Genomic DNA, 115,343 nt, shown 5'->3' with positions numbered 1-115,343 from the left:
CCCTTCCGGGTGGGTAGCTACCATATGATACGCATCTGAACTGGCACCATATCCAATCACTTCGGCAAGAATATTCGCCCCTCTTGCCAGTGCATGAGATAGTGACTCAACGATCAGAATTCCGGCGCCCTCCGCCATGACAAAACCGTCTCTCCCCGCATCAAATGGACGGCTTGCTGTTTGGAACGCTTCATTTCGTGTAGACAACGCTGTCGCATTACCGAAGCTTGCCAGTGACACTTCGGTTACAGCCGCTTCTGTTCCGCCAGCAATAATGACATCGGCTCCGCCATGACGAATTAACCGGAAAGCCTCTCCAATGGCTGTATTTCCAATGGAACAAGCGGTTACTGGCGACAATGTCGGTCCCCAGCAACCAAACCTCATGCTGACCATAGCTGCCGCCATATTGGATATCATCATGGGTACCAGTGTTGGGCTGACTCGCGCAGGTCCCCGATCGGACAGGACCTTGCCTTGTTCCATCAATGTCTGGATGCCGCCTATGCCTGAACCAATATATACACCTACCCGTTCACGGTCGAGTTCGTCCATCACAAGGCCTGATTGTGATACAGCCTGATCCGCAGCAGCAACAGCAAATTGAACGAATCGATCCATGCGCCTTGCTTTCTTGCGTCCAAAACGCTCTTCACCATCAAAGTCACGGACCACACCAGCGATTTTCGTTTTGTACGAAGCTGTATCAAAATGTTCTATATGCGATATACCTGATCTACCCTCAATTAATCCATTCCAGAATGTATCTACATTATTTCCCAAAGGGGAGATAACTCCCATTCCCGTAATCACGACTCGTTCCATGTCCATCCTCCTTCAGCGCTGTTGTCTACCTTAATCTTACGCTCTGCCACTAATAGTGCACTTTTGAATATCCTATTACAAGTTGTCAATTATAATAGTATAATGACTACCATGATAACGAGGATTGAAGGTGATGGATTGAACTACGATGTCAGGTTACAGGCATTGTCCACTTTTCTGAAAACACAGCGTTCCAAAATTTCTCCCGAATCGGTCGGTTTACCCACTGGAAGTCGGAGAAGAACGCCTGGGCTGAGAAGAGAAGAGGTTTCCCAACTGGCAGGAGTGAGTACAACATGGTATACCTGGCTTGAGCAAGGTCGGGATATTCAGGTATCCCATTCCGTATTGGATAACATTGCTTCAGCACTAAGGCTTACTGCGGATGAACGAAAATATCTGTTTTCGCTCGCCATGGAGCATCATTCGGAGCTGCCTACGCCGGAGGAAGAACCTGTTCAACTTCACCCTTCCTTGCGGAAAATTTTGCAGGAACTTCAATATTGCCCTACGGTGATTTCGGATCGACGTTGTTACATCGTCGGCTGGAATGACGCAGCCCGCCATGTTTTTATGGACTTTGAACAGATTGCCCCCGAACAGCGGAATATGATCAGTCTGTTATTTGATCGAAAGGAATTTCGCAGGCTTGCGGTGAACTGGGAGGACTTTGTTAGCGGATTTCTGGCGATTTTCCGTGCCTATTATGGTCAGTATGTCGATGATGAGTGGTATAATTTATTTCTGGATGACATGATGAACAGACATCCTGATTTCCATACCCTTTGGAAACAAAGCAGCGTCAGCAGTGCTCCGGATGTCTTAATCGAATTCAGACATTCCAAAGCAGGCAAAATGTTGTTTGATCTGACTTCGTTGCAGGTTCAAGGCAGCTCCGATCTGCGTTGCAGTGTCTACACGCCGGCACCAGAGACCGCTACCGAGCGTAAACTGATGCGCCTGATCGAGCGTGAAGCAGATTCACATGTTGGCAAGCTTTGACTCAGAATCTCAGGTCTTGCCCAATCATGTTAGAATCCTGACATCCTTTTGTTGCATATTTTAATTATCAGGGTATACATGATCAAGTATATTAAGCTAACCCATGGATCCTAGACCTTCTACACGAAGTCGATTCAGAAAGGAATATCATGACCAAAGTGCTTATCATTGAGGACGATAACATGTTAGGAGATACATTATCCCTGTATTTGCAAGGTGAGGGGTATGATGTTATCCGTGTCGCTAACGCAAGAGATGGTCTTCTACAACTTCAAGCGCGGCCTGATATCCTGCTACTTGACCTGTTGCTCCCTGATTCGGAAGGCAAGAATCCCTGTTCTCTCATGCGTCAGCATACAGCAATTCCCATCATCGTCATCTCTTCGTTAACCGAAGTCTCGGAGCGAATTCGATCATTAATAGATGGAGCTGATGATTATGTATGCAAGCCTTTCAGCATGCAGGAAGTGAAAGCACGTATTGAGGCTGTATTACGTCGTTACTCCATATTGAACAGCTCCATTGTCACTGTACAGGATTGCGGAATTTCTCTCGATTTGGCTCGGCGAGCCGTCCTGTTGAATAACCAGCGAGTGGAGATGACATTCTCCGAATTTGAGATCATGAAGCTATTTGTCCTCAATCCCGGCAAAGTCTACAGTCGTTATGCCTTGATTGAAGCCATTCGTGGTATTGATGCTTATATTAATGATCGCACCATCGATGTACACATTACCAAGCTTCGTAAAAAAATTGAAGAAAACCCGAAAAACCCCCAATATATTCAAACCATCTGGGGGGTCGGATATAAGTTCACACCTTAACACATCAGCTTCATTCATGTCACCAAGGCAGAGACCCGGTAATGATATCAATCTCTTTTTGTACCTTCTCCAAAACCGAACTCAGTTCCTCTTCTTCGAATAACGAACGGGACAAAAGCGATTCCAGTTGAAGAATTAGACGTAACAGCTCCACTGCATGCAGATTGGCAGCCACGCCTCGGAGAGAATGAACGCTGCGGATCGCACCAGCAATCTGCTGCTGGCGAAGTTGAGTGGTCAGTTTGTTCTGAAACGAGTCATACTCCATCCTGAATTTCGTGAGCGCATATTGCAGAATATGTGGCTTGCCGTCCATCTGCCTGATCGCCTTATCTACATCAATTCCGCTAATCTTCCGCATACCTCTCAGATCAATCCATGTTGCCAATATGTCTGCCATCTGTTGTTCATGGATGGGTTTGGTCAGGATGGCATTCATCCCAGCCTCCATACATCTCTCATGATTTATTTGTAGAGCATTTGCTGTTATAGCGATTATGGGTGTACGATCATATTCCCTCATCTTGCGAATATGTCGCGTTGCTTCCACTCCATTCATGTCAGGCATGTACAGATCCATTAGAATCAATTCCCATACTTGTTCGTCTAACTTTCTCAGAACCTCTGTGCCACTGGCTGCCAGCGTCACTTGGAACCCCTTATGTTCCAGCATCGCCCGAATTGCCAGTTGATTGATCTCATGATCCTCAGCTATCAGGATATGTCCTTTCTGATCAAGCGAATAGGGATCGTCGCCTTCAGCCAACTGACTTTTGGCCAGCGGACCTTCACCCTGAAGTGCAAGAATGACTTCGAATAATCCCAGACGTGTAATCGGTTTGACCATCATGATATCAGGGTGCACGGATCTCTTCTCAATCCACAGCGCATTTTCGCTAAATGCCCGTGTGTACCCCAACACCTGAATTTTCGTTCGATCCAATCGCTTCATGAAGTTGTCCCATAACGAACCGTTGACTGTGTCTTCTATATCCATATCCAACATGATCAACATCGCTTCGGCTTCAGGAGTATACCCACCACTCTCCATCATATGGTTCAAGGAAGTATACAGCGTCGGATTCATCCCGAATGAATAGAGCAGCTGCTTCAGGTTTTCGCCCATCCGTTCATCATCTTCAATGATAACCACATCATTCGCACCATATAGGAGAGGGTGTGTATGCAGGGAGAAACTCTCTTCTTCTTCCGAATCTGCAAGTTCAAATATCAAGTCGAATGAAAATAGACTGTACTCTCCAAGCACGCTGTCCACCCGCAAGTCTCCTCCCAATGAGGTTACCAGCAGGTAACAGATGACCAGCCCAAGTCCAGAGCCACCATATGTTCGATAAGTGGAAGGCTCCGCTTGCGTAAACGGGACAAAAATATGCTCCAGTTGTTCAGGTGAAATTCCAATCCCCGTGTCTTCGATCTCAAAACGAACCTGAACTCGCTCAGCCTCCAATGAAATTACCGCTGCCTGCAAGATAACATATCCATGTTCTGTGAATTTAATCGCGTTACTGAGCAGATTTAATAACACCTGCTCAAGCCGAAAAGGATCACCAATTACCGTTAATGGCAGATCAGGGTCGGTCTTAAAGATGACTTCGATCTCCTTGTACCCGAGGGCCACACCGATCTGATCTGCCACACGCTTGAACACATCCTCTGGTGCAAAGGGTACTTTCTCCAAAATCAGTTTACCTGCCTCCATTTTCGAGAAATCAAGAATATCATTCACCAGAGTAAGCAGGGTTTGTGAAGACGCATTGATTTTACTCAAATAATCTAATTGTTGTGAGGTTAGGTCTGTCCGTTGCAGCAACAACGAAAAGCTGATGATTCCGCTCAGTGGGGTACGAATCTCATGACTCATGAATGCAAGAAACTCACTCTTTGCCTGACTGGCTTTGTCCGCCTTGACACGACGGTACTGATCCGAAATGTCATGAATAACTGCCTTGACTTTCTCGCACGAGTTAGGGGCCTTTACAGGGTAAAGGTGAACCCGAACATGCTGTTCTTTTCCTTTCCCAACAATGAGACTCAATTCCGTATCCTGAGGTACATTGTGGTGTAAAACTTTTTGAAAAGATAACACCCATTTCGCCGACTGCTCAATGAATATCAATTCTTCAAGCTCACGGCCCATGACTTCATGCCTGTCGAGATCAAGAACATCCAGAAATTTCTGATTAACTGACACCACACATCTGTTGCCATCCAAACCGATAAACCAGTCTGTCGACACTCGTTCAAGTGTACGGTAACGCTCCTCACTCTCTTGAATCCTTCGTTTAACTGCTCTGTGTTCTGTAATATCAAGTCCATACCCTATGACATACTTCACCATGCCTTCTTCTCGCAGCGGACGAAGCTTCACCAGTGAATAGTAACCTCCATGCTCAATCTCGTAAAAGAAAGACTCCCCTTTCCATGCCCGGTCGAACTGCTTCCGCAGAAATTCTACCTTTTCCTGAGGTAAAATATCCAATGTGCCCAGTTTGTAATCTTGCTTCAGACTACTCATATCCAAGCCCAGTCGGGAGAGCATCTCTCCCTCAAGCACAAGATACTCAAATTTTCCGTTCTGTTTTCGGATTTTAAAAGTAAAACCCGGCTGCATACGAAGCATCTCCAGCACTTCCTGATCCCTCTGAATGACCAATCTCCTATATCGATGATTTTGGTTCAGATAATACAGGAATAATATAACGGACAGCAGGCAGATACATTGAAAAAAGAGAATCTGCCCCATCATCAGCAGAGAAGGGGAATTTGTCTTTAGTACAGAAAACTCATACAAAGTAATCAGCAGCAACGCTCCGGACAACCACTTCTGCATAAATCCCCTGATATACTTAAAGATCAGACATATGGCTATAACAAATAACAACTCAGTCAACGCATACTGCCAGTTCTCCAACAAGGGATTACGCCCCATATTAATCCGAAACATCCACATGAATGCAAAAGTAACGAAAGCAGAGCCACTCCCACCAAAATAAGCAGCAAGCAGATACACAATGGCCCGGAAATTCAACAATGTACCATCTTCAAGCACAATAGAGAAATAATAGAGCGCCGTGCCCAACATGCTCAGCGTAACACCATTAATGATCCGAGTCGTGATGGATGTTGAACGGGTAGCATTTGTATGATTCAGATAGTGATGAATTAGGAAAACAAAGATCAAAATTAGCGTGAAATTTAATAAAAGATCGCGTAGCAAATGGTCACCGTCCACATTACGACTTCAGGATTTCATGCATTCAATGAATGTTGTCAGATTCATGGTCGCAGTTCCTCAGTACACAAATCATAGTATGCCGTGCTCCCTTATTCAATTGACGATATTGACCATTTTCTTGAAAATAATTACTACTTTCAGCTAACATCCCCTTATCACCAAACAACGTTTTTTTTCATGAAAATTCATCATTAAATATACTGATATAAAAGAGAGAGTCATCCAAATGTACCGATGTTATGGTGACCTGAGCTTCCCATACTTCCTGATCAACCTTCATTAGTTTGGCTACGCCGGACCAGGTCTGATTTCCTCTCCAGTGGGTATCCATTAGCAATCGAGCAGGCTTACCTATGGTGCTCTCCCGTGAGAATCCTGTTTTGGTTACATAAACGGAATTCACATCCAGAATCACACCTTCCTCATCTGTAATCATGACCGCATCCGTTAGCAGTAAGAAGGCTTTGAGTTCCAGTTGCATGGTTGTCCACTCCCTCTAGTGAAACATGATGTGATGCTGTCCCTGTGATACTCACTTCTACGATCCCGTTTAATACTTAAACTGTCTAATCAGGCGCTGCAGCTCTTCAGCCAGGGCAGACAAGCCCCGAGCCGAGGAAGAAATCTGCTCCATCGCTGCCAGTTGCTCCTCTGAGGAAGCGGCCACTTCTTCGGAGGCCGCGGCGTTACCTGAAGCAATACCTGCCAGTTCATTGGACACAGCAGATACTTCCTGTACACCTGCTGTGATCTCTTGCGACGTGGCAGCAATCTCTTCAATCTGAGGTGTCGTTTCCCGCATGCTATCCAGAATGCGTTCAAACTTCCGAATGGCCTCTGTTGAGATTTCCATACCCTCTCCAACCTCTGTGGTCACTTTCTCCATCATGCGAACGGAAGCAGCCATATCTTCCTGTACTGCTGTGGTTAGCACGGTAATTTCATTGACGGATTGCCCGGATTGCTCTGCCAACTTGCGTACCTCCGCTGCTACAACGGCGAATCCATTCCCATGCGTACCTGCACGAGCTGCTTCAATGGATGCATTCAGCGCGAGCAGATTGGTCTGCTTGGCTATATTTCCGATTAACTCCGTGATAGCTGAAATTTGGTGTGATCGTTCATATAACGCGTGAATCAATTGGTTTGTCTGTTCTACCGTTTCTTGAATCGATTGCATCTGACTCACCGTCTGCTTGACGGTGTTGCCGCCTTCTTCCGCTTGTACCGTTGTATGTTTCGCCAAATCAGCGACATGTATGGAACGTTCGGCGATTCGTGTTATCCCAATTGTTATTTCATTCATGGCCTGATGGTTGTGGTCAATACCTTCAGTCTGTTTCTCGGCACCACTCGCAATTTCCTGAATGGCTCGCGCGACCTGCTCACTGGCCGCACTGGTTGATTCCGCACTCTGAGTCATCTCATCCGATGAGACGACAACCTGGCTTGTACTGTTTTCCACATTTTCAATCAGCACACGCAGATTGTGCTGCATTTTGCCAAAGGCATCACTCAGTTCACCAATCTCATCATGGCTTGTGCTAGTAATCGTTTGGGTAAGATCCCCTTCACTCACCTGGATCGCCTGATCCTTCAACTGACGAATGGGTCTAATGATGGATCGCATCACAAGCCAGATAATCACAATACCAACAACGAGGCAGGAGACAATAACAATAATCATTCGTTTTAGAATTGGTGCTGCCGCATCGTCTACCTCAGAAGAGAACATGGTGCCAGCGACCTTCCATCCCGTGGATGCATTCGTGGCGTAATACATCACTTTATCCGTTTGATCAACGGTATAGTTGGAGTTGCCCGATTCATTCGCATATACCGGTTTCCAAAAATCCTCTGTTGCATCTGTTCCGGGTTCTACCGTGGGATGGTAGATATACTTTTCGCTGGCATCCAATAGGATCAGATATCCCTGTTCTCCCACGTTAATTCCACTCACCAAGGTACTTATATTCGACAGATTCAGATCCAGCTGAACTACACCAGATTGGTCATTCAATGCCTTGGCGATGGTGATGGTGATTTCGTTTGTCTCGGCAGAAATATAAGGGTCTGTAACAATGACCTGCTCTGGAGTACTCATCGCTTCTGTGTACCATGGTCTTGTTCGCGGATCGTAATCTTCAGGCATTTCCGCATCGGAGGACATCAGGTAGACACCGGCTTCTGTTCCCACTCCTATGGTGATGATGTCTTTGTTCTGTGCAGCGTACCCCTTCAATTCGTTCACAACTCGAACCTCTGCATCTTCTTGACGTAATTCCTCGGCGAGTGTATTCGCATAATATTCAATGTGGTCGCGCTTGGCATTAATCGAAAGATCGATGGTCGCACTGGCAAGGTTCACGTTTTCCATTGCACTATGTAGAATTTGCTTCTCAACTTCATTCTTCGCACTGTTATAAGACAAGACTCCAATACTGAACGATGGAATGGCCAAGAAAGCAACAAAGGACACCACCAGTTTCGTCTTAAAGTTATTAAGGATCTTGTTGAACCAATTCGATTTGCTATTTTTGGGGGACAAATTTCTCTACCTCTTCCAGATTAATTTAGTTTTACTTGGTCTAGCTCTCTTAGAGTACAGAGCCCTCCTTCCTCAAGATATTAAAAATTAGGTCCTGCCTCTCGCAAAAGACAATTTTCGCACTAGAAATATTACTTAAATCTCTTAATTTATAATCCTAAAGAACTACTTTCAAACAAATTATACGAAAAAACTATTAAATAAAGTAACCCAGCGATATGACCAAATTGTTAAATTTTTAAATACTTGTTACAGTAACCTGCCGAATTCCATAAAAAAAGATCCAAGCGTTATCACTCAGATCTAAAGGTTATTTACATTGGACCAACGTATTCTCTATTTAAATGCCGGGATCGCAATATCTGCATATTTCTCTTCGAAGAAGGCTTTGACCTCTGGACCCGCCATGCGTTTAGCCAGCTTCTGGATCGCTTCGGAGTCCTTATTATCCTCACGGGCAACCATGGTGATGGCAAAATGGGAATCATCCTTCTCGGTTAACAGCGCATCCTTCTTCGGTGTAAGACCGAGCGGACTCGCATATGCCGGTGTCATGGCTACCAGATCAGCATCATCCATCATACGAGCCAGCATCAACAAGTCCACTTCCTCAAACTTGAAGTTCTTTGTATTCTCGGTGATGTCTGCCTGTGTGGCGTTAAAACCTACGCCCTCTTTCAGCTTAATCAACCCGTTCTGCTCCAGCATCACAAGAGAGCGACCAATGTTGGAGGGATCGTTCGCAATTGCAATCGTTGCACCTTCTGGCAATTCCTCAATCGTTTTGTACTTTTTGGAGTAGCCGCCATAGATGGCATTATAGATAGGCTGTACCGCCACCAGATTGGCATTGTTCGCTTCATTATACTGGGTCATGTAAGGCACGTGTTGGAAGAAGTTTGCATCTACTTCCTTATTCGCGAGTGCCGTATTTGGTTGAACGTTATCTGACAACACAACAACTTCCAGATTGACGCCATCTTCCTTCAATAGCGGTTTAACAATATCCAGTACATCTGTCATCGGTGGAATCAACGTGGCTACTTTCAGCGTAACTTCTTGCGCAGCTTGTGTATCTTCTTTTGTTCCTTCAGCCGCAGGTGTTTCTTCTTTTTTGCCACAAGCAGCTACAACCAGCATTACTGCAAGCAACATAAGCATCATTTTTGCTTTCATTTCATGTCTTCCCCTCATCGTATAATCTGTATTGGTTATTCGTAATAATGCACGGTCCAACCGTTCAGGATCTGCGATCCAGCCAGTGGGACAGTCTGCTACCTGTGAATTGGATCATCTGTACCAGGATAATCATGATGATGATCGTAAATACCATAATTTCCGTTTCGAAGCGTTGATAACCGTAGCGAATGGCAAAATCACCAACCCCGCCGCCACCTACAATGCCCATCACCGTGGAGTAGGAGATGAAGCTAATCGTAGCTGTCGTGAGTCCCAGTACAAGACCAGATCGTGCCTCCACGTACAAGAATTTCACGACAAGTTGCATCGTCGATGCCCCCATGGAAGCAGCAGCTTCAACCACTCCCCTCGGTACATCCAGCAACGCTTGTTCCACCAGTCTGGCGTAGTAGGCAATCGCAATGACCGAGAGTGGCACGGTTGCCGCCAGCGTACCGATGGACGTTCCCACGACAATCCGTGTGAATGGAATCATGAATACAACGAGCAGTAAGAACGGAAACGAACGAACGATGTTGACGACACTACCGAGTACAAAGGACAGCGTTTGATTCTGATACCGTTGTCCTCTCCGGAATAAGTACAGCAGTGTACCCAAAGGTAACCCGATCAGAACAGCTGCCGCAATGGAGATGCCCACCATGACAAAAGTCTCTCCGATCGCCTGCCATATCTCATGCTGATATTTCAGCACAGACTCAGGTAACCTCATGACTTGTCCTCCTGTTCTGCCTGACGGAAGAAAGACGAACCTGTCATCCCGTATTCGTCACCCGCAAGCAAGGAGGTCAGCAGATCAGGCTGCGGAGCAGGGATACTGCTCACTTCCGCTTTAGACAACGTACGAACGAGTCGCCCATCCTTCATGACGGATATCCTGTGACATAGTCTGCGAGCCACTTCCATCTCATGCGTTACTACAACAATGGTCACGCCCAGCGTTTCATTGATATGTCGCAGCACATCCAGGATACCGTTCGTGGTCTGTGGATCAAGCGAAGAGGTCGGTTCATCACAGAGCAGCACATCCGGACGACTGGCCAGCGCTCGTGCAATCGCCACACGCTGCTTCTGTCCTCCGCTAAGCTGAGCAGGATATTGACCCCCCTTGTCTTCCAGTCCAACAAACCGCAGCACCTCAAGTCCACGTTCAACTCGCTGTGCACGGGGCATACCCGCAAGCTCCAATGGCATGCAGACATTGCCAGTCACCGTTCGGTTACTGACCAGATTGAAGTGTTGAAAGATCATGCCAATGGATCTTCGTGCCTGACGCAGACTCTGTTCATTCATCTGGGTCAGGTGCTGCCCATTCACAACAACCTCACCATCATCCGGCTTTTCCAATCCGTTGAGCATCCGCAGAAGCGTGGATTTGCCTGCACCACTCGATCCGATGATGCCATGTATTTCTCCTTGTCCCACTTCGAGGGACACCGAGCTTAATGCTTCGAATCCCTGATCTGTACGGGAACCGCGCTCGTTATAACGTTTGCTTACACCATATAATGAGATCATGGAGAGTCCTCCCGTGAATGATCATGCATGGTTCTTCAAGAACACATGAAGAAAGCCCGCACAGCCGATAACCGGAGCGCGAGCAAGCCTGTTCATTTATAATAAATCAACATCCCTTACGAGACAAGCTTTTAAGGTGAGATTGCCTCCTGAAGGCGGCTGGCTTCATATACACGAAAACGTCCGTTGGACGAACCCACATACACTTCATTACCGATCCGGTTGATCGTTCCATTCTTCGCATCCCGGTCCCGGTGCTCCGGGTTTCCTATCACAACGTCATGTACACGACCTAGCAGTGCTCCATTCTTTTTGTTCATTACGAGCAAATTCTCGTCCATGGGCAGCAGCAACTGATCATCAATGACCAGATAACTTCCCTGATTCGTCGGATGCCTTAATGTTGCAATCGTATCTTTGGTATCCCAGCGCGTCTCCCCCGTTTTATAATCCAAAGCCGCCGGGTAGCCGTTCTTAATCACATACAACTGATCCTCTTCCACCAGTCCTCGTTCAATCTTGCCCTTGAGCGTCCAGCGTGTTTTGCCTGTCTTGGCATCATACAGGGTAGTTGTAAAATCTTCATATTCGCCGTAATGATCGCCGTTTTTGTTCTCACGGATCAACAATATGCCATCATTCAGCTCCTCAAATCTCTGTCCTGCCCGAGCAGGAAATTGTGCAAGCTTCTTTCCTGTGTTCAGATCAAGGAGCAGCCACTGATTATCCAGTGATATCCATCTTTTAGCATTCATGGTTGCAAAGGGGTCACGACGTTCGATTCCATCAAAATATGGATCATTCCCAAGTTGTTCTATGGTGGTTCGTTTTCCCTTTAAGCTCCATACGGTCCGGCCTGATTGCGGATCGGCTGCAATCAGCTTATTCTTTTCCCAAAACAACACATAGGGGTCATCTGCACTCTTGTTCAATAATTCATAACCCGTAGCCAGTTTTCGCGTCCACAATGTTTTTCCGTTTGCACTGTTGAGAACCGTTAACCAACTGTTGCTTGAGCTCTCAACAACCGGGTTATCCACAACCACAACGTTCTTCGCAGCGGTGATGCCATTTAGTCTAAAATTTTGCTTAGGGGTGTACGTCCAGGTAACCTCTCCATTCTTCAAGTTCAGATGACGAATACGATCCACGTATTTTTTCTTGTCAGGGTCATAATCGGTGTAGATTGTAACGTATTGGCGTGCTGTATCCACCTCTGCCTGCTGTCTTCCAAAGCCTCCATTGATCCCCCATAATTTCTGACCCGAATGTCGGTCAAGAGCATATATGGAACCTTCGTAGTAATCCCCGCTAAATCCACCGTCATCCCCTTTCATCAGGAGTACATCATCCGTGGCTGCTTGTAAAAAAGTGTAGTTAATATCCCCCTGGTTGGTCCATACCGGTTTCCAGGGGATTGTTGTCGGCAGCGTTGTGCCATAGATTTTTGTTGTGAACCCATATTCATCCGCCCGACTGATGTTCCAATCAGAAACGGCAGCATTTCGATTATCCTGTGCTAAATTCCATCGTGTTCTGACCAGTCTGCCATTCTTGTTGAATGTGACCAAAAATTGCCCATCTGCCCGCTCATATCTCCAGGTCTGTCCAATACTCATTGAATAACCCGTGAAATTTAGATTGCTTGAACTCTCCTTCCAATCCGGCTCGCCTAACCACCCAGCCACTTGTTTGGAGGTGGTTGCCTTGTCCAGCTTAATATCTGTCAGATGGCGTATAACCGAAGTTGGCAGCGATGCATCCTGTTGGAACCAACCATCCGCCACATTCATCCGCTGTTCTATAGCCTGTGCCTTGATCCAGAGGAGTCCTGGCCGATACGTGAAGGATTCTTTATTCCAGACTCGTGGGGCAATGGAGACCCCATACCATCCTTTCCACTTTGCAACAATAACAGCCTTATCTGTTAGCGCTTTCTCAAAAGACCAGGTTGTAGAACTATCCGGAGCCAGATACAGCTTACTGCCTGATTGGAGCGTGAAGCTTTGGGGAGCTGTTTCCGTCATGCTTCTGCTCTCCTTCAGTGCATACCAACTTGGCAGCCAAAAGTTTCCATGATCGGTTGACTTAAGCTGCACCCACTCGCCTCGAACCGAGGCCAACGTATACTTTTCGTTTTTTGTTGTATAGTATTCAATCCCCATCTGGTCAGCAGCCACACTGCCATCCCTCCTGTTTTTGAACAGAGGAATGTCATTCATAAGTGTAACGGGTTCTCCTTGTTTGTAGGCCAACTGTGTTGATAAGACTTGAGAACTTGCACCCAAGGCTTGTGGCGTTGTAGCCAACGCTTGTCCTCCAAGCACGACCATTTTGGAATCCAGCAGCATCCATCCCGTCAACAGCACAGCTGATAATCCAGTCATGGTAATCCATTTGTACCCCGTTCTCTGCCAGTCAGGACCCCTCTTCACTCTCGTTCATCCCCATCCATTAGAAGTTATTTCCAATAGAGACGCAGCTATAAGGAAAAAGTTACCGTTTACCTCAATATATTTCTATCTATCTCCCAATATTACCTCACATCCACCATCGTAGCATGATAAGGAAAGGTGACCCCAATGTAATAAGCCGCTGTTAAGGTGAGCATATAATAAAATACAAACCACAGATCAGCTCGCGAATAGCCAATCTGAATGTAATACGTCCGGCTTGCGCCATCCGTGAATCCCTTCGCTTCCATCGCTACCGCCATTCGCTGTGCACGGCGAATACTCTGTGCCAGCAGCGGAATAGCGTAACGCTTAAGTGTACCATACACATTCCAGCGAGAGCCACGTTGCCGTGTTCCACGAATACGAATGGCGTAACGGAGCGTCTGGAATTCATCCAGCAAAATGGGGATCATGCGCATCGCGGCCAGAAAGCTATAGGCATATTTTGCAGGAAGCCGCCACTGCTGCATCAGTGAATAAAACAGCCTTACCGGCTTCGTTGTCAGTCCGAACAGCAAGCCAGCCGCTGCCATGCTCAACGAGCGAAAACCCAAGTGTAGACCGCGATAGAAACTCTCCTCGGTTATGTGAATCAATCCCCACTTATACCATGTGGTCTCTCCCTTACCAAACATCATCATACCTGTGGACGTGGAGATAAACACCAGAATGAATGGTGATGCGTACAGCATCAATCTATACCACGGATGACCTGTCCAGCACAGTAACAGCATCATCGCCAACGCAACGTTGGCCATTACATTCAGATTGTGAATGAGGATAACGATGACAAACATCATCGTCAGAATGATCATCTTTAATCCCGGGTTGACGTTATGAAGCCAGGTTTCACGGTGAGGAAACGACAGTTGCATCAGTTAACCTCCCCTCATCTACCGTCCAGATTCGGGTGCAATATCTTTTTACAATTTCACGATCATGGGTAACCATAACAATAGCTGTTCCTTCACGCCGCAATTGCTCCAGTTGTGTTAACATGGCAAACGTATTACGGGCATCCTGTCCAAAAGTAGGTTCATCCAACAGCAGTATTCGCTGCTCTCTCACCAGTGCAGAGGCAACGCTCAAGCGTCGTTTCTGCCCCATCGATAATTGGTAGGGATGACGCTCGGAGAGGTCGATTAGTCCAAATTGATTCAACATATGATCAGTCCTGGCAAGTCTTTCTTCCGTTGTAAGCCTGCCCCCCAGCAATGAGAATTCTACTTCTTCCGCGACGGTGTTGGTCACAAATTGAAACTCCGGGTTCTGAAATACAAACGCGATTCGATCTGCAAGCTGCTCCGTTTTGCCAGAAGGCTGACCGTCCACCTCATAATGACCTGTTGTTTTCAGGATATTCATCAGAGATAACAACAATGAACTCTTGCCAGCTCCATTAGCTCCGACAATACCAATCCAATCCCCATGCCATACTTTGGCCTGTTCTACCTGAATGAAGGGTCTTTTCCCACGCCATCCGGTGAACTGCTGCAAGTCCAGTGCAGGCTGATAGGCGGGTGATACAGGCGATAAGGATGAGACGTGAGATATGGGGGATATACCCGGTGTATCGGATAAGCCAGACGATTGCTGTGTTTCCACACTTGAGATGCCGTGATCCACACGCACTTGAAGCTCTCCAGAAGCACTTCCCTCTTCTTGCTTAGCTGCCTGCTCGTGCTCATCCCACACACCCGGATACCAGATTCCATAAGCCTTCAGCTTGCCCCGTTCATCCGTAAATACCTGCTGTGCTGGCCCATCCGCCACAATCTTTCCTTCAGGTGATAACACAATGATGCGGTCGACCATATCTACAATCTTGTTTATTTTGTGTTCAACGATGATGATCGTTTTGTCACTGGCGATCCTTCTGACGGTATCCCACACCTGGGAAGTCCCCTCATCATCCAGCAGTGCAGTGGGTTCATCCAAAAACAATACCTCCGGGTCCATGGCAAGCATTGAAGCAATCACAAGACGCTGCTTCATCCCCTGAGACATGGACTGGATCAATACACGATTCTGTTCAAAGGATAACCCCACTTGTTTCAGATAATTTTCAATCAGAGCAGGCATCTCTTCACGCGAAATATTTCGGTTTTCCAGAACAAATGCGATCTCTTCATCCGTAAAGGACATACAGAACTGGGTATCCGGATCTTGAAAGACCACTCCTGCTTTGGCGGGAACCTGAATATCATCACATTTCATCGGAATCTCAACCGAACGTGGTATCAGACCGCTCAAAATTTGCAATAACGTCGATTTACCGGAGCCACTCGGGCCAAGCAACAGCACTTTCTCCCCTTGACGAACAGAGAGAGACAAGCCTTGAAATACCAAGGCTTTCTCTCCCGGGAACTTGCATCTTAGATTTGTCACACTTACCGCTTGCGAATTCCCCTCTCCGCTCATCTAATCCAGCGCCTCATAATCTTGTTTGGATACCGGTCTGAGTGAACGCGTTACACCGGTTAGTTCCAATGCTTTGGCGAGATAATAAGCGAACACTCCTGCAATCAAGATGCTTCCGATGAAGCGGAATCCGATAAATAACGTGTAGTTCCAGGCCGAGAGTGAATCAATATACCCGTACTGATAATCCAGCAAAAGCGAAGCCGCTGCAGCTCCTATGGCTGCAAGACAGGTGACAAACAGATTGGTTTTGCGATACAAAAATGCGGCGAAGAATATCTCTGCTCCCAATCCTTGCAACAGACCGTATACAAGTGTGGACATGCCCCATTCACTACCCAGAAAAGCACTTACCGTTGATGCCGCAACTTCGGCAAGAATAGCCACGCCTGGTTTACGAATGATAACAAAAGCAAACGTGCCCGCCATAAACCACATGCCGTAGATCATCTGCTCCGCATGAACGCCAAATGGTTTCATCAAGTCATATGTAGGTCCCCATATCTTGTAAATCACCCCAAACACTACTGCGATCACGATGGTTACCAGAATATCCGTTAGTTTCAATCGCTTGTTGCCTGCTGTTGTTGCCATGTTCTCTACGTCCTTCCTTTGTTCCCTGTGGGGTTTATCATAATAAACGAAAAAGCCTCCCCGGTTCCGGGAAGGCCTTACGCACAGTGTACATTCCTCACAATGATGTATGGGATGGATGTCGAAAATACGGAATATCAACCAGCTCCTCTCCGCCCTGGCAGATACACCACCACAGTTCAAAGAGGTCTGTTGTTCATCCACGTTCATTCTCACAATTCACCCTTACATATCGCAAATCCATGTTCTCTACGCTGGCATTACCCAGATCAGATGTACGGTCAGCGGCACAAGGCCACTCTCTCAGCCCAACTTCATTGAGCTCCCGGTTCACTTATTTCATTGCTTCTAATGTACATCAGATGGGTATTTGTGGCAATGGTCTCTACAAAAATCAAAAGTTGGCATAGGAAAAGGCATCCCCCTGGATGCCTTTTGGACATACTTCACGATGTGAAATAGCTACCTTATCCGTAGACGCCTTCAATCCGTATTCCAAGGTATCCCTGTTCTTAATATTGCGTGTTACCGGACTGGCTCGTTTTCCCTGAAGCAAACCCCTTGAACAACGTTGGCACTTTGGAATAACGGGTATTCGTAATTTTTCCTTGTGATGTGCTGCTGTCTGTACGCAAAATCGAATCTTTTACATTGGAAATGTTGGAGTTATCCAGCGTCATGTTAACTGCAAAGGAAGTTCCACCATTTTGGCGAACCAGCTTGCCAATATCGTCTGCACGGAAATTTTTGATGTTAATTGTTCCAGCTGCATTCATCTGGAACACTTTATCATAAGCCTTATATGCTGCCCCACCGGTAATGTTAACCGTTCCGGCAGACTTCAATGTCAGTGCATCCTCGCCCACGTCCTGCCAGACCACATTCGATATATTACAGTTGCCATAACAGTGAACACCATCAGCAGCTGGTGATCCGATATTTACATTTTTGAGCGTAGCCCCTGCCTCCAGACGGAAGACTGGCTTCTGATTTTCTGCTTGAGATCCGTCGCCCAGTGTGGAAGGATTGGCTACAAATGTTTTACCTTGACCGTCATAGGTCGTACCCTTTGGAACAACAATGGTTGAATTTACAACCGTAGGCGCAGCCGCAGCCGGAACGGCACCAAATATAGAAGCAACCAAACCAGCGGACAGTAACAACGTCAACATTTTTTTCATAACTTTATTCCTCCCTTATTCTCTCGTTATTTGGTATTGTACAAGCCTGAGCTTGTACTGGAAGATCGTCAGAGGTGCACCTCTGTCCGACCCACAACCTAATCCTACCAAATAAGGAAGGTAACTAGAATAATCATTAGATCATGTTTGTATTTTCCAGCATAGAGCATGATGTTTCAACATGCTTAGCGGTATCGTATCTACTTGTTATGTACCGATATCAACTTCGAATATGCTCTATTTAAGCCACCAAAAGATTTAGACACGAAAAAAAGAAACCCTTAGTCTTTTTAAGACAGGGTTTCTACATGATACATTTAAAACTAATCTAAATCCTCTATTTATTCTAGAGGTTCCAATTCATCTTCGTTAATTTCATCCGATGGTTGAAGTAAAGTCAGTGGGTCAACATTGGTAAATTCATTTACTGTTTCATAAGTAACCACGCCATCTTCAGAAACGATCATTCTGAGAACGACCCAGTATATTTCATTACCACTGGCATCTGCTACAGTATACGTTGCACTTGGAGTAGCTACAGCACCATGGAAAACATCAATTTTTGCACCAGATTTCTTAATTGTGCTTGATCCAGAAAAATGATGAACATAGAATGTATACGTTCCAGGAAGTAAGTGACGAATGGTTGTCGTTTCAGGTCCATAAGAAGTTACATCATCCAAGTCCAAATCGACCATAAGTTCGCCATTATTATAATATTGTTTATCAGAGTAGAACGTATGGAACATTCCCTCATCACCTGCAGGTCCTACTAGGTGTGAATCCAGATCCACTGGGTCTTTACCCCAAGTTAGTACGAAGCGAGTTTCATCTTGTGTAGGTATTTCTATAGCAGTTTGATTCTCACGTTTATTTTCCACATTTACTGCTGAGACACCAATGAGATAAGTTGTAATATATTTTGTATCTCCACCTCCAAGTTCACCTGTGTAGATGCCTGGGGGAAGATTAATATAATAATCTCCATAAGTATCCGTTGTTACAGATCCAACGATTTCACCTGTTTTGTTATCCAAACCTTTTCTAAACGAAATACTTAAGCCTGCAACCGGTGCTCCAGCTACATCCTTGATGTGGCCACCGAATCCTGTAAGTTTGATTGCACCACTTTGGCTTCCTGCAAAATGTGTTTTATTAACATCTGACTCCACAGTGATGTACAGTGTAGCTCCATAGCTATCAATAGCATCAAAAGTAAATTCGCCATTGCGGTACTGCAAGTTATTCAATTGTTGTTCTGCCCCATCAAAATAGGCACGAACTATGAAATCATTTGCAGTCAGTTCAGAAACATCCAAACCCTCAGAAAAATTCAACTTTGCACTTCCATTTGTAACTTGAATCCCTTTGAGTGTCGGATAGACTGTTCCTTCGTTATAGACTGCAACGGTTACTGGAACATTGATTTCGAAGTTTCCGTATTTGGCTTTTACCACTGTCGTACCGTTGCTTTTAGCTTGAATCTTTCCTGAGTCAACAATGGCAATAGCGCTATTCTCAACATCCCATCTTGCAAAGGAAGTGATATCTTTCTTCGCTGGGGAAGCGATCCCCGTGAATACGATTTGACGGGTCGAATCAATTGCCGACAACTCTGTTACTTGAGGAGCGTAAACTACACTAGTAACTGTAGGATCTGCCTCAATAGTTGGGAGTTGACTAAGTTGACTGAAATCGATGCCTTCTGCATTGACCAGAGCCGAGGATAACGTTCCAGCTCCAGAAAATTGTACAATTGCATTTAATATAGCGCGATTCACTACAGCACCATGGTTAATTTTAAACACGGTGTTCAATGCATCTTGGAACACTTCGAGATTACCAATGGTGGAGTTACCTCCAAATTCCACTGAAACTTGCTCTGCATGAACCATTACAGAGTCGAAGCTTCCACTGAGCACTACCGAAGAATTATGGGGAATCGACTCTGCTATTTCAATCGGTCCAACATCACCCGTGGAGACATTCTGTACGATTGCACCAGATCTAATCTCAATCTGCTGAACATCACTTCCACCTTCCAGGACCAAACGAATACTGCCATCCGCTTTGTCAACAATCACTGTTGCAAGAACCGAGTCCACTGCATGAATACTATTTGGTCCTCCGCCTTGAATCTCAGTAGTTCCCGTGACACTAACATTATCAAGAGTCACGTCACCATTTCCTACGGACTCAAGTATCTTCAGCTTACCATTTACTTTGGTGTTTTTTAGAACGACACCTTGGGAACTAATAGTTACATTTCCAGTTACATTACCAAGAGTATATGTACCTGGAGCAGAGAGATTATTACTAGGGGCTTGTTCCCCGCCTCCACTATTTCCACCATTGTTACTTCCGTTCCCTTTATCTCCGGAGCTGCTACCGCTATTTCCCTTACTGTTACCTTCAGAAGGTTTTGCTGTTTCAGGTTTTGCTTCATTTGAATCTTCAGTATCAATCTCTGTCTTGGCAGGAGTCATGTAACTATCATATGTAGACTTATTTATCACAAACTCATATGCAAGTCTCGCTAGCGCCTGTCGATCTGCTATGCCCGATGGATTAAATTTTACTGTTCCATCTTTTTGAACTAAACCTTTGATAAAACCAGATTGATAGGCAAGTGACACAGAATCTTTCGCCCAGTTAGATACTTGATCCAAATCTGAGAGTTGAGGCTTGGATGTTTGACTCGTTACATTTTGATGATCCCAACCAAAGGCTCTAACAAAAAATACAGCCAACTCTTCTCTTGTCACATTTTTATTAGGTGAAAAACTATCTTTGGAGGTACCTTGAGCAATTCCAGATTTGACAAGTGCACCTACATATCCGGTATACCATTGATCTTCCTTTACATCTGTGAATTGACTTGCTCCCACATTATCCGGCTTTAAATTAAGCGCTCCGACCATAATTTTTGCTAATTGGGCTCGTGTTACCGAATCGGAAGGTTTAAATGTCCCATCAGTAAATCCTGTGAGTATTCCTTGTTCTACTAATTTGGTTATTTCCGTTTTGGCATACGAATTATCAATGTCAGTAAAAGAAGTTTTAGATGTAGCCACTTCTGCCGATACAGATAAATTGATAGATAACATAGAAACAATCAGCGACGTAGAAAGCATTAACGATAGTTTGTGATTAAACTTTTTCCATTTTGAATTCAAAACTAAAACACACTCCTCAGTTGGCTTCTGGTAGGTAAATCCACTAATATATGAATCTTTAGAACTAATACACCTCCTAATCAATAGGATAATAATACCATGCATATTCATAAAAACAAGATTAATAGACTATGATTTTACAAAAAAGTTGTTATCCTGAATTGATTTCAATTCTTATTATCTACATGATTTCGCAATAAAGACAAAATGAACCTACCGAAACAAATATTTTCGGTAGGTTCATTTTGAAGTAAATTTATATATTCTAGGCTCCGAATCTCTGACGATAACCGCACTTTCGACACAACTCTTCCACAGCTTCACGTTTGGAGAAGCCATATACCAGATTGTTCGCTCGCTCACCCTCAATAATCTCCGAGAATGACTTCTCGTGCACATTACCAAGGTTAATGACACCCTCACCATCAAGACAGCATGGAACCACCGTTCCATCGACAAGCACAGCTGCCTGACCACGTAATGCATGGCAGAAGCCTTTGCCGTCATCTTCAGGTGCATCCAGGCTTGGCCACTGGAACTCATGGTCTTGATTCAGGTATACATTTGGGGCAATTTTGACCCCGCTGCCTGGAACCACTTTCTCCTCAATGCGGAAGTCCAGATTGAACTCACGTTCCAGCACTTCAAGGGTCTCCCGATTTCGATTCATCTGAGCATTCGTGAAGTTATCCTGCGTCAGATTCCACAGCCGGAATGAGATGATGACATTGTGCTTCACCGCTTCGTGTACAAAAGACAGAATGTTGCTCAGGTATCCGTCACGGTCAGTTGAACCTTCATGCCCATCGAAGCTGTGCAGAGAGAAGTTCATCTGTCGCAGCGCCGGTTTGCCAAGCAATTTATGCTGAGTCTTGGGCAGCAGCGTACCATTCGTTGTAATGTTCACCTTGAGTCCCTTCTCATGTGCGGAATCAAGCAGCAGATCTATTTTGGGATGCAACAAGGGTTCGCCTTTGACATGTAGATAAATATGATTGGTGTGTGGTTTAACTTGTTCCAGTATATTGTTGAAGACTTCAGGGTCAATGAATCCTTTGGCACGTTGTGTCTGCGGACAGAAGCTGCATGCCAGATTGCAGATACTTGTGATCTCAATATATACTTTTTTGAACGTTTTCAACTCGGGTCCCCATTCTGCTTCGGAGGGAGCAATCCCACCTGCATTTGTGATCCGGCCAATATGCGCCATCCCTATTATATCGGGTTCATGAGCCAAGGTAAATTGTTCAGTTGTTCAGGTCTGACTCCAAATTCATCTCAAGAATTCCATCAAGCTGCCTCTTTACAGTTCATGTTCGAGTGATATATGCTGAACACATAACTGCATATCTTGAACTTTTGCACTAGGGGAGCCTTACGGCTGAGACGAATATGACTATTCGGACCCTTTGAACCTGATCTGGATCATACCAGCGGAGGGAAGTGGAGCGGCCTTTTAGTAAGCGGAATTTTATCATGTATATGTGAAGATAAACTGCGGATCTAACTTACAGACCCACTCATTTCTCCGGAAATGGGTGGGTCTTTTTTGTTTCTTTTGGCAGAGTGCAAGATGTGGTTGTTATTCCAGCAGTCTGACATCAAGGGGGTGAGGATCAGATGAATAACCATGTAACCATTCACAACATAAGCTTTGCTTTTCCCGAAAAAAAGGATTCCCCCGTGCTCTCCAATGTGTCGCTTCAGGTTCAACAAGGAGAATTTGTCTCGCTCATCGGCTCCAGCGGATCAGGTAAAAGCACGCTCTTCAAGCTACTCGCAGGCTTGCATGAGCCAACCGTTGGCACCATCGATATAGCTGATGTACCGCAAGGACAACGGCTCGGACGAGTCGCTTATATGCCGCAGAAAGATCTGCTGTTATCCTGGCGAACCGTCATGGAGAACTGCATGCTGCCTGCCGAGTTGGCACCAGGCCGACAGGACAAGGACAAGTTACGGGCCAACATTCTAGCTGGGTTGGCAAGGTTCGGCCTGTCGGGTTATGAACAGGCCTATCCAGATGAGTTATCCGGCGGCATGCGGCAGCGGGTGGCATTGCTTCGTACCTTGCTTACAGGCGGGCAGCTCATGTTGCTGGATGAACCCTTCGGTGCACTCGACGCCTTAACCAAACGAGAAATGCATCGCTGGTTGCTGGAGCTGTGGGAGGGCTTTGGCCAAACCGTACTGTTTATTACACATGACATTGAGGAAGCCCTGCTGTTAAGTGACCGTATCATTCTGTTAACTCCAGGAGGGCAAGGTCAGCAGTTGCGGGAGATGATGGTTCCTTTACCACGCCCAAGGCATTCGGACATGATCTACCAACCGGCTCTCGTGCAGATGAGACAACAACTGGAGGAACAATTACATGCAAAGCGATAGAGCTGAGGTTAGCGTCTGGACGTGGTGTTTTAAGTGGCTCTCGAGGTCGTTTTCCCAATATGGTTTGTTTATTGTTCTCATGTTCTTATTACTGGCGGTCTGGGAAGTGATTGTGCGTATGGGATGGGTGCCCTCTTTCATCATTCCTGCACCCACAGCCATCATAGGTTCACTGGTTGAGCATCGTCGTCTGCTGTTGACCATCCATCTGCCTGCTACCTTTATGGAGGTTGTTGTTGGTTTTGTCTTGTCCATAGTGACTGGAATTACGCTGGCAACAGGCATGCATATGAACCGGTCGATTGAAAAGGCCTTGTATCCCTTCATCGTGATCAGTCAGACCATTCCGCTGATTGCCTTGTCTCCCGTATTTATCTTGTGGTTTGGTTACACGTTGTGGAGCAAAGTCGCGGTGGTGTTCTTAATCGCATTCTTCCCCATTGTGGTCAGTACCTACGATGGACTCCGCCAAGGCGATCCGGAGCAGCGTGAACTGCTGCTCACCATGGGCGCCAGCAAGTGGGATATTTTCTGCAAACTCCAGGTTCCGCTGGCACTTCCCTCTTTTTTCTCGGGGCTAAAGATGTCTGTGGTGTACTGCGTGGTTGGTGCAACGATTGGGGAATGGCTTGGTGGCAGCAAAGGTCTCGGATACTTCAGCCGTCGTATGTCCAGCAACATGAACACGGATGCGATGTTTGCATCTATTGTGCTGTTATCCCTGCTGGGGATCGTTTTGTTTGTACTGATTGCCTGGCTAGAGAAACGGTTTAGCATACGGCGGCATGGACATGGAGGCAAAAGAAAAGTTGGATAATACTTAGACAGGAATTAGATGTAAATACAAATCAAAACGATGAATTGAGGAACTTCATTTATGAATAACAAAGGTATATACTCCCTGCTTCCCATCATGCTCATTAGCCTTTTGCTGTTTGTTAGCGGATGCAGCACCACAAATACCGGCAAAAACGCACCAACAACAGATTCTGCAACCCATGCACAACAAACAGACAAGTCTGCAACCGAACCAGCATCAGACGCCAAAGATAAACTGTCCATCATGCTCGACTGGTACCCGAATGCAGTACACTCCTTCATCTATGTGGCTCAGGAAAAAGGGTACTTCGCAGACCAGGGTCTGGATGTCGAAATTCAGATGCCTGCGGATACCAATGATTCACTCAAACTTGTTGCTGCCGGGAAAATTGATCTGGCTCTAAGCTACCAGCCCCAAATTTTGCTCGCGCGTGGCGAGAACATTCCTGTACGATCCATTGCTGCTGTTGTTCGGCATCCACTTGTACATCTGTTAACCGAAGCAAATGGCAACGTGAGCTCACCCAAAGATCTTGAAGGAAAAACTGTCGGTTATTCTTCGATTCCGCTGTATGAAGCGATGGTTCGTACGATGATCAGCCACGATGGTGGCAATCCCGACAACATGAATCTGGTTGACGTTGGGTTCGATCTGATTCCTTCGCTGGCTTCCGGACAGGCCGATGCAATTATGGGTGGTTTTATTAACCATGAACAATTGATTTTGGAGAAAGAAGGACATGCCATGAAATCGATTAACCCCGTCGATTATGGTGTGCCTGATTATTATGAATTGGTCCTGACTGCGAGTGAGGCTGGCATTGAAGCGAAAAAAGATCAGCTTACCCGGTTCGTCAAAGCGATCCAGGAAGGACAAAAATATGTAACGGAGCATCCAGAAGAAGCCTTGAATATTCTGCTCGCTCATGAGAATGAAACGTCTCCGCTTGACCCGGAGATCGAAACCAAAAGCCTGGCTATTTTAATGCCACTTATGAATGAGGAAGGTCAACCGTTTGGACGGCAGGAAACGGAGTCGTGGGAGAATGTACGTGCATGGCTCGTTGAAAAGGATTTGATTCCTGAATCGGTGAAAGCCGAGGATGCTTTTATTAATCTGCAAGGAGAGTAAATAAAGGAGTGCAAGGTGAATGAAGGAAAAGTGACTGAACGCAAAGGGGAAGAAAGCAAAGCTATATGCGCCTTAATATCTCTGGAATAGAGCATGGAGCGAGTCCTAACGAATCTGAGATACGCTATATCCGAATAAACAACCGTTTACAGCTTTTTGGTCAAAGGATTCAGGAAAGCATACAAAACAAGGAGGAAATTATATGTCTTATCTGGAACGTGTTCGTACGCAAAATCCGCTGGTACACAATATCACCAACCTTGTCGTGGCTCCCTTCACAGCCAATGGTCTGCTTGCACTCGGTGCGTCCCCTTTTATGGCCTATGCTCATGAAGAGGTCGCTGATGTCGCCAAGATGTCAGGTGCCGTGGTACTCAACATTGGTACTCTCGATGACAAAGTCGTTCAGGCGATCCGTCTTGCAGGCCAATCGGCTAATGCGCATGACGTGCCTGTGGTGCTTGATCCCGTCGGTGCAGGTGCAACCGCCTATCGTACAGAAACCGTGCAGATGCTCATTCGTGAACTTCGTCTCACGGTACTGCGCGGCAATGTGGCAGAGGTCGCCAATGTCATCGGTGAGAGTTGGAGTATTAAAGGTGTGGACGCAGGATCAGGTGAGGGCGACCGAATCGGCATTGCGGAGCGGGCAGCGCATAAACTTGGCTGTGTCGTGGTCATTACCGGAAAAGAAGATATCATTACTGATGGACAATCCATATTCCTCACGAGTAATGGTCATGCCCTGCTCACTCAGGTCACGGGTGCTGGCTGTCTGCTCAGTTCAGTGATTGGTGCTTTTACAGCCATAGCGGAATCAGGAGCCGATCTTCTAGGCAGTGTTGTTGAAGCGCTCGCGTTTTATGGTGTAGCAGCTGAACTGGCGGCAGAGCGGACAGCTCATCAGGGGCCGGGCAGCTTCCAGATTGAATTGTTGAATCAACTGGCACAAGTAACACCAGACCTCTTGGCAGAACGCGCACAGATCCGTCAGATCCGTGGAGGTGCAGTATGAGCATTGCTCAAGCGCTAACCATTGCAGGCTCTGATAACGGGGGCGGCGCAGGCATTCAGGCTGATTTGAAAACATTCCAGGAGCTTGGCGCATACGGCATGACCGTTATCACGGCTATTGCTGCCCAAAATACAACAGGTGTGCAGGGCGTTTTTCCCATCCCTTACGATGGTATTGCCCAGCAATTGGACTCGACCGGCGAAGACTTTCAACCAACCGCAACAAAGACCGGCATGTTATATAGTGCCGAGATTATTCGTCTAGTGGCTGAGAAATGGCAGCAATACCGTTGGTCGAATCTGGTCATCGACCCTGTGATGGTAGCCAAAGGTGGCGCCCCCCTTCTCCAGCAGGAAGCTGTACAGGCGTTGGTTACGGATCTGTTGCCCCATGCCCTGATCACAACACCTAATATACCGGAAGCGGAACTGCTTACCGGAATGTCTATCACGAATCTGAGTCAGCGAGAAGAAGCCGCAAGACAGATTGTACAGATGGGTTCAACGTATGCTTTGGTCAAAGGTGGTCATGATGAAGGAAGTGGCATGATCGTGGATGTGCTCTACGATGGGCAGTCTTTTCATTATCTGGAGAATGTTCGTGTGGTAACACGTCATACACACGGAACAGGATGCACATACTCTGCTGCGATCACCGCAGAGTTAGCCAAGGGTTCACCTGTTCTGGCTGCCGTTACGACCGCGCGAGCATTCATTCAGGTAGCCATCGAAGATGAGCTGGGGATTGGGGCCGGACATGGGCCGACGAATCATTTTGCGTATCAGCGCAGACAGCGGGGTGAGAAGTGATGCGCCCGTGGGATGCAGAAGCGGTGCGACGCGCGATGCAGGTGTATTTGGTGATGGGCAGCGTCAATACGACGCAAGACCCGGTGGAAGTGCTGCGCCAGGCCATTGCTGGCGGCATCACGCTATTCCAGTTCCGTGAAAAGGGAACTGGCGCCCTGGTTGGCGAAGCTCGCATCCCGCTTGCGATGCAGCTTCGCGAGGTGTGCAGCCAGCACGGGGTCCCGTTCATCGTGAACGATGATGTGGAGCTGGCTGTAGCGGTGGAGGCCGACGGCGTGCATGTCGGCCAAGAAGATGCGGACGCGGCGCTGGTACGCGCCCGCATTGGAGATGGGCGGATGCTTGGCGTATCCGCCCACTCCGTGGATGAGGCGCGCCGTGCGGTGCAGGCGGGCGCCGACTACCTTGGCGTCGGGCCCATGTACCCGACGCGCTCCAAAGCGGATGCCCACGCTGTGCTGGGCCCCGCAGGGGTGGCGGAACTGCGCGCCGCAGGCATCGCAGTTCCGATTGTGGGTATCGGCGGCATTACGCCCGATACCACGGCCGCCGTGATGGCGGCTGGAGCCGACGGCATAGCCGTCATCTCCGCCATCGCGGGCGCGGCCGATGTGCGCGCAGCGGCTGCGCAATTCGCTGCGGCAGTGCGCGGGATGCAGGCGTAGCCTTGCTCTCCCTGCACTGCCAGCCCCGTGGGCTGCACCGAATAAATGTTGCAGCCATAACCGCTCGCTCTCCTCTCCATAACAGAGGAGCCTCAAAACACCCCCGCGGCGCGGCAGCAACCCATGTCTTCGACATAGAAGCACAGCCGCTCCCCTACAGTGACTGAATGTTACAATAACCCAGTCACATCCAGTCATCAATCCATGATCAAGATGCAGCTTCCATGCTCGCATCTTGTTTTTCATTTTCAACGGTTGACTCTCACGTAACGTGACACTGTACAATCGGTGTTGTAAGGAGGTTTCACACATGGCCATGAAAGTAAAGGAAGTTGCCGAGCTTGCCTCGATCAGTGTGCGCACACTGCATCACTATGATGAGATCGGACTATTAACCCCGGACGAAGTGACTTCTGCCGGGTATCGATTATATTCAGATGCCAACCTGGAACGGTTGCAGCAGATATTGTTTTTCAAGGAACTCGACTTCTCTCTGAAGGAGATCAAAAACATTATTACCAACCCCTCCTTCAATCCGGTAGAAGCACTTAATATGCATCGACTTATACTGCTGGAGAAGCGCCAACGCTTGGACCAGATGATTGCTACCATTGATAGAACGGTTTTACACGTGAGAGGAGAAATTAAAATGACAGCCAAAGAACAATTCGAAGGATTTGATTTTAGCCAGAATCCGTATGAACAAGAAGCGCGGGAACGTTGGGGAGACCATGCCGTCGATCACGCAAATCAGAAGCTGCACAGTAAATCAACCACAGATCAGAAGGCTCTATCCGATCAAATGAACGAAATCTACAAACATCTGGCTGCACTTCGTCACACAGAACCAGCATCTGCGGAGGCACAGGCTGGCATCAAAGAGTGGTACACCTGCCTAAACCAGATGGGAAGCTACTCGCCTGAAGCCTTCAGAGGACTTGGTCAGATGTACGTGGAAGATGAACGCTTCACGCGTAATATTGATCAGTTTGGCGATGGTTTGGCAGTATTTATGAGAGATGCCATGGCTGTATTTGCTGACCAAAACAAATAATATAGCCCTGTCTTCAACCACATACAGTATTATTCAACTCTCATTGCCGTCCAGATGTGGACTGTAAACGATAGTCTGGAAGTTAACACCCTGTCCTGTAAAAGGTAAAAATATTCTCGTCATCAGCTTTATTCGCTTTAAATGACATGACCCTTCGGATATTTGAACCTAGCTCCTGGAGTGACCCTATCTTTCTTGTGATTAACCTTATGAACATGTTGGATATTATACTAGGGTTATGTGGTAAGTAATTTTAATCGATTCGTGTTGTTGCAAAAGTTATGAGCCGTATCCCACCTACTAGCTGGTAAATACACAAAAGGGACGTACACCCTCAGGCGTATCGTCCCTTTTATGTATGCAAGTAACTCAGCCGCAATGTGAACAAGCCTAACTGCTGCTCACTCTGAGTACTTTATAAATATCTTTTAGTGTAGATGCTTTACTACGTTTCTTCTGCTCCCAGTCCTTCGATATAACCGTTTCACCAGATGCTTAGGATGATGAGCATTAAGTTTCTTCCGTCAAACGTTCTTCATTTTGTTGCCAGCGTACACCGCTATCCGATTAAGCTCTTGGTGCGTGATCCGATGAAGATGCATCCGTAGCTAGACTGGTTCTCGCCATCCGGCCAGGAATCTGCCATGCAGACACAATCGCAAGCACGATGAATAATAAATCAATCGGTTGACTGAAATAGTCCTGGAAGGTTTCCACAAACGCACTGATCATCTCGCTATCAAACACGAGTTCCATCACGCTTACATCACCAAACAGTTCGGAAGTAAAATAAACCACCGTCAGGTATTTCCCCAGAAAAATGCCAACAAGCGCAAACAGTACGGCAATAATCTTATGTACTGTCGCAATTCGTTTATTGGAGAACAACACAACTGCGTAGCCCGTGAGCGCTCCAATCAAAATCGCAATTAATCCCACCTCATACTCTGTCATTGCAGCAATAGCTGCCCATACGATGCCTCCCAGAATGGCTACAATTAAGCCACCAATGATCGGCATACCGATTTTAACTCCTTGTTTCTCTTCCACGTTGTCTTTCCCTCCTGAGTCATGCATATGCTTCTTTTCCAGAATTCACCTTTCCTATGAAACCACAAAATATCCTATTATTCAACATTTTTCTACTTTTGGTGACCATGATTTATATAATAGAAAAGATATATTAAGCATCCATTTCCTTATTCACTCGAATATATCCTCTTAGTTTTGTCTACATTCATCTCATCATCATTCCCTTGGCACATAAAAAAAACATCCCTCCAACAGCATAATAGCCGTAGAAGGGATGTTATCCATATCTGTATCATAGATATAACCAATGTAACCCAGAAAAATACATTGTAAAACTCGCTCTATCTTACCTTTGCACTTCCTTGGAAGGCTGAATGACAGCTGCAATCTGTGCCAAAATGGCATCCACCGATACTGGATCATGCACATCATACTCATCAATGTTCAGACGCAACACAGGGCAAGCCGTAAACTGATCAATCCACACGGAATAGCGCTCGTGCATGTGCTCCCAATAAGAACGATCTGTCTGAATCTCCATCTCGCGTCCACGTTCCGTAATGCGGTTTAAAATCGAAGGCAGGCTGCCTTCCAGATAGATCAGCACGTCTGGATGTGGGAAATACGGTGTCATTACCATCGCTTCAAACAAACTGCTATATGTTTCGAAATCCGTAGCAGACATGGTTCCTTGATCCGCATGCATCTGTGCAAAAATGCCCGTATCTTCATAGATGGAACGATCCTGTACGAATCCTCCACCCAGTTCAAAAATCTTCTTCTGTTCCTTGAAGCGCTCTGCCAAGAAATAAATCTGCAGATGGAAGCTCCAACGCTCAAAGTCATGATAGAACTTCTCCAAATAAGGATTGTGATCAACTTGCTCCAGAGAGGTCTTGAAATTCAAACGCTGTGCAAGCGCAGCCGTTAACGTGGATTTACCCACCCCAACCGTACCTGCTACCGTAATTAATGCATTCGATGGAATGCCATAGTTATTCATATGATATACTCCTTTACCTGATTAACAATCTGCCTGAAGTGCTCAGGATGTTCTACAAAATCGAGTTGCTCCGCATTGACTTTAATGATTACTGGTGGATTTGAGCTATTCGCCAGATAATCCATGCCTGTTTTGTAATCAACAATGAGTTGTTCCATATATGCCGGGTCCATATCCTGCTCAAATGAGCGTCCACGCTTGTTAATGCGGTACATCAACGTATCGAGTTCAGCTTCAATATAGAGCACCAGATTGGGCTTTGGCAGATCATCTGTTAACAGATGATAGATTTGACGATATTTATCCCGTTTCGTTCCCTTTAAGGTACGATCGGCAAAAATCATATTTTTATAGATATGATAGTCTGAAATGACTGGGGTATTCTGCTCTACATAATGAGCGCCCGTGTCTTCCAGTTGTTTAAACCGATTACACAGAAAAAACATTTCCAATTGGAAACTCCACTCGTCGATATCCTGATAAAAGGAAGCCAGAAATGGATTCTCTTCTACGATTTCTTTAACTAACGGAAGATTCAATTCATGGGAAAGCATCGTTGCCAGCGTTGTTTTCCCCGCTCCGATCGGACCTTCCACGGCAATAAACGGGGCTGATTTCATCGTGTTCACTGTTCCTCCTCGTACTTATGCGTGTTTCCGTTTTCTATATAGACCTCACCTATTGTATCACAGCTTTAAGGATTGGAACGCCAGTATTTTATGTATATAACAAGTCTAATCGGAACTAAAAATTACATTCAAATAAAAAAGACACACTCGATATCATCAAGTGTGTCTTCCTATTGCTTGGCGGCGTCCTACTCTCCCGGGACCCTGCGGTCCAAGTACCATCGGCGCTAGAGGGCTTAACGGTCGTGTTCGGGATGGGTACGTGTGGAACCCCTCCGCCATCGCCACCAAACGCGTAGCTTACATTTCAGAGATCGTTCTCTGAAAACTAGATTCGAAACGAAACATGCGAATGACAACTTGCTATTGGATAAGCCCTCGACCGATTAGTACTGGTCAGCTCCATGCATTGCTGCACTTCCACCCCCAGCCTATCTACCTCGTCGTCTTCAAGGGGTCTTACATACTGGGAAATCTCATCTTGAGGGGGGCTTCACGCTTAGATGCTTTCAGCGTTTATCCCGTCCGTACATAGCTACCCAGCGGTGCTCCTGGCGGAACAACTGGTACACCAGCGGTACGTCCATCCCGGTCCTCTCGTACTAAGGACAGCTCCTCTCAAATTTCCTACGCCCACGACAGATAGGGACCGAACTGTCTCACGACGTTCTGAACCCAGCTCGCGTACCGCTTTAATGGGCGAACAGCCCAACCCTTGGGACCTACTTCAGCCCCAGGATGCGATGAGCCGACATCGAGGTGCCAAACCTCCCCGTCGATGTGGACTCTTGGGGGAGATAAGCCTGTTATCCCCAGGGTAGCTTTTATCCGTTGAGCGATGGCCCTTCCATGCGGTACCACCGGATCACTAAGCCCGACTTTCGTCCCTGCTCGACTTGTAGGTCTCGCAGTCAAGCTCCCTTATGCCTTTGCACTCTTCGAATGATTTCCAACCATTCTGAGGGAACCTTTGGGCGCCTCCGTTACTCTTTAGGAGGCGACCGCCCCAGTCAAACTGCCCACCTGACACTGTCCCCGCACCGGATTACGGTACCAGGTTAGAACCTAGATACGATCAGGGTGGTATCCCAACGTTGCCTCCATGCAAGCTGGCGCTCACACTTCAAAGGCTCCCACCTATCCTGTACAGATCGTACCCAAATTCAATATCAAGCTGCAGTAAAGCTCCATGGGGTCTTTCCGTCTTGTCGCGGGTAACCTGCATCTTCACAGGTATTAAAATTTCACCGGATCTCTCGTTGAGACAGCGCCCAAGTCGTTACGCCATTCGTGCGGGTCAGAATTTACCTGACAAGGAATTTCGCTACCTTAGGACCGTTATAGTTACGGCCGCCGTTTACTGGGGCTTCGGTTCACAGCTTCGGGATTACTCCCTAACCACTCCCCTTAACCTTCCAGCACCGGGCAGGCGTCAGCCCGTATACTTCGCCTTACGGCTTCGCACAGACCTGTGTTTTTGCTAAACAGTCGCTTGGGCCTTTTCACTGCGGCCCCCTCGTGCTATTCACACTACCGGGGCACCCCTTCTCCCGAAGTTACGGGGTCATTTTGCCGAGTTCCTTAACGAGAGTTCTTCCGCGCGCCTTAGAATACTCTTCTCGCCTACCTGTGTCGGTTTGCGGTACGGGCACCATCACCTGGCTAGAGGCTTTTCTTGGCAGTGTGAGATCATGACCTTCGCTACTATAATTTTCGCTCCCCATCACAGCTCAGCCTTACAATGTGCGGATTTGCCTACACATCAGCCTCACTGCTTAGACGGACATCCATCAGTCCGCGTCACTACCCTACTGCGTCCCCCCATTGCTCATAACGGCTTACGGTGGTACAGGAATTTCGACCTGTTGTCCTTCGACTACGCCTTTCGGCCTCGCCTTAGGTCCCGACTTACCCTGAGCGGACGAGCCTTCCTCAGGAACCCTTAGGCTTTCGGCGGATCAGATTCTCACTGATCTTTTCGTTACTCATACCGGCATTCTCACTTGTATAATGTCCAGCGCTCCTTACGGTACACCTTCAACCCTTATACAACGCTCCCCTACCCCTGATGCAAAGCATCAAGCCATAGCTTCGGTGGTGTGTTTAGCCCCGTTACATTTTCGGCGCAGAGTCACTCGACCAGTGAGCTATTACGCACTCTTTCAATGGTGGCTGCTTCTAAGCCAACATCCTGGTTGTCTGTGCAACTCCACATCCTTTCCCACTTAACACACACTTGGGGACCTTAGCTGATGGTCTGGGCTGTTTCCCTTTTGACAATGGATCTTAGCACTCACTGTCTGACTCCCGGAAGTAAGTCTATGGCATTCGGAGTTTGACTGAGCTTGGTAACCCTTGCGGGCCCCGCACCCAATCAGTGCTCTACCTCCACGACTCTGTTTTCCGAGGCTAGCCCTAAAGCTATTTCGGGGAGAACCAGCTATCTCCGAGTTCGATTGGAATTTCTCCGCTACCCCCACCTCATCCCCGCATTTTTCAACATGCGTGGGTTCGGGCCTCCAGTGCGTGTTACCGCACCTTCACCCTGGACAGGGGTAGATCACCCGGTTTCGGGTCTACGTCCACGTACTAAGTCGCCCTATTCAGACTCGCTTTCGCTGCGGCTCCGGCTCTTCACCTTAACCTTGCACGGGAACGTAACTCGCCGGTTCATTCTACAAAAGGCACGCCATCACCCCTAAAACGGGCTCTGACTTTTTGTAAGCACACGGTTTCAGGTTCTATTTCACTCCCCTTCCGGGGTGCTTTTCACCTTTCCCTCACGGTACTGCTTCACTATCGGTCGCTAGGAAGTATTTAGCCTTGGCAGATGGTCCTGCCGGATTCATACGGGGTTTCACGTGCCCCGCACTACTCGGGATCCGTCTCGGAGGGAACCAACTTTCAACTACAGGGCTTTTACCTTCTTTGGCGGGCCTTTCCAGACCTCTTCGCTTAACCGGTTCCTTTGTAACTCCATGTGAGACGTCCCACAACCCCAAAGAGCAAGCTCTCTGGTTTGGGCTTCTCCGCGTTCGCTCGCCGCTACTGACGGAATCACTATTGTTTTCTCTTCCTCAGGGTACTTAGATGTTTCAGTTCCCCTGGTATGCCTCTACATAACCTATGTATTCAGTTATGAGTAACTGGAAATTACCCCAGCTGGGTTTCCCCATTCGGACACCCCCGGATCAAAGCTTGCTTACAGCTCCCCGAGGCAGTTTCGTTGTTCGCCACGTCCTTCATCGGCTCCTAGCGCCTAGGCATCCTCCGTGTGCTCTTAGTAGCTTAACCTCGTGCTCCGGTTTCGACTGCTCGCTTCCCTTGTTTTGCTTGCGCAAAGCCAAAAGTCGCTCTCACCCGATACCATCGTACGTGCAATCTACCGTTTTTATTTAAACTTGTTTAACACAAGTTCAGCTAAAAAGGAATGTTCTAATTCGCGTTTGTTTCGTTTCGATATCTAGTTTTCAAAGAACAAGCTCCATGCAAAAGCAAGCTGTTTTGAGAGTTTGAGCTCTCAAAACTGAGCAACGAGTGAGTGTTTTGCAGCTAAGCTGCAGTTTTGAATGTTTCCACTCGGGAAACGATTCTCCATAGAAAGGAGGTGATCCAGCCGCACCTTCCGATACGGCTACCTTGTTACGACTTCACCCCAATCATCTATCCCACCTTCGGCGGCTGGCTCCTTGCGGTTACCCCACCGACTTCGGGTGTTATAAACTCTCGTGGTGTGACGGGCGGTGTGTACAAGACCCGGGAACGTATTCACCGCGGCATGCTGATCCGCGATTACTAGCAATTCCGACTTCATGCAGGCGAGTTGCAGCCTGCAATCCGAACTGAGACCGGCTTTGTTGGGATTGGCTCCATCTCGCGATTTCGCAGCCCGTTGTACCGGCCATTGTAGTACGTGTGTAGCCCAGGTCATAAGGGGCATGATGATTTGACGTCATCCCCACCTTCCTCCGGTTTGTCACCGGCAGTCTATCTAGAGTGCCCACCCGAAGTGCTGGCAACTAAATATAAGGGTTGCGCTCGTTGCGGGACTTAACCCAACATCTCACGACACGAGCTGACGACAACCATGCACCACCTGTCTCCTCTGTCCCGAAGGAAAGGTACATCTCTGTACCGGTCAGAGGGATGTCAAGACCTGGTAAGGTTCTTCGCGTTGCTTCGAATTAAACCACATACTCCACTGCTTGTGCGGGTCCCCGTCAATTCCTTTGAGTTTCAGTCTTGCGACCGTACTCCCCAGGCGGAGTGCTTAATGTGTTAACTTCGGCACCAAGGGTATCGAAACCCCTAACACCTAGCACTCATCGTTTACGGCGTGGACTACCAGGGTATCTAATCCTGTTTGCTCCCCACGCTTTCGCGCCTCAGCGTCAGTTACAGCCCAGAGAGTCGCCTTCGCCACTGGTGTTCCTCCACATATCTACGCATTTCACCGCTACACGTGGAATTCCACTCTCCTCTTCTGCACTCAAGTCACCCAGTTTCCAGTGCGATCCGGGGTTGAGCCCCGGGATTAAACACCAGACTTAAATGACCGCCTGCGCGCGCTTTACGCCCAATAATTCCGGACAACGCTTGCCCCCTACGTATTACCGCGGCTGCTGGCACGTAGTTAGCCGGGGCTTTCTTCTCAGGTACCGTCACCTTGAGAGCAGTTACTCTCCCAAGCGTTCTTCCCTGGCAACAGAGCTTTACGATCCGAAAACCTTCATCACTCACGCGGCATTGCTCCGTCAGGCTTTCGCCCATTGCGGAAGATTCCCTACTGCTGCCTCCCGTAGGAGTCTGGGCCGTGTCTCAGTCCCAGTGTGGCCGATCACCCTCTCAGGTCGGCTACGCATCGTCGCCTTGGTGAGCCGTTACCCCACCAACTAGCTAATGCGCCGCAGGCCCATCCCCAAGTGACAGATTGCTCCGTCTTTCCAGTTTCCTTCAGGCGAAGAAAACAACTATTCGGTATTAGCTACCGTTTCCGGTAGTTGTCCCAAACTTGAGGGCAGGTTGCCTACGTGTTACTCACCCGTCCGCCGCTAAGTATCAAGGAAGCAAGCTTCCTTGATACTCCGCTCGACTTGCATGTATTAGGCATGCCGCCAGCGTTCGTCCTGAGCCAGGATCAAACTCTCCAATAAAGTATTGAAAAGAGCGATAAGCTCATTTTGAATCTGACGAGATTAAAAATCTCATTTGTGCTCCAGTCGATCCAAGCCAAGGCTTGTCTCTAACTTTCGCGTTCATTCTGCAAGCAGAATGTTTACTCACTCGTTGTTCAGTTTTCAAAGATCAAACTTATTTTGTTACCGAGCGTTGTTCTCCTCAGCAACTTTTATATCTTATCACATCCGAACCAACTTTGCAAGCTCTTTTTTTAAGTTTCTTTCGAAGCTTATTTCATTCGCTTGCCGCACCGTGTAAACTGTGTTTTCTTGGCCGGACTAATAATATATCACGTATAGATATTAATTACAATACTTTATTTAATAAAATTTATTTTACTACAAATCAACTACCTCCACCGCGTTGCTCTCCTCTATCTCAGTGTAAAGTTTATTATAGTTTAAATGACATTCTTTCCATTCATAACATCACAATACATGTCTAATTGATTTTAAAATTATTAGCCTACATCTCCTCTGATATATTTTAGCTTCATTAATATGCTCAATTTACGTTCTCCTTTTCTCAAGGTCATGCAAGATTACTGGAGCACTGTAAGTTACCACGAGTATAAGTAGAAGTATTATAGAAGATAAACAAAAAAAGTGATGCACGCATATAACTATACGTGAACCACTTTCTTGTGTGTTATTAACATTATATATAGAAGGAAACTCTTAATGTTGTGCCTGTGCTGATGCTGGAGGCGTCATCGCCATTTGTCCATTACCTGCTTTTTGCATGCCAACTCTCAGCAACGTAATTCCCCACGTTATAATCGAGATCAACAGAAGATGAACCATGTATCCACCCACTGCTTCTCCACTATAGATCAAACGCATAAATCCCTGTACCCCATTGGAAGCGGGTAGAAAGTTTCCAATATAACGGTAGAATGGCGCCAGCATCTCGGCTGGAATGATATTTCCTGCTGTCATCAACTGGAGCGGAACCATTGCTACATTAAATAGAGGGCCTGCATTACCAAACAGGGCAAAACTCATTTGTGTAAAACAGATACAAGCCAGACTCACCAGCACATGATACAGATACAAAGCGCCGAAGGAGCTCGCAACATCCGTGAACTGAAGAGCTACTGTGTCCACAATCAGAGGAACGATCACTGCTATACATAATAACAACATTTGCCGTCCCCAGAAGATTTCCCATTTGGAATGGTTACGCTTCATGATATTCGATGTAATATTGAACTGAATATTCATGGTCATTGAAGCAATGTAGGTGATAAAACCCAGAATCATGGGCAGCATCGATGTTGCAAAATCACTTACGCTGTTCGTTTTATTAATTTCAGCCTTCACAGGCCCTTCATTCATCTTTGCCATCGCTTGTCCAATAGCTGCACTCAGTTCATCGCTGTTTATACTATCATTATTGAGTGTCACTTGAACCTTGGATTCCAGAATCCCTTGTCCCATTTGTGCAGTCATTCCAGTCGCCGCGTGTTCCACAATGGATTTGGCTACATCGGCATTTCCTTGATTAATATAGAAGGACAAACTCGCCTCTGTACCTCCTTCAATCTGGTCAGTGAATCCTTGCGGAATAACAATAACCATCGCATAGTTACCTGCATTCATCTGTTGCTCAGCTTCCTCGGCAGAACCCAGTACATTGACATGGAAAGGCGCGAGCGTTTCAATCTGCTTCTGCACCTCAGTTCCTTGTGTCCCATCTTCGTTCACCAGAGCAACTTGAAGTTGATCCACTCTCTCCGTGGCTTGATGATAACCCGTCATCCAGATCACAACAAATAACAGCGGAACAACCAATGCAAAAACCAACCCTATTTTTGTCTGTGGCACTTTAAGAAAATCTTTGAAGCTTTTCATTCGTTCACGACTCCCGTTAGTTAAAATTAAAATAATTGCACTACATATATATGCACATGCACATATTTGGCCAAAAAAATTTATTTCATTTTTTCATAGATGCGATTCATCACATTCATGAATACTTCGAGCTCTTCAGGGGAACATTCGGCGAGTGCCACTTGCTCTTGCTGTTTTGCCTTTGGTGTCAAAATGTTATTCATTTCCATTCCTTCCGCCGTCAAACAAAGCAAAACCGCTCTGCGGTCCTGTGGATCTTCTTCTCTTGTCACCAGACCTTTACGAATCAACTTGTCTATAATTTTGCCTACCGTTGTCTGGTCCCGCACTGTTAATTCGGCCAGTTTTTTCTGTGATATATGGCTTCCCGCCTTGCTCAATTCATTCAGAACTGCAAATTGTTCCGGAGTAATATCCTGTTCACTCAGATTTCTGGTTGTTGTTTTTTTATATGCCAGATACGTCCGTGAAAGAATCAGTCCAAGTGGATTTTCATCCATATTAACAGGCATGCTGATGCTCCTTTCTCTATATAGTAGCACTACCATCTAATTTGCGTAAGCTCTATATTATTACCATATTTACACTACTGTCAATTTAATTTTTTATCTTTTCAAGCAAAAAGAGACCCACCCGTTAGTCAGGCAGCTCTCTCCTCTGGCATCGTCAAGCCATACTTACTCGGGCTTGCCACTTGAAGTTTCGGTATCGTCCTTCTTCTTTGTACCTTTACTTTTATAAGGCTTCGGTGCACTTTTCGCCCGGTTAGCAGCGGCTTGCCAACGGTTCCAGCCTTTTTTACCTGTACCACGGCCGGTGCCGCCTTTTCCCTTTGCATTGCTCATGTTATCACTCCAATAATCCTGTATATGCTTAAAAATGACCGTCCTCGGTAACTTATTATGCAACCCAGCCCATCTAATTCACTTCCAGCATTTCTTATTATACCAAAAATCCACGTCTTTACGTCCATTTCCAGAAATCATTGTATTGTTATTCTGTTATGAAAGCGGTATAGTGGACATAATTGAAAGAGGAAGCTGCGTCTTCTTCGGGATTGTTACTGGTAAGCAGGCGATACCCAAACCAAGGCTGTCTATTAAGCCTTAGTTTGGGTTTTTTGTTATTATTACGACCAATTGAGGTGAAACACATATATGATCATCCGTCAGATTTTTAACAACAATGTCATCCGGGCTGAGAACCAGGTTGGTCACGAATTTGTTGTCATTGGCAACGGTCTTGGCTTCAAAAAGAAAAACGGACAGCCTGTGGATGAGGATAAAATCGAAAAAACCTTTGTGCTGAAATCGGATAAAATACCGCAAAAACTAATCGATCTGATTGGGGAAACATCGGTTGAATATTTGAAGTTAGCGGACGAAATTGTGGGCCATGCCAAACAGGAAATGGGCGATATTTTTAGTGATAATATCTATATATCATTGATCGATCATATTCAGTTTGCCATTACCCGGTACCGTAAATCCGTTGGGCTAAAGAATTCCCTTTTGTGGCAGATCAAGAAGTTTTACAAGAAGGAGTTTGGGATTGGCATGAACGCTGTGGAGCTGATCCAGGAACAATTCGGCATCCAAATGGATGAACATGAGGCCAGCTTTATTGCCATGCATTTTGTAAACGCTCGTCAAGATGCTCAAGGCATGAAACAAACCGTTGAAATTACGGAAGTTATTGATGATATCTTCAACATTGTGACCAACCATTACCACATCGCCCTAGATGAAAATTCATTTAATTATTCCCGGTTTATTACCCATCTTCAATATTTTGTGCAGCGAATGTTGAGTAATGAACAGGAGCAATTTGCTTCAGGAGATAACTTTCTGTATGAGCAAGTGAAGGACAAATATAGCACTGCTTTTGAGTGCACACAACGGATCAATCAGTACCTTGAAGGCAAGTTTGAAAGTGCGATGTCCATTGATGAAAAGGTGTATTTGACGATCCATATTCAACGGGTCACTTCCCGTAACGAGTTAGTGGACACAGAATAAATAAAGCTTGCAAACGATTTCGGCGTCATATATAGTAGGTCTCACAACTTAACGACAAGGATTGTTACTGCTCAAGCAGGCGATACCTAAATGATTGGCAACAGGTCATCTTTCCGATGATCATAGCCATTCGTTTAGGTATTTTTTTGTTTTCAGGCAATCTTAACAACAAAGGAGAATGAACATGGATCATAAAAAAATGGGGGATGACATCGTTCGTCTCGTCGGCGGAGAAGCCAATATCAATGGTCTTGTCCACTGTGCGACCCGGCTGAGATTCGACCTGAAAGATTCGAAAAAAGCCGAACGTGAAACGTTGGAAAAGCATGAGGGTATTATTACCGTTGTCGAAAGCGGCGGCCAGTTCCAAGTGGTCATCGGTAGTAACGTGGCTCATGTATATGCGGAGATTATGAAAAACCGGGATTTCGGAGGAGACTCCTCCTCAACGACTGAGTCCACAGGGGAAAAAACCTCGCTATTATCCAAAGTTTTTGAAATTATATCCGGAAGTTTCTCGCCGTTAATCCCGGCCATGGCAGGATCAGGTATGCTAAAAGCTTTGCTGACTGTCCTGACCATGCTTGGATGGATGTCTGATACAAGTGACACATACCTGATTTTATCCGCTGCCGGCAACGCTGTATTTTATTTTTTGCCCATCTTCCTTGGGATTACACTGGGTATGAAGCTGAAAGCAAATCCTTATGTAGCTGGCGTAATTGGTGCCGCTCTGATGGAACCGAGCTTCACCGGGCTGATGGATAAGGGCTCAGATGTATCGTTCCTGGGTATACCAGTCGTGATGATGAATTATTCAGCCAGCGTATTCCCAATCTTCATATCGATTAGTATCTACGCTGTTCTGGATAAGTTACTCAAGAAAATCATTTTGAAAGACCTGCAATTGTTCCTTGTACCAATGATTGCTTTGATGATTATGGTTCCTCTGTCCGCAATGGCCTTTGGACCATTTGGCACCACGGTAGGTGACTGGATCTCCTCCGGCGTAACTTGGCTCATTGGTGTCAGCGGTATATTATCAGGGGTTGTACTCGGTGGATTCATGACCTTCATGGTTGTCTTTGGACTCCACTGGGGCTTCACTCCAATCACGATACAGAATATCGGGGTTGGCGGCGATCCGATTGAAGCCATGGCTGCTGCAGCTGTATTTGCACAAATCGGTGTAGCTTTCGGTATTTTCCTGAAAGCCAAAAAGAACAAAACCCTGCGCACTCTTGCTGGTTCGACCAGCCTTACAGGTTTACTTGCAGGAGTAACTGAACCAATCGTATACGGTTTGATCCTGCGTTATAAACGTGTGATTCCTATCGTGGTTATCGCTGGTGCGATCGGCGGTGCCATTAATGGTCACTTTGGTGTTAAAATGACTGCTTATGTGTTCCACAATATATTTGCCATTCCTGTCTATACACCAACGGTTGTCTACGTGATTGCGATTGCCTGCTCCTTTGCGGTAGCAGCGGTATTAACCGTGATGTTTGGTTACGAAAGCAAAACCAAAGATACAGTTTCCGAGACAAACAAATCTGTCTCCAGCACATCGGCTGAAAGTACGCCGGTAGAGCTTCCTGTCGTACCTGAGACCAAAACAACGGAGATCAAGAAAGAACAAATTTATAGCCCACTTACAGGTAAAGCCGTAGCACTGAGTACCATTAACGACCCAGCCTTTTCAACTGGTGCTATGGGCAAAGGTTTGGCGATTGTTCCTGAGATTGGTGAAGTTGTCGCTCCGGTAGACGGTGTTGTCACCTCCCTCTTCCCGACTGGACATGCCATTGGATTAACAACCAACGCAGGAACGGAAATCCTGATTCATATCGGCATCAATACAGTAGCCCTAAAGGGAAAACACTTCTCTCCAGTTGTTCAGGAAGGTGATATCGTCAGACAGGGCGATCTGTTGATCCAGTTTGACATCGATAAGATCAAGGAAGCCGGATACGAAACCGTAACCCCTGTCATTGTGACCCTAACGCTGCAAGAAGTAGATGTGTTCGAAACAACTCAGGAACAGGTACAGAAAAATGATGTCCTGCTGACTCTCGTTGTCTGACCCAACTTATCTTATACGAATTCAACTTAGGAGGAACTAACTATGAAACATACTCAACTGAAACCATTTCCTAAAGATTTTTTCTGGGGAGGTTCAACCTCTGCCTATCAGATTGAGGGAGCCTGGAATGAAGATGGTAAAGGCCCTTCTGTCATCGACATGGGGAATCATGTGGAAGGCGTAACCGACTTCAAGGTAACCAGTGATCATTATCATATGTACAAAGAAGATGTGGCGTTGCTCGCCGAAATGGGCTTCAAAGCCTACCGTTTCTCCATCGCATGGACACGCATCTATCCGCAAGGAGCGGGTGAGGTGAATCCGAAGGGACTCGCCTTTTACGATTCTCTCATTAATGAGTTAATTAAATACGGTATTGAACCCATTGTGACGATGTATCACTTCGATCTTCCTTATGCGCTTGAAGAAAAAGGCGGCTGGTCCAACCGAGCAACGATTGATGCTTTTGAACAATATGCCAAGACCCTATATGAGAACTACGGAGATCGGGTTAAATATTGGCTGACCATCAACGAACAAAATATGCTAATCCTGCATCCTGGCTCTCTGGGTACACTGGATACAACACTTGTTGATCCGCAAAAAACACTGTATCAGCAAAATCACCACATGCTGGTTGCTCAAGCTAAAGCTATGGTACTGTGTCATGAAATGCTACCTGAAGCCAAGATTGGCCCAGCTCCCAATATCGGTGTAATTTACCCGGCGAGCTCCAAACCAGAAGACACACTCGCGGCTGATAACTATGCTGCCATTCGTAACTGGCTCTATCTCGATATGGCGGTATATGGACGTTATAATCATATTGCCTGGAGTTATCTCGAAGAGAAAGGATATACGCCCATCATTGAAGACGGAGATATGGACATCCTTGCTCAAGGAAACCCTGACTTTATTGCGTTTAATTACTACACTTCCCAGACGGTTGGTGAAAGTCTGAACGATGGTAATGACTTCTCCCATACAGGAGATCAGCACGAAATCGTAGGTGAACCTGGCGCATATAGAGGATCTGTGAATCCGAATCTGCAAAAAACGGAGTTTGGTTGGGAAATTGATCCGGTCGGCTTCCGCTCTACCCTTCGTCAGATCTACTCCCGTTATCATCTGCCATTGATTGTTACGGAAAACGGTCTGGGTGCCTTTGATAAACTGGAGGAAGGTGACGTGGTTAACGATCCGTATCGCATTGAATTCTTCAATAAACATATCGAACAGATTCAACTGGCGATTACGGACGGCGTGGATGTGTTTGGCTTCTGCCCTTGGTCTGCGATCGATCTGGTGAGTACACATCAAGGGTCAAGCAAACGTTATGGATTCATCTATGTGGATCGTGAGGAATTCGATATCAAGGAACTGAGACGTATCCGCAAACAGAGTTTCCACTGGTATCAAAAACTGATTGAAACGAATGGGCAAATCCGTTAATTCCATAATCCTTTAATATCATAATAAAAAACAGTCGACTACACGTTAGGTGTGATCGACTGTTTTTTTGTGTTAATGCACGTCTTTTCCAATTATAAAATTACATTTCAGCCTTCGGTTGCTTTACCGCTTTGGCCCCTCTGAGTACCCGTAGAGATAACAGGAAACAGATCGCCAGAACGGCTGCTGCCGAAACATAAGGATAGTTAATATTCACATCGAACAGTGCTCCAGCTACGATCGGACCTGCGATATTCCCCAAACTGGTATACGCCGAGTTCAGTCCGGCCACAAAGCCTTGTTGTTCTTGTGCCAGTTTGGACATCTGTGTACTGATCGCCGGACGTAAAATATCCATACCCAGAAAGACGATAAACGTTACGACGAGAATCATCCAGTACGTACTTACAAACAAGGTCAACAGTACAAATACGGCTACAAATAACAGACAGACTGAAATGACCATCTTTTCACCAAATCGATTGAGCAACCAACCGATCAGGGATACTTGCACAACCGCACCCGCGATGGAACCAAATGTAATGATAAATGCGATGTCTTTAGTCGTGAAGCCAAACTTGTGATCCACAAATAGTGAAAATACCGTCTCATAGTTCGCCAGACCAAATGCCATAACAAACACAATGATCAAGCTGAAAAAGTATGGCTCACGGTACGAATTCAACAATTGGGCTACCATACCCGGAGCTTTGACTTTCACTGCGCCAGCGACAGGTTTACTTTGCTCTCCTGTGCTTCGTGCCGATTCAGGCAAGATAATCATTGTAATGATCGCTGCCAATAAACCGGCAACCCCTGCGGCGTAGAACGGAATTCGAATGCCAAAGTCCGCAATGTATCCACCAATTCCCGGACCGATGATAAATCCAGTTGTAATGGCTGCATTAATCAAGCCCATACCTTTACCGCGTTCTTCCTCTGTTGTAATATCTGCGGTATAAGCCATAACCGCCGGGAAGATCATCGCCGCACCAATACCGCCTAACATGCGGGCTGCGAAGAGCAAGACTGGTGCATTGACCGCACCAAACATAAACTCCGATACAGCAAAGATCAGCATGCCGCCGACTATAATTTTCTTACGTCCCCATGTATCCGACCAACGACCCGCAAGCGGGGAGAACAGAAACTGGGTGAAGGAAAATGCCGCTACCAGCAATCCAACCGTGAATCCGGTGATATGCAGTAGATCCATATACGCAGGCATGATCGGTACAACCAGACCAATACCCGTAAAAACGAGAAAAATATTAAACATTAACAGCAGCAGTGCGCCCCTGTTCCGTGTTAATAATGCCATGATTCCATCCTCCGTAGTTGTCAAAATGTTGCTAAGTTTTATCTTTTGCAATCCCGTGCAAGAATACACTAGCGGCCTGGCGGTATAACGCAAGAGCCTGATCAGGCTCCATCCCCCGTGACATCTGACTAAGGCCAATAATGGTACTTTCCAATATGAGCGCGAGATTATCTACATTGTCTGCTTTGAACTCACCGCTCTCAATGCCTTGCTCTATCATTTGTTTATTAAATTGAATATGCCGCTCAAACATTAAGGAGATCCGCTCCTCAATATCATTTTCTTTCTTTTCCCCTGTGAAGAACTCATCAGCTGCCTTCGTCAGCGGGTGATTCATATCATCCATGACGAGTTGTTCCGCCAAACCATAAATTTTCTCCGTGGAGGTGCGATAGAGATGTTCTTTGGCCGCCCAGCTCTCTTCCCACTCCCGGTCCCACTCATCGATTAGATAAAGGAACAGACCTTCCTTACTTTTAAAATGGTAATATATATTGCCTTTGCTGCTGCCCGTCGCAGCTACAATATCCTCAATGGACGTTGCTTTATAACCTTTTTGTACAAAAAGGGCTTTGGAAGCATCCGCAAGTTTCTTCTTGGTCTGCTCAGTCTGTAGTTGTTTTTTATTCATATTCATTCCATTTCACTCCGTCCCATCCATACTGAACATTCGTTCTGTATTTTAACAGATGCACCCAATATAAGCAATGAAAAAGGAGAATTGGCACGCATGCCTACTCTCCCTCAACAATCATTTCACTTTTTTACCTTTACCATGCAATATTTTCAGTTGACCATTCTCATAACCCAACTGATACTCGACCCGATATTGCGATAGTATATATTCCCCATCTTTGCGTTCATTTGCTGTAATCATTGCCTTCACTTCCATCTCGTCATCGCCTTTATTAACTGAGGATACCTCACTGATGGTCACCTCACTTGTATTCAGATATCCTTCTCTGAACTTGGCATATGTTGTAGCACTCTGCCACTCGCTTCCGAGCAGTGCATAAGCGGTGACATAATCACTCAGATTAAGACTTGCATAAAAGTCCGTTACAATTCCTTCTGCTTGCAATGTCTTAGTGGCTGAACCCAAGTGAGTATCTCCAGCCGTCCGCACCGACGTTGTGCCAGAAGGATTTTTGGACCATGCCTGAACCTGCTTGAGCACACTAGTCATAGGAATACTGAATCCTATTCCCCCCTCCTGTTCCACGACCGCCGAATTAATGCCGATCACTTCACCAGTCTCCGCACTAATGAGTGGTCCACCACTGTTGCCATGGGTTATTGGTGCCGAGATCTGATAGAGGTTACTATAGATGTAAGGCGCTATTTCAAAGCTACGCCCCAACCCACTGATGATTCCGGTTGTTACGGTGTTCTCTAGCCCAAGTGGACTACCCAATGCCAGAATCTCGTCTCCGGTCTCAGCTTTGGATTTGGCGATGATTAACGGCTTAACTTTTTTCAAATCAGGAACCCTGACCACAGCTACGTCTGTTTCATCCCCAATACCAATAACCGTCCCCTTATATTCCTCATGGTTCAAGGTCCGAATAGTTACTTCATTCGCCCCCTCCACCACATGTGCATTGGTCACGACATCTCCCTGATCATTGTAGAGAAAACCGGAGCCCAGTCCGCTGTTACTCTCGATCGTTACGACTTTCTTCTGACTTTCTTCTATAATCTGTTTGCGTGTCTTCTTCACAGGTTGCTTGGAGGCTGTCGTCGCTACCGCATTTTCCGTTTCCTTCGCGGCAACAACTGCCAGTCTGGGCCCGTCCTGCAACTGATCTGCTGAATGCTGGTGTATCCAGAACACGCCTCCTGCTCCAGCACCAATGATAATAGCACTGGATATGATCATACTCCATGTTCGTTTGGTCATTCCAACCTGTCCTCCTATTCGAGATACCACGTTGCATTCACAACAGAGATTTCCGCTTCCTCGTACACACCATAATAATAGGTTTCAAAAAAACCTTCTTCCCCCACATCCAGCCAGCTTGGATACACATCTGCATAAGTTTGGCCCAGATATATACCGTCTATATTATAAATATCAATCAACACTGTAATGGAAGAGATCGGACGAGTTGCATTATTGATCAATGAACCGCTAATATAAAGATCCCCGTACATATCAAGCGTCGCATCAACGTTCACGACACTTACTGCCGCCGTTCGATTCATCAGATCTTCTTCTGCAGCCTGTTGCTCCGCCAGTTGAATCCGATCCGCTTCCGCTTTTTCAAATGCCTTTTTTTCACTGAGCACCCGTTCACGATACGAAGTCAGTTTTTCATTTTCCGGCGCATAGGACAATCCCTGGTCGACCGTTTGTAACGCAATTGTGAAATTCTTTTGCTTTACTTGCTGTTCCGCCTCTTTATAACTTATGCTTGCGAGCTTGTCGACAATTTGCTTCTTTACTGTCTCAGCTTCCTTGCCTTTCAAGTCTGATACGGTGTCCAACTTCTCGGCTAGTGCCTCAATTGTTGTCAAACTGTCGATTTCCTTTTTCACCTTCAATACGGCCAGTGTTACCTTTCTGTTGTTGAATGCGGCACGCACTTTGGCAAAAACAGGTTCTTCCCGCTCCATCAACGCTTTGGCTACAGCCTGAATGGTCTTGTCTCCTGCGGACAGCTTTCCTGTCTTCAGACTTGTGGACGCCTCATCCAACTGATTCATCAAGTTGAACGCCTTCACCGTAATTTGCCGATCCTGTATAAGTGCATCATAGTTCGGTCGTTTCGTTAGAGCGCTGTCCAGCAGTTGGAGAGCCTCTTTATATTTTCCCTCTAGTGCAGCCTGTTCAGCCTGTTGGTGCAGTGATTTTACCTCTGCATTTATACCTGTTTCCTGCTTGTAATAATACGTTAGCAAACCTCCTACAACTACTGCCAGAAGTATGGGAATAATCCAGCTAAATGCAAGGCCTTGACCCGTATTTCCCTGTTTGGAAGCTGGTTGCTGCTGACGGGACAACGAATCAATTGCTTTTTGCGTTCCTTTATCCAAGTCAATGGCTGTTTCTGCCCAGATCTGTTCCTCTGTAGAGCTTGTTTCTTTCAATTTGGTTCTACACTTTCTGCACGTGTTATCCGCCGGACTGTTTTTGGTCCCACATACATGACAATACACCCTGATCCCTCCACTTAAGAACATATGTATACTTCGCTTTCCCGGGGTTCGCCTATCGCATCAATTGCTAAAAAACACCAACATGAATCGATAATTATCATATAGCAAAAAGGAATATTACACCATATGTTCTGTAGATATCATGTTTAAACGAGTCATACTGGATGCAAAAAAACCTTCCTATTAATCTAGGAAGGCTCTAGTTATTTTCATTTTATTACTCCGAAGGAAAAGCGCTGAGATCCATATAGGAAACTTCCCACAGATGATCATCCAGATCCTGAAAACTCCATCCATACATGAATCCGTGATCTTGTGGTTCGTTGGATGGCTTCGCTCCTGCATCGAGGGCAGCTTGTACAATCGCATCCACCTGCTCACGGCTATCTACAGACAGGGCAACGATGACTTCGGTTGTATCGGCGGCATTGGAGATTTTTTTCGAAATGAAGGATTGGAAACGTTCCTCCACAAGAAGCATGGCATAAATATTATCCCCGATAATCATACAAGTAGCAGACTCGTCCGTAAAATTGGCGTCAAACTCAAATCCCACCTTGGTAAAAAACTCAACGGATTTCTTCAAATCTTGAACAGGTAAATTGACAAAAATCTGCTTAGCACGAATAGCCACCCTGGATCACCTCGAACTCATAGAATAGATTCCACCTCAAAATAACACCTCGCGTATACGCTGTCAATTGAATATAATTAATGATATTCCAACTTGTGAGGTGACATGGATGTTGCTCCGAATGGTTCGAAGTAATTAGTCGTCGGGCTGGGTCAAAACGCGTACCAGCTATCAAGGGATACGTCTGTCCAATTTGATCCTATTCGCCCATGCACCCATCATTCCTGATTTCGGAAAGGTAGACACTGACTTCGAGCGATTCCAGCAGTTGGTGAAAGAACATCACGACGAAAAGGGCATTCGTACCAACTCGGCACGCTATATGATTACTGCAAGGAAATAATGGCGAACCTTATCCTAAACCTATTGGAGGAAACACAATGTCAAATCAAGTTGAAATCTCTTATCGTTTCAATGCTCCACGTGAACTTGTGTTTAAGGCATTTACCGAATCAGAACATCTGCAGAACTGGTGGGGCCCAAAAGGTTGGACATTTACTGTTGCTAAATCAGATTTTCGTTCTGGCGGTGTCTTTCATTACAACCAGAAACCTGATGATGGCGACACCATGTGGGTTAAATTTGTGTACAGTGAGATTATTTCATCAGAGAAAATCGTGTACACCAGTTTCTTTTCTGATGAGAAAGGTGACACAGTCCGTGCGCCCTTTGACGAAAGCTGGCCTATGAAAACCCTGAATACTGTGCTGTTCAGCGAGTACGAAGGTGTAACAACCATTAAAATGATTGTTGCACCTGTATCTCCAACTGAGGAAGAAAATCAAACTTTTGAGGCTTCAAAAGAGATGGTACACACCGGATTTACTGGAACATTCCATCAATTAACCGAATACCTATCAAAGATATAAACCGTTTGATATAGCCTCAGACAAAAAAACACCGTCACCGGTGTTTTTTTGTTATTTACAACTTCACTTTGTTTCTTCGCACACTTTATTCGTCTGCAAAGTTTACTTTATCCGCAATCTCCAACTTTTCCAAAAAAGGCTTCAATTTATCCACGACATAGTGGCTTCCACCTCGGCCGTTCACCTCTTCAATTACAGCGGATAACAGGAAGGTCGGAGAGTCGGTATCAAACACTACGAAAAATCCATTTTCCTGCCCCTTCTCTCCCTTCTTTGCTTTCAGTTCCGCTGTTCCCGTCTTGCCCGCGAGTCCTCCAGGTATTGAATTCAAGGTATGGGCGGTGCCTCCCTGCCGGGAAACAACTTCTCCCAAAGCATCCTTAACCGTATTTGCGGCTTCCGGAGTAATGATTACCTCAGGGTCAGTGCTTTCTTTTCCCTCGATCAGAACAGGTTTCACTAGTTTCCCTTCATTAATAAAAGGTGTAAATGACGACGCCAGATGAATCGGGGACATCAACATCTCCCCTTGCCCGTAGGACGTATCAGCGAGTAACACCTCAGACGACAGATCCAGATGTGCTTCATTGGCATATTGGCTTGGCTTCAAATACAGTTCATCCAGTCCAAAGTTATCGCCAAAACCAAACTTCTGGATCCCATCAATAAACTTGGCGCTGCCCATCTCAATCGCTTCCATGGCAAAGTAAATATTGTCCGAGTATACTAGTGCATCGACCATATTAACTGGGGATAAACTCTTCACACGCTTGACATAATAACCGCCCCAGCTATCGTCTTTACGCCATTGCAAGCCAGAGATATCATGGGTTTTGTCCGCTGTGGTCACCTTCTCCATCAGTCCTGCTGCGGCTGTAATGGCTTTGAAGGTTGATCCTGGTGCGTATCGGGTAGTGACTCTGTTGATAAAAGGAAGCTTCTCATTCGCCGAATAAGCATCCCACTCTGCCTGAGTAAGTCCTGTAACCATCTTGTTTGGGTTATAGGAAGGCGCACTGACCAACGCTAACAGGTTGCCGTCCGTCGGATTCATCAGAACCATCGCACCGGCGTCTCCTCCGCTGGATAATGTCTGATACAATTTCTTTTGCTGCTTGGAGCTAATCGTCAGCTGAACATTCTGTCCATCTACAGCATCCTTGCGAATAAGCTCGGAGCGGGAGTTACCGGATTCATCCGTGATTTCAATCAGACCTCCACGCTCACCGCGCAGCTGCTTCTCCATGGACTGCTCCAAACCTGCTTTCCCGATCCAATCCTCGGCGCGATAATACCCTTCCGTATCCTTATCCAGATCTTCCTTGGTGGCTTTGCGCACGTAACCAATCAGGTGCGCAGCCGCCTCGCCGAGTGGATAATAGCGGATTTCCTTGCTTTGCATCGTAACCCCGCTTAAAGATTCTGGTACGTCAAACTCCTCCGTTGAACCAATCGGGACAAAATACTCCGGCTTCACCCATGTCTGCGCAAGCGCCTTATGAATGGCATCTTCCGAAACCTGATAATGGTTCGCAATTCGGGCAATCATCTGGTCCGGGTTATCACCAAGTTTCTCAGGTACAATTCCCCATTCATTCATCGTGCCCTTGGTAGCGAGCGGCAAACCATCACGATCCACAATGTCTCCACGATCCGGGAACAGTGTCCTCACTCGTACCTTACTGCCCTTAACCATGTCATTCAGGATCAGCGAAGGCTGCCAGTTAATTTGCCAGTTTTTCCCTCCGTCCTCAAGCTCTTGTCGGACCAGTTTCAATGTATGCGTCTCACTGACTTCACCCAAAAAAGTTGTCAGTTGCAGGTTGTAATCCACCTCATACGTATCCGGGTTTTGTTTCTCTGTATCGGTCTTACTGCCATCGGAAGCAGTTTCGGCAACATCCACAGGTTTAACCTCCGCCTTGACGGTGGATACTTCCATACCCGAATAGATCGCATTGTATTTCTCAACAAATTGTTCCTTGTTCATGCCCGACTCTTGCAGCGAAGCAGGTGTCATCAAGGTGTACAACTGGTCAAATTCTTTTTTTTGCAGATGCTCTATGTACTGATTCACGGTAGTCTGGGGTTTGGCCTCTGCTTCTTTGTTGTTCTGCATGTATAGATACATTCCGATTCCACCTGCAAACAAGATGGGCAGCAGTCCGTACATTAATTTACGTTTGGATTTCATGGTTACATCACCTCTAATATACACTATAGATTTCCAGAGCCATTTAAACAATGAAACAAATCTGACGAATTTATCATTAAAAATAGCCGAAAGCTCACATAATATGTTTAAATAAGGAGAGTGAGATTACATACTAAAGCTTTTTTGCTATGCAAAAGGCTGAAAAGGAGCCCGATGATGGAAATCAGCTATTTTTTACTCCCCAAAGCCGAAGTGGCCTATATCAAGTCTACCGCTTCCATGAAAGATGCTATTGAGCAATTGGAATCGCAACACTACACCGCCATTCCCGTGATTGACCAGGATGGAAAATATGTTGCTACCCTGTCCGAAGGCGATTTGTTATGGAAAATGCGAAATACACCCGGATTGACTTTTGATACGATGGATCAGGTTCAGGTCCATGAGATTAACAATCGGGTATATAATGAATGTGTATTCATTGAGGCTGAAATGGAGGATATGCTGACACTTGCAGCAGACCAAAATTTTGTGCCCGTGGTGGATGTCGATCGTGTCTTCCTCGGTATTATCCGTCGTAAGGATATTATTGAATACTATACGCGTAACATTTCGGATTAGATGAAGCCAAACATCCCGTAATAATCGAAAGGGTACTCCAGTGGTGATATTTTGGCCAAACCGGGGTACCCTTTTTGTACATGGTATGGTCGGAATCACTCTACTTGCGCTTAGCCCGCTCTTCAATGTAATAACTCAACACGTCCCTCGGGCTTCCCTGAAATGCACGCTCTCTGCCGAACTCATACGCCTGATGCAAATACGAATACGCCTCGTTATGCTGTTCAAGTCTCATGCAGATCATGCCGAGATCGATCAACGGACTCGTATTTCTATCCGAACTCCGCGTACTTAACGATATCTCAGCCCACGGCTTCGCCAGTTCATACTGCTTCAGATCGATATGTGCATTCGCATGGCAGGATGCGATCCAGCTTGCAATCTCCCATTCCATCTTCGGCTCGGGCAACATGTCCCATGCCTGATCATAATAGATAAGTGCTTGTTCATGCTGCTGCGTCTCATCCAGTACATTACCGGCTTCTACCGTTTCTACAATTTGTCGCTCCAGTTCGGCATGTTCCGGTGTTAGATCTTTCATTGCACCGTCTCCTCCTCCAGGACGAAATACCACTCCAGAAAAGCATTGAAATCAGCCCACTGCGGCTCACTCTCGCCATTAAGAAACCGTTCGATCGATTCGCCCAGTTCCACCAGCACCACTTCTCCAGTCTGACGGTTGTAGAAAAATCCACCCTCACCTTCAAAACTGTCCAGTGGAATATACGCCTCGGGAAGTCCCAGTGTAAGCTGTGCTACATTCATGTCTTCCATATATACGGTGTTCTCCATAAACCAGCAGATCTGATACAACTCCTGATGCCTGCTGTAAAAAGTCGGACCATCCTCTGCATGTAAATAAAATTGTGCGAACTCCGACTGAAAGTCGATCTCCAGCTTTTGCAATGCTTCTTCGTATGCTGCTGGAACATCTTCATGCCACCAGCCTTGCTCCTGGCAATGTTCAATCACTTTATTGGATAACATCGTAGGCCTCCTAATTCAATTTTGCTCATAATACATGTTCAAAAAGAGCGGTTTTCAGTACCAAGAAGATGGGATGACGGTAGAAATGGAGTAGCGGAGCGTAGGGAAACTACGTGAGCAACGGACAGTTCGGCTGAATGCCATATTCGATGCTGATGATGCCTCCAGGCATCCTTCGTAATCAAAAGCGGACTTTTTGAACAACTACAGGTATCCAGACTTGGGGAGGTGTGCCGTGACCTCTATACACTTCAAGTTCCGGAATCCCTGCATGCTTATATGTAGTGGAAGGAAACCACTCTGCCATAATATGGTGCCACAACCGTTGTATCGCCTCTGGCTTTAATTCATCCGCTTCAAATACAACCCAATGGGACGCGGGAAGTTCGATGGACACCAAACCTTCACAGATTCTCACCATCCACACAAGATAATGTTCGTTTGATTCCCACAAAGGTAAGGGACTGTTGTTCGATCACCTTATCATTCACATTCATTAGATGGACTCCTCTCCGAGAGCGAGATGGGGCACGGTTCTCCATGACCCATTCATGAAAGAATTGCTCCATACACGATATATACCTCCGAATGTCCTACAGATACTGTATCAAAAGAGTAAGTAGATTGGAAATAGTGCCAGTACTCCTGCAAATAAAAAAAGCCCGCAGTGATTGCGAACCTCATTTCCACAAAAAAAAGGAATTACTCATAGCTTCACTCAAGAAAACACTTCTCGGCCGTGGAATATACGATATGTGGCAAGTACAGTTGAAACCGTAATGAAAGCCATCACAACTATATATAAGGTTAAATAAGACATATTCAGTCCGAATAAGGAATAGTTTGTTGGTGTTTGATAAATCCCTGTTACCCGTATCATGGTACTTATCGAAAATTTTTCGACCCATTTTAATGACCCGGAATTCAAATTTAATACGTCAAAGCCAAGTATGGCAGACCTACTATCACAGTATTCGTAATTATAGCTATAAAGGATGTAGAACTGAGGACCGATACCAGTAAAACAATAGATGCAAAGACCAAGCTACCTGCTATATGAGTAAACAATTGAACTAAATAATATTGAAAAGCAGTAAAAGTATACGGTGAGAACTCATAATCAAAGCTGTAAACATACATGCCCACGCTCTGTATGGAAGTATCCGCCCCAGCCAGATTACCAAACCTTAACCAATATAAAACCAAGTTTACCCCAGTAAATAAAATGGCACACATTACAACGTACAATATGGAAGCAATGCATTTTGCTGATACAAGCTTGCTTTTGCCTCTTTTGCTGCTACGCAGTAATGATGCTGTACCTAGTACATATTCTTCGGTAAATACCGGAGCCAACCCTAGCAGAATCATAATCATCATAAAAACTACACCGAATTGATCAATGTATTCCAGTAGGTAACCCCAAGGTTTATTATAATAAATTTCGGATACATTCACTGTTCGCTCCATGATGTTGCCATGATCATCATATCGTGTACTGTTCTTAATCGTCTCTGGAGAAAAAAACACAATATCGTACAATGCACCATATTGGTATCTACCTTTGGTACTATCCCAAATGGAATCATATTGATTATGTGCGACTTTTACCTTCTCAGTTGTAATAGCACCTTCATAAGGTTTGTAAAAGGCGGAACCATCCATTATCCCAGGATGCCTCCAAAATGAGTATACGACTAGAAAAACAATTAAAATAGACAATGCTATGCCAATACTTTTACGCGTTAAAATTTTATAAAACTCGAATTGAGTTAAACGAATCAAGACTTCGTCTCCTCTCCAAAATAGTGCATATATACATCTTCAAGCCGAGGTGATTCTCGTACGGCTTGCGGGACAGGCTGTTCTTTGGCCAGTATTCTGGCTACGATTTCATCAGACTCATAAGACAAACCACTTACTTTGAAATGAGAGGTAAGATCAGCAAGTTGTTGCGGATTTAATTTCGCTTTCCATACGTTATTTTTCATCCGGTTCATAATCTCTTCCGGAGTATTATGGGCGATGAGTTGCCCTTCATTCAACAAAATCATCTCCTTACATGAAAACTCCAAATCAGAAATGATATGCGTAGATAACATTACAATACGATCTCTTCCCAGCTCGCCGATAATGTTACGAAATCGAATGCGCTCTTTGGGGTCCAATCCAGCTGTAGGTTCGTCAAGAATCAAAATTTGTGGATCATTCAACAAAGCTTGGGCAATTCCCAATCGCTGCTTCATTCCTTCGGAGAATGTGTGGATTTTATGTTGTGCTTGATTTTCAAGGCCCACCGTCACTAGCGTTTCCTGCACACGTGCTGAAGCTTGACTAATACCGATCCCTTTCAAAGAGCACATATACATGAGAAATTTATAAGCACTGAATCGGTTATAAAATCCAAATCGCTGGGGCATGTAGCCCAACAAACTTCGATAACGGTCTCCCATGTTTTGGATAGACTGCCCGTTCAACAAAATTTGTCCAGACGTGGGCTTGGAAATGTCTACAATCATGCGAAGCAATGTTGTCTTCCCTGCTCCATTCGGCCCAAGGAGACCGTAAACACCACCACTGGATAGTTCTAGTGAGACTTCTTTTACAGCCAACTTGTTCCTGTATTTCTTGGATACGTTATCCATGGTCAGTATCAAAGGAGTAACCTCTTTCTGTCTGTGATGTATATTTCCTTGCCATCTCATAGATCTGACTGATTAATAGTAAAACTCCGCATAGAGCCATCGCTATAAGTACTGTGGGCTGGATCGATTGAAGTAGAGTCTTCAATTCGGGATTACTTAGTACAAGCCAAACCAGCGCGAACCATACAATTAAAAAGATACTGACGGCTGTCCCACCTCTGACACGCATCGCAAGCCATAGACTTGTACCTGCTGCTATCATAAGCTGTGTATACGAGAGGCCGATAGCACTCCATGATATGGAAACATCTTTTTCGCTTGATATAAGTAAATTAAGCAAAACAACAAACGCCATATTCCCAATAAGTACTACGATTAGACGGGTAAGCATCAGTTGCTGTGCCGTAATTTTGCAGGTCAGTTCGATTTCCATTAACCCTTGATCTCGACCTTTAAAAACTTCTAGCAAACCAAGTACAAATGGAACAGGGACTATAAAGAGCACACTCATGTACGGGTCTGTCGTACTGTGGGTACCTAGCCAATAGCCGAACAACAAGAGCATTGAGCAGACTAACCAGTAAGATTTGTGGAAGACAGCAACCTCACCATAAACTAACTGGAACAATTCCTTAACTGAATTCCCAGATGATTTTTGTTTCAGATGAGCATTCATGTGATCTGGCATATATGTATCCAGTATTCTAATTGTCTTGTCAATCTCCATCTCGGATGGAAATTCGACCGGATACTCATCCAGATATGAAGCAATTTCGTTGTACTCTTCTATTTCCAACTCTGCTACAGGGTTCGATTCATCTCCGTTTCCTCTGCTTTTCATCACGTTCACCTCCCACAATAATCTCCTTTAATTTCGTTATCCCCAATCGAATGCGTGACTTTACGGTCGATTCGTTGGTTCCCGTAAGTTCAGCAACTTCCCTGATCTTCAATCCATTGTAATAGTTTAGAATGACGGCATCTCGCTGGTGATCAGGCAAACTTAATACAGCCCGCCTGACTTGCTCATTCTGAAATCGCTTATGAAAAATATTCCAAACATTCTGTTGTTCACTGGCAGGGAACGCATCCTCAGTTAATTCACTCTCTCTTTGTTGCTGCTTGAACTCCCGCCCACGATAATAATCTCTACAATGGTTCACTGCAATCTTCAGTAGCCAGTGACTGAATTGTCCTGTGTTCTGATACTTGTCCAAGGAATTCATCATTTTTACAAATACCTCTTGTGTTAGATCATAAGCAGTATGGTACTCTCCGGTTTTCCGGTAAACATAAGCAAATATCGACTTATAATGCCGTTTCACCAGTACTTCCATGGCAGCACGGCTACCTTCGCGAATCTCTTGAATAAGCTCTTCATCACTCAACGCTCCCTCACCCCCTCTACAAATAATTAACGAAATTTGGATAGTAAAAGATCAAAAGCATAGAAGTTTATTTTTCTGAATATAACAAAATCTCAAAAAATTAATACATTGACTCTGGTGCAACTTTATTCTTACTTGTTCGTCTAACTACTGACCAACAACTAAGGAGATGACTATGCGAATAACTTGCAGCCCTGGTTTCCCAGGAAGCATGATTGGATCGATTGATCTACAGCCATCGAAGTATTACAGCACACCATCCATGAACAGCAAGATCACAGATCATGTTGACCCCGAACTCATTACCATTCCCTATGTAGAAGATCCGGAATTCGGATCACACTTTGACAACATGAAGGTTATGAACGGAACTTATAAAGATGAAATGCATGTGAGCTATGATGTCGAATTTACGATTGATGTAGATAAAAAAGGTTATATTACGCAATTTGAGCATACGTTCCAGCTGGAACGTTATCTGGATCTGGTTCGCACAAAGTCCTATAAAGTGATCAAGACAAACTGGCGCGGACAAACATTTCACGTGATGACGTACAGTTACCTGGAGGAAGTCATTCATCCGAAAAATGTTCTTTTTAAATGTAACAATGCCGAGGATGTCTTCGTCGTGGCTGAACTTATGCCCCATCGTGTTGGTGGCATTGTGGTACAGCCCAATAATCTTTATCTGCATTTCCGTGCATTAATCTCGGCACGAGATGATCTGTACCCATTAGATTATATGTGTGAGCCTGATTTCGACCTGAGTCTCGACTAAAGAGTAGATACATATGTAGAAAGAGCATAAGCTGTCCCGTATCAGTGGGGCTCGCCTGTGCTCTTTTTTTTCCACAAATGAACCACCAGTTCTACTCATTCAGACACCCTCCTTCGCACGCTCGGCCTTATGCTCTCATGCCTGGCTCTAAGCAAAACCAGCTGTAATGTCGATGAATATACCATAATGCTGAACATGCATATGTTCTTCGTACGTTCAGATATGAGAGGGGTTGGAAACATGGTTTACCGGAAAAATAAAATGCTTTCACTGTTCACCCTGCCCTTGGCAGGGCTGCTGTTTCTGTTATGGGGTGCTCAAGCGGCACATGCGGAACAGGTCGAGAGTTTGTTACCTGAGCGAAGTCAGCAGGAGATTGTCCAAAAGTGGAATCAGTGGATGAATAGCAATGATACATCTCCCCTGTATACAAAGACACCTTCGACAAGTGCTCCCTACTCTGCTGGTGTGGTAAGTGACGCCTATCTGGAACAAGGGCTGAATGCAGCCAACTTTTATCGTTTTATCACGGGGCTACAGGGCGATCTTGTCCTTGATCCGGCATTGAATCGTCAAGCCCAGCATGGGGCTGTTGTGGTCTCCACGGGTGGATACCTGTCCCATTATCCAGAGCAGCCAGGAGATATGCCAAAGGATTTCTTTGACACCGGTTCAAAGTCTGCCAGCAGCTCCAATCTGTACGTTACCAGCAGTGCAAAGAATAACGTCCTGACAAAAAGCATTCAGGCCTATATGAATGATTCGGATGCCTCCAATATTGATCGATTGGGTCACAGGCGCTGGATTTTGAGTCCACAACTGCAACGAATCGGATTTGGACTCGCCACTCGTAGTGAAGCAAGCAAGACATATGATCAGTACTATAGTGCCATGCAGGTATTTGATAAAAGCAGAACTGGGGGAACTTCGTTCAACTACAGCCTGTTCCCGAATCAGGGAGCTTTTCCAATCGAAGCTTTTGGCAGTACACAGGCCTGGTCTGTTCAACTGAATACAGATGTATTTGCGAAACCATCACTATCTGAGGTACAGATCGAGATGACTCGGACTTCCGATCAACGTACATGGACCTTTAATGCAAAGAATCAGAACAGTGGCTTTCCAACCGGTTATTACAACGTGGACCCTGCGGATAAACAATGGTTTAATCAAGCCTATTTCAATGTAGAGACAGGTGGATATGGATATGGTTACGCCATCATATTCCGTCCCGACGATGTGCAATTGTTAAAGAACGGCGATACGTTCAACATTCGAATTACAGGTCTGCAAAAGAAAAACGGTACAGCAGCGGAAATCTCATACTCCACACGTTTCTTCCATGTGGACGGTGTTCAAGATACAACGCTTACCCGCATAACGCCAGGACAACCAAACCTGAAAGTCCGAGCAGGAGAACAGATTGATCTGCCTTCAATCACTGCCGTGAATGATAACGGAACATCCTATGTTCCACAGTCTAAAGTTTCCTTCACCACGACGTCAGATCGCATTGTCATCAAGGATGGAAAAATCATTGGACTTCAGGCTGGTAAAGCCGAAATTCGGATTCGTTTTGAAGGGAAAGAGGCGGTTGTCTCTGTTACGGTAACGGGAATTCCCCAATTAACTGATGTCCGTACACATTGGGCGAAAGATGCCATTCAATGGGCCGTTCAACAGGAGATGGTCAGTGGATACGAGGATGGAACGTTTAAACCCAACAATCAGGTGAGTGAAGCCGAATTCCTCTCTATGTTGTTCAAGCTGTATGCGAATTCCCATGTCATTCAGAGCATAGATGCTGCAGAGGGACAAGCTATTAAAGGAAACATCTGGAGTGATCGTTACTACACCTATGCTTCCGCGTTGAATCTGAAACTGGATGCCAGCAAACAGAATCCGAAGTTGCGCAATCATGCCTTGAACCGAACAGAAGTAGCCATAATCGTGGCGGGGCTTGGCGGTAAAAATTATACCCAGGATGACGATGCCATCCGGTATCTGCTGAACATGGGATACTCTTCAGGCAAAACCGCAGCTACGGTGCAAGGTTATGCGGGACAAGAATCCTTGACCCGGGCAGAGGCCGTTGTTTTTCTCCAGAACCTGAAGGAAAAAGGCTTCGAACTATGGAGCAGGCCGACGAATGCCACTGAAGCTACCGAGAATGAAAAGAACGGCGGACTACCGGATCAGACCATGAAAGCAGTATACTCCGCCGATCACACACTGATCCTTCAAGGTACGTTCCCGGCGTATGCCAACCAGACGATGCCGATCAAAATCCATGGTCCTTCGCCTGCTGTAGAGCACATCCAGACGCAACAGGTTACAACAGATGCCTATGGCAATTTCAAATTAACGGTAAGTAACCTTGATGCGAAGGAACTTAACCTCTATGTGGACGTGCGCGAAGATTATTCCTACTGGATCAGTGTAGAAGCGGGGCGTACTGCGATAAGTGATTATACCGAGTAACATGTAAAAAACCAGCTTAGGAATTCTACATTGAATTCCAAGCTGGTTTGTTTGTTATGAGGACTGATTCTGGTATGAGTCATGACATACGTTCAATATTAAGTGTTCAAAGTATTGGTGGATATAACTTTTTATGTGTAGACTTTAAATTGGATGATTGAATTGCTCTGCCTTTTCTGTCATCTTCCTCTCCAACCTCGCTCTTAGTCCGCTCATCCACTCTGGCTCATGTGACCACTGCTCTGCAACAGATCGAAGCATACGCACATAGCCGTACAAGTTGGCAAAACGGCGACAAGCGGGGAACATACTCTCCAGATCATAACGTTCTCCTGTCTTCGACCAATACCCGTTCAGGAACAATTGTTTCTTCACTTCCCATTGCTCAGGCTCGATTTCCTCACGTAAACTATCCAGACTCTGTTCCACGTCCATCGCGTACCAGTGATACATCGAGTCATCAAAATCAATGGCATAACAAGACTTGCTTCCTTCGTCATAGAAGACATTGTCCGGTTCAAAATCGTAGTGGATGAGTCCGAAATTTTGCTGGGTCATCGGTAAAATCGCAAAATATGTTCGGAGGAACTCCACCTCGTTCAGAGCAGCCCTTTCACCAGGAAAAACCTTCAGGATCTCCTGCATCCAATCCAAAACATCCGTATAGGTCCAGCGTTTCTCCTTTTGCTCAGGCATGAATGTACGTGATAAATGATGCAGCTCACCCAACGCCTGACCATAGCTGTACAGGATGGTGTCATTCAAATCAATACTTCCTAACTGCGATCCGGGTACTCGTTTGAATACGGAAGCATAGTACGTTCCCCATGGGGTGTGAGCCTCTACAAGTTCTGTCCCTGAATGAGAAGGTACAGCCTCCATGGCTCCATACTGATTCGTTCGAAGATAACGGAGGAACTCCAATTCCGCGCTAAGGTTGATTAGATTTTTCTCCTCTACCGGAGCAAATCGAAGTAATCTCACTTCCCCCTGATCTCTGAACGGATACACGGCATTGGAGGATATACGATAATACTGAAACATATCCAGCGACTCAGGATCATAGTTCCAATTCTTTAAAATCATCTCGGCAAGATCATTATTTTGAAATAAATATTTTAAATTTAACATGGGCATTTCTCCTTTTTGGTCGTTTCATGTGCATTGCTTGTAGGCAACGAATGCCTATTTTTGCGCGCAAAAAGCCGCAGGCTATGCCTGCGGCTTTTAAAAATTCTGAGTGTATGAGAAATTTGCACAAGCAAATAAACCTCGCATACGCCAGAAAAATTGAGCAGTTATATCCCTATATATCGGCAAATCTCAGATCGGACTGGGGAACTGGATGTGTCCCACACTGTATCTGAATGGTCTGCCGGAATTATTCAGTTCATGCTTACCTTCATTGTAGTAATAGAACATACCATCTTAGACCGTCGTTTCATGACGCTCACTCCCTTCAAAAAACCAGTTGTTACCATAATAGCCGATAAGCCAAATGTAAGCAATTACAAAATGACGATAATCCCATCATTTTTTACTGGACAACCCTCACCCGTTCCACCGTCTCGGTGTTGTCCTTATACCACACCATCACGATGTTTTCTTTTTGAAGATCAGACACTTGAATGGACGAATTCGCACGTGGGCTGGAATTGCCAGAACTCGGCGTTCCCATGCCTTCAGTGATAGTAACATCATCAGTTATATTCAATCTCATCTCCATTCCGGTATCCTTCCACTCCATGCTTGGAGATGAGGTATCCTGCACCTCAAGTAACGCCAGCGTAACTGTGTTTCCATTCACGGAGATGACTCTTCCATTAATGTCGGCATTCATCATCCCCTGCGTCATGCCCGGACTGCCTGTTCGATCATTCATGCCCGCGGTGCCTCTTCCACCTCTCGGTGTTCCACCATTCGGCATACCGCCACCGTTCATGCCTTGCACAGAACTGGTCTTAGTAATATTCTGGGCAGTTATCACATCACAGCCCGTAAGCATAACCGAACATCCCAGCAGTAGGAGTAGCGTAACCGATGTAAAATATTTATTTTTTCGCATATGATCACCTTTTTCTCAGGGAATATCTCTCCAAGGTACCTTTACGATGGAATATGAAGTCATACGTATCTTTGAAACCCATATAGGACAGCACAACCAACAACGGATATACAGGGTAGATGTATCTGGACTTAATCTCCCACAGAATATAAAATCCGATGAATCCGAGAATGACCAGGACTAAGGAGGCCTCATCATACCGTTTACGACGAATTCCACCGACCAACCGGATGAAAATAAAACAGTACATCAAGAAATTCATCACATATACAATCCAGAGCAAACCTGTCCGATAAACCGAATCCCCTTGCAACAGTTCTGTTATCGCATTGGTGTAACTGTAGGAGCCCGCGATTCCGCTTCCCCTTCCTCTTCCGGCACCCATGGAACTTTCATTGCCAATTCCGTATCGGTCCATCTGGTACGTCCCTTCGGTCCAGGTCCATACGATCTTTTTGTAATACATCTGCACCAAGTCACTTACACTTGCTTCGGACAGTTTATTGCCAATCTCTTGTTTGAATAATGTTGTGCTCTTAGCCTTACTGTAGTTGGCCTGTCTCTGATAGATCTGATAACTCTCCATATTGTCCCAGAAGCCAAAACGCTCCAGATTAATCCCCATATTCAGCCACATATAGATCGGTGCAGCATTCTCTCCGACAGGTTCGCTCACAGCACCGGAGGATTGAAGAACCGCATTCTGAGTCCAGGTTGGTACATTAAACAACATAGCTAGCACACCGATGGAAATGACAACTTTCTTCGCTCCAATACTCCGCATATTCAGCAGAATATATATGATGGCAGCGATTAGCACGATCAGGCCAATGCTTCGGAAGTAATTGCCCAACGCGAGAAAAACGGCGGCAATCACAATTGTTTTCCAAGACTTTTCACGTACAAAACGAATAACAAAGTATAAACAAGATGTCAGAAAAACTGTGGCAATCACATCGTTATAGATCAGGTTGTTCAGGAATAGGGACGGCAGGTACGTTGCTGCAAAGATCAACACACCGTAATCACGTTCCGTGGATCTGTCGTTCACTTGTTTGTAGATAAGATAAATCATGAACGTTGTTAACGTTGAAAACAAAATATTAAATAGTTTGATGACCAGATAGTTGTCTGGAAACAGGTACAGCAACGTCTTCAAGTACAAAACAATCGAGTAGTTAAACGGGAACATGTGCAGATAACCACCCGTTTCAAACGAAGAGTAGTCTTGGTCATACAGCATGTTCATAGCAAGTGAAAGAACGGTCTGTGAATCATCGGTGGGCACTCTCGGAAATACAAAAATGATGATGACCTGAATGACCAGAGAACATAACAGCACAATCGGAATGACAACCTTCGGGCTGTATTTGTTCAGTTTCAGACATAGAGCATATAACCCGACACCTGAACCAAGAAGCAAAAGAATGACCGGGAGAAAAATACTCCACTGCTGCATGCCCAAAATGGGATTGTCCCCATACAAGGCGTAATTGTACTGTGCCCGAACCAACAAGGACGAAGAAATAAACACCGCAACAAACACGAGCAAAATGAGATAAAACGACTTATGCAGCACCTTAGACATGCAAAAACTCCTTTTCGAATACAGGATTCCGTGAGTATTATAAAGGCTCTGGCTGAAAAATCGCTGAATTCGAACAAACAATTCAATTCATAAATCTAACGAATTATCCCTCTAATGTCGATAATATACATCGAATACATAATATTAATATTTTTAACTAAAAGGAGATCAGAAGATGGTTATTCAAAAAAGGTACATCCGCTCGTTACTCTCTCTTCCTCTGGCAGGCCTGTTATTCCTGCTGCTCGGAACCCAGCAGATCGCTGCGGCCCCTGTCGACAGTTTGCTGCCTGAGCGAAGTGAACAGGAAATCAGTCAGAAATGGACGCAATGGATGAGTAGTAAGGACCAGACAGCCACTTTCACACAGAACCCCTCGACCAAGGCACCTTACGTTGCTGGTGTAGTAAGTGATTCCTCATTGAAACAGGCTCTAGGTGCAGCGAACTTCTATCGTTATCTATCCGGGTTAGAGGGCGATCTTGTCCTGGACGCTGCACTCAATCGTCAAGCCCAACATGGAGCAGTTGTTGTTTCTACCGGAGAATTGACCCACTTCCCGGTTCGTCCGGCAGATATGCCGAAAGACTTCTTTGATCTGGGAGCCAAGTCGACTTCAAGCTCCAACCTGTACGCTTCCTATACTGCTGCCGGCAACCTTGCAGTCAAAAGCGTTGAAGCATATATGGATGATTCCGATGCCAGCAACATTGCAGCACTCGGCCATCGCCGCTGGATTTTGAGTCCGCAACTGAAGAAGGTTGGCTTCGGGATTGCATCCCGGGACAACAAAAACTATGCAAGCCATTTCAGTACCATGCAGGTTATGGATACAAGCCGTTCAGGAAAACTCAATTACAATTACAACTTGTATCCAAACAAAGGGGCATTCCCGATTGAGGCATTCCATGTGTCTCAAGCCTGGTCTGCACAGCTGAACCCGGACGTCTTCGCAAAGCCTTCCAATTCCGAGGTACAAGTGGAGATCGTCCGTTCATCAGATCAGAAAACTTGGGTATTGGGATCTAAAACCCCGGTTAGCAGTGATCCTGCAAAGGCCTTTTTCAATGTAAATACTGATGGTTATGGGTATAACTATGCTGTCATTTTCCGCCCGGATAATTTGAAATCCTTGAAGGCAGGCGACACATTCAACGTTCGTATTACAGGTTTGAAAAGGAAAGACGGGGCCAAAGCAGAAATTTCATACCAGACTCGTTTCTTCTCAGTTAGCAATCCTTCACAAGAGCCTGTGACTGATCCACAGAATCCTGGGACAGAACCACAAGACCCTGGAACAGAGCCACAAAAACCGGATACGGGGAACGAAGATTATCTCGATAATCATCTGATGCAGTTCGAATATACAGCGGCTCGTACGCTGAAAGTACGGGGAACACTCGCGGCTTATGCGAATAAAACGTTCTCTTTCCAAATCCACGGTCCTTCTCCAGAAGAAAAACATATTCGTACGGAAACGGTGAAGCTGGATGCTAACGGTCGATTCAGTCTGACGGTTCCTAATCTGGGCGTGTCTGATCTGACCATCTATTTGCAAGTGGACCCAAGTTTCATGTACTTCATTCCTACAGCAAGTAATTCAAACGTCACCTATTCCTTTGAATAGAAGTGAAGGAAGAGAATAGGAACAGAACGAAGTACAGTGTAGTAACGACCAAAGTAAAATCTAAAAACACAAACAGTCGAATGCGTAGGCATCCGACTGTTTTTTGGTTTATGATATGAGCTTTTGAGAGATTGAACTCAAGAATTAAGTATACTGTTCCTTGAATTCATTCATGTATAGAACCTCAATACAACCTGACCAATTCAGAATCGAACCGATAAAATCCTGTATGTCTAATCCCTTCATTTCATACGTTTCTGCTGTATTTACTGTACCCGCCGCATCTTCAATCAGGGTTACTTTAAACCCCTCATGTTCAGCATTAATCGCTGTAAACAGACAACAATACTCCATGTTGAATCCAACAATGAATACATGTTGAATCTGATGATCCAGCAGCCACTTTATCAGTTCCGTATTACTGAACGCACTCGGTTTACTTTTCTCAAGAATAGGATGTTCATTGGTATCAACTACAATCTCCAAATTGGCACTTTTCTCATAATATAGAGAGGATTCTTCATTGTCCTGGTCCAGATGTTTGGTAAACACAATAGGCCAGTTCATCTTTTCAAAAATGGTAATAACAGACTGAATCTTTGCAATTGTAACAGATACATCCCTCAGACTTGTAAGCCCATGCTGCACATCAAGTACAATTAACCCTTTATTCACCCGCTATCTCCTTCCATAGACAGGCCTTTCAGCCTCCAGCGCTACCTTTTTTGCGTTTTTTTTCTGACGCGATCTCCACATTTTCTTTCACCCGATACTCCACAATCCGGCGGATCAGATCCTCCGGCAATGGCTGGTCCAGCGGAAACTGGACAGATCCCTTAGCCCCTTTGTACTTGGAGAGTTCCTCCTTGAACGCCAGAATCCCCGTGGGAGCAGGGTAAAACCCAATATGATGCTGGTATGCGGCAAAATGAACCAGATTCCCATGCTGTGCATACGTGGGCATCTTGTAACTGATCTTCTCTTCGGCGTTCGGAGCCGCTTCACGAATAATCTGTCTTAACGCCTGTAATCTCACCTGTACATCAGGTGCAAACTCCGAGATATATTCATCTACCAGCACCGAATAATGGTTACTCTCAGCCATCTTGGACTCCTTCCACCACGGATACATCAATGGATTCGTGGTACGGGCATATTTGCTTATATTGTACTTCAAATGGACAAACGGAACAGCTATTTTCCTGCAACTTGGAATGTTAAATTTGATTTTTAAGTGAACTAAGCCTTATAATACGTTTAAACAATTAAACATTATAACGGAGTGAGCCATGAACGAATCGATGGGTAACCAAAAAGTTATTGATATTTTCGAGAATCTAAGTCCTTATCTTCAAGGTTTGGGAGACCCCGTTCGCCAGCGAATCATATCGCTGCTCATTGATCAAGAGAGCATGAACGTATCGCAGATTGCAGAGCATGTCCCCATGTCACGCCCTACGGTCTCTCATCATTTGAAAATATTGCGTCAATCCGGACTGTTATCGGTTCAGAAAAAAGGTACGGAGATGTATTACAAGCTGGAATTCAACGATGCGATCGAATTGCTCAAACAGCTCGTTCATCTCGTAGAAGTGGAATGTCAGAGCTAGCGCGTACCGCGCTGGTGAACCGCATTCCTTTTCTTCACTCTATTATGTTCAATAGTTTAAACATATAAGTACATAAACATATCAACGGAGGTTTATCGAATGAATAGAAAAAGAGTTCTTATCGCTGGAGGTTATGGTGCTGTAGGTGCACAGCTTGCCCGCATTTTGCATGACAGGCATCCTGATCTGGAATTGGTATTGGGAGGTCGTTCTGCGGGTAAAGCAGCACCTTTTCCATCCAATCGTGTCCAAACGGTTGTTGTTGATACCAATGCAGACGATCCACTGATTCACGCAGGAGAGAATATATCGTTAATCATTAATGCAGTGAACGATCTGGATGATCGGCTACTGGTATCGGCAGTGCGGAGGAGAATCCCACTCATCGATATAACACGCTGGACTGAGGTGTTCAATCAAGCGATCCGTACAATAGAGCAGGAAGAGCTTCATGCTCCGGTAGTGCTGTCCTCTGGATGGATGGCAGGAACGGCGTCACTCTTTGCCATGATACTTTCTAACTCTCTGCAACATGTCGAAGTAAACATTCATGCCCTATGGTCGCTGCGGGATAAGGCCGGCCCTGATTCGGCAGCCTTCATGGACCGGATGAGTATTCCTTTTCAGATAACCGAATCCAATACACATCGACTCGTCTATCCCATGACAGATCCGATCAAAGTTCATTTCCCGAACGGGTATACGACTCCATGTTACAGATTGGATACACCCGATCACGTCACATTACCTCATACCAGTCATATTGATTCATCCAGCTTCCGCATTGCATTCGATAGTAAAGTATCTACCTATGCACTCACGGGACTGGTTAAAACTGGAGTCTGGAAGATGATCAGCGGTGAACGTTTCAAGCCATTCCGGCGAAAGTTGCTCTATAATCCAGGAACTGGAAGTGCACATCATCTGGTCATTCAATTGAAAGGGCTGGATGCAAAAGGAAACGACGTTAAACGAACGATGACAGTCTCTGACCCACTCGGTCAGACCCACATGACTGCACTCGGCGCTGCGGTGCAAGCCGAGAAGATACTGATGATGCCAACGGACAAGCCTATGGCTCCAGGCATCTATTATCCTGAGCATCTATTCGATGATCGAATGGATATGGATGCGGTTACTCATTTTTTCAAACAATACGGCGTTCAAGTAACCCACTCCTGATCCAGACATAACCAAAAATCCGCGAAGCCGCTCACTGCAAACAGTGGGACCTTCGCGGATTTCACAAATTATAATGGAGGTATCTATCGTGTCCAAGTGAAAGCTTGGGTCTGGAATTACAACGTCATGGCTCGACCATTGCGCATCAGATAATCTTCTTTTGTTTTGTAATCCGGCATGATACTGCCAATACGCCGCCAGAAAGAGCGATCATGATTCATGTGGTGAATATGGCAAAGTTCATGAATGATGACATAATCGATCACTTCCAGTGGCGCCATCGCCAGGCGATAATTGAACGTAAGTTTTTTGTCCCAGCTGCAACTGCCCCACTTGGTGGGAGAATCTACGATCTCTACTGACTTCGGCTTCACCTTCAACTCCTGCTGATAACGTCCAATGCGCTCCCCAATCATGCGTTTACACTCGGCAAAATAAAACTTCTTCAGATTCGCTCGCAGCTCTTCTTCTGTCAGACCCTCTACAGGGATTAATTCATGCAGTGCATGCTCCTTGCCAAAAAGCAGAAACTTTCCCTTGCCCTCATCTTCGTATTCCTTGGCTTGAGGACCATCGAGCGCCCGCTGCATCAGAGCGGATTTCTTCAAAATCACATCCCCGTGCTGCTCTACAAGTTGCCGGATCATGTCTTCACTGGTACCATTGGGTGCTTTGATTGTTACCATATAAGGTAAGTCCATCGTGATTGAAACTTTCTTGCGTTTGCCGTATTGGATATGACAGTTAATACTGTGATTATTTAATTCTATAGTTAGCATAATGCGCTCCGCTTCTGAAGTTATTCTTTCAACCAAATCAAATTGTATACCATCTCCGGCTATAATGCATACTGTTCGACGATATATCTATCCTTATTGTATTTTTATACATTATTATGTATTATTATTTAATCATAAAATCGGAGGTTGGATATGACGCATACCATAGATTCAGAACACAAAACCATTGAAGAACTATCGCTTAACCACTGGCAACCCTTGTCCACCTTATTATATGACGGCTGGGTACTGCGTTTTGCCAAAGGATACACCAAACGTGCCAACTCCGTTCAACCGATCCACTACTCCACGCTAGATGTGCATGAAAAGATAGAGGAATGTGAGCGCATCTATGCTTCCAATCAGTTAAATACCATATTTAAAATCACGCCGTTTATTCAGCCGGATCATCTCGATCAACTTTTGCAAGACAAAGGGTATGCTGTAGTGGATCTCACCCACCTCCAGACTCGGAGTCTGGAACATATCAAAGAGCCTGAGCACCATGCTGTACAGATTGACGAGCAGTTGACCGCAACGTGGCTGGATCATTTTTGCAGGCTAAATCAGGTGAATGATCTGCAACGGGAAACGACCAAATTAATGTTGGACAATATCCGGACAAAGGTAGGTTTCATTTCGCTGTTGATCGACGGGCAAGTCGTCGCTTGTGGGTTCGGTGTAATTGAACGTGGCTACATTGGATTATATGACATCATTACAGACGCTAACTTCCGAAATCGTGGGCTTGCTGAACAGATGATCCTTCATCTCCTCCATTGGGCAAAAAGACAGGGCGCTACCTCCAGTTACCTGCAAGTGGTTGCGAATAATGCACCTGCCTTGAAGCTTTACGCCAAGCTGGGTTATTCCGAGATTTATAGCTATTGGTACCGAGTCAAAGAATCGAGCGAGTCCTGATCAAGCTGAAATTAAAAACTGCCCTCCTTCTATGAAGGAAAGGCAGTTTTTAATTTGCTTCGTGGTTGTTCAAAACTCTTCACATCGTTCAGCATTACTCCTTGCGCTTTTCTACAATGGCAGCTTCACCAGCACCTCATATTTCACGCCGGCTTGTATGTTCTTGATGATATCGCCTTCAATTCGTTGACCGTCAACATGCACTTCAATCGCTTGGACAGCTGCATCCTTCTTCATGTTCACGTTCAGCTCAGCCCCGCGGAACAACCGTGTAACCGACGCCTCGCTCCAATCCTCAGGCAGTTGTGGACGCACTTGAAGTCCTTGTGCATGACCTTGCAGTCCGAACAGGCCATCGATCAGGCAACGATACACCCAAGGCACCGTGCCGGTGTTGAACAGATGACTGGAACGCCCGGCTGTACGTGGGAATTGATGATAGGCTCCACGATAATAATTTGGGATAAATACAGGTAGCTGACCCCGTTGGAGAATATCCTCGGCATCGGGCCCCGGAATCATTTTACGCAGCAGACGATACGCCTTCTCCTTCTCGCCCACCAGGTACAACGCATAAATATAGAAAGCCGCCGCGTGATTGTACACTGCACCATTCTCTGCACTTCCGGGATGTTTCTGCGTAACACGTCCTACATCCTCCCGCATGGCTGTAAAGGACGGCGCAAGCTTTTCGACACCATATGGCGTCTCCAATTGTTCCTCTACGGCACGGATTAACTTCTCCTGTTTCTCCTGATCCGCAGCACCGCTCATAAGTGCCCAGCTCTGAGGATTGATATAGATGCGTCCTTCCACGTCTTTGCTTACACCAAACACGACGTTATCATCTGTAATTCCGCGGGCATACCAGTCTCCATCCCACAGATACTCATTGGCTACCGCATTGGTCTGATTGGCTTCCTGACGGAATTCCGCTGCAACCTCGGCATGCCCTGCCTGTTCACCAATATCTGCCCACACATTGAACGCATATGCCGTCGCAATGGTCAGCCAGCCGGATACGCCTTTGCCTTTGTATCCCACCATGTTCATCGGATCACACCAGTCACCCTGATTGATATAGTTCAACCCACGCGCATCACGCTCATGGATCAACCAGCGCATTGCAAGATTCATATGCTCCAGTACGGTAACCTTCTGTTCACTGTCTGTAAAAGCAACCTGTTCCTCCAAAATGCTATAGTCATTCGTTTCATCCAAATAGGTCTTCATACAGACCGGAAGCCAGATGCAGTGATCGGTATGAGGAACCTGGTTAATATATTTCAGTTCTGCGTCCGGGTGCAAAATAATGCCATCTGGCATGGCGCCGCTTATATGCTGCTGAGAGAGAGCGGTCAAGAACGCAGCCCGCGCAATCTGCGGCTGAATGTAACTCATGCCCATGTTGTCCTGCAAATAATTCCGCGTCTGCGGATCAGTTGTCAGACGATTCGTTTTGCCATGATAATACATCTGGCGAGGCAACCAGTGATTCACGACATTATCTAACCAGCTGTCCGGTGTCTCAATCTGGATGTTCCCTTGCCCTTCTGCAATATATTCAGCATATTCCTGCTCGGCTGCGGTGAAACCATCCTGTCCTGCCTCATTCTGCTTCACAAAATAATGCTGACGAATGCCCTCAATCTCTGTCTCATCATGAGCCGGGCCAAAAATAAATCGATATGCCTGCTCCGCTCCCGCTTCCAACTCTACTCTGTATTGCAATACGGCCACTGGTGTCTCATAACGTGCATCTCCACCAGCGAGTGTCTCCGACTGAAGGGCAGAAGGATTATGAAGTCCGCCTTCGCCTTCAAAGCTCTCATGATTCACTTCCCACGCGGTCGGCTGGTGATCTGCAAGCAGATAGGTTTTGTCGCTGTAGTTTTTGATTTTGCTATAATCCTGATATTTCTGATACGGCGTAACCGCCGAGCAGACAATGCCCTGCAAATCTTCCACATATGAACCGGACTGGTTCATCCATGACATATAGCCAACCGTATAATACGGGTAGATACTAAGCTTGCGTTTTCTCGAAGACAGATTGGTTACCTTCACACGCCACAGCTCCATGACCTCTTCCTTCGGCAGACGCAGGGACATCTCGATGCAAATGTCGTCTTGGACGACTTTCCAATGAATATCGTGTTTGCCTACGGCGAACGTATAGCTATCCGCTTGCTTGCGAACCGGTTCATACGGAGCGGAGAAGATTTCGCCACTTACTTCATCTTTAATGTAGACAAACCGTCCCGGATGGTGTGCATAATATGGCTGCTCCGGTTGCATAAACGTCTTCGCTTCCAGGTTGGGCGCATACGAGTATTTAGCAGGTTCGGGCTGCATGAATTGGGCCACCGCGTACCCCCGGCAATTCACATGAATCATCATCTTTTCATTCCAAAGGAATCCGGATGCCTTCGGTAAACTTGTAGGGCTTGTTAGTTCAACATATTGATTATCTTCCGTTGCTTTAATCATCACTGAACCTCACTTTCAGATAATAGTCAAAAGACAGAAAACGTTTTAGGTAACTTGTATACAACTTTGTCCATTATAACACGGGAACGCTTACAAAGAACTGAAAACTAAAAAAGAGCTGAGAAACTCAGCTCCGATTACGTTCCAATTGTCTCTCGATGCCCAACCTGTCGATCTGTATCCAATACTCTGCAATTCGTTCGTTTTCCACTCGATATACCGCACTGGCAATTTCAATCACCGGGAGGTTCGTTGGACTGTATCCGTCCACTTTGCCGATATGGGTTCCCGTTTGTCTCCAGCGCACATAGACTTTATCGCCTTGCGTCAGCAACTCCTGAATTTCGAGTGAAAACTCCCCGTAAGCTTCGATCATTTCTCGGACATGATCCGCATAATCGGAAGGGGTTCGGGTCACTGTGACCTCTTCTTCAGATATCACTTGATGGGCATTACCTGTTCCGCCATCACTTTGTTTGCATAATCAGGATTTCGGCCTGATCGGACCTCTTCAAAAAAGGTTCTGACAATCTTTTCTGCTGTCATACGCCACCCCAGCCTCCTCAGATTATTCTGTTATATATATAAATATGTAGTAACTCTTGTATTTTAACATGGTCCCCTCGCTACATAATTACAACTGTTCTATTGTTCTACAGGACTTAAAACCTACCATATCGCCTTGACAATGCGTCAATATGACCATAAACTAGCAAAGGATATTAGGAAATTAATAGGAGGTTTGTCCGTTAAGAGGTTCGAGTAAGGGTTTTAACCATATCTGATAATCTTTCGGTGTGTAGAAACGTAGCATTAGAACAACTCAGAAAAACAAGAAAGCGGTGTATCATGAAACGTCTATTTTTCATTATGTTTGCACTCACCCTGTTACTGGCTGGATGCCAGAGTACTGAACAGGAGAGTAGTCCGTCCGAAAATAACCCTACAGAAGTAGTAGAAGGTTCTACCATTTTAAGTTTGAAGCAGAAATACGGCTCTGAATCGGAACAAGCGATCATGCCGATGTACAATGTAGCTCAGGATGAAGAATTTACGTTCAATTTTAAAGCAGATTTAGGAAAATCTAATTGGTCCCTGAGAGATACCATATCCGTACATACCGATATTAAAGCACTCAAAGCAAGTGAAGTACCTTTATTATCAGATATTCATGACAATAGTATTTCTATTAGACCTCTTGGATGGGGCGTTTTAAGTTCAGATTCCATGATGAACAGGGGCCAAAGTTCTTGGGGTGGTGCCCCCATTTATTACATTCGTCTGAATTATGATCCTGACTCAGAGAACATGACGTTGCTCGATGAACCCATCATTATTCCGTTTACAGTGAAGTCAGAGTTACCTGTACCTAACCTAAGATACGAAATTGACAAAGATAGACGGTTCAAGTTGGTCTGGGACAAGGTTGAAGGTGCCACAGAATATAAAATTTATAAACGTTCTGACCTAACCAACTTCGATACAAATGTACCTCTAACTGGCGCAGAGGACGCGTTCAGTAATAGTCTGCCTTTAGATATTGCGGTAACGACAGAGACGTCTTTCAATGATTTTTTGAGAGACGGAAAAGGCGGGCTAGGCACTTATAATGAAATGATAACTACCACTCAGAACCATGGTATACGAGGAGAATATTACGTCACTGCAATCGGCGGAGGCAAAGAATCCAATTTTAGCAGAGGTGTCCCTACAGCTCCGCTTGCTTCCCAGTTGCCAACATCTCTGAAAGAACAATTGTATAGGGAGAAATTAAAGAATATAGATGTACTTCCTCAGAAAGCAACAGTTGAGTACAATGACGGCTCTCTAGCTCGTGAAACCATTGTCTATGATACCAAAAGCGTAGAAATTTCAGAGTTCAATGAAACGAATATTCCTTTTCATATTAAAGGAACAGCTCTGAAAAGTTACGTGCGTGTAGAAAATGTGACCCAAGCAGACCTGGACAGACTTGCTCAGCAAACCGTAGCCGATTCCAGCAACGGACTGGTGGAACCAAAGAATGACACACCTTACGTTCCTGCACCTGATGTGCCAACGATCATCAACAATCATGATGCACCTGAGTCTGCAACGGAAACAGAGGAAGCACCGGCTTCGGAAACTTCAACTCCAGAGTCTACAACCGATACTGGAACGTCAGAAGATGCAACTGATCCTCTATCTACTGAGGCTTCCGATGATACTTCTGATAATTCTTCAGATATGGCTTCTGAAGAAGCTTCCAATGAAGCACCTGCTCCAGCTCCCGAAGCTGAAGAAGACAACCTGGTAGATGAACAGAAATCCAATACACAGCAAAATGTAGAACAAGGTAATCAGGAAACCGTGCCTCAGCCTGCTACAGGTGATGCAATGATCAATGCAGATTCCGCATTGGAAGAAGTTTTAGCCAAAAATATGATTGCGGCACAAGATAAAATTTCGTTAAAAGCTTTTCCCGAAGCTCAAAATTTCTCGACACTCTCGGATGTTGTTCTGAAAGTGATGTACCAGAATCCATTGATTCTTGGTGTGGAAGGTTTCGAATACAACTATGGTACACTTACCCTTTCCATTTATTACAATGAATCGGCTAGTGGAATCCAGAAGAAGCAAGATGAGATTATTGCCAAAGCAAACGAAGTGGTGGCTTCCATTATCAAGAATGGTATGAACGAAGACGAGAAACGGAAAGCCATCTACGATTATCTGAACGATAACGCGAAGTATGATGATGCAGCGCTGGAAAATGCGGAGCAAAACAACTTCAAAAATGTCGATCCACAGTTTAATGACTCGTTTACCACATACGGTATTCTGGTCAAAGGAGTTGGGGTATGTGCCAGCTATGCTTCCGTTTACAAATTGCTCTCCGATCTCTCGGGATTGGAAAGCATCGTTGTAACGGGCGCTTCCAGCGGCGTTCCACATGCATGGAACAAGGTCAAAATCGGGAACGAATGGTTCCATGTCGATGCCACCAACAACCTGACGAACTCCGGCATCCCGTATTTCCTGTACAATGCCAATGATGAGACTGCTGCAAGTCAGAAAACGATAGCGGATCAAGATTATTGGCTTGATTCCGAGCTCACGATGTTTAATGGCGAGAGCGATGCCAATGATTATTATGTGCAGAATGATCTCGAAGTCGCGTCCATTAATGAGTACAAAACCAAGGCTGAGAGTGAACTCAAAAAAGGAGAGAACCGGGTCATTCTCCGTTTCGCCTCACCTGTTGACTCTGATGAGCTGATGACAGCTGCCGGTGAAGCCCTCGCTGCAGTGGATGAAGCGCTTCTGAATACAGCACAATTAGCCACGCTAGGCAGTTATGCCATTCTGGACCCGAAACCAGAGCAGAAGTAACTTAGTTACACAGGAATCCCCCTTGCTTTCTAACAAGCAAAGGGGATTTTTTGTCTATTATTAGATGACTTCAAGCCATTGATTTAACCTGTTGCAATCTGGTAATAAAAGAAGAAATAAATGCTTTTTCTTTCATGAGATTCTGTTGCAGCCTCTCACTTATTTTACTAAGTGTACTTGCATCACGCGTTATATTGTATTTCAGAACTATATTTCTCAATTTAAAGTAGTCCTGTTTCAGAATAGTGCTTAATTCCATGAAGGTTGCATCTCGTTCAATGATTGATTTCTCCATTAAGTAAGATAAACGTAACTCCATTAATAGCTTATGTTCATACAAGAGATGAAAGACTCGTGAATCCAACGCTTCTCCAACTAGGGCTGCCTGCTCAATGTCGGTAAAGATACGTTGAATGGCTTTCATTCCAAAATCGTATTTCTGATCTCTCACTAAGTCATATGTCTCGCTTGAATTAAGATAGTTTTCCATCGCCGTTATCATTTGCTCCACATGAATTGCATAATTGATATTCTGGATAGGCTTAAGAAATCTCACTTCTGTCCAAAAACTGTATTCGTTAGACATGGCCCAGTAGCCTTTCTCAAGTTCATCCAGACTGCATGCGGTTTGTATGAATTTACCATCATCTAGATTATCAGCAATGTATATCAAATTTTGATCCAGGTCATACCCGTACACCAACAATTCATGCATAAGATGTTCTTTCTGATAATAGTCTGTACACGCAATGTAGTATCTATCTGCATAAATATATAGATAATATCCCATATCTATCGCTTCTGTAATCACTTGCTTAAGTGATGTTCCCCATTTGCTAATCACAATTTCTTGTGGCAGGTTGTAAAAGGAAATTCCCGGACAGGTACTTAGCAGAAACTGATGAGAATCAAACGAAAAAATTCCCCATCCATGTGCATACCTGATTTGTATAAAGTTATTGAAAATCCATGGCCATAAATCTTCGTTCATAACGGATGTTAATGTCCCATACGATGTGTACGTGCTTATGACAGGGTCACCTAGTTTAAGTACATTCTTGGCCATTACAGAATTCCTCCTTCGATTCCTAGGCATAGTATATTGATCTGAACAGATTCATTGTATAAGCAACGCACTCTCAGAGCTGGGAGCGAAGAACATGTTCTTGAATATATTACCATGTACCTTTCCTATTTTATATAAGAACGCTTTCATATATAAAAATATTTTATTTCTCTCATCTTAATGACAAAAAAGAGGATACCGCCCCCCAATATGGAGACCGTATCCTCTTATACAATGATCGGATTACCTAAGATATTTAAGGACTAACCGTACCGCCATTTGCATTCAATGTCTCGCCACTCACATAGCTGGATTCCTGGCTTGCCAGGAACACAAATGCCGGAGCCATCTCGGCAGGTTGTCCTGCCCGACCTAGCGGTGTATTGGAGCCGAAATCAGCCAGCTTCTCGACTGGTTGTCCACCCACGACCTGGAGCGGTGTCCATACCGGTCCTGGTGCAACAACATTGACACGGATCCCTTTGCTACCCACCTGTTGTGCCAGCGCTTTGCTGAACGTGTTAATGGATGCCTTCGTTGTCGCATAATCCAGCAGGATTGGCGAAGGTTTGTACGCCTGAATCGATGATGTGTTGATAATGGAGCTGCCCGGCTTCATGTGTTTCACAGCTGCTTTGCAGAGCCAGAACATGGAATACACATTTGTTTTGAACGTTGCATCGAATTGCTCGGTAGTCAGATCCGCAATCTGCTCCACAAACTGCTGTTTACCTGCCACGTTAGCTAGGATATCAATCCCGCCAAGCTCTTTTACCGCAGACTCAATAAGTTCTTCACAGTATTTCTCATCCTTCAGGTCACCTGGCATCGTAATTGCTTTGCGACCGGCTTCCTCAATCAGCTTCACAACTTCCTGCGCATCCGCTTCCTCTTCCGGCAGATAAGCCAGAACAACATCTGCACCTTCACGGGCAAACGCAATTGCTGCCGCCCGACCAATTCCGCTGTCGGCTCCGGTCACAACTGCTTTGCGTCCCGTTAATCGTCCGCTGCCTTTATAACTTTTCTCACCCGCATCGGGAACAGGGGTCATCTCACGCTGGAGCCCCGGCTCATCCTGCTGCTGTTTCCACTCCGGTGTAGCCTTCGGATATTGGGTCGTTGGATCTTGCATGGTGTGCTGGTCTTGATTAGCCATGTTCAATTTCCTCCTTGGTTATTTACATTGATCACTACGATCACAGAATAACCTTCCGATCGCTGTTATCCCCAGATTTTTTTCTCTCCCTTATATAAGGTGAAAATCCGGTGATAGCGTATGCTTCCGATGTAGCTTTCTTTCAGAAAGCTTTTAGGCGAGCACTCCGTTTCTTCAGATTATTTCTGTGCTCTTCGTTATCATGTAAATATTAAATTTATTATCAGAAGTTGTTTGCGTAAAAGTTGCACTCTTTCCTTTGTAACCGAGATGGGTGGAATTTAAACTGGACCTGCTACATTTCCTTGGCAACTATTCCGGTATTGAATCTCCAGTGACTGGAGGTTGTATAATGAATCATGAGGTGATCTCGTTGAACTCAAATAAAGAACCCTATTCCATCGGTGAAGCAGCCAAACTGATCGGTTCCACGGTGAAAACGATCCGTTATTACGATGAGATTGAACTGTTACAGCCCTCCAGTCATACGGAAGGTGGGCATCGACTCTATACAACGCAAGACCTGTGGCAACTCGAACTCATTACAACACTACGTTATCTGAATTTCAGCATACCGGATATTCGAAAGCTCATGTCTGGTGAACTCGCGGTATCACAGGCATTGGATCTGCAGATTGAAGCCTTGGAAACCCAGATCGGCACGATGAATTCCATGCTCTCTGTTTTACACCAAGCGAGGCAGCATGAAGAAGAAACTTCACTGCGCTCGGAACAGTCTCTCACTTATATCTCCAGTCTGGTAGAATCTCTGACGGCGAATGCGAGTAAGCGAAAACAATTCGTTGCTGCCAAGGTGGATGAATCCCATCTGCTGGACAGCATTCCGCAGGATTGGAGAGTGTCGTTCCTGCACTTTTTCGACAAATACATGATGAAAGATACCAAACTGACGGCTCAGCAAACACTGGCCTGGAAGGAAATTCAGGAACTGATCAATGATCCGGCCTATTGGGCCGATCTGGCTCAGCTGGAGGTTCCATTCTTCATTATGGCGAATCAGCCACAAGTCGAAGCAGACGTCTGGGTGAAGAAAATGGAAGCAATTCGCATTCGCACTACCGAAGCGCTGGACAAACGTTGGGCCATCGATAGCCCTGCTGTGCAAAGCATGGTGTGGGACTTTGTGTTGATGTATGCCAGTGTCGAGCATGCCGAAACACCCGACGTATTTTTCAGCAAACAGGCCCGATATATGCTGGACTCTGTGACCGATCGCATTCTGCGTTTTAACAAGCTGTGCAAGGTGATGAATCCCGAATGGAGCCAGATTGTAGATGGCATTAACCTGTTGCAGGAGGGCATGCGGTTACGCTTAAAACAAATGGAAGAAGACTGAGCTTCAGTCTCCTTCCATTTTTACGTTTAGCCTTTTTTCAACGAATAGGATTCGTGCTCCCCCAATTCCTTGTCCATATGGAGCGCTTGCCCTTTCAAGTAGTGGTTGAAGAAATCAATCGTTGTATCGTTGACCAACTGTTGCGTCGCCCGCGCATCTACACCTTGCGTCCATTCGAGCAGTGGAGAGATCAGGTAGAGGTCGGAGAAACTCAGATGTTTGGTGTTGGTCAACTCCATCCAGTAGTTCCCTCCTACGGTTACCGGCTCATAGCGCTCGTACACTTCCTCGTAGTATTTCTCGGCTTCCGGACGGGTCGTGCCCATCGCAGCAATCTCTTCATCACTCATCACACTTGTACCTGCAACGGTTGAGTCTGCACTCATCATCAGGAACGGCTTGCCCACGCCTTCCGCAGGGATACGTTTCTCGCCAAACAATACACCATCCATATTCATGCCTGCTTTCACACGCGGATCATCCATTAACATCTGTACTGTCGTTGCTCCGCCAAATGAATGCCCAAACATGCCGATGTTGTCCAGATCCATATGTCCTGTAAAGCGTCCACTCGGGTCTCCCTCAGCCAACTTCTCCACCTCATCCAGTACAAACTGTGCATCCTTCACCCATGTCTCATTCAACTTGTCCATGTAACTGAACTGCAGCTGCTCAAAGCCTTCTTTCCCTTCGGATTCAAACTGCGCCACACGTCCATCCGGAAATACAGACACCAGACTGCTATACGTGTGATTGATGCCTACGACAATGTAACCTTGACTGACCAGCTGCTCGACCTGGAACGTATTCTGATTTTCATACCCATGCAGACCATGAGAGAAAAGAACAACAGGATACTTGGCTTCGGCATCAGACAACTGAGCTTCCTGTATCGCATGTGTTTTAACCTGACTCAGACTGGAAAATAAAAGCTTTGGCAGTTTCAGCACTTCATTGAAGGCTGTCCCGTAGATCTCCGGCTTATTAACATAAGGAACTGCTGCGACCTCTACATCTGGATTCGTTGGATACCAGATCTGTACCATCAGCTCCCGTTGATCACCAGCTGTTCTCGTCATAATTTCCTCCCGACTGCTGTCTGTCCAATCGTAGGATACCGTCCCGATTCCATAAGGACCTGCTGGCTTGGCAAACGAAAACACCGGGAACAGCAGTGGCAAGCCAATGCTCACAATAGCGTATACCAGCACCAGAAGAGACGTTGCAATGATTCGAACACGCCCGAATTTGCCCGCCACAGGTGATGTCGAAGCAGATGCCCCGGAACCTTTGCTGTTCAGCGAGGTTACACCTGACTGTTGCTGGCGTCTTGCCTTTGTAAATAACACAACCAGTGGAACCAACGTGAGCAGATACGCCGGAATCATCGGCCAACGAAGTCCTTCGACCACACCATGGATGATCAACAGCACACCCGATATGACGAATCCACCCCATACCATTTTCCGAAAATGTTGACTCTGTCTCCCAATCCCGATTAACCCCACGAACATAAGCAGGTTGAAAATAAGATAAATCCATTCTACTGTCCTCATAAGATGTATGCCCCCTTGTCTGCCTCCAATCTTAAAACCTCCAGTTACAGGAGATTCAAGTATGAATTTTGCGGATAAAAAAATGCACTCCTGAATGACACTGAATCACCCGCAGGTTCTCCATTGTATTCAAGGAATGCACGTATGAAATTACGATCTAAGTTGATTTTTGAATATTAGACTAGCGATCTTCGCCACCATCTCGTTGCCCCAACACTTTCTGAATCGGAACTGGCTGAATGCCAGCGCGAACCATGGAACCATACCCGGAAGAACACTTGCACTGTAGACCTCGTTCCAAGGGTACAGAGTTACGATAACAAATATGGCACCAACGTAGAAAATAAGAATACGCCACACGATATTTTTGATCGCTTTACGCAAGATGTATTTCGGATTCTCCGCTTCGCCTGCTGTAATACCAACCATCTCTACCCCTTGAAACGACAGCCCGATTGGCTGTCCTCCGTTCCCCCAACCGAAGAAGATCAGACCTGTTCCGATTTTACGATCATCGCCACAATAGCCGTCACTTTGATCATCGCAAACCAGAATTCAAATTCCCCATAGAACTTCACCGCCGCCAGATTTGCCGCCGCAATGATGAGCACCCCAGCAAGTGCAGGTAGCCACTGCGGAAATTTCCGGGAACCAATACCCCACATAGATGCCAATCGCCGTAACTTCCGCCATACCCACCGTAACCCACAGAAACTAGTAGCCCCAGGCTGTCAGGAATCCGGCAAGCGGACTAATATATTTGTGAGCAAATGTTGTAAACGAACCCGTGACCGGCTCCTGAATCAACATTTCCCCCATAATGCGCATGACAAAAAAGATAACGATACCCGCCAATAAATAAGCCAGCAGCACGGATGGACCTGCCCATTTGATCGTACTCGCCGATCCCATGAACAAACCAACGCCGATTGTACCTCCGAGTGCAATCAGCTCTACATGGCGGGGCTTTAGCCCTCTAGATAGTTGCTTTGACTCCAAACGATTTCCCCCATTTCACACTCACATTAACGCAATGCAGAATTACTTCACCAAGTTGTACGAGATGTGCCGCAGAAATACAACAAGGAATATGAGGAAACGCAAGCAAAACAGAATTTCCACATAATAAAGGAGGCCTCCTCCTCATGCCGTCACCTGACATGATTAGGATAACCCCCGATGATTTTTGCAATCAGATTAATCCTGATTTTTGGAGAAGTCGCTCAACAATTGTAGCCACCTCAGCCCTTGTAATATGTGCCTTGGGTGCGAGCTTACTATCACTTCTACCTGAGAAAATACCCGCTTGTATGCTTTCAGCTATACCCTTGTTTGCCCATACAGACGAGTCTGATATATCGATATACTTTTGAAGCTCGGTTGATCCGGATTGAACGGGAAGCTTTTCTTTTAGCCCTGTAATGTCCATGGCTCTTGCAATAATATTCATGGCCTGCTCTCGTGTGATTTTGTCGTCAGGACGGAACGTTCCATCTCTGAAGCCATCTAGTAATTGATATTCATAGGCCGTATTGATTGCGCGACTGTACCATGCATCGGCAGCTACGTCCGAGAATACGTTCTTGGATGAATCCAATTTCAATCCCAAGCCACGAACCAATACCACTGCAAATTCAGCCCGGGTAATATCTCGTTCTGGGGTGAACATACCTTCGCCTGTCCCTTTCATCACCATGCGAGAACCCATATCATTCACTTCGGCTTTAGCCCAGTGAGTTTGCATATCCTGGAATTCGATCGGATTCCATACAATGGAGTACGTACTGTTGGATAGACTGTTCACCTTGGCATAATAATTCGCATCATTAACAATGACTTGAGTCGGTACGTGACGAACTGATCCATCCGTGTCGATGACTATACCTGTCGTTATTCGGTTGGGATCTACTCCCTCAGGAATCGCAATCGTTCGTTCAACATACGCGTTGAAATTAGAGATGTTAATCGTCTGGTTACCGTAAATACCGCGCAATTCAAAATTATGCGATGGGGCAACCAGTGTAAACCTGTTTTTTTCTGCTGTATCTGCTACTACCCTCAGCATCTCTGATCCAGGAGCCGAAATCTCAATCTGAATCTGAATATCTTTGAGATTAATCGACTGCCCCAGTTGATTGGACAACGCTTGGATATTGATTTGTTGAGAAGGTAATGTGTAGGTCGCAGAAGGCGTTTGAATTTTCAGAGTTGCGTTTTTATCCTCCATGTTCTTGATCATCTGACCATTAAGTTCCCCAATGACAACATCAGATTGTGTATTTAGCAGAATGGTGACCGTAGCCCCATTTCCTTCTACGGAGAGCTTTTCATCCAGTTTCACGGAATCTACCGTTACTGTGGTTACACTTTGACTATTTCGCTCACTTGAAGTTGCTGATCCTATGTTTTCCACTTTCCCGTTGACCATTACATCCACACCTGAATTTCCTGGGTTCGGAACTTGAGTTCCTGATGTAGGTGGCTGACTCGGAGTCGTATTGCCTCCACTACCGCCAGTACTTCCTCCTCCGCCACCGGTATTGCCGCCATTACCTGTTGGTGCCAACGGGATGATCGTATTGGATAGTAACGAAGACTCACTACCTCCTGCTTGGTTCTTTGCTTTCACTGTAAACGTATAGCTCGTTCCGTTGGTTAATCCCGTGATGATTATTGGGCTACGTGTTCCAGTCACGACTCTATTATCTGGTAGAACATTCACCTCATATGCCGTTACGGCACTTCCTCCATTGTCTGCTGGAGGATTAAAGCTAAGGGTAGCCTGTCCGTTACCAGCGACTGCTATTACGGATGATGGTGCTTCTGGAACCGTTAATGGAGTTGCACTTGCCACATTAGACTCCGCACTCAAGCCACCCAATCCTCCTGCTTTCACCATAAAGAAATAAGTGGTTCCATTAATCAGATTTTCCACACGATAATTCCCATCCGTCACGGTGGTGATGGCGTTACTGCTAAATTGACCGGATACTGTTGATAAATAAACTTCGTAATATGTCGCTCCCGGCACGTTACTCCAAGTCAGCTGAGCCTGACGATCTCCAGGGGTTACTACCAAATCCTGAGGATTGGCCGGCGCATTTGGCAAGTTGATCGCTTGAACAACTTGGAATGTCTGGTCCAGCATATTGTCCGCAGATATAAGAACCGTCGCAGTATAAGTGCTTGCTGGCAAACCATCCTTAACCATTACCGTGAAGCTGGTTTCAGCCCCTGGGTTAAGGGTAGACACTGTAGGTTGTGTTACTTCAAAATCCGACCCGCTCGCCCCACCAGATGCTACCTCCAAGTTAGTCAATGTACCCGTACCGATATTTTTCACGGTAATGGTTAATGTTTCTTGACTACCCGAGGCATAGCCCTGAATCAATGCTGCTGGGGTTTGATCCGAAATATTCTCAATGATATACGTTAGTGCTGGTTGAATGGCAACTACAGCAACATTGCTCGTCGTCGTTGCGGTCTTCGTCCCATTTACACCATTGTTGGTGTTGGTCACGACCGCATAATAGTAGATCGTTCCCGCACTTGTGGTTGGCACTGCATATGTTGAGCCTGTTGCCGCATTGATTGGCGTGCCGCCTGTGGTGCTGTTAGTTTCGTTGCTATACCACTGGTAGCTTAACGTTCCTCCATCACTGACTGTAGCCCCTACGCTCAGCGTTGGACTACTCGCCCCCTCGTCAACTGTTGCACCGACTGGCTGTGTGTTAATCGTTGGCACTGTTGCATGAACCAGCGCTTTTACCGTTACTTGTGCCACATTGCTCGTAGCGGTTGCGGTCTTCGTTCCATTTACGCCATTGTTGGTGTTAGTCACGATCGCGTAATAGTAGGTCGTTCCTGCATTCGTAATTGGCGCATCATACGTTGGGCTTGTTGCCCCATTGATCAACATGCCACCCGTGGTGCTATTGGTAGCGTTGCTATACCACTGGTAGCTTAACGTTCCTCCATCACTGACTGTAGCCCCTACGCTCAGCGTTGGACTACTCGCCCCCTCGTCAACTGTCGCACCGACTGGCTGTGTGTTAATTGTTGGCGCTGAAGCAGAAACGATGGCATCATCAAGCACAATGTCATTAATACCATGCCAACTACCTTTATCAGTTGAATATAAAAGAATCATATCCACATTATCGAAGTCTTCATTTAATAAAACATGTTTAGAGTGATAATCTGCAATTACTTCGTCATTTTGAAATGAATGGGTAGCAACCAACGCGCCATCCCGATACCCTTCAACTTTAATATTTATTGGTCCTTCACCCCAGTTTGAATAGAAGAATCCGTTAATTTGAAACTCAGATGCATCACTCGTTCTAATCCCCATTCCTTTCCAACCATAATTAATGTCCGTTTCATAAGTAGTCAGAAAAGGAAACCAACCATCTACCTCTGTATTTGCATAGATGAGAGTTCCCGGCATCATTGTTCCACTAACATCACTAATATTGTAAAATTGAAAAACCTTTTCAGGGATATTTATTGAGCCACCATCGCCATCTTCAGCAATTCCATCAGCCCAGACACTACTATCAGTTGTAGAAAACGTTACTGTTGTTGGGGCCGCTGCTGATGCAGTTCCCAACCATTGACTCCCGATAAATCCATTGGCTACAACTAATGTAAGGCATAAAAGCATGAATGAAACTTTCTTGAACATGATCACTGAACTGTTAATGGTCATCAGTTCCTTCCTCATTGTGGAGTAGCTACTGTCTAAAGCAACGCTTATCTGATCAGCCTCCCATGATTCAAAATACCTATCAATTGACATTATTCGACACTTCACAGCAAAATCCTTTAGCACATTAAACAATGAAAATATTTATTTTTTTGAAACAGCCTCTAAAACTACGATCAAGCATTCATTAATTCTCTCCCGAAATTTTCTCTGACAATAGGTATGCCTGAAACCATCAAAGGGCTATTTCGTATTATTATCTTGATCATATTACATTGAAAAATGGGAGACTTTACATGCCTGACTTTTTACTGGTTTTATTTTTGTTTAACCTGTCTCTCTTTCTGCTTCACGAAATGGATGCCATCCGGCGGTCCGAGTGGAAATTGTTCATGGTGTTAAAAGATATGGAAGATGATAAGGCCTATAGGTATTTCACTTGGATTCACCTGCCAATGTATACCATCATTCTCTCTCTTCTTTTTAGCTCATATCAGACCATTACATTTTGGGTGCTGGATATTTTTTTCATCATACATACCGTATTACACTTCTTTTTCGAAAAACATCCTCGAAATGAATTTAAAAACGGGTTCTCCAGATCATTGATCTACCCTATGGGAATAATCGCTTTAATTCATTTGATATTCCTAATCATCTAATCTGTTTACACCGACGGAATGAAGGAAGCTGGAACGGTATTGTAGAATAACAGTGAATATGGAGGTGTGCCTATGCAGCAGCATCATGCAGAACGAGTTGAATTATTTGTTTCCAACACCCAGATCATCAAGAAATCGTTCAAATGGCAACATGCGATGATGCACCGTCTGGCTGCCCTGCTCTATGCAGCGGAGAATAAAACAGCGGATGGGGAAGCCATTCGTCAAAGCCATGAGTTGATTAAGCAAAACACAAAACTCTTCTCTGCTTTTAGAGGTAATTCGGCCGTTAGCATTGCTGCCATGCTCTCCCTTACAACGGATGAAGAGACGAGACTGGCAGACACCTTGCATGTCTATGACTTGATGAAAGAGATCAAATTCCGCAACTCTGATTATCTGGTTATTGCTGCCTATCAGATCGCTACTCAGACATCACCTGACCTGTTTCAACCTACGGTGGAGCGGGCCAAATTATTTTATGACGGCATGAAAGCAGAGCATCGTTTCCTCACTGGACAGGATGACTACATTTTCGCTGCCATGTTAGCCCTTTCCGATCTCGAAGTAGATACCGGTGTGGCACGCATGGAACAACTTTATGGCGAATTAAAACCGGAGTTCTCTTCCAGAAACAGTGTGCAGGCATTAACACAGGTCCTGGTTCTTGGAGAGGATATCCCGGATGCAGGTGCTCGTGTGATTGCCTTAAATGAAGCTTTTCGTAAAAGGGATCTTCGAATGGACAAAACGTATACGTTACCATCTCTCGGGATACTCTCCCTGTTGCCCTCGGACAGAGACTCTTTAGTGGATGAAGTCGCGGAAACAAATGACTGGTTACGGACTCAAAAAGGCTTCGGTGCCTGGTCAATCGACAAACAGGAGTTGCTCCTGTTCTCGTCTGCTCTGGTAGCCATTCAACATGTGGAGAATCTGCGCAACGGTGTGCTTACGACAGCAATTTCAACCAGTATCACAAACATTATTATTGCCCAGCAGGCCGCCATGGCCGCAGCTGCCACAGCATCGGCTGCTGCCGCTTCTTCAGCATCATCGAACTAATAAGTGACCCTGTTACCTTCAATATAAGATGAAAAAGACCCTCCCGAGTTCAAGTTGACTCGGAAGGGTCTTAAAACATTCAAACCTACACCTAAAATAATATTCATCATTTGCTAGGATATAATCCCCGTATCCCGGAACTCTTCCACGAAACTATCCAGCCAATCCGAACCATAGTCCAGCGCACCCATATCACTCTCAATAAAAGCAACATCTAATCCCATCACCCAGAATCGGCGAGCAACAATAAATAGATCAACCGCCTGCTCATCTTCGGCAGAGAAGCTTCTGACTGAACGATATCCTGCCATTAGCGCATCCCATAATACTGCTTTTCGCTCATCAGACTGCCTTTTTCGAACTTTCACTTGAGCTAAATCGTAAGCACGCCAGCCTTTGGCTGCCCACTCGAAGTCATAATGGATGAACTGATGTTCCTGTTGAAACACATTGTTATTCCCATGCATATCGCCATGGCACAGACCAAAGTCCAGGTCTTGTCTGGAAGTGGCAACGATGCGTTCTTTTAATGTTGTGGCAAACGTATGGAGAAATGCTGCTGCTTCATTGTTCTCACCGATAAAGTGAATAATTCGCTCAAGAGGTTCGTCAATAAGTAACTTCAGATCCAGCTCATATCGTGGCAGCTCCATGTTCACCTGATCCATAGCCTCATGCAATTCAGCGGCAGATTGGCCAAAGGCGTAACAAGACTCCTCATCCTCCAGGTTGTTCTCCGTACCTTCAATATACCGAAACATTACAGCAACCCGCTTGCCTTCCGCAGCCTCCAACACCGTATATCCCGTATGATCTTTCTTCTCGATGTATTCTCCAATGTCGGTATGTTCCGCAGAACCTAGAACGTTCTTCAATTGAGACAATAACGAAAGCTCATACTGAACATCTGCCTCCGTAATTTCAGTGCGGTAGATACGAAGAATGTACATGCCACTGGACGTGCGAACCCGGTAGGTATCATTCAATCCTCTGAGCCAAAACAAACATTCTTCCCATGTTCCAATGTCATAGTGATTCCTCAATGCAGATTCCAGGTACCTGGGGTTAAGCACTGAACGTAAAGCAGTCGGTTGAATAGACATATGGTTGCTCCTTCGGTTTAATATGATTATTTCTCATCTGATGGACGATGTAATCCTTCACCTATCAACCTATAACATAGTATATTTTTCGTTTATTTTCCAGAATATATATTTTAATGAGTAATACTTTTTGGACTCCTATAGTTCCATCTCTCATCAGCAGGTTAGATAGGGCTATTTACATTGACTCGCTTTCCAGGTTTCAACAGGCTATTACACGCTGGGTCGATGCCAGCGCTCGACAATGCAGCACATTCACGAAAGGCAAAATGTTTGCACCCCCTGCATTTCTGAACATCCAGATGTACTAATGCATAATTGATGGCTTCACCCGTGTGCTCAAACATATGATCCGAACCAATCCGTTCAATCAATCCTGTTCTCTTCAGCATCTCCAGAGGTTGCGCCTGAGTGCCTGAAAGTAAAACCCTGCCCCCGGATCTCTCTATATGTTTGACAACACGGGCCAGATTGGATTCACCTGTCGTATCCATAAAAGGCACCTTGCCCATGCGCAACAGCAGAGTACCTGGTCGACGATGAATCGAATCCATGACCGACTTCTCGAACATATCCGCTGCGCCGAAAAAAAGTGGCCCTTCAATTGTATAGAGGCTTATTTGCGGACAGTCATGTCCTTCCCGAACCATGTGGGCCATGACTTTCTCATGTTTATGATCGGGATCAGGCAGTACTTTGGTAACCTTCAACATCTCACTCATCCGTTTAACAAATAAAAGGACCGCCAGAATCAACCCCACCTCTACAGCCGTTGTTAAACTTGTAAATATGGTCAGCAAAAAGGTAATCAGCAGCACGAGTGAATCACTCGTTTGGGTTTTCATGACATGTATGAAGGATCTCCGTTCACTCATATTCCAGGCAACCAGCATGAGAACGGGAGCCATACTGGCAAGAGGAATGTGGGATGCATATGGCGCAAAGAGAACAAGTACCAGCAAAACCACCACACCGTGAATCACGCCAGACCATGGCGATACTGCGCCGGATTTGATATTTGTTGCTGTACGTGCAATCGCTCCTGTTGCAGGAATACCACCAAATAACGGCGTCACCATATTAGCAATCCCCTGCCCAATCAACTCTCGATTGCTGTTATGCCGACTTCCGGTCATGCCATCGGCAACAACTGCGGATAGCAGCGATTCAATTCCACCCAGCATGGCGATGACAAAAGCGGGTTGCAGCAAGTTCACGATACGCTCCCAAGTGATCTCAGGCACATGAAACTGAGGCAAGGTGTTAAGTATAGCGCCAAAGGACGAACCAATTGTAGCCACCTGCCCTTCAAAAAAGAACGCCGCGACTACCGTCGAAAGAACCAGCCCTACCAGTGATGCAGGCACCTTTGGTGCAAACCTGGGCACAAGCAGAAGAACAGCCAGACAGATTCCAGCTGTAAGCACACTGTATATATTAATCGTCGAGATATGCATCCCGATTTCTTTCATATTGGACCAGAAATCCTCGTGTTTCTCGATGCCTCGAAGTCCCAGAAAGTTCGTTATTTGTCCGCTAAAAATAATGACGGCAATCCCTGCCGTAAAACCGATAGTCACCGGCTTTGGAATAAACTTAATTAATGCCCCAAGCTTGAATACGCCCATAAGTACAAGCATCAAACCGGCCATCATTCCGGCGATCAGCAGATTCTCATATCCATACTGCATCACAATGGCAAAGAGGATCGGAATGAATGCCCCCGTTGGCCCGCCAATCTGGAACTTGGACCCACCCAGCAAGGAAATGAGAATCCCGGCGATTACTGTGGTATACAATCCATACTCCGGTTTGACCCCGGAAGCGATGGCAAACGCCATACCGAGTGGAATCGCAATGATACCCACAATCAGTCCTGATAACAGATCTTTGCGAAAAGCGGCAGCATTGTACCCTGCATATCTCCCCATCCATTTCATGCACAAAAACCTTCTTTTCTTCATATATTTGAATATTTGAATATATTTAAAAGATTACTCCCCTGCATACGTCCTGTCAATCGGATTACGCACAATCCCAGCAGGAACTTAACACAAAAAAACAAGAACCTCCGGTGATTACACCCAGTTGCTCTTGTTTATTGTGTCAGGACTCTTTACGAATATCTTCCAGCATGGAAATGGCATCAACCAGATGATTGTCAAAAATCTGTTTGGTGACTGCCAACAGGTCCTTAATCAGCGGATCACGCAGCGAATAGGTGACGGTTGTCCCTTCTTTGATTCCGTGGACAACGTTTTTGCTGCGCAATACAGCCAGTTGCTGTGAAACGGCAGAGCCTTCCGATCCCAGAATGCTTTGCAGTTCATTCACGTTTTTGGCTCCTTCACTCAGCAGCTCCAGAATCTGAATTCGCATCGGGTGTGCCAACGCTTTGAAAAAATCCGCTTTAAACTGTTGTATGCTCTGATTCATACGCTATGCCCCTTCAATCGAACTTTTGAAGATGCAAATATCATAACATAGAACGGGTACCATGCTTTACTCTAACCGTAAACGGTTTTTTAATATAAAAGTTAAGATTGACCTTGAAGTACACTTCAACCTTTATACTTTACTTATAGTCTCCACAGATCGTATATCTGAACTCCATCAGGAAGGGTGATTCCTTAATGAACATGTATATCCATAATCACAAACGCTCGTTAACGAGCTTTCTATTCGAGAAATATATCGGAACGTTAGATACCAAGAAAACTTTTTCAACACGCGAGCTTACCCGCAAACACCTGGATCATATGGGCTTGGAAAACATTAAACCTTATACCTTGGGTAAAACAAAACTGTCATCTTCCATTAAAGATCGCTCCCATGAAGACATGCAGGTGTTTACCTTAAACGATCAGCATTCCCGTGAACAGAAGGTCATTCTCTACATTCATGGCGGGGCGCATACACACCAGCCGCTGTCTTTACATTGGAAATTCATGGACCATATGGCTCAGGCCCTGAATGCCAAAGTTGTTGCTCCCATCTATCCAAAGGTTCCGCATTTTAACTATCAGCACACATATCCGAAACTGCTTAATCTATACCGGGATCTGCTTGCCTCCGTGGACGACCCGGCACAACTCACCATTATGGGGGATTCCGCAGGCGGGAACATATCCCTGGCCTTGGCCCATTATCTGAAGATGCATGATCTCCCGCAGCCCAAAGATATCATCTTGTTATCACCTTGTGTGGATATGGTGCTGGACAATCCGGTCATATTCGATTACGAGACCCGCGACACTATGCTCGCTGTGGAAGGGTATGATGTCATCCGGCGGATCTGGGCAGCTGACAAACCGTTGAACGATCCGTTAATCAGTCCAATCTACGGAGATTTCGCCGGTCTGGGCAAAATTAGCATCTTTATCGGAACCCACGAGGGTTTGTTTCCTGATAATATGAAGCTCGACAGACTTCTGACGGATCAAAGAATCGATCATCAAACGTACGTTTACCCCAAAATGAACCATGTCTTTGTCCTCTATCCGATTCCGGAAGCCAGGGATGCGCAGCGTAAAATAGTTAACATCATAAAAAGCTCAGCACATGAAGCTGAACAATAGACTGTAATGCCTCCCCATAGCCCTTTCGCAAAAAGAACGAAAAAAAGCTCAATCCCTGGACTACCGCCACCGGATTGAGCTTTCTTGCTGTTATTCTGTCATCTAAATATTATTTATATGAACCATATTCAAACCAGTCAAAGTCTGCTACCTGATCGGAAGAAGTACCGTTGCTGCTGCTGAACATTCCGATACAACAGCCAACAAAGCCACCGGCTACTTCGGTGCTCAGGCTGCTTGTATCCACCTGTTCCGCCACCAGATGATACCGACTTCCATCCGTGCTGTAATAGAAGTTGAGTTGCTGACCTGTCGCAGCCAGTTTGATATACACTCGCGATACTTCATCATCCAGCGCGATTTGCGCAATGTGGCTATCCTGACCATCTATAACGGTCACCACACGCAGCACCTGCTGATTCTCGACCAGAGCACGCTCAATCCGTACGTGATACTGATCGTTCTGAATGACGACAAGACCAGCCGTTTCGTTTGCATTTCCGGGCACAAATTCCATCGCTGTAGCTGCGACATAATCCATATGCCTTTGACGCAGACAAACAAAGCTGGAATTTTCTTTTTCCTTCAATGTTTGCGGTTTCAGCTTCAGTCGCAAGTATCCTTTTCGTTCGGTTAATGAATAGAGATCCTCCTGAGGATTGCGCAGGAACATCCATTGTAAACCCAGACGATCGCTGTCAAAATGGTCAAAACGCAGTTGTGGCTCCACCGGAACAGGCTTCAAATCCAACGTGCCCTGCTCCTCCAGGATGCCGCGGCCCTCATTGACAACAGGCCATCCGTCCTCCCAAACAACAGAAGCAAGGAACGTCTCCCGCCCCAGGTTGCTATAGCTCCCTCCATATGGACGCGAAGCAAGCATGACCATGAACCATTGACCGTTCGCAGCCTGCACCAAGTCGGCATGTCCTACATTAACAACAGGGTAACGCTTACCCAAATGGCGATGTGTAATGATTGGATTATTCGGATTCCCGACGTATCCTTCGGTCAAACTTTTGCTACGAGCAATGGTCACCGCATGGTTTGGCCCTGTGCCTCCCTCTGCAATCAATAAATAGTAATATTCATCGATCTTATACAGATGCGGACCTTCCGGCCAGATAACATCCACCATCGCCCCGCGCCACAGAACGTAACTGTCTCCCACCAGCTTCATACTGCCCAGATCAAGCTCTCTCAGCCAAACTTCCCAATTGCCATTATAACGAACTCCCTCAGAGCAAGGACGTGTACCTAGGTAATACGCTTTGCCGTCATCGAAAAAAATCGTAGGATCTATGCCTTCTGCGCCTTCAATAAAATAAGGATCAGACCATGGCCCAGCCGGGTCGGTAGCGGTTACAATAAAATTGCCGCCATGTGATACATTGGTTGTAATCATATAGAAGGTGCCTTCATGATACCGAAGCGTTGGAGCGAATATCCCTTGTGAATGGCCTGCTCCCTGAAGATTTAATTGCGAAGGGCGGTCCAGCACATTGCCAATCTGTTTCCAATTCACTAGATCACGGCTCTGAAAGATCGGAACGCCAGGAAAATAGGCAAATGTGGATGTCACCAGATAAAAATCTTCACCCACCCGGCAGACGGATGGATCTGGATAAAACCCGGGCATAATCGGATTATCAAACGTGCATTGTTCGACTTGATTTGCATTTTTCATTCTTTTACCCCTCCAATGGTTAGTCCAGTCACAAAGTATTTTTGCAAGAACGGATACAGTAAAACGATCGGCATTGCCGTCACAACCGTGATGGCTGCCCGAATGGACACAGGCGTCACCATGTTGGTTACATTTTTGAATGAATCCACGTTGACGGTTCCCCCCTGTGAGGTCGCAGAGGATAACAATTTCATCAGCTCATACTGCAAGGTGGTCAAATTCCGATTTCCCGCCGTGTACAACATGGAGTCAAACCAGGAGTTCCACTGACCTACAGCAATAAACAGTGCAACCGTAGCCAGAACCGGCTTGGATAGCGGAAGCACGATACGCATGAAAATCCTAAAATCTCCGGCTCCATCCATCTTCGCGGATTCAATTAATCCCTCCGACAGTCCCTGAATGTAGGTACGAATGACGATCATGTTGAACACCCCGATCAAGCCGGGAATAATGTATACCCAGAAGCTGTTCAGCAGCCCCACTTGTTTGATCAGCATGTATCCCGGAATTAAGCCCCCGCTGAAATACATCGTCATGACAAACAGCGTCGTGACCAATTTGTTAAACATGTACTCTTTGCGGCTCAGTACATAGGCCAGCATGGCTGTACAGAACAGCTGTACAACCGTTCCCACCACGGTTCTGGCAACCGAAACAAATGCGGCTTGCGTCAGATTCGGATTCTGGAATACGGAGACGTAATTTTGCAGCGTCCATTCCCTCGGCCAGAGATAGATCCCCCCGCGAATCGTATCCAGCCCGTTATTGAAAGATACGGCAATGGTGTTTAAAAAAGGATATAACGTAACAACCATGACAAGCAACATAAATATGCCATTGGTGATGGAAAAAATAGAGTCTCCCAAGCTTCGTTTTCTACTAAATCTCTTCACAGCTCTGCCCCCTTATCATATCAATCGCTCTTCACCAAGAGACTTGGCAATCCCGTTGGCGATAAATATGAGCACCAGACTGACCACACTTTTGAAAATGCCTGCTGCGGTGGCAAGTGAGTAGTTGCCGAGATTAATCCCGTATTTCAAAACAAAAATGTCGATCGTCTCGGATACATCCTGCACAAGTCCGTTCCCCAACAAGTATTGAATCTCAAAACCTGCGTTCAGTACGTTACCAACGTTGATGATGAGCAGGATAATAATCGTTGGTTTGATGCTTGGAAGCGTGACATTGAACATTTTACGAAACCGTCCGGCTCCGTCGATGGAAGCTGCCTCGTACAGGCTCGGATTAATCGACGCCATGGCCGCCAGATAAATAATCGTGCCCCAGCCAATTTCCTTCCACATGCTGGACAGACCTACAATCCCCCAGAAGTATTTGGGTTCGGCAAAAAAATTGATCGGTGCATCAATCAGGCCCAATTTCGTCAACAGCACATTCACTATTCCTGTTTCGGTTGACAATACATTCGCAACGATACCTGTTACGATGATCCACGACAGGAAATGTGGCAGATAGGAAACCGTCTGTACCACGCGTTTGAACAATACCATTCGCAGTTCATTCAATAAGAGCGCCAGACCAATTGAGCCGACAAATCCCAGAAACAGACTGATCAGGCTCATCGCCAGCGTATTGCGAATAACACGTAAAAAGGTAGGGTCCGTGAATAACGTTCGGAAATGTTCCACTCCCACCCAATCCTGCTCCATAAAACCAATGCCCGGTCTATAATTCTGAAACGCCATCAACCAGCCCCATAATGGTCCATACGCAAAAATAGCGATAAACGCAATAAACGGAAATGACATCCACATTAATTGTCGCTGACTTTTCATTCTGGAAAGGTTATACCCGATCCAGCTTGTTCCCGCTGGGATATGGCTGGTTTTTAACGAAGGCTGCAACTCCTTTTTGGCCATGTTTTTTCTCTCCTTGCTTACGAGTTTATCTATATCACCCAGTCTGGGTGAATCGATTCCATTCCTATCCAATCTCCCAATCTAGCGTGTAAGAAAGGCTACGGGGTTCCCCATAGCCTTTCTGTGTGACAGGCCTTTATCCCCACAGTTCCATGCGTCTGCGGACTTCTTCCGTCAGCGCATCTTCATACGCTTTAATATCTGCACTTTCCTTAAGCGTGGCTTGATATTCTTCCCAAGCCTTATCAAATTCGGATGGTGAAGTCATAATCACTTTTGGCAACCATTTGCGTTTTACATCGTCCATTTTCTGTCTGGCGATGGTCTCCGGTTTATTTGGTTCAAAATTATAGGTATAGATTGGGAACCACGGTTCATTTTCCTCCGCAGGCTCAAGGAAGTCGGTAAATTTCGTGAATCCGTAGGCCTTCAACACTTTTTTGTCGATGTCATTCAATGTGGCAAGGTACTCCTCCGGCTGCTCCTTAGGGTCAAGGGCATTCTTCCCGTCAGCGGTCATGCCCTCATGATGCGGGAAATAGACCAATGGGCTTCCCGTGTTCGCCAGTACCCAGTCCGGATCTTTGGAATTCGCACGTTGCTCCTCATTTCTGGAGAACACGCCTTTGTCATCGACTTGATAATCCACGCCTTCCTGTCCCCAGGTTCTCAATACTTCCATCTCAGGGTCCAACAGATCATTAATATATTGAAGTGCTCCCTCGATATCCTCGCAGCTCTTTGTAATAGCCAAGCCACCATTCACATTAAGGATTGGATTGTTCTGATAGCGCCCTTTAACATCCTCGGAGAGTGTAATGGACAACGGTACATAGGTTTTGTCATACAATTTTTGCTTCACGAGTGATGCCTCGGCGTCAAGGAACTGCCATCCTTGATCCACCATGCCCAGCACACGTCCGGTTGAAATTTTGGAGATATATTGATCATAGTTTGCTGTGAAGGTTTCGTTATCGACCAGGCCTTGATGATATACCTCATTAATTTTCTTGAAATATGCCTTTGCTTCCGGAATGGTATTATAGTTTTTGGCCGTCAGCGTTTCTTTATCAACGATGGCTGCGCCTTCGTTCGGATAACCAGCCATGAAGAGCGGAGGGTTCTCCAGTGCGAAATAACGCCAGTCATAGGAGATAATTTCAAATCCAATTGTTGGCTGACCATCAACGGTCGGGTGAGCTGCTTTATACCGTTCAATCAAGTCGAAGTATTGGTCAAGCGTTTTAATTGTCGGATAATTATCCCACTCCAGTACGGCCTTCTGAATCCAGAATGCTTCTCCGTCATGGGATACTTTCATCGACTTTTCTTGTATATTTCCGAATTGAGGAATGAAGTAGATATGTCCATCCGTCGTATTTTTCATCTTCTTCCAGTCTTCGCCCAGGTAATTTTTGATGTTTGGATATTTATCGATGTAATCCTCAAGTGGTACTAACGCCCCTGCTGCTACCAGTTGCTGAGTACCATCACTCCCATCGATAAAATCGGGATATTCGCCGCCTGCAATGAGTACGCCAATCCGCTCTTTGGCTGTTTGGCCCGTAAGCCAGTCCATCGTGACTCTGACGCCTGTTTTCTCCTCAATGGCCTTTAACACCCGATTATCGTCAGGCGCAATTTTTCCCGGTACGGCAAAAAATGCGGAAAATTGTTTCAATTCCCTTCCATCTGCTGTCTTTTCCCCTTTCGAGGATGATCCCGTTGTACATCCAGTGAGTGCGATGACCAGTATTAAAGCTAACAGAGCACTATACTTGATTCTTTTTCTAACATCCTTTTTCATCATGACCCCTCCATCGATTATATTGACAGAAGCTTTTTGGAAAGCGCTTTCCAAAGGCTGACTTAAAATTATCATGCTTCCATGCCCCTCTCAACGGGATAAACTATAGATGGAATCCCACTAATTCCAGCATCTGCGAAAAAAAATATCCCGCCGCTCCGTCAAGGAGTGCAGGATGTTAATCAAGAGAGTACGCAGCATGGGCACTTTTACGATATTGTGCAGGAGTCTCCCCCATGAGTTTCTCGAACCGGCTAATAAAGTAATCGGAATCCCGATATCCCACCATTGTTGCGATTTCGTATACTCTTTGATCTGTTCTGCGCAACAGCCGGGCGGCTTCCTCAATACGCAATTGATTCAAATAATCACTGAAGCTGATCGAGAAATGCTTTTTGAAAATCTGACCCAGATACGCACTATTCATGTAAAACTGCTCCCCGAGCAATTTCAGACTGATATTTTCTCTGTAATGCTCGTGAATGAAGGCCTCAATTTTGGCTAATACGCCCATCGCATTCGACTTTTGCTGCTCCTTCAGTTTCTCTGCGCACATGAGCGAGAATTCGCATAAATGTTCAATGTTTTCCTCCATCGATAACATCGCGTAGTTCACCTTCAGAAAAGTCGATTCCATCAACCCGGAATCTGGAGTAACCGTATCGTTGTTCACGAGATCCAGCAAAGTGTATGCCAGATAATGCAAGTGGATGCGGACAATACCAGGCTCGATTCGCTCATCCAGAAAAAATTGAAAAATCGCCTTTGCATGACTGTATAACTCATCCGTCTGCTGTTCCTCAATAGACTTGACTAGCCCATCAAACAATTGTTTTTCGAACTGTCCCGGCCGATTAACAAATAAGGTCGTATCCATAAGTTCGAAGTAATAAATGGGCCTGCAAGTGGTGAAGAAACGTAAGCTTTTCATTATGCCGCAAGATTGATAAGACTCGTGCAGCGCCTCCAACTCATGTACTTCCTTCCCGACATAACAAGCAATAGCCGCCTCTTGACCATGGATCAGATCGGCATGTAATCGGGTCAAATATTGCTCCAAGGTCACTGCCTCACGGTTCACCATCAGGTCCGTAACCATGAGCAGAACCGCATTTTTATCACCTGTGAAGGGCTTCAAAATTTGTCCCGGCAAGGGCTTGCCCACCCACGCCTCAACCCGAGCGCACCAATCCGTTCCCTGTTCTGGACCGGCTTCCGCCTCAATCAGGATGCAACGCAGTATGCCGGCATCTTGATAGTGGGACTGCAGACTCGTAACAGCATCCTCCTCAGCCACCCCAAGCAAGATTGACTGCATATGCTGAGCCATAATAATCCGATCTTTTTTTTGCTGATATCGCTTCTCTTCCGTCCGCGCATTAAATGCGCTCCTGAACTCCTCAAGCACCTGAACCAGTTCGGTCTTCACAATAGGCTTGAGAATGTAGTCATCCACCTGGTATTTAATCGCCTGCTTGGCATATCCGAACTCATAGAATCCACTTAGAAGAATCAGCTTGATGTCACCGTTATATTGCTCGTACAAAGTTTTGGCAAGCTGCATTCCGTCCATTTCCGGCATCTTAATGTCGGAAATCACCAGATCGGGCTGCATAGCGCGTATACACTCCAATGCCTGCATGCCATTGGAAGCCTGACCGCAAATCTGAAATCCGTAAGACTCCCAATCAATTAACAATAGAAGTCCTTGGCGAATAAATGGCTCATCGTCCACAATCAGCACGTTGATCATATCCTCGCTCCTTATTCTTGAGATGCCTGCATAAGAGGAATTCGAATGCCAATCGTTGTTCCCTTCCCCTTTTCACTGAATATGTGCACCTGAACGAAATCATCAAAATACATCCGCAGCCGAATATATGCATTCATCATACCAATGCTGCTAAGCTCGCTCATCCGATCCATACTCGGGTCTTGCATCATTTTGCGGAGCGAGGCCAGCTTGTCCTGATCCATACCGACTCCGGTATCTCGAATGGAAATGTACAGTTCATCACTTCGAATCTCGAATAATACCTCCACGACCCCATCATTCGACGTCCCCTCAATGCCATGGATACAAGCATTCTCCACAAAGGTGAGAACGGTTAGCTTGGGTATCATCATGGCAGCAATGGATTCGTCTGTGATCCGGATTGCAAATTGCAACTTTTCACCAAAGCGATACTGCTGGATACTCAGATAACTCTCCACAAAATTGATTTCCTCTGCAATTGTAATCAGATCATCGCCCCAATTGATCGTCTGACGTAACAGCAGTGCCAGTTTATGAATGACATCGGAGGTTTCAAGCTCGTCCTTAATCAAACTCCGCATACGGATCGTTTCAAGCGTGTTGAACATGAAATGGGGATTCACCTGACTCTGAAGGGCTTTCAGCTCCGCCTGTTTCTTGGATAGCTCAAGGGCTTGCCGCTCCACCTGGCCCTTAAACACAATCTCAATCAGGTTCTTGATCTTGATGACCATCATGTTATAACTATGGGTCAGGCTGCCGATCTCGTCCTTGCCCACAGGTCCCGATATCACCTCAAATTTCTCATGCTTCACTTGATCCAGGTGCTTCGCTATCCGATCAACTCTGATGACCAATGATCTGGATATCAACCAGATTAGCAGTGTCGGCACCAACAGATTAAGAATGATTAGTAAAGTCAAATTAAGCTTGGAATTAACAATCTCCGACAGAACGTCCAATTTCTCCGTGCTGACGACAATCTGCCAATCCTCGGATACGACGGGGATCGATTGCATCGATTGAACAGGGTCAATTGGACTGTTTGCAATCAGATTAAACGGCTTGCGCGTCTGATTCATTTTTGAATCGTTCGAGAAAATGACCCTGCCATCCGAAACGACATACACCTTCCCATTGGCTCCCTCATTTTTAAGCGATTTGTTGATGAAAGCGTAGTCCAGATCAACCTTTAACACCTTTTCAACCTGCTGCTCCCCAAAGTAATCCAGCTTACGAATAATGCTTACTTTGCGTCCTCCCTGACTTTGCGACATCTCCGCCTGTTGTTTGTCAAAATACGAATAGATCATGATATGGTCGCTCGTTTTCATCAGCGCTTGATACCAATCACTTTTCTTCACCTCTTCATCCAGCTTAATAAAGTTTCCTCCATTGACGAAGGTATCATTGCCAACATAAAACGTGATTTGATTCACCTGCTGGTAGCTGTAATAGTACCTGACCAGATTGTTGTTGCTAAGCATATCATAGTAGGCAGAGTAATAGTCTTCCTGATCGCGATACTTGAACTCCATGAACCGGTTCAGCGTTCCATCGGTATAGAGAAAATTGGACACATACAAGCTATTGTCTATACTGTTCCGCAGGTTGAACTTGATCCTTTGCTGCATTTCATTGAATCGGCTATGCTCCTTCTCTTCAATGTTACCTTTGATGCTTTGGTAAAACACGGTATTTGTGACCAGGACCGGGACCAGCACACAAAAAATGAACAATATGTACAACTTGGTTTTGAGACTCCAATCATCCAGAAACTGAATACGCTTACAGTATGTCTTTCGGCTCATGTTATGTCTTTGTCTCCTCTAACCATGTCATATATCAACATTATTATAACGAGTACAGGATGGGTTGGATACTGCAATCCAGGATTTCCGGGAAGCCTTTAATCAACCTCCCGTTCAACTGGCCCAACAAGACAGACGCTAACATATCACATATTTTCGTTTGAACCCGATCTGACCTTACGCCGAAACAGCGATCACGTTATAATTTCAAGAGCATTTCGTACTGGCCCACATGATATGCAAAACCTGATTTGACCAGGAGGAAATCTTGCATCGGTTTCAGATGAGACTCCACATTGAGGACACTGATTCTAGAAGCTTCTGTGCGTTGGACCATCTCTGTCAGGATGCTGCTTGCAATACCTTTGCCCCGGTAATTTTGGTTCACTGCAAGCTGGGGAATATCACCTGTTTTTTGATCTATAATGCCATAACCAACAATGCTGTGATCCTGACGTGCTACCACATAGATAAAAGCCTCCGGTAAAGCGTAGATGGAATCTATTGAATTTTGCCAGGAGGGCTCCATATCCCAAAATTCCTTGAACTGCTCCAAATTGATTCTCTCCACACATTCCACCGTGCAGGTCGTTTGCGGTATGAATTGATCTTTTTGCAACTGGAAACATGAAAATTCCCTTTGAATTTTGAAGTTTTGTTTACTGTACAGCTGAACTGCAGATTCGTTGGATTGGATGACTTCCAGCAAATATTGCTCTACATTTTTTTCTTTTAACAGCTTTTGAATATTCAAGAGCAGATCGCTTGTAATGCCTTGCCGCCTGCAATCTTTTACAACGCCTGTACCAAGGTCATATGCAGTTGTCTTTCCATTCCAGCTTCGAAGTCCATTGATAACAAATCCGACCATTCTCTCATCCTTAAAGGCTCCCATAGATAATTCGGGGTGATACCCCCTTCGTTGAAGCATCTGTTGAAACTTCCAAAAAGGCAAATCCATTTTAACCTGGTAGTCGGAGAACGCATCCACAAACGCCTCGTGAAGTGTTGCCATGCTTATTTTGTCCAACATTTTATAACTGTACATTAGGGCACTCTCTCCTTTAAAAAGTTGAAAACAATAATATATTAGGGCTCATGATCCCTATCCTTATTTAAATATTCTACTAAATAGTGTTAACACTATACAGTAAGTTTCTTTTAAACTAATAACTAAAATAGACCGCTTCCTGGTTAAGGAATACGGTCTATTGAATCATTATTCTATGGGGATACCGATTTTGTTAAACCAATTTTGGTGATCACCGTATCATACGGGTCCAATTCCACGGTCTGTTTTCCATGCTCTGTATTGATCGTTGTGGACTGAACCTGATCGCTATTATTGATCACAACCAATATGTTGCTCTCAGGATAGTAAGCGCACTCGGTATACAAGTTATCCGTGATGTACTTTGTTTCATGGAATTCATTGCCCGCAAATCGAATCAAATTCAGAAGTAGTCTTGTATTTTCCCAGCTGAATTCGAAGGAAGGCAGATAGATCCCTTTTCCTTTTCCAAAAGCATGTGTGGACAGTGAGATCTGACCATCCGTTTCACTCACAACAGCTGCTGATCCATCAGTCAGATAAATGTTATTTTTCGGAAGTATGCTGGCCCCCTCAGGCAACAACCCATGCTCATCGTGAGTATCGTACGACCATTTTCCATGAACAACTCTGGCGCCTGTATCCTCATCCACCCCAAGCACATGAGCCATTCTGAAAAAGCTGTCGTACCCGTCCATTGCCGAAGGCTGGTTAATGCCAATAAAGGTACCACCCTCATGCACCCACTGGGTCAGAATGTCTACACATTGGTGGTCTTTCCAGTGCACTCCACCACTCCAGGCAGAACCAGCGGAACCGGCATTAATGACAACATCTACATCCTTCAATGCGCCCTGACGAATATCATCAAAATCAATAAACTGCACGTCAACAGGCACCCCGGCTAATGCCTCATTCACATGAATCAGATCATGCATATGCGTTTCATGAAAATGTCCGGACAAGGTCCACGATCTTAACTTGCCCCAGCTATGCAGAACGGCTACCTTTGTTTTGATCTGATATGGTTTTCCCTCTTGATGCAGCTCTTTCATTTCCCTGAATTCATGGGCGATCTTCTCGATATAATCCACAAAGTCCGGGTAAGGCTCCACCAGATGCAAATATCCACCTAGTCCAATCCGGTCGATCGACTCCCGCAGCAGTGCACGCCGGATATTAATCCAATATTTCTTCGCATCCAGGGTAGGGTCTCCGCCCTCCTTGAAGGTAGGAAGCCCACCTAAGCCGACTGGGAACAAGTAGGGATGCAAGCGAATCTCATGGGTATTAGCCTTAACGCCTGAGCACATTCTTGCCTCGTAACCGGAGAACACACATTTGATCATGCCGTCGAATCCAAACTCCTCAAAGCGATCATTGTACGGCTCCATGCCTACCCAGCTGTCATCATAGAAGACATACGCCAGCTTGTCATGCTTGTGGACAATATCAATCAACTTTTTACCGAATTCAATGACAAAATCATTGATAAATGCCATCCAATCCAGCTTTCGCTGATCCGCAGGCATGTGAGTGACCTGATATTTACCGCCATTTACAAAGTCCTCGGCGGAGAGTGAGTACCCATATTTTTGAGCAAACAGATCCAGCGCTCTCGAACTTACGGTAAAATCGTATGAACCCCAATCCGAGAACAGATGGCGATTCCGCTCATCACTGCCCCAGATCCAGGCGAAGTTATAAAATAGGGACGTAAAACGTACAACGGTTGTTTCCGGGTGGTTTTGGCACCACTTTTCCATCCAATCCTGCAGATAGGTTTGGGTGTCCGTATAGATCGGGTCAATCTGCATCAGATGCTCTTTGTCCCAATTATTCGTTGTATGATTGTACATGGAAATCTCTTCCCAGATCCGGTAAACCATGAAACTCACCGTGTATTTATGCCAAGGAGAAACGCCGGTAATGACAACATTGCCAGATTCCCTTTCATAATTCCACTGTCCTCTAGGTACCTGTTCCCCAGTCGTTCGGTCGTACACCTGCCAATATTTAAACGCTTCTTTGGAATCATTCACCCTGAATTGTTCAGCGAAGAAATCCTCCATCAGATAGATGGATACATAATCTTGTACAGCGACTTTCGGATTGGTAATGAGAAAACATTGCTGCAGCTTATCCAGATTACGGGATGCCCACTCATTATGATCCCGAATAATGCAAATGGTTGAATAGATGCCATATCCGGCATTAATAATCTCATCAGACAATTTCGTACCGTCACTGTCACGGATCACATCGGCACCCCAGCGATCAGCAAGTTCCAGCGTCAGTGCCTCATAACCGGATTCTCCCGGCAATGTAAAAGAGCCTTTGGTTGGTTTGGACAATTGGGTTCCCTCCCTATCTCAACATATCGGACAGAAAAGCGAGTGCCAGGCCCTGACCCCAGCCCTGAATCCAGTCTTTTGGAATATTGCGATAGCCATCCCGATCCTTCATCACCGCCGTACCGCCAGATACACCAAGCACGCGTCCATCTTCGCTAATGTTGTTCAGGATGCCCTCCAGTGCCTTTTGCACGTACTTGGTATGCAGTGGATTGCCGTTATTGATCATGGCTGCTGCAATACCAGCGGAGGCTGACACCTCTTCATACGATTCTTCGTCATCCAAAACGGTACGCCACAAGCCATTCTCGGTCTGCACCAGCTTGAGAGCTGCCAATTGATCGCGAAGGGCACATTCTACATCCATACACTGCGGATACAAGTACCAGTCGTTCAGTTGCGGTTTCACTTGAGACATTGTATAGGCTCCCCAAGCATTCGCTCTGCCCCAGTAAAATCCGGACATGTGGTCCTTGTTGATATTGTTATAGCCGTGATACCACAGACTGCTGCTCGGATCTTGCAGGTATTTGATATGCCAGTAATACTGATTCAGCGCATCCTGAATCATGGCTTCATCTTTTAATTTGCTACCTACGCGAAGCAGGAAAAATGCCGCCATAAACAAGGTGTCCGCCCAAGCCTGTTCCGGAAAATCATTGGAAACGGATACCGTATGCTGAAGCACATTGTCTCCAAAGCGAAGTGCATGATTCTGGAGATAATCAACCTTGCTGAGGACAATATCCCAATATTTCTGATCTCCGGTTTCTTCATATAAAGTGATGAGCACATGGCCCATGGCACATGTATTTACCGTCCAACTTGGCAGCCCCAGCTCGATATATTCGTCTGCCCATTTCACCAGCCTGTCCAGAATCTCTTGGTTGCCTGTCGTTTGATAGGCCCTGGATACACCATAATAAGCCACTCCACCGGGCCAATCCCATGTCAGATCCATATCCAGTGTTTTCTTGGTAACGTTCTCGATTACATGTAGAATCTGTTCCCTGTCATATTTCACTTGAAGCATTGTTATTCCCCTCTCCCTGCGCACACGCCCCCAAGTGCGCCCTGAGAGGTGTCCGTCCATTTTTGTAAACGCTTTACTTATTCCATTGTACGCAGTAAAATAGTCTCATTCTAAGCATATTCATAACAAAACTGCGCAATTTCAATCATTTATACATAGGAGTCCTCGAAAATGCCCAAACCGAAGAAACCGGTCATTGAATATCGTCACTACAGCCTGCCCATTGATTTCCCTGTCCTGTTACTCAGTGGAGACCGCTGGAGAATATCCGATATCAAAAGTGAGCATCTTCATTTCCATAACCACATGGAGATTGGCATCTGTTATTCAGATGGAGGCATCATGGAGATTAAGGGAGAATCTGTGCCTTTTCGGGCAGGCGACATCACGTTCATTCCCCGCTATCTTCCGCATACCACATACAGTTCACCTAATAACGCCAGCCTGTGGGCTTATATCTTTTTTTCACCGGAAGAACTCTTCCGTCATTCGCTCAAAACAGCACAAACTCACATTGAACCGAATCTATGGGCGATTCAGGGAACCAATTGTATTCTGAATAAGGAACAGCATCCCAAAATTCATATGCTCGCAACTTCAATCGTTGAAGAAATGAAGCAGCAGTCCCCCTACTATCGGGAGAGCGCGTACGGCTTGTTGATGTCTCTATATATCGAACTGCTTCGAATTCATGCGAACAGCGAGCGCTTGTCATCTCAGGATCAGGAACGGGAACGTGACCTCCAAGGGGACTTGGTCATCTCACCGGTACTGGAGTTTATCACCAAAAACTATATGATGCCTGTGACCATCGATTACCTCGCTGATCTGTGTCATCTGAGTACAACGCATTTTCGCCGCAAGTTCCATGAAATTATGGGAACCACACCGCTCGATTTTCTGAACAGTACCCGGATTGAAGAGGCATGCAAGCGATTGAAAAGCACGGAGGCCTCCATTCTGTCCATCTCCGAGCAGGTCGGCTTCCGATCCATCTCCAGCTTTAACCGCTGCTTCGCCAAACTGATGGGAGAATCACCCAAAGCCTGGCGCAAAGGGGCTCATACAGAAGCACAGTCTGCAAAAGCGTCGATATTGGAATTTACAGGGTGGGTATGAAGGAATTTGTCGAAATGTGATTGCGCCCCCCAGAGATATTCGCTACAATGCCGATAGAATACAAGAGATTTTGTCCGAAGCTACCAAAGGATTGAACAATCTCTAAAGGAGCAGCATTTCGTGTTATTAAAAATTTCAGGCGTTGTCCTGACTGTTGTACTTGCCATTACCGTACTGCTGCTGTCAACGATCAGAGAACCACAATCTGCTGCGCTTCATGCCCGTCAAGGTGTTCTGGATCTCTCGGCCTGGAACCCTGAACAAGACGAGCGGATCAAGCTGGACGGGGAGTGGGAATTTTACTGGGAGCAATTGCTTCCTGACGAATCTGCAACATCGCATCAGGCTGGTCCAACGAAAGCACCCGACACTTATGCAACCGTTCCCGGCTCCTGGAATCGACTTAAAGTGGATGGTGAACGGCTGCCTACCCACGGATTCGCCACGTATCGACTAGTGCTGCGTAATGCACCTGTTGAAGGAACGCTGGCGATCAAAAAAATGAACATTCGTTTTGCCAGTGAAATCTACATCAATGGCAACAAGCTGCTGGAAGACGGGCATGCCGTGGCAAAATCCGCAGGTTACCGACCAGGCAACTCCCCCCAGATTGGCTTTTTCCCCTATCATGGCGGTGACATTGAGATTTTGATCCGGGTGGCTAATTATGATTACACGGACTCTGGCATTCCAGGTCCACTCTTTTTCGGCGAACAAGCAGCCATGCTGAAAAAACATCAATTCAACACAGCTATCGAATTCGGCACGCTTGCTGTACTGGGTACCATTTCGATCATATTCCTCATCAGTTACCTGGGGTCTGCACTCTACCGAAACAGGGACGATTCCCTGCTGCTGATTGGTCTAATCTGTCTGCTGTATGCACTCTATAACGGCATGATCAGCGAACGTGTGTTATCCATGGCGGGCACGGAAATTTCCTTTAGCACACTCTATAAATTAAAAGATTTCTGCTCTGTGGCATGTCTGGGTCTGTTAACCTTTTACTTCTACCGATTCAAAACAGGCATCCTGTCCGGTATGCTCACGGCGGTGATCCTGATCATCTTCGGAGCATACTTATGCATGGTCGCGTTCCTGCCTATTTCCATCTATGGGCTGGCTGCACCTTACGTCGTCGTTATGTACACGTTGATGCTGCTCTGGTTGCTGTATCAATGTGCAAAACAGTTCCTAACCAGTGAGAAGGGCGAACGGCTGTCTACTTTTCTGTGGTACGCAGCCCTCTTAAGCATCATGCTGTACTGTCTGGACATTAATCTCTTCTCGATCTCGCTCAAGGAAAACATGAATATCGGGCAGGCTTCCATTGTCCTGTTCAGCATCCTGATGCTGTTTCTGGCGGTGCTTCGGTTCTTTGAGGCCTATCGTACGGTCCGCACGCTCAAAGATCAGCTGCTCTTACTCGACAAAGTGAAGGATGACTTCCTGTCCAATACTTCGCATGAGCTCAAAACACCGCTGAACGCGATTGTTAACATCAGTGAAAGCCTACTTAAAGGCGCAGAAGGTCCCCTTACCGATGAGCAAGCGCACAATCTGGCGATCGTGACGGGAAGTGGCAGACGATTAACCTATCTGGTCGATGAATTGCTGGATTATTCGAAAATGAAACATGGCGACATCCCGCTCCACCGGTCTTCGACCGACCTGTACTCGTTTGTCGAATCGGTCATGCGTATGCACTCCTTCCTGCTTGGCGCGAAAAAGGTGGAGCTTATCAACCGCATCCCGGTGCATTTCCCGCCGATCCATGCAGACGGCAATCGACTGATTCAGATTTTGCATAATCTGATCGGCAATGCAGTTAAGTTCACGGAACGTGGCACGGTAAGTATCAAAGCTGCGATTGTGCAAGGCAAAGCGGAAATACGCATTGTGGATACCGGACGTGGTATCGGTACGGACAAGCTGGAGCATATCTTCCTGCCGTTCGAGCAGGAAGCAGACACGGGGCCAGTCGTTGCTGGAGGCACCGGTCTAGGACTGAGCATTACGCGCAAGCTGGTCGAGTTACATGGGGGAAGCATTCATGCGGAATCAGCACCCGGCATGGGTGCCACGTTCATCCTGACGTTCCCGCTGGCAGAGAAAAAAGGAGAGAAACGTTCCAACGTCATGCCGCTTACCATCGCTCCTACAGGTCCTGGTCATCGGCTACTCCGGTTCGAAGAACCAACGATTGTACAAGGGAATAAAGATGAATGGATCATCGTTGTGGATGACGACTCAGCTAATTTGCAGACGATTGTTAATCTCTTGAAGCTGGAAGGATACAGTTATGCGGTCACTTCAAGCTCCCCTTCCGTACTGGAGCTGCTGGACAAGCTACCTACTGTGCATCTCGTCATTGCTGATATCATGATGCCCGACATGTCAGGTTACGAATTGCTGGAACGGATCAGGGAGCGCTTCTCCCCTTCCGAGTTGCCTGTACTCATGCTGACGGCGAGCAATAAAGCTAATCAATTGAAGCTGGCCTTGGAGAAAGGCGCCAATGATTTTGTATCCAAGCCGTTCGAATCGGAGGAACTGCTGGCACGGATCGGCGGTTTGACTCGGATGAAAACATCCGTCCAAGCTGCGCGAGATGCGGAAATATCCTTTTTGCGGTCACAGATGAACCCACACTTTCTGTATAACGCCCTGAATGCCATTGCCGAATTGTGCGTGGATGCGCCGAATCGGGCAGAACAATTGATTTTGCAATTATCGAGTTACTTAAGACGCAGTGTGCACTTTAAACATCTGGACTCAAAAACCAGCTTGATGAACGAACTGGAGATGATCGAGGCATACGTAGCGATTGAGCAAGCCCGCTTTGGCTCAAGGTTGGAGGTCATTATCGACGTGGATGCGGACGTGAACCGGAACATGGACATTCCACCGCTCACGTTACAGCCCCTGATCGAAAATGCGATTCGGCATGGGCTGATGTCCAGCATTCGCGGTGGCCGGGTCATGTTATCTATCCGCAATCTGAATGATACGGAAACACGTTTCACCATCGAGGACAACGGAATCGGCATAACCAAGCAACGGATGGACGAAATTCGGCAATCCACAGACGGCAGTAAAGGTGTTGGCCTATGGAATATTTCCAGCCGGTTGAACCTGCTGTATGGCAGACACCTTCAGATGGAAAGTCTGGACGGCGAGGGAACGCGGATTACATTTGATCTTCCAAATCAACGTCTAAGCACAGATGGGAATGGGGGTTATGAATCATGATGAAAGTCATCATCGTGGATGATGAGGATTTGTCGCTGAAGCGACTGAATCGTATTTTGACAGAAAGCGGAGAAGTTGAGGTATCTCGTGCATTTCATGACCCGGAGGAAGCCTGTGAATATGCGGCAGAGAATAGCATCGATGCGGCATTTCTGGACATTACGATGCCTCGCATCTCGGGTATGCAACTCATTGGTGAATTGCGTAAACATCACCCTTCGCTTCCCATTGTGCTAGTGACCGGTTATGAGGAATATGCAGTGCAGGCTTTCGACAAAGAAGTGATCGATTACGTCATCAAGCCGGTCACGGCTGAGCGACTGAACCGCAGCATCAAGCGATTGCAGGAAAAGCTTCACAAGTCCGTGACAACACCTGAATTAGCGGTACCTGTACCCAAACTGAACGTTCGTCTGTTCGGTGAATTCACTGTGTTTGGCGGTGCCGGATCAGACAGTCCCATCAAGCTTAGAACGCCCAAGACGGAAGAGTTACTTGCATTCTTGCTGTATACCAAATCGACTACCCGCGATGCCTTGGCCGATACGTTGTGGAAGGACCTCAGTCCGCAGAAAGCCTGGACCAACATCAATTCCACACTGTACTATGTGCGACGTGCCATCGGTGATAACAGTGACGTGCCGATCATTCTCAAGGACAGAAACGGTATCCGTATCGACCGGGAAGCGATTAACTGTGATCTGTACGAGTTCGAGGCTTTGTTCCGGCAGATGCGTCAGGCATCGGCACATCGCCCCGAGCTCTTCGAGCGGATGGACACGTTGTATACGGGTGAACTTCTGAAAGGAAGGCATTATGAGTGGGCTTTCGCGTGGTCCAGACAGCTGGAACTGGATTTCATCATGACGATGGAAACTGCTGCCCACTATCATGCGAAGGCAGGCGAGCCGTTACGGGCGCTGTATTATTTTGAACGTATTCTCCAGATTGATTCGATTCGGGAAGATATTCATCGTGAGATCATCCTGTTGTATCTGTCGCTTGGACGAAGAACCGAAGCGCAGCGCCAGTATCTGGTACTGGAGGAATTGCTCCAAGAGGAGCTTGGCTCCAGTCCGGCAGCGGATATCAAACAACTGTTGCGACAATCATGAAACAGCAAAAAAGCCCATGCCTTGGCATACTGAACTGCTCCTATGGTAGTCTTTTAAGGTCTACTATGACAGGAAACAGTTCAGTGTTGCTTTAGGCTTGGGCTTTTTGCAATAGATGGACGTTCATTCGTCCTTGCAGGATGATTTTACATCACCATTGTCTAGAATCAATTACTCATTTATAAGTTTTTCTGTATTAAGGGTAAAGCCTTCAATCACGACATCTTCGTCCACTTCAATCATAATGCAACGTCTGCCCTGATAATTCACCTGCTTCACATATCTCAGGTCTTGCGGGCTAACCGAAATCGTAGCAACCTTGGTCTCAATCTTAATAGACTTGGACGTAAACTTCGGCATAACACTGGTTGCCTTCATCTCATAGTTCTTGTTATCAACGATGGTTTCGAAGGCACGTTCTACTTTCTCCGTTGTCAGATCCTCTATACCGCTTGCGGTCAGTACACGTTCCAGATCTTTATAATCCAGCTTCGGAGGTTCTTCCTCATGGGACTCTTCGTTAATCTCGATGACTCGGTTGATCTCCTCGTATACATGTGCAATGGTGGCTGAATCGAGCTGTTCACCGGCCACTTCCTTGACGATATCTTCGAAGATCGCCCGTTCTTCCAGTGCGGTAACGGATCTTTCTCCATTCAATACATTTTCAACAAAATGCGGATCCGGGAAATTAGATTTCCCTGTACAATACAGTACACGATTCACATCGGAGTAGTTGTCCGTCACGCTAGGGTACAAGAATCCTTGCTCTGGCGTGCTTAATTTGATAATCGGATCGACAATAATGTTGTATTTGAATTCTCTCTCCACATAATCAAACAAGAGTGTCTTCCGCTGTTTCTCCGTGGAATTCACACTGCACAGAATAAACGGATGGGCGAACACCTCATTCTTCTCGCTCTCTTCCGTAGCTTCGTTTCTAGCCTTGGTCGGCAAGTAATACTGTCCACGCACGAACGTAGCTACCATGTCCCGCTCAAACTTCGTATCCACCAACATTCGATCCACGAGCAGCAACATCAGATCCTGCCATTCATCCGGATCACCTGTTACCAGAGCCTGGTGAAGCAGTACCTGAGCCGGGTCCTCCGCGGCTTCCTGGAACTTCAACTCAAACAACTTCTGATCCAAATCACCTGTCAGCAATTTTTTGAAATTGCCCATGTACAGTTCCTGCTTCTCTCTGTCCACCAGTTCGAACGGGTGACGCTCCCAGTGATAGACCTCATTGGTTTCCTTCGTAATATACACGTTGAGAATATCGTAAATATTCAGTAGATCGTGATCGAGTTTAAACTGCTTGCGTATATGCGCGACTTCTTTTTTATTCATATTGGATTCGGCAACTCCTTAGATATGTTTCTGGCTTTATTAGTATAAAGGATCGACAGAAAATTTGTTGACTAAGTTGTAGCTTGACGGTTACTAGATTTCAGTTACCCAAGTACGTGATATTCACAACAACACAAAAAGGGAGACACTCTCTACATTCATACGAGCACCTCCTGTATGTGTTACATCTCCTGATGTTCTAGTCTATTTTACAGCGATTCCCATTAACATCTTACATATTTACGCTTGAAGCCCGTCCGCCCTTTTTCCACTGCCTTTTGGATGTTCTCAGAGGCATTCAGCAGCTTGCTCTTGGGCATGTTCTTGTTCACTTCGACAGGGCCAACGGCATTGGCAGTCTCTACCGCCTGATCGTGCAACGGTTGATAGGATGTTGCAACGGTATACAGGAAGTTGTTCATCGAATATTTGGTTCGTTCCGGAGATTCGTGAATCGTCTTTTTCACCTGTTCCAGCATCTCCATCAGTTTATTCTCCGAAAACTCAGCATCCTTTCGACTGCCGAGCAACCAACAGTAACAGCTCCATCCTGCTGACATTTTCAGCTCATCTCCGCTCGCGATCCACTTATCCGAAACTTCTTGAGCAATATCCGTCTCTGCCAACGTGACGGCAACGATGAAGTCAGAGATCATGTAAAAATAAGCAGCGTCAATCCAACGGTCAAAATCCGCTTCCGTCATCGCTTGAGGATCGGCAATCACACCCGCAAAGTACATCGCATCATAATTCCCCGTCGCGTATAGTTGCTCTGCCAAAGGTTGATCCTTTTTGATCCGCTTCGCCATTGGTTTCATCGCCCCGGTTGCCACGCCAAATAGCGGTTCATGCGCACCATTGGAGATATAGATTTTTTTCGTTCGTTCTTTGCCCAGCGCTTCAAGCTCCTGCATTACTTCATCTAGATTCATTTCACAACACTCCCAATCCTATAAATTATATATCTAATCAAATCAAACAGACACTTATGTTTAACGAATAAGCGATGGAAAATCGCACATTATCCAATTCGAACCATTCAGCCATATGCATAATCATTCCGGCGAGATTATTACCTTTCTTATGAGGGATTCCCCACTGGGGTATTTTTCCTAAAAAAACTGAATACTATTCAAATTCCCTGTTGCTCTGACAACCTGTTCGAGCATTATTACCGATCATAACATCTATATCCTTGTTTCGCACAGATCCCTGAAAAGGTAGATATAACTTCTTTGCAGACAGACATTTTTCCTTTCTTATACTTCTACCGGCAATTTCTGAATACCTGCCGAGAGCCTGATTGGAAGAGCTAATTCCCACAGCACAAGCGGAGCAACATACGTCCATGTTCAAGCAACGTTAAGCTATGGCAGGAAACGTCGCTCATCGTTTATGTTCAGTTTAGTGTTGTTAACAAAACCGAGATGAGGAAGGATGCGAGAGCATGAGCAACAATCAAGTGTTAGGCTTTGCCCCTGCCCTGGGCTGGAATTCGTGGAATACCTTTACGTGGGATATTAACGAACAATTAATTCGGGATGTCGCTGATGTGTTTGTATCGGAAGGTTATCTGGCTGCTGGCTACGAGTACATTGTCATTGATGATTGCTGGAGCCTGAAGGAACGTGATGCGAGTGGCAATCTGGTGGCTGACCCGGAGAAATTCCCGAGTGGAATGAGAGCGCTTTCTGATTATATCCATAGCAAAGGACTAAAGTTCGGCATGTATTCATGCGTGGGTACACATACATGTGCCGGGTATCCAGGCAGCTTCGAGCATGAATTCCAGGATGCTGCCCTTTTTGCCGAATGGGGTGTTGATTATTTGAAGTATGATTACTGCTTCAAGCCGCGCCATATCTCAGGAGAGCTGCTGTACAAACGGATGAGCCTTGCGCTCAAAAACTGCGGACGCGATATCCTGTTCTCCGCCTGCAACTGGGGAGCCGACGATGTATACGATTGGATTCGGGAATCGGGCGCTCATATGTACCGCTCCACCGGCGATATCCGCGACAATTGGGATTCAGTGAAGGAACTTGCCCTGTCCCAATTGGGA

The 115,343-nt window shown here is 45.8% G+C and carries 86 protein-coding genes, 3 rRNA genes, 3 pseudogenes and 1 riboswitch (2 of these 93 only partly in view); of the genes and pseudogenes, 29 read left to right on the top strand and 63 right to left on the bottom strand.

All coding sequences use genetic code 11. The features are described 5' to 3' along the window. Positions 1-825, bottom strand: partial view of a beta-ketoacyl-ACP synthase II gene (gene fabF / locus AC4E8D_RS04700; RefSeq protein WP_339306917.1) — the 5' portion only. The gene continues 414 nt to the left of window position 1, outside the view; 825 of the gene's 1,239 nt are visible here — the first part of the coding sequence; it begins with the start codon at positions 823-825; its stop codon lies beyond the left edge, outside the window. Positions 826-963: 138 nt separating this feature from the next. On the opposite strand from fabF, the gene AC4E8D_RS04695 reads away from it, so the two are divergent. After that, complete coding sequence (locus tag AC4E8D_RS04695) at positions 964-1,827, top strand: helix-turn-helix transcriptional regulator (RefSeq protein WP_221819288.1); 864 nt, start codon at positions 964-966, stop codon at positions 1,825-1,827. A 149-nt stretch (positions 1,828-1,976) separates the two neighbouring features. Beyond that, the gene (locus tag AC4E8D_RS04690; RefSeq protein ID WP_221818820.1) at positions 1,977-2,651 is read left to right on the top strand and encodes a response regulator transcription factor; all 675 of its coding nucleotides are present in this window, start codon (positions 1,977-1,979) and stop codon (positions 2,649-2,651) included. 19 nt (positions 2,652-2,670) lie between these two features. On the opposite strand, the gene AC4E8D_RS04685 is transcribed toward AC4E8D_RS04690, so the two are convergent. The 13 genes from AC4E8D_RS04685 to AC4E8D_RS04625 form a co-directional block, all read right to left on the bottom strand. Next, positions 2,671-5,853: a response regulator gene (locus tag AC4E8D_RS04685; RefSeq protein ID WP_339306915.1), complete on the bottom strand. Its 3,183-nt coding sequence runs from the start codon at positions 5,851-5,853 to the stop codon at positions 2,671-2,673. Between the two features lie 229 nt (positions 5,854-6,082). Beyond that, on the bottom strand, positions 6,083-6,388 hold the full coding sequence (locus AC4E8D_RS04680) for a PAS domain-containing protein (RefSeq protein ID WP_221818818.1): 306 nt from the start codon (positions 6,386-6,388) through the stop codon (positions 6,083-6,085). A gap of 69 nt (positions 6,389-6,457) precedes the next feature. Continuing rightward, complete coding sequence (locus AC4E8D_RS04675) at positions 6,458-8,455, bottom strand: methyl-accepting chemotaxis protein (RefSeq protein ID WP_339306912.1); 1,998 nt, start codon at positions 8,453-8,455, stop codon at positions 6,458-6,460. 336 nt (positions 8,456-8,791) lie between these two features. Further along, complete coding sequence (locus tag AC4E8D_RS04670) at positions 8,792-9,631, bottom strand: MetQ/NlpA family ABC transporter substrate-binding protein (RefSeq protein WP_490205899.1); 840 nt, start codon at positions 9,629-9,631, stop codon at positions 8,792-8,794. A 64-nt stretch (positions 9,632-9,695) separates the two neighbouring features. After that, positions 9,696-10,367 (bottom strand): methionine ABC transporter permease, encoded by a 672-nt coding sequence (locus tag AC4E8D_RS04665; protein WP_047841707.1) that lies wholly within the window; start codon positions 10,365-10,367, stop codon positions 9,696-9,698. After that, complete coding sequence (locus AC4E8D_RS04660; protein ID WP_221818816.1) at positions 10,364-11,173, bottom strand: methionine ABC transporter ATP-binding protein; 810 nt, start codon at positions 11,171-11,173, stop codon at positions 10,364-10,366. The genes AC4E8D_RS04665 and AC4E8D_RS04660 overlap by 4 nt, the downstream gene beginning before the upstream one ends. A 131-nt stretch (positions 11,174-11,304) precedes the next feature. Further along, a complete protein-coding gene (locus tag AC4E8D_RS04655; protein ID WP_490205898.1) occupies positions 11,305-13,560 on the bottom strand; it encodes an outer membrane protein assembly factor BamB family protein in 2,256 nt (751 codons plus the stop codon). 149 nt (positions 13,561-13,709) lie between these two features. Then, a complete protein-coding gene (locus tag AC4E8D_RS04650; protein WP_221818814.1) occupies positions 13,710-14,504 on the bottom strand; it encodes an energy-coupling factor transporter transmembrane component T family protein in 795 nt (264 codons plus the stop codon). Beyond that, complete coding sequence (locus AC4E8D_RS04645; protein WP_221818813.1) at positions 14,479-16,050, bottom strand: ABC transporter ATP-binding protein; 1,572 nt, start codon at positions 16,048-16,050, stop codon at positions 14,479-14,481. The genes AC4E8D_RS04650 and AC4E8D_RS04645 overlap by 26 nt, the downstream gene beginning before the upstream one ends. After that, positions 16,051-16,644 carry an ECF transporter S component gene (locus AC4E8D_RS04640; RefSeq protein ID WP_036672660.1) on the bottom strand — a complete coding sequence of 198 codons (594 nt, stop codon included), beginning with the start codon at positions 16,642-16,644 and terminating at the stop codon, positions 16,051-16,053. It abuts the gene before it with no gap. A gap of 512 nt (positions 16,645-17,156) precedes the next feature. Then, positions 17,157-17,825, bottom strand: coding sequence for a pectate lyase (locus tag AC4E8D_RS04635; RefSeq protein ID WP_339182096.1), 669 nt, complete (start codon positions 17,823-17,825; stop codon positions 17,157-17,159). Between the two features lie 341 nt (positions 17,826-18,166). Next, on the bottom strand, positions 18,167-21,001 hold the full coding sequence (locus AC4E8D_RS04630) for an S-layer homology domain-containing protein (RefSeq protein ID WP_339306907.1): 2,835 nt from the start codon (positions 20,999-21,001) through the stop codon (positions 18,167-18,169). Between the two features lie 265 nt (positions 21,002-21,266). Then, complete coding sequence (locus tag AC4E8D_RS04625; protein WP_091016096.1) at positions 21,267-22,142, bottom strand: radical SAM/SPASM domain-containing protein; 876 nt, start codon at positions 22,140-22,142, stop codon at positions 21,267-21,269. Positions 22,143-22,357: 215 nt separating this feature from the next. Then, positions 22,358-22,460: riboswitch (TPP riboswitch) on the top strand. Between the two features lie 161 nt (positions 22,461-22,621). On the opposite strand from AC4E8D_RS04625, the gene AC4E8D_RS04620 reads away from it, so the two are divergent. The 7 genes and pseudogenes from AC4E8D_RS04620 (at position 22,622) to AC4E8D_RS04590 (ending at position 28,883) form a co-directional block, all read left to right on the top strand. Beyond that, a complete protein-coding gene (locus tag AC4E8D_RS04620; protein WP_221818810.1) occupies positions 22,622-23,389 on the top strand; it encodes an ABC transporter ATP-binding protein in 768 nt (255 codons plus the stop codon). After that, positions 23,376-24,206: an ABC transporter permease gene (locus AC4E8D_RS04615; RefSeq protein WP_490205897.1), complete on the top strand. Its 831-nt coding sequence runs from the start codon at positions 23,376-23,378 to the stop codon at positions 24,204-24,206. Before AC4E8D_RS04620 ends, AC4E8D_RS04615 begins: the two co-directional genes overlap by 14 nt. A gap of 60 nt (positions 24,207-24,266) precedes the next feature. Then, positions 24,267-25,340 carry an ABC transporter substrate-binding protein gene (locus tag AC4E8D_RS04610; RefSeq protein WP_490205896.1) on the top strand — a complete coding sequence of 358 codons (1,074 nt, stop codon included), beginning with the start codon at positions 24,267-24,269 and terminating at the stop codon, positions 25,338-25,340. 193 nt (positions 25,341-25,533) lie between these two features. Continuing rightward, positions 25,534-26,355, top strand: a pseudogene (thiM, locus tag AC4E8D_RS04605) (hydroxyethylthiazole kinase); the annotation flags it as partial. Further along, positions 26,352-27,164, top strand: a complete 813-nt coding sequence (gene thiD / locus AC4E8D_RS04600) for a bifunctional hydroxymethylpyrimidine kinase/phosphomethylpyrimidine kinase (RefSeq protein WP_490205895.1) — start codon at positions 26,352-26,354, stop codon at positions 27,162-27,164. The pseudogene thiM and the gene thiD, both read left to right, overlap by 4 nt. Further along, entirely contained in the window at positions 27,164-27,829 is a 666-nt protein-coding gene (gene thiE, locus AC4E8D_RS04595) for a thiamine phosphate synthase (protein ID WP_490205894.1), read from the top strand. Before thiD ends, thiE begins: the two co-directional genes overlap by 1 nt. A gap of 310 nt (positions 27,830-28,139) precedes the next feature. Continuing rightward, on the top strand, positions 28,140-28,883 hold the full coding sequence (locus AC4E8D_RS04590; protein ID WP_490205893.1) for a MerR family transcriptional regulator: 744 nt from the start codon (positions 28,140-28,142) through the stop codon (positions 28,881-28,883). Between the two features lie 567 nt (positions 28,884-29,450). Here the strand turns inward: AC4E8D_RS04590 and AC4E8D_RS04585 are convergent. From AC4E8D_RS04585 to AC4E8D_RS04545, 9 genes are all read right to left on the bottom strand, one after another. Beyond that, the gene (locus AC4E8D_RS04585; protein WP_490205892.1) at positions 29,451-29,933 is read right to left on the bottom strand and encodes a hypothetical protein; all 483 of its coding nucleotides are present in this window, start codon (positions 29,931-29,933) and stop codon (positions 29,451-29,453) included. Between the two features lie 328 nt (positions 29,934-30,261). Continuing rightward, entirely contained in the window at positions 30,262-30,918 is a 657-nt protein-coding gene (locus AC4E8D_RS04580) for a deoxynucleoside kinase (protein WP_490205891.1), read from the bottom strand. Beyond that, a complete protein-coding gene (locus AC4E8D_RS04575) occupies positions 30,915-31,538 on the bottom strand; it encodes a deoxynucleoside kinase (RefSeq protein ID WP_062837552.1) in 624 nt (207 codons plus the stop codon). The genes AC4E8D_RS04580 and AC4E8D_RS04575 overlap by 4 nt, the downstream gene beginning before the upstream one ends. A 184-nt stretch (positions 31,539-31,722) precedes the next feature. Then, positions 31,723-31,839 (bottom strand): 5S ribosomal RNA (gene rrf / locus AC4E8D_RS04570). Positions 31,840-31,913: 74 nt separating this feature from the next. After that, positions 31,914-34,841 (bottom strand): 23S ribosomal RNA (locus AC4E8D_RS04565). 306 nt (positions 34,842-35,147) lie between these two features. After that, positions 35,148-36,700: ribosomal RNA gene (locus AC4E8D_RS04560) — 16S ribosomal RNA — on the bottom strand. The 16S, 23S and 5S rRNA genes sit together here, the layout of an rRNA operon. A gap of 702 nt (positions 36,701-37,402) precedes the next feature. Further along, the gene (locus AC4E8D_RS04555; RefSeq protein ID WP_490205890.1) at positions 37,403-38,578 is read right to left on the bottom strand and encodes a YhgE/Pip domain-containing protein; all 1,176 of its coding nucleotides are present in this window, start codon (positions 38,576-38,578) and stop codon (positions 37,403-37,405) included. Positions 38,579-38,658: 80 nt separating this feature from the next. Further along, a complete protein-coding gene (locus AC4E8D_RS04550; RefSeq protein ID WP_221818795.1) occupies positions 38,659-39,090 on the bottom strand; it encodes a MarR family winged helix-turn-helix transcriptional regulator in 432 nt (143 codons plus the stop codon). Positions 39,091-39,255: 165 nt separating this feature from the next. Then, a complete protein-coding gene (locus AC4E8D_RS04545) occupies positions 39,256-39,423 on the bottom strand; it encodes a DUF3934 family protein (RefSeq protein WP_074093608.1) in 168 nt (55 codons plus the stop codon). A gap of 312 nt (positions 39,424-39,735) precedes the next feature. Here AC4E8D_RS04545 and licT point away from each other — a divergent pair, with 312 nt between their 5' ends. The 3 genes from licT to AC4E8D_RS04530 all read left to right on the top strand — a co-directional run bounded on the left by licT (position 39,736) and on the right by AC4E8D_RS04530 (position 44,131). Continuing rightward, positions 39,736-40,596: a BglG family transcription antiterminator LicT gene (licT, locus tag AC4E8D_RS04540; protein ID WP_490205889.1), complete on the top strand. Its 861-nt coding sequence runs from the start codon at positions 39,736-39,738 to the stop codon at positions 40,594-40,596. 184 nt (positions 40,597-40,780) lie between these two features. Continuing rightward, a complete protein-coding gene (locus tag AC4E8D_RS04535) occupies positions 40,781-42,679 on the top strand; it encodes a beta-glucoside-specific PTS transporter subunit IIABC (RefSeq protein WP_490205888.1) in 1,899 nt (632 codons plus the stop codon). A gap of 42 nt (positions 42,680-42,721) precedes the next feature. Next, complete coding sequence (locus AC4E8D_RS04530) at positions 42,722-44,131, top strand: glycoside hydrolase family 1 protein (RefSeq protein WP_490205887.1); 1,410 nt, start codon at positions 42,722-42,724, stop codon at positions 44,129-44,131. A 100-nt stretch (positions 44,132-44,231) separates the two neighbouring features. Here the strand turns inward: AC4E8D_RS04530 and AC4E8D_RS04525 are convergent, their stop codons facing one another. The 5 genes from AC4E8D_RS04525 to AC4E8D_RS04505 form a co-directional block, all read right to left on the bottom strand. Then, on the bottom strand, positions 44,232-45,452 hold the full coding sequence (locus AC4E8D_RS04525) for an MFS transporter (RefSeq protein ID WP_490205886.1): 1,221 nt from the start codon (positions 45,450-45,452) through the stop codon (positions 44,232-44,234). A 31-nt stretch (positions 45,453-45,483) separates the two neighbouring features. Further along, positions 45,484-46,083, bottom strand: a complete 600-nt coding sequence (locus AC4E8D_RS04520) for a TetR/AcrR family transcriptional regulator (RefSeq protein ID WP_490206465.1) — start codon at positions 46,081-46,083, stop codon at positions 45,484-45,486. Between the two features lie 120 nt (positions 46,084-46,203). Further along, positions 46,204-47,352 (bottom strand): S1C family serine protease, encoded by a 1,149-nt coding sequence (locus AC4E8D_RS04515; RefSeq protein ID WP_221818789.1) that lies wholly within the window; start codon positions 47,350-47,352, stop codon positions 46,204-46,206. A gap of 14 nt (positions 47,353-47,366) precedes the next feature. Beyond that, entirely contained in the window at positions 47,367-48,542 is a 1,176-nt protein-coding gene (locus tag AC4E8D_RS04510; RefSeq protein ID WP_221818788.1) for an FxLYD domain-containing protein, read from the bottom strand. Between the two features lie 286 nt (positions 48,543-48,828). Then, positions 48,829-49,245: a VOC family protein gene (locus AC4E8D_RS04505; protein ID WP_221818787.1), complete on the bottom strand. Its 417-nt coding sequence runs from the start codon at positions 49,243-49,245 to the stop codon at positions 48,829-48,831. Positions 49,246-49,625: 380 nt separating this feature from the next. Between AC4E8D_RS04505 and AC4E8D_RS04500 the strand changes: the two genes are divergently transcribed. Beyond that, entirely contained in the window at positions 49,626-50,114 is a 489-nt protein-coding gene (locus AC4E8D_RS04500; RefSeq protein WP_221818786.1) for an SRPBCC domain-containing protein, read from the top strand. Positions 50,115-50,199: 85 nt separating this feature from the next. On the opposite strand, the gene pbp4 is transcribed toward AC4E8D_RS04500, so the two are convergent. Then, complete coding sequence (gene pbp4, locus AC4E8D_RS04495) at positions 50,200-52,308, bottom strand: penicillin-binding protein PBP4(5) (protein WP_221818785.1); 2,109 nt, start codon at positions 52,306-52,308, stop codon at positions 50,200-50,202. Positions 52,309-52,485: 177 nt separating this feature from the next. Between pbp4 and AC4E8D_RS04490 the strand changes: the two genes are divergently transcribed. Continuing rightward, entirely contained in the window at positions 52,486-52,890 is a 405-nt protein-coding gene (locus tag AC4E8D_RS04490) for a CBS domain-containing protein (protein ID WP_047840578.1), read from the top strand. A 100-nt stretch (positions 52,891-52,990) separates the two neighbouring features. Here the strand turns inward: AC4E8D_RS04490 and AC4E8D_RS04485 are convergent, their stop codons facing one another. The 7 genes from AC4E8D_RS04485 to AC4E8D_RS04455 all read right to left on the bottom strand — a co-directional run bounded on the left by AC4E8D_RS04485 (position 52,991) and on the right by AC4E8D_RS04455 (position 57,910). Next, complete coding sequence (locus tag AC4E8D_RS04485; protein WP_221818784.1) at positions 52,991-53,431, bottom strand: hypothetical protein; 441 nt, start codon at positions 53,429-53,431, stop codon at positions 52,991-52,993. Next, a complete protein-coding gene (locus AC4E8D_RS04480) occupies positions 53,428-53,877 on the bottom strand; it encodes a hypothetical protein (protein ID WP_221818783.1) in 450 nt (149 codons plus the stop codon). Before AC4E8D_RS04480 ends, AC4E8D_RS04485 begins: the two co-directional genes overlap by 4 nt. Before the next feature lie 181 nt (positions 53,878-54,058). Continuing rightward, positions 54,059-54,274: a GyrI-like domain-containing protein gene (locus tag AC4E8D_RS04475; RefSeq protein ID WP_313771402.1), complete on the bottom strand. Its 216-nt coding sequence runs from the start codon at positions 54,272-54,274 to the stop codon at positions 54,059-54,061. Between the two features lie 533 nt (positions 54,275-54,807). Beyond that, a complete protein-coding gene (locus AC4E8D_RS04470) occupies positions 54,808-55,662 on the bottom strand; it encodes a hypothetical protein (RefSeq protein ID WP_221818782.1) in 855 nt (284 codons plus the stop codon). Next, positions 55,659-56,534: an ABC transporter ATP-binding protein gene (locus AC4E8D_RS04465; RefSeq protein WP_221818781.1), complete on the bottom strand. Its 876-nt coding sequence runs from the start codon at positions 56,532-56,534 to the stop codon at positions 55,659-55,661. Before AC4E8D_RS04465 ends, AC4E8D_RS04470 begins: the two co-directional genes overlap by 4 nt. Continuing rightward, the gene (locus AC4E8D_RS04460) at positions 56,515-57,363 is read right to left on the bottom strand and encodes a hypothetical protein (RefSeq protein WP_221818780.1); all 849 of its coding nucleotides are present in this window, start codon (positions 57,361-57,363) and stop codon (positions 56,515-56,517) included. The genes AC4E8D_RS04465 and AC4E8D_RS04460 overlap by 20 nt, the downstream gene beginning before the upstream one ends. Then, positions 57,338-57,910: an RNA polymerase sigma factor gene (locus tag AC4E8D_RS04455; protein ID WP_260632551.1), complete on the bottom strand. Its 573-nt coding sequence runs from the start codon at positions 57,908-57,910 to the stop codon at positions 57,338-57,340. The genes AC4E8D_RS04460 and AC4E8D_RS04455 overlap by 26 nt, the downstream gene beginning before the upstream one ends. Positions 57,911-58,085: 175 nt before the next feature. Here AC4E8D_RS04455 and AC4E8D_RS04450 point away from each other — a divergent pair, with 175 nt between their 5' ends. Together AC4E8D_RS04450 and AC4E8D_RS04445 are read left to right on the top strand one after the other, a co-directional pair. Beyond that, positions 58,086-58,688, top strand: a complete 603-nt coding sequence (locus tag AC4E8D_RS04450; protein WP_490205885.1) for a hypothetical protein — start codon at positions 58,086-58,088, stop codon at positions 58,686-58,688. 240 nt (positions 58,689-58,928) lie between these two features. After that, a complete protein-coding gene (locus AC4E8D_RS04445; RefSeq protein WP_490205884.1) occupies positions 58,929-61,169 on the top strand; it encodes an S-layer homology domain-containing protein in 2,241 nt (746 codons plus the stop codon). A gap of 144 nt (positions 61,170-61,313) precedes the next feature. Here AC4E8D_RS04445 and AC4E8D_RS04440 read toward each other — a convergent pair whose 3' ends face one another. The 3 genes from AC4E8D_RS04440 to AC4E8D_RS04430 all read right to left on the bottom strand — a co-directional run bounded on the left by AC4E8D_RS04440 (position 61,314) and on the right by AC4E8D_RS04430 (position 64,822). Next, positions 61,314-62,300: a phosphotransferase enzyme family protein gene (locus tag AC4E8D_RS04440; RefSeq protein WP_339182034.1), complete on the bottom strand. Its 987-nt coding sequence runs from the start codon at positions 62,298-62,300 to the stop codon at positions 61,314-61,316. Between the two features lie 406 nt (positions 62,301-62,706). Continuing rightward, positions 62,707-63,234, bottom strand: a complete 528-nt coding sequence (locus AC4E8D_RS04435) for a hypothetical protein (protein ID WP_339306880.1) — start codon at positions 63,232-63,234, stop codon at positions 62,707-62,709. Between the two features lie 4 nt (positions 63,235-63,238). Beyond that, a complete protein-coding gene (locus AC4E8D_RS04430; RefSeq protein WP_490205883.1) occupies positions 63,239-64,822 on the bottom strand; it encodes a glycosyltransferase family 39 protein in 1,584 nt (527 codons plus the stop codon). 175 nt (positions 64,823-64,997) lie between these two features. Between AC4E8D_RS04430 and AC4E8D_RS04425 the strand changes: the two genes are divergently transcribed. Then, on the top strand, positions 64,998-66,449 hold the full coding sequence (locus AC4E8D_RS04425; RefSeq protein WP_221818774.1) for a CAP domain-containing protein: 1,452 nt from the start codon (positions 64,998-65,000) through the stop codon (positions 66,447-66,449). 144 nt (positions 66,450-66,593) lie between these two features. Here the strand turns inward: AC4E8D_RS04425 and AC4E8D_RS04420 are convergent, their stop codons facing one another. Together AC4E8D_RS04420 and AC4E8D_RS04415 are read right to left on the bottom strand one after the other, a co-directional pair. Further along, the gene (locus AC4E8D_RS04420) at positions 66,594-67,124 is read right to left on the bottom strand and encodes a cysteine hydrolase family protein (protein WP_221818773.1); all 531 of its coding nucleotides are present in this window, start codon (positions 67,122-67,124) and stop codon (positions 66,594-66,596) included. Positions 67,125-67,152: 28 nt separating this feature from the next. Next, complete coding sequence (locus tag AC4E8D_RS04415) at positions 67,153-67,554, bottom strand: iron chaperone (RefSeq protein ID WP_221818772.1); 402 nt, start codon at positions 67,552-67,554, stop codon at positions 67,153-67,155. A gap of 184 nt (positions 67,555-67,738) precedes the next feature. Between AC4E8D_RS04415 and AC4E8D_RS04410 the strand changes: the two genes are divergently transcribed. Both AC4E8D_RS04410 and AC4E8D_RS04405 read left to right on the top strand, forming a co-directional pair. Further along, entirely contained in the window at positions 67,739-68,059 is a 321-nt protein-coding gene (locus AC4E8D_RS04410; protein WP_017690570.1) for an ArsR/SmtB family transcription factor, read from the top strand. Between the two features lie 99 nt (positions 68,060-68,158). After that, entirely contained in the window at positions 68,159-69,241 is a 1,083-nt protein-coding gene (locus AC4E8D_RS04405) for a Rossmann-fold NAD(P)-binding domain-containing protein (RefSeq protein WP_221818771.1), read from the top strand. Between the two features lie 116 nt (positions 69,242-69,357). Here the strand turns inward: AC4E8D_RS04405 and AC4E8D_RS04400 are convergent, their stop codons facing one another. Further along, complete coding sequence (locus AC4E8D_RS04400; RefSeq protein ID WP_105602145.1) at positions 69,358-70,020, bottom strand: M48 family metallopeptidase; 663 nt, start codon at positions 70,018-70,020, stop codon at positions 69,358-69,360. 153 nt (positions 70,021-70,173) lie between these two features. Here AC4E8D_RS04400 and AC4E8D_RS04395 point away from each other — a divergent pair, with 153 nt between their 5' ends. Further along, entirely contained in the window at positions 70,174-70,941 is a 768-nt protein-coding gene (locus AC4E8D_RS04395; RefSeq protein ID WP_221818770.1) for a GNAT family N-acetyltransferase, read from the top strand. A gap of 111 nt (positions 70,942-71,052) precedes the next feature. On the opposite strand, the gene AC4E8D_RS04390 is transcribed toward AC4E8D_RS04395, so the two are convergent. Beyond that, positions 71,053-73,431: a GH36-type glycosyl hydrolase domain-containing protein gene (locus tag AC4E8D_RS04390; protein WP_221818769.1), complete on the bottom strand. Its 2,379-nt coding sequence runs from the start codon at positions 73,429-73,431 to the stop codon at positions 71,053-71,055. A 127-nt stretch (positions 73,432-73,558) separates the two neighbouring features. Continuing rightward, positions 73,559-73,977: pseudogene (locus AC4E8D_RS04385) on the bottom strand (ester cyclase). 303 nt (positions 73,978-74,280) lie between these two features. On the opposite strand from AC4E8D_RS04385, the gene AC4E8D_RS04380 reads away from it, so the two are divergent. Continuing rightward, positions 74,281-76,803: a transglutaminase domain-containing protein gene (locus AC4E8D_RS04380; protein ID WP_490205882.1), complete on the top strand. Its 2,523-nt coding sequence runs from the start codon at positions 74,281-74,283 to the stop codon at positions 76,801-76,803. Between the two features lie 70 nt (positions 76,804-76,873). Here the strand turns inward: AC4E8D_RS04380 and AC4E8D_RS04375 are convergent, their stop codons facing one another. Then, positions 76,874-77,869 (bottom strand): BtrH N-terminal domain-containing protein, encoded by a 996-nt coding sequence (locus AC4E8D_RS04375; protein WP_221818767.1) that lies wholly within the window; start codon positions 77,867-77,869, stop codon positions 76,874-76,876. A gap of 256 nt (positions 77,870-78,125) precedes the next feature. Beyond that, positions 78,126-79,028, bottom strand: coding sequence for an SDR family oxidoreductase (locus AC4E8D_RS04370; RefSeq protein WP_017690578.1), 903 nt, complete (start codon positions 79,026-79,028; stop codon positions 78,126-78,128). 352 nt (positions 79,029-79,380) lie between these two features. Between AC4E8D_RS04370 and AC4E8D_RS04365 the strand changes: the two genes are divergently transcribed. Next, on the top strand, positions 79,381-80,385 hold the full coding sequence (locus AC4E8D_RS04365) for a MerR family transcriptional regulator (protein WP_490205881.1): 1,005 nt from the start codon (positions 79,381-79,383) through the stop codon (positions 80,383-80,385). A 26-nt stretch (positions 80,386-80,411) separates the two neighbouring features. On the opposite strand, the gene AC4E8D_RS04360 is transcribed toward AC4E8D_RS04365, so the two are convergent. From AC4E8D_RS04360 to AC4E8D_RS04350, 3 genes and pseudogenes are all read right to left on the bottom strand, one after another. Continuing rightward, a complete protein-coding gene (locus AC4E8D_RS04360) occupies positions 80,412-81,941 on the bottom strand; it encodes an alpha/beta hydrolase family protein (protein WP_490205880.1) in 1,530 nt (509 codons plus the stop codon). Between the two features lie 198 nt (positions 81,942-82,139). Then, positions 82,140-82,940 (bottom strand): annotated as a pseudogene (locus tag AC4E8D_RS04355) (amino acid permease); the annotation flags it as partial. Positions 82,941-83,133: 193 nt separating this feature from the next. Next, a complete protein-coding gene (locus tag AC4E8D_RS04350) occupies positions 83,134-86,628 on the bottom strand; it encodes an S-layer homology domain-containing protein (protein ID WP_260632550.1) in 3,495 nt (1,164 codons plus the stop codon). A gap of 317 nt (positions 86,629-86,945) precedes the next feature. On the opposite strand from AC4E8D_RS04350, the gene AC4E8D_RS04345 reads away from it, so the two are divergent. Then, positions 86,946-87,311 carry a DUF6713 family protein gene (locus AC4E8D_RS04345; RefSeq protein ID WP_017690584.1) on the top strand — a complete coding sequence of 122 codons (366 nt, stop codon included), beginning with the start codon at positions 86,946-86,948 and terminating at the stop codon, positions 87,309-87,311. Positions 87,312-87,383: 72 nt separating this feature from the next. Beyond that, on the top strand, positions 87,384-88,376 hold the full coding sequence (locus AC4E8D_RS04340; protein WP_449003590.1) for a DUF4003 family protein: 993 nt from the start codon (positions 87,384-87,386) through the stop codon (positions 88,374-88,376). 113 nt (positions 88,377-88,489) lie between these two features. Here AC4E8D_RS04340 and AC4E8D_RS04335 read toward each other — a convergent pair whose 3' ends face one another. The 3 genes from AC4E8D_RS04335 to AC4E8D_RS04325 all read right to left on the bottom strand — a co-directional run bounded on the left by AC4E8D_RS04335 (position 88,490) and on the right by AC4E8D_RS04325 (position 91,915). Beyond that, positions 88,490-89,479 (bottom strand): phosphotransferase, encoded by a 990-nt coding sequence (locus tag AC4E8D_RS04335; RefSeq protein ID WP_449003591.1) that lies wholly within the window; start codon positions 89,477-89,479, stop codon positions 88,490-88,492. Between the two features lie 164 nt (positions 89,480-89,643). After that, complete coding sequence (locus AC4E8D_RS04330; protein WP_490205879.1) at positions 89,644-91,419, bottom strand: SulP family inorganic anion transporter; 1,776 nt, start codon at positions 91,417-91,419, stop codon at positions 89,644-89,646. Between the two features lie 166 nt (positions 91,420-91,585). Next, positions 91,586-91,915: an ArsR/SmtB family transcription factor gene (locus tag AC4E8D_RS04325; RefSeq protein WP_017690603.1), complete on the bottom strand. Its 330-nt coding sequence runs from the start codon at positions 91,913-91,915 to the stop codon at positions 91,586-91,588. 197 nt (positions 91,916-92,112) lie between these two features. Between AC4E8D_RS04325 and AC4E8D_RS04320 the strand changes: the two genes are divergently transcribed. Beyond that, positions 92,113-93,057 carry an alpha/beta hydrolase gene (locus tag AC4E8D_RS04320; RefSeq protein WP_449003593.1) on the top strand — a complete coding sequence of 315 codons (945 nt, stop codon included), beginning with the start codon at positions 92,113-92,115 and terminating at the stop codon, positions 93,055-93,057. Between the two features lie 109 nt (positions 93,058-93,166). On the opposite strand, the gene AC4E8D_RS04315 is transcribed toward AC4E8D_RS04320, so the two are convergent. The 9 genes from AC4E8D_RS04315 to AC4E8D_RS04275 form a co-directional block, all read right to left on the bottom strand. Further along, entirely contained in the window at positions 93,167-94,744 is a 1,578-nt protein-coding gene (locus AC4E8D_RS04315; RefSeq protein WP_339181992.1) for a glycoside hydrolase family 43 protein, read from the bottom strand. After that, complete coding sequence (locus AC4E8D_RS04310; RefSeq protein ID WP_017690606.1) at positions 94,741-95,640, bottom strand: carbohydrate ABC transporter permease; 900 nt, start codon at positions 95,638-95,640, stop codon at positions 94,741-94,743. The genes AC4E8D_RS04315 and AC4E8D_RS04310 overlap by 4 nt, the downstream gene beginning before the upstream one ends. A 15-nt stretch (positions 95,641-95,655) precedes the next feature. Further along, entirely contained in the window at positions 95,656-96,630 is a 975-nt protein-coding gene (locus AC4E8D_RS04305) for an ABC transporter permease (protein ID WP_221818759.1), read from the bottom strand. A gap of 136 nt (positions 96,631-96,766) precedes the next feature. Further along, positions 96,767-98,440: an extracellular solute-binding protein gene (locus AC4E8D_RS04300; RefSeq protein ID WP_260632549.1), complete on the bottom strand. Its 1,674-nt coding sequence runs from the start codon at positions 98,438-98,440 to the stop codon at positions 96,767-96,769. A 175-nt stretch (positions 98,441-98,615) separates the two neighbouring features. Next, the gene (locus tag AC4E8D_RS04295) at positions 98,616-100,190 is read right to left on the bottom strand and encodes a response regulator (RefSeq protein ID WP_221818758.1); all 1,575 of its coding nucleotides are present in this window, start codon (positions 100,188-100,190) and stop codon (positions 98,616-98,618) included. An 11-nt stretch (positions 100,191-100,201) separates the two neighbouring features. Then, positions 100,202-102,004: a cache domain-containing sensor histidine kinase gene (locus AC4E8D_RS04290; RefSeq protein ID WP_449003594.1), complete on the bottom strand. Its 1,803-nt coding sequence runs from the start codon at positions 102,002-102,004 to the stop codon at positions 100,202-100,204. A gap of 199 nt (positions 102,005-102,203) precedes the next feature. Continuing rightward, positions 102,204-103,052: a GNAT family N-acetyltransferase gene (locus AC4E8D_RS04285; protein ID WP_449003595.1), complete on the bottom strand. Its 849-nt coding sequence runs from the start codon at positions 103,050-103,052 to the stop codon at positions 102,204-102,206. A 176-nt stretch (positions 103,053-103,228) separates the two neighbouring features. Further along, the gene (gene gnpA / locus AC4E8D_RS04280) at positions 103,229-105,409 is read right to left on the bottom strand and encodes a 1,3-beta-galactosyl-N-acetylhexosamine phosphorylase (RefSeq protein WP_490205878.1); all 2,181 of its coding nucleotides are present in this window, start codon (positions 105,407-105,409) and stop codon (positions 103,229-103,231) included. Between the two features lie 13 nt (positions 105,410-105,422). Beyond that, positions 105,423-106,442, bottom strand: coding sequence for a glycoside hydrolase family 88/105 protein (locus AC4E8D_RS04275; RefSeq protein WP_210110177.1), 1,020 nt, complete (start codon positions 106,440-106,442; stop codon positions 105,423-105,425). Positions 106,443-106,613: 171 nt separating this feature from the next. Between AC4E8D_RS04275 and AC4E8D_RS04270 the strand changes: the two genes are divergently transcribed. From AC4E8D_RS04270 to AC4E8D_RS04260, 3 genes are all read left to right on the top strand, one after another. After that, positions 106,614-107,561: a helix-turn-helix domain-containing protein gene (locus AC4E8D_RS04270; protein ID WP_490205877.1), complete on the top strand. Its 948-nt coding sequence runs from the start codon at positions 106,614-106,616 to the stop codon at positions 107,559-107,561. Positions 107,562-107,681: 120 nt separating this feature from the next. Next, positions 107,682-110,813 carry an ATP-binding protein gene (locus tag AC4E8D_RS04265; protein ID WP_449003598.1) on the top strand — a complete coding sequence of 1,044 codons (3,132 nt, stop codon included), beginning with the start codon at positions 107,682-107,684 and terminating at the stop codon, positions 110,811-110,813. Then, a complete protein-coding gene (locus AC4E8D_RS04260; RefSeq protein WP_449003599.1) occupies positions 110,810-111,928 on the top strand; it encodes a response regulator in 1,119 nt (372 codons plus the stop codon). Before AC4E8D_RS04265 ends, AC4E8D_RS04260 begins: the two co-directional genes overlap by 4 nt. 171 nt (positions 111,929-112,099) lie before the next feature. Here the strand turns inward: AC4E8D_RS04260 and AC4E8D_RS04255 are convergent, their stop codons facing one another. Both AC4E8D_RS04255 and AC4E8D_RS04250 read right to left on the bottom strand, forming a co-directional pair. Next, positions 112,100-113,281, bottom strand: coding sequence for a DUF4317 domain-containing protein (locus tag AC4E8D_RS04255; protein ID WP_036668338.1), 1,182 nt, complete (start codon positions 113,279-113,281; stop codon positions 112,100-112,102). A 224-nt stretch (positions 113,282-113,505) separates the two neighbouring features. Next, a complete protein-coding gene (locus AC4E8D_RS04250; RefSeq protein ID WP_221818751.1) occupies positions 113,506-114,213 on the bottom strand; it encodes a DNA alkylation repair protein in 708 nt (235 codons plus the stop codon). A gap of 515 nt (positions 114,214-114,728) precedes the next feature. Between AC4E8D_RS04250 and AC4E8D_RS04245 the strand changes: the two genes are divergently transcribed. After that, a protein-coding gene (locus AC4E8D_RS04245; RefSeq protein WP_221818750.1) for a glycoside hydrolase family 27 protein crosses the window boundary here: on the top strand, positions 114,729-115,343 show its 5' portion. The gene runs 549 nt beyond the window's last position; the window shows 615 of its 1,164 coding nt (coding positions 1-615); the start codon lies at positions 114,729-114,731; the stop codon falls past the right edge of the window.

The organism is Paenibacillus sp. SRL342, from assembly GCF_984798905.1.
Note: the sequence above shows the minus strand (reverse complement) of the source record. Positions and strands in the feature narration are given on the sequence as shown.

Excerpts from the sequence above, each read along its gene's own strand:
- AC4E8D_RS04550 (WP_221818795.1), bottom strand. The coding sequence starts at position 39,090 with ATGCCTGTTAATATGGATGAAAATCCACTTGGACTGATTCTTTCACGG.
- AC4E8D_RS04330 (WP_490205879.1), bottom strand. The coding sequence starts at position 91,419 with ATGAAATGGATGGGGAGATATGCAGGGTACAATGCTGCCGCTTTTCGC.
- AC4E8D_RS04650 (WP_221818814.1), bottom strand. The coding sequence starts at position 14,504 with ATGCAACTGTCGTTTCCTCACCGTGAAACCTGGCTTCATAACGTCAAC.
- AC4E8D_RS04655 (WP_490205898.1), bottom strand. The coding sequence starts at position 13,560 with ATGACTGGATTATCAGCTGTGCTGTTGACGGGATGGATGCTGCTGGAT.
- AC4E8D_RS04260 (WP_449003599.1), top strand. The coding sequence starts at position 110,810 with ATGATGAAAGTCATCATCGTGGATGATGAGGATTTGTCGCTGAAGCGA.
- AC4E8D_RS04515 (WP_221818789.1), bottom strand. The coding sequence starts at position 47,352 with ATGACCAAACGAACATGGAGTATGATCATATCCAGTGCTATTATCATT.
- AC4E8D_RS04435 (WP_339306880.1), bottom strand. The coding sequence starts at position 63,234 with ATGCGAAAAAATAAATATTTTACATCGGTTACGCTACTCCTACTGCTG.
- AC4E8D_RS04340 (WP_449003590.1), top strand. The coding sequence starts at position 87,384 with ATGCAGCAGCATCATGCAGAACGAGTTGAATTATTTGTTTCCAACACC.
- AC4E8D_RS04295 (WP_221818758.1), bottom strand. The coding sequence starts at position 100,190 with ATGATCAACGTGCTGATTGTGGACGATGAGCCATTTATTCGCCAAGGA.
- AC4E8D_RS04445 (WP_490205884.1), top strand. The coding sequence starts at position 58,929 with ATGGTTTACCGGAAAAATAAAATGCTTTCACTGTTCACCCTGCCCTTG.
- AC4E8D_RS04250 (WP_221818751.1), bottom strand. The coding sequence starts at position 114,213 with ATGAATCTAGATGAAGTAATGCAGGAGCTTGAAGCGCTGGGCAAAGAA.
- AC4E8D_RS04690 (WP_221818820.1), top strand. The coding sequence starts at position 1,977 with ATGACCAAAGTGCTTATCATTGAGGACGATAACATGTTAGGAGATACA.
- AC4E8D_RS04500 (WP_221818786.1), top strand. The coding sequence starts at position 49,626 with ATGTCAAATCAAGTTGAAATCTCTTATCGTTTCAATGCTCCACGTGAA.
- AC4E8D_RS04365 (WP_490205881.1), top strand. The coding sequence starts at position 79,381 with ATGAATCATGAGGTGATCTCGTTGAACTCAAATAAAGAACCCTATTCC.
- AC4E8D_RS04305 (WP_221818759.1), bottom strand. The coding sequence starts at position 96,630 with ATGGCCAAAAAGGAGTTGCAGCCTTCGTTAAAAACCAGCCATATCCCA.
- AC4E8D_RS04460 (WP_221818780.1), bottom strand. The coding sequence starts at position 57,363 with ATGAAAAGCAGAGGAAACGGAGATGAATCGAACCCTGTAGCAGAGTTG.
- AC4E8D_RS04575 (WP_062837552.1), bottom strand. The coding sequence starts at position 31,538 with ATGAAATCAGCCCCGTTTATTGCCGTGGAAGGTCCGATCGGAGCGGGG.
- AC4E8D_RS04615 (WP_490205897.1), top strand. The coding sequence starts at position 23,376 with ATGCAAAGCGATAGAGCTGAGGTTAGCGTCTGGACGTGGTGTTTTAAG.
- AC4E8D_RS04400 (WP_105602145.1), bottom strand. The coding sequence starts at position 70,020 with ATGCTAACTATAGAATTAAATAATCACAGTATTAACTGTCATATCCAA.
- AC4E8D_RS04645 (WP_221818813.1), bottom strand. The coding sequence starts at position 16,050 with ATGAGCGGAGAGGGGAATTCGCAAGCGGTAAGTGTGACAAATCTAAGA.
- AC4E8D_RS04405 (WP_221818771.1), top strand. The coding sequence starts at position 68,159 with ATGAATAGAAAAAGAGTTCTTATCGCTGGAGGTTATGGTGCTGTAGGT.
- AC4E8D_RS04555 (WP_490205890.1), bottom strand. The coding sequence starts at position 38,578 with ATGAAAAGCTTCAAAGATTTTCTTAAAGTGCCACAGACAAAAATAGGG.
- AC4E8D_RS04635 (WP_339182096.1), bottom strand. The coding sequence starts at position 17,825 with ATGAAAAAAATGTTGACGTTGTTACTGTCCGCTGGTTTGGTTGCTTCT.
- AC4E8D_RS04680 (WP_221818818.1), bottom strand. The coding sequence starts at position 6,388 with ATGCAACTGGAACTCAAAGCCTTCTTACTGCTAACGGATGCGGTCATG.
- AC4E8D_RS04315 (WP_339181992.1), bottom strand. The coding sequence starts at position 94,744 with ATGAAAAATGCAAATCAAGTCGAACAATGCACGTTTGATAATCCGATT.
- AC4E8D_RS04545 (WP_074093608.1), bottom strand. The coding sequence starts at position 39,423 with ATGAGCAATGCAAAGGGAAAAGGCGGCACCGGCCGTGGTACAGGTAAA.
- AC4E8D_RS04535 (WP_490205888.1), top strand. The coding sequence starts at position 40,781 with ATGGATCATAAAAAAATGGGGGATGACATCGTTCGTCTCGTCGGCGGA.
- AC4E8D_RS04485 (WP_221818784.1), bottom strand. The coding sequence starts at position 53,431 with ATGAAAGATCTAACACCGGAACATGCCGAACTGGAGCGACAAATTGTA.
- thiD (WP_490205895.1), top strand. The coding sequence starts at position 26,352 with ATGAGCATTGCTCAAGCGCTAACCATTGCAGGCTCTGATAACGGGGGC.
- AC4E8D_RS04380 (WP_490205882.1), top strand. The coding sequence starts at position 74,281 with ATGAAACGTCTATTTTTCATTATGTTTGCACTCACCCTGTTACTGGCT.
- AC4E8D_RS04290 (WP_449003594.1), bottom strand. The coding sequence starts at position 102,004 with ATGAGCCGAAAGACATACTGTAAGCGTATTCAGTTTCTGGATGATTGG.
- thiE (WP_490205894.1), top strand. The coding sequence starts at position 27,164 with ATGCGCCCGTGGGATGCAGAAGCGGTGCGACGCGCGATGCAGGTGTAT.
- AC4E8D_RS04665 (WP_047841707.1), bottom strand. The coding sequence starts at position 10,367 with ATGAGGTTACCTGAGTCTGTGCTGAAATATCAGCATGAGATATGGCAG.
- AC4E8D_RS04430 (WP_490205883.1), bottom strand. The coding sequence starts at position 64,822 with ATGTCTAAGGTGCTGCATAAGTCGTTTTATCTCATTTTGCTCGTGTTT.
- AC4E8D_RS04375 (WP_221818767.1), bottom strand. The coding sequence starts at position 77,869 with ATGGCCAAGAATGTACTTAAACTAGGTGACCCTGTCATAAGCACGTAC.
- AC4E8D_RS04590 (WP_490205893.1), top strand. The coding sequence starts at position 28,140 with ATGGCCATGAAAGTAAAGGAAGTTGCCGAGCTTGCCTCGATCAGTGTG.
- AC4E8D_RS04275 (WP_210110177.1), bottom strand. The coding sequence starts at position 106,442 with ATGCTTCAAGTGAAATATGACAGGGAACAGATTCTACATGTAATCGAG.
- AC4E8D_RS04525 (WP_490205886.1), bottom strand. The coding sequence starts at position 45,452 with ATGGCATTATTAACACGGAACAGGGGCGCACTGCTGCTGTTAATGTTT.
- AC4E8D_RS04350 (WP_260632550.1), bottom strand. The coding sequence starts at position 86,628 with ATGTTCAAGAAAGTTTCATTCATGCTTTTATGCCTTACATTAGTTGTA.
- licT (WP_490205889.1), top strand. The coding sequence starts at position 39,736 with ATGATCATCCGTCAGATTTTTAACAACAATGTCATCCGGGCTGAGAAC.
- AC4E8D_RS04335 (WP_449003591.1), bottom strand. The coding sequence starts at position 89,479 with ATGTCTATTCAACCGACTGCTTTACGTTCAGTGCTTAACCCCAGGTAC.
- AC4E8D_RS04670 (WP_490205899.1), bottom strand. The coding sequence starts at position 9,631 with ATGAAAGCAAAAATGATGCTTATGTTGCTTGCAGTAATGCTGGTTGTA.
- AC4E8D_RS04325 (WP_017690603.1), bottom strand. The coding sequence starts at position 91,915 with ATGAATCAGAGCATACAACAGTTTAAAGCGGATTTTTTCAAAGCGTTG.
- AC4E8D_RS04370 (WP_017690578.1), bottom strand. The coding sequence starts at position 79,028 with ATGGCTAATCAAGACCAGCACACCATGCAAGATCCAACGACCCAATAT.
- AC4E8D_RS04415 (WP_221818772.1), bottom strand. The coding sequence starts at position 67,554 with ATGGCTGAGAGTAACCATTATTCGGTGCTGGTAGATGAATATATCTCG.
- AC4E8D_RS04425 (WP_221818774.1), top strand. The coding sequence starts at position 64,998 with ATGGTTATTCAAAAAAGGTACATCCGCTCGTTACTCTCTCTTCCTCTG.
- AC4E8D_RS04620 (WP_221818810.1), top strand. The coding sequence starts at position 22,622 with ATGAATAACCATGTAACCATTCACAACATAAGCTTTGCTTTTCCCGAA.
- AC4E8D_RS04270 (WP_490205877.1), top strand. The coding sequence starts at position 106,614 with ATGCCCAAACCGAAGAAACCGGTCATTGAATATCGTCACTACAGCCTG.
- AC4E8D_RS04410 (WP_017690570.1), top strand. The coding sequence starts at position 67,739 with ATGAACGAATCGATGGGTAACCAAAAAGTTATTGATATTTTCGAGAAT.
- AC4E8D_RS04490 (WP_047840578.1), top strand. The coding sequence starts at position 52,486 with ATGGAAATCAGCTATTTTTTACTCCCCAAAGCCGAAGTGGCCTATATC.
- AC4E8D_RS04530 (WP_490205887.1), top strand. The coding sequence starts at position 42,722 with ATGAAACATACTCAACTGAAACCATTTCCTAAAGATTTTTTCTGGGGA.
- AC4E8D_RS04395 (WP_221818770.1), top strand. The coding sequence starts at position 70,174 with ATGACGCATACCATAGATTCAGAACACAAAACCATTGAAGAACTATCG.
- AC4E8D_RS04580 (WP_490205891.1), bottom strand. The coding sequence starts at position 30,918 with ATGAATAACTATGGCATTCCATCGAATGCATTAATTACGGTAGCAGGT.
- AC4E8D_RS04640 (WP_036672660.1), bottom strand. The coding sequence starts at position 16,644 with ATGGCAACAACAGCAGGCAACAAGCGATTGAAACTAACGGATATTCTG.
- AC4E8D_RS04255 (WP_036668338.1), bottom strand. The coding sequence starts at position 113,281 with ATGAATAAAAAAGAAGTCGCGCATATACGCAAGCAGTTTAAACTCGAT.
- AC4E8D_RS04320 (WP_449003593.1), top strand. The coding sequence starts at position 92,113 with ATGAACATGTATATCCATAATCACAAACGCTCGTTAACGAGCTTTCTA.
- AC4E8D_RS04480 (WP_221818783.1), bottom strand. The coding sequence starts at position 53,877 with ATGTTATCCAATAAAGTGATTGAACATTGCCAGGAGCAAGGCTGGTGG.
- AC4E8D_RS04285 (WP_449003595.1), bottom strand. The coding sequence starts at position 103,052 with ATGTACAGTTATAAAATGTTGGACAAAATAAGCATGGCAACACTTCAC.
- AC4E8D_RS04520 (WP_490206465.1), bottom strand. The coding sequence starts at position 46,083 with ATGAATAAAAAACAACTACAGACTGAGCAGACCAAGAAGAAACTTGCG.
- AC4E8D_RS04610 (WP_490205896.1), top strand. The coding sequence starts at position 24,267 with ATGAATAACAAAGGTATATACTCCCTGCTTCCCATCATGCTCATTAGC.
- AC4E8D_RS04300 (WP_260632549.1), bottom strand. The coding sequence starts at position 98,440 with ATGATGAAAAAGGATGTTAGAAAAAGAATCAAGTATAGTGCTCTGTTA.
- AC4E8D_RS04345 (WP_017690584.1), top strand. The coding sequence starts at position 86,946 with ATGCCTGACTTTTTACTGGTTTTATTTTTGTTTAACCTGTCTCTCTTT.
- AC4E8D_RS04440 (WP_339182034.1), bottom strand. The coding sequence starts at position 62,300 with ATGTTAAATTTAAAATATTTATTTCAAAATAATGATCTTGCCGAGATG.
- AC4E8D_RS04660 (WP_221818816.1), bottom strand. The coding sequence starts at position 11,173 with ATGATCTCATTATATGGTGTAAGCAAACGTTATAACGAGCGCGGTTCC.
- pbp4 (WP_221818785.1), bottom strand. The coding sequence starts at position 52,308 with ATGAAATCCAAACGTAAATTAATGTACGGACTGCTGCCCATCTTGTTT.
- AC4E8D_RS04360 (WP_490205880.1), bottom strand. The coding sequence starts at position 81,941 with ATGAGGACAGTAGAATGGATTTATCTTATTTTCAACCTGCTTATGTTC.
- AC4E8D_RS04390 (WP_221818769.1), bottom strand. The coding sequence starts at position 73,431 with ATGATTAAAGCAACGGAAGATAATCAATATGTTGAACTAACAAGCCCT.
- AC4E8D_RS04450 (WP_490205885.1), top strand. The coding sequence starts at position 58,086 with ATGCGAATAACTTGCAGCCCTGGTTTCCCAGGAAGCATGATTGGATCG.